This is a genomic window from Streptantibioticus ferralitis (assembly GCF_029223525.1).
Classification (GTDB): Bacteria; Actinomycetota; Actinomycetes; order Streptomycetales; family Streptomycetaceae; genus Streptantibioticus_A; species Streptantibioticus_A ferralitis.
In genome coordinates, this window is record NZ_JARHTQ010000015.1 from 57672 (window position 1) to 172213 (window position 114542).

Here is a 114542-nt window from a genome sequence, read left to right on the forward strand (position 1 = left end):
ACCAGGCGAATCTCCGGTTCGTCCTCGATGACCTACCCGGTTGGGAACAGGCCATGGCCGAAGAACTCGGTGCGACCAAGTTCCGCGGCACCTGGGTGCGGATCCACGACAGCGGCGACTTCTTCTCCGACGCCTACCTGCTCGCCTGGCTTCGGATCATGCGCGCCCGTCCGGAGACCAATTTCTACGCCTACACCAAAGAGGTCATCCGCTTCCGCAGCCTCGTAGAGCCTGATCCACCGCCCAATTTCCTGTGGGTGTACAGCTTCGGCGGCAGCCAAGACGCCGAACTCAACGTAGAGACCGATCGGGTGGCGGACGTGTTCCCCGACGAGGAGGCGATCGCCGCGGCCGGGTGGTACTCCCAGGAAGCCAGCGATCTTCTCGCCGTGCTGGGCCCACATTTGGTCGGCATCCCGGCCAACCGCATCCCGAACTTCCTCAAACGGCTGGGTGGGCGAACCTTCCGCTCTTGGCAAGCCGAGGTCGACGCCGAACGTCACACCGAGCGCTCCCGAGCAGATGGGCGCGGCGGCCTGCGGCTCGTCACCGGCGCTGGCCGCCCTTCACCCGCCGCCCGCCGTCCACCGGCCGCCGACCGGCACGACCGCGCCGCGTGACCGCTTTCTCGCTGAGAAATCCCCACTCTGGAAAGGACGCTCGATCGATGCCATCTGCCCGCATACCGGTCCCGGCTGTCACGCCGCCTGGGCAGACCCCCCTTGCTTCCGCGGCCAGTTCGGGCTCACCGCTGCAGCGGTACCTGATCAATCCGTGGGGCGCCGTTCACGCCCTGCTCGTCGCCGCGAAGGACTGGGCGATCTCCTGGGGCCCGGTCGCCGGGCCGGTGCTGCTGGTCATCGCTGCCGCGCTGGCTTGGGCGCGGTGGTGGTGGCGTCGCCGCTGCCGCCGAGCCCTGACCGTCGACGCCCGGATCGTCAGCGTGCTGCCACCGCCCACCGCGGACCCGGCGGGAGCAGCCGCTGCCTGGGCGAACCTCGTGGGCCTGCTGCGCCCGGCCTGGCGCCGCCGCCTGACCGGTCAGCCGCACCTGGCCTGGGAATACCTCTTCGACCGCGAGGCCATCCGCATCCAACTGTGGGTGCCCGGCGCCATCCCGCCGGGCATGGTGGAACGAGCCATCGAAGCTGCCTGGCCCGGCGCCCACACCCGCACGCGACCGGCCACGCCCCCGCTCCCGACCGAGGCACCCAGTGGGGAGACCGCCCACGTGGCCGGGGGCGAACTGCGACTGGCCCGCAGCGAAGCGCTGCCAATCCGCGGCGACTTCCCGGCCGACCCGATACGCGCTTTGCTCGGCGCACCAGTCGGCCTCGGACCCCATGAACAGGCCGTGGTCCAAGTCCTGGCCCGCCCTGTGACCGGCCACCGGGTGAAGAAGGCCCGCCGCGCCGCACGGCATCTTCGGGCCGGGCGCTCCGCACGCCCGGTCAGCCGCCTGCTCGATCTGATCACCCCCGGCCCGAGCCCGAAGGCCCGGTCCCGAAGCAGCAGCCCGGTGCTCGACCGGCAAACAGCCCTGGAGGTCTCTGCCGAGGACCGGGTGATCGTGGCCAAGCAGCGCGGCGCGCAGTACGAGACACGCATCCGCTACGCCATCGCCACCATGCTTCCCACCACCGCCAGTACAGAGGAACGCACCCGAGTGATCGACCGGTTGCGCGGCCGTGGCCATGCCATCGCCTCCGCGTTCGCCACCTTCACCGAGCACAACTACTACCGCCGCACCCGGCTCCGCCACCCGCTGCCCCGGCTGGCCGAACGCCGCCTCGACACAGGCGACCTGCTCTCGATCCCTGAGCTCGCCGCGATCGCGCACCTGCCCTGGGACGAGGCCATCCCTGCGCTCCAGCGTGCCGGTGCCAGGGCGGTGCCACCCCCGCCCGGCGTCGCCACCGCAGGCCCTGCGGTCAAGCCGATCGGGTTGACCGACACCGGCCACCCCCGCCCGGTTGGTCTGCGCGCGGCCGATGCCCGCCACCACGTGCACATCCTCGGCGCTACCGGATCGGGCAAGTCCGAGCTGATGGCGCGGATGATCCTCGCCGACGCCGAGGCCGGCCGCGGCCTGGTGGTCGTCGACCCCAAGGGCGACCTGATCACCGACATCCTCATGCGCCTGCCCGAAGACCTCGGCGAGAAAGTGCTGTTGTTCGATGCGGACGACCGATCCCGCCCGCCGATCATCAACCCCCTCGAAGGCGCCGACGCCGAGCGGACCGTGGACAACCTGGTCTCGATCTTCTCCCGCGTCTACGCCTCCTCCTGGGGACCGCGTACCGACGACATCCTGCGCGCCGGACTGCTCACCCTGCGCGCCCTGCCCGGCATCCCCACCCTGGTCGACCTGCCCAAGCTGCTGTCAGATCCGGCGTTCCGGCACCGGGCCGTGGCCCAGATTCATGACGAGGTGCTGCGTGGCTTTTGGTCCTGGTACGACGCCCTGTCCGAGCCGGCCCGCGCGCAGGTGACTGCGCCTTTGATGAACAAGCTCCGCGGGTTCCTGCTGCGTCCCTTCGTCCGGGCGGCGCTGGCCGCAGGCACCTCCACCGTCGACATGGACCAAGTGCTGGACGGCGGGATCTGCCTCGTCCGCATCGCCAAGGATGCTCTCGGTTCCGAGACCGCTCACCTCATCGGCTCCATCGTGGTGGCCCGCACCTGGCAGGCCGCCACCCGCCGCGCCCGCATCCCCCAAAGCCAACGGCAGGACGCCGCACTGTACGTCGACGAAGCACACAATTTCCTCAATTTGCCCTATGCCCTTGAGGACATGCTCGCCGAGGCCCGCGGCTACCGGCTGTCGATGACACTGGCCCACCAGTACCTGCGGCAGCTCCCCAAGGAGCTGGAGGAAGGCATCAGCGCCAACGCCCGCACCAAGATCTTCTTCAATGCTTCCCCCGAAGACGCCCGCCACCTGGCCCGTCACACCGAACCGCGCCTGACGGCGCACGACCTGTCCAACCTCGACGCCTTCCACGCCGTCATCCGACCGGTCCTCGGCGGAGCCGAAGCCCCCGCCTTCACGGCCGTCACCGAGAAACTGCCGTCGCCAATTCCTGGCCGCGCCCGGCTGATCCGCGCCGCCGCCCACCACAACGCCCGGCCGAAGCCCGCGCCCGTCGCGATGTCCAAAGACCAGCGCCGGAATCTCGCAGGCGACCCACGCCGCACCACCTGACCTCACCCGCGCCGATGGCGCGCATCCGTCGGTCACCAGTCACCTCGGAGGTGTCCCCCTGTGATAACCAACCCCACGCCCCAACGTGCCCTGCGGGGCCACAAACCCCGGCGCACGCAGGCCCGTGCCGCCGTCAGCGGCGAGTACGTTGCCTGGCTCGCCCCCCGCCTGACCGACCGCGACCGGTGGCTGGCCCACATGCTCTACGAGCACAAGGTCCTTACCACCAACCAGATCGCCCAAATCGGCTGGCCGTCCGCCAGGGCCGCCAACCTGCGTCTGCTCCAGCTGTATAAGTGGCGCGTCATCGACCGGTTCCAGCCGTTCGTAAACAGCGGCTCCGCCCCCATGCACTACATCCTCGACCTGGCCGGAGCAGCCGCGCTCGCCCGCGGGCACGGCGTGGAAGTCCGGGAGCTGGACTACCGACACGACCGGGCCATGGGCATGGCCTACTCCCTGCGCCTGGCCCACACCGTGGGCACCAACAGCTTCTTCGCCGCGCTCACACACCACTCCCGACGCCCCGAGGCCACCGGTCGGCTCACCGCCTGGTGGTCCGAATACCGCTGCTACCGGCACTTCGGCGACATGGTCCGCCCCGACGCCTACGGCCGCTGGCACGAAGGGCACATCGAGTTCGAGTGGTTCTTGGAATACGACTTCGGCACCGAGCGCCCGGCCGACCGGGTAGGCGCCAAGTTGGCCGGATATGCCCGGCTCGCCGCCACCACCGGCATCACCACCCCCGTCCTGCTCTGGCTGCCCACCACGGACCGCGAAGCCCAAGTTCGCCGCGCGCTCGCCGCAGCGTTGTCGTCGCTGCATGACCCGTCACTCGTTCCCGTCGCCACCTCCAGCGCCGAGTTGATCGGCGATCCAGAACACGAAGGCCCCGCAGGCGCCCACTGGCTCCCGCTCGACACCGCTGCCGGCCTGGCCAGGAAGCGGCAGCGTCTTGCTCAGCTGAGCCGGGCATGGCCGCAGCTCGCCCCGGTCTCCACGGCCTCGCCGACCACTGCTGCAAGTAGCTCCGACCCTGCCGGGCCGTTGCCGCCGCCTGCCCCCCTCCCTCCGGACGCAAGCTGCAGCGGTCCCGTGTGGTGATCCGCCGATGGGCAAAATTGCCGGCGCGGTCGGCGGGGCCGTCCTCCTGGTCATGCTCCTGGCCGCAGCCGGTGCCGCCGGTCTCATGTCCATCTTCACAGGCGCAGGAAGCCAGCCCAGTGCGAGCGCGGTCTCCGACATCCCTCCCGACTACCTCTTGCTCTACATGCAAGCCGCTCACACCTGTCGCGGACTGGACTGGACGGTCCTCGCCGCGATCGGCAAGGTCGAGACCGACCACGGCCGATCCGACCTGGTCGGTGTCCGGTCGGGGGCCAACTCCGCTGGCGCGGAAGGACCAATGCAGTTTCTCCCCTCCACCTTCGCCAGTGTCATCGCCGAACACCCACCACCCGAGGGCGGGGCCACCCCGCCCTCCCCGTACAACCCGCACGACGCCATCTACGCCGCCGCGGCGTATCTGTGCGACTCCGGCGCACGCGACGGCCGCAAACTCGCCGACGCCATCTACGCCTACAACCACGCCAATTGGTACGTCTCTGAAGTCCTCGCCCAAGCCCAGATCTACGCCAGCAGCCAGGGCTTCGGTACCAACACCGCACCCAACGCCGTCGCCCTCGAAGCGATCAACTACGCCCAAGGGCAATTGGGCCTGCCTTACGAATGGGGAGGTAACGGCCCTTCAGCCGGAGACGCCGGTTTCGACTGCTCCGGCTTGACGCAAGCCGCCTACCAAGCCGCTGGCGTCACCCTGCCACGCACCGCCCAGGACCAGTTCAATGCAGGACCCCACGTCCCGGCAGGCCAGCCTCTCGAACCGGGCGATCTCGTCTTCTACGGCAACCCCGACGGCGGCATCCATCACGTCGGCCTCTACGTCGGAAACGGACAAATGATCGACGCTCCAAGGCCGCACGTGCCCATCAGGATCGAGCCGTATCGTTACTCGGGCGACGATTACGCTGGCGCTACCAGGCCAGTTAATCATTAATTGTAGGTTTTCCGACTTAAGTTGTCACTGTCTGAGCATTCTGTCGGCAACTTGTCAGTTTGGAGGTATCATTCGCGGGTACTCACAGCTCCGCTTCAGCGGCCTCTCGCACAGCACATGGTCCTGTCGCATTGAAGCTGTCGGATTCTCGCTCGTTCTCAATCGTGGTGGCGGATTCGCGCTGCGTCGCGCACTGAGCGGAGGCGCTTGCCTCGTTCGTGGGGTTTGATCTCATTTCTCTGGCCTGGTTCTCGCTGTACCTGTAACGGTCGCTTTCGGCGGCCACAACTCGGGCAGGTCAGGGAGAGTAAGTGGGCGGTGGGTCTTTGCGGAGCAGAGTGTTGATCTGGTTGCCGACGTCAATGGTTAGCGGGCCTGGGCATCGCAGCTGGAGTTGTTCGGCGAGAGTGTGGCAGTGGAGGTCTGCGGCGGTCTCGATGAGCTGGCAAAGGACGGTGGTGGCTGTGCGGGCTCGGAGTGTGCCGGTGATGATCACGGCGACGCTGATGAGCAGGGCGGGCCACCAGCAGATGCCGAGTACGCCGTAGAGGGCGGCCCACCCCATGAGGCTGCTGGCGGCGGCATAGGCGGTCTGGGCGGCGGTGAGGTCGGTGCGTAGTGATTCGGGGAGCACGGTCCACAGCCGGGGCCATACAAGGGTGATGTCCACTCCGTATGCACGGCGGATGCGGATGGCGTTGCCTCGCCATCGGTCGCTGATCCACAGGGGTCGCTCGGGGAATTCCAGGCTGATGGCGTCTCTGCGGGCCAGCGCTTCGGCCATCCCAGGTCCGGCAACCACTACTGGCGATGCGGTGGTGACGTCGGTGGCCGGGTCGGGAGGAGATGGTCCGCTGGCGCGGATGGCCTCGGCCACCAGGGTGTTGACATGGTTGTCGGCCGTGCGCCATCGGTGTTGCCGCCAGGTGGTGAGCCAGTGGGCGGGTGGCCACCGGCCGCGGGTGATCCAGAGATGGCGTGCCATCACGCCCAACACGGTCGCTGCTAGTCCGGCGGCGATGCTGGCCAGCAGGAGCCCCGCGAGGACGACTACGATCACCCCCACGGGGTGAGTTTCTTTGGCCCATGGGGTGATCTGGTCGGCCAGGGTGTGGGGGCTCAGAGCGTGGCTCCACCCGAGTTGGGTGGCCAGCAGGGCGGTGGCCGCCCACAACAGGCCGGGAAGGACCAGGACAGTGACCCAGCGTTCGGCGATCTTCTTGCCGAGTTCGCCGAGGAACGCGTTCATCCGCTGACCACCGTGACGGGTGTTAGCGGGTCCTGGGTCAGTGGGCACACCGGGGTTGTGCTGCTGCCGGGTTCGACGCGGCTGCATGGGCGTGGGTGGGGGCATCGCCATCTGTGGGTGGTGCGTACACCAGCGGTCGCGTCCGGCAGGGGCTGAAACTGGCGGTCCGTGGTGGTGAGCCCGTCCACTCCGAGGGCAGCGGCGGCCTCCTCTATCGCGTCAAGCAACGGTGTCAGCGCCTCAGGGTCGCTGCCGTGGCGGACCGCGCCGACGAGCAACTCCCACTGCGTGCGGTTAAACCCGGCGTCGTGCAAAGCCGCTTGCAAACTCGGGTCGCTGGCCATGCTCAGACATAGCTGTTCGACGCGTTCTAGCGCCATGAGTTCCTCCCCTGCCCGCACGGATGGTTGCCTATCATGCCCGCGGCGTGGCTGCCTCGCTACAAGTCGCCCTGTCGCAGGTACTGCGGCGCTGGGAGGTAGCCGTCGAGTCAGCCTGGTCATGACGCTGTGGTCAGTGACAGCTCGGGGCGGGAAGGAATCCGCCAACGAGACACCAGCGCACGCGACTGTATGGGAGGGGACCCATGGTCAGGGACGGTGACCGCAGAGTCCGTTGGTTCACGGCACTGCGCAGGAAGCACGATTGGGCCCGCGCCAGCGCCTCAGTGGAGCGCTACGAGCGCACCGGGGACGTCAACGGCCTTCAGCGCGCCGTTGTCCGCTTACGTCACATAGCCGCCGCGACCTCACCAGATGCCTCCGACAGAGCCTCAGTGCTGAATGACTTGGGCATCGCTCTGCAGGTGATCTTTGAGCGGAGTGGGGACCAGGCGGTACTGGCAGAGGCGGTGCAGGTCGGCCGGGAGGCGGTCAGCGCCACCCCACTCGACCACCCCAACCGAGCCACGCTCCTGAACACCCTCGGCACCGCCCTGCAGAACCTGTATCAATGGGGCGGAGACCGGGCCGTGCTGGAAGAAGGAGTGCAGGTCCTCCGGGAGGCCGTCAGCACCGCCCCAGGCGACCACCCCCACCGTGCCATGTTCCTGAACAACCTTGGCATCGCCCTGCGGAAGGTGTTTGAGCGGGATGGCGATCAGGCAGCGTTGGAGAAGGCGGTGCAGGTCGGCCGGGAGGCGGTCAGCGCCACCGCGCCTGACCACCCCAACCGAGCCACGTTCCTGAACACGCTCGGTCTTGCCCTGCATAAGCTATTCGAGCGGAGCGGGGACCGGCTCGTGCTGGAGGAGGCCGTTCAGGTCGGCCGCGACGCCGTGCACGCCATCCCGCCGGACCACCCCGACCAAGCCATCTGCTTGAACAACCTCGGCAACGTCCTGCGGGTGTTGTTTGATCGGGGCGGGGATCAGGCGGTGTTGGAGGAGGCGGTCCAGGCCGGCCGGGAAGCGGTGCGCGCCACCCCGCCCGACCACCCCAACCGAGCCACGTACCTGAACAACCTCGGTCTTGCCCTGCAGAAACTATTCGAGCGGAGCGGGGACCGGCTCGTGCTGGAGGAGGCCGTTCAGGTCGGCCGCGACGCCGTGCACGCCACCCCGCCGGACCACCCCGACCAAGCCGCTCGCCTGTCCAACCTCGGCCGCGCTCTGCTGAGACTGTTCGAGCGGGGCGGGGATCAGGCGGTGTTGGAGGAGGCGGTCCAGGCCGGCCGGGAAGCGGTGCGCGCCACCCCGCCCGACCACCCCGACCAAGCCATGTACCTGAACAACCTCGGCAGCAGCCTGGAGAGCCTGTTCCAGCAGAGCGGCGATCAGGCAGTACTGGCAGAGGCCGTGCAGGTCGCCCGGGAGGCGGTGCGCGCCACACCGCACGACCGTCCCGACCGAGCCATGCCCCTTTCCACCCTCGGCCTCGCTCTGCTGGGACTGTTCGAGCGGGCCGGCGATCAGGCTGTGGGACAAGAGGCCGTGCAGGTCGCCCGCGACGCGGTGCGCGCCACCCCGCCCGACCACCCCGACCAAGCCATGTACCTGAACAACCTCGGCAGCAGCCTGCAGAGCTTGTTCTGGCGGGGTGGCGATCAGGCGGTAGGAGAACAGGCCGTGCAGATCGCTCGCGAGGCGGTGCGCGCCACCGCACCCGACCACCCTAACCTAGCCCCTCGCCTGTCCACCCTCGGCAACGCACTACGGAAGCTCGTTGATCAGGGTGGGGATCAGGCTGTGTTGGAGGAGGCTGTCCAGGTCGGCCGCGACGCGGTCAGCGCCACACCGCCCGACCACCCCAATCGCGCCATGTACCTGAACAACCTCGGCATCAGCCTGCAGAGTCTGTTCGAGTGGGGTGGGGGCCCAGCAGTACTGGAAGAGGGGAGGAATTGTTGCGCCACTGCCGCCGGCATCGCGTCGGCATCGGTGGCTACGCGGGTGTCCGCAGCACGGCTCGCCGCCAGCTTGGACCTCCTCGCAGGCGAGCACGATCACGCGGTGGAAATGGCGGAGCTGGCCGTGGAGTTGCTCCCCCGGCTGGCTCCCCGCGCGCTCGCCCGAGCCGATCGAGAACACCGGATCGTCAGCATTGCCGGATTGGCCTCGGCAGCCGCGACAGCGGCCATCGCTGCGGGCCGTCCCGAACGGGCTGTGGAACTGCTGGAGCAGACTCGGGGTGTGCTGCTCGCCGACACCCTCGACACCCGCAGCGACCTCACGGACCTGTGGGACCGGGAACCCGACCTCGCCACCGAATTTGAAGACATCCGAGAGGCGATCGAGGACGCCGACCATGCCCACGACAGGCTCGGCATCCCCACCATCGAGGCTCCGGGTCGTCCAGGTGGAGTAGGCAGACCGGACTACCGAAACCTGGCTGCGCGGCGGGCCGGTCTACACCAACGCTGGACCGACCTGCTGGGACGCATCCGCGAACGCCCCGGATTCGACGGTTTTCTGCGGCCACCACCGATCGACCAACTCCGCCGGCAGACCGATGACAACCCCATTGTGTACGTCACCGTCCACGACGAGCACGGCCACGCGTTGATCGTCGCCGACGATCCCGTCCAGCCTGTCCGCGTCGTTGACCTGCCGAACCTGAGCGAGTACGCCGCAGCCGAGCACATTGACCAGCTTCGTACCGCCCAACAGACCGCCTTGGACGGGACACGCCCCGCACGCGAACGCAGCGCAGCACAACGGCAGATCCTGGACGTTCTGAGCTGGCTGTGGGACACCATCACTGAACCTGTCCTGCGGCATCTCGGCTATACCACCTCGCCCGACGACGACCCGTGGCCCCGGATCTGGTGGTGCCCCGTGGGAATCTGCACCTACCTGCCCCTACATGCCGCCGGACACCACACCTCCACTACCCGTGCCGACACCGTGATGGACCGGGTGATCTCCTCCTACACCCCCACCATCCGCGCCCTCGCACACACCCGCACCCCTCGCCGCCAGCCACAACCCTCAAGCGCCTCCACACCGGCAATGCTGATCGTGGCCGTGCCCGACGCCCCCGCCAGCCGACCACTGCACAGCGTGCTCGAGGAAGTCGAAATCCTCCGCCGCCTGGTCCCCACCACAACCATGCTGCCGCCTCCAGGCACGCCGACCACCCATGACAACGTCACCGCAGCACTACCGAGCCATCAGATTGCGCACTTCGCCTGCCACGGCGTCGCCGACTGGGCCACTCCCGCCAATAGCCGACTCCTCCTGCACGACCACCTCGACCAACCCCTCACCGTCGCCGGCATCGCCCGGCTCCGCCTCACCCACGCGGACATGGCGTATCTGTCCGCATGCAGCACGACCGACACCAACCCCGACCATGCCGACGAGGCAACCCACATCACCGCCGCATTCCACCTCGCCGGATACCGCAGCGTCATCGGAACGCTCTGGCCCGTCAACGACCGCGTAGCCACCGTCATCACCCACGACGTGTACGCCTACCTCACGCACTCCGGCACGAGGCCACCGGATACAGCCCTCGCTGCCCACGCTCTTCACCACACCACGCGACAACACCGAGACCGCTACCCCACAGCCCCTACACGCTGGGCTGCCCACATCCACACGGGCACCTGAAAGTCAATCAGGTTAATCGGGAGAGCGGGTGCAGCCCTGCTGGATGCAGCACGCGCCTGGGCAGAGGCAAACCTGGACGAACTCATCGACGCCCGCGAAACGGCATAAATCGTCGGACATCCGGCGTTCCTACCGGCCGTGGTATGGAAGGCCGTCGCGCTCAGTTATGACGGGACGGCACTGCTACGCCACAGCCTGGTGCACCAGACAGTCTGGGTGGATGGGTCGGATGCCCTTGTTGGCAAGAACAGCGGAGGTGGAAGGCTCCGGCCGCTCGCGGCTGATGAACAGGAGGCGTTCGTACACGCCGTCCTCCGCCTGGTAGATGCGGCCGAAGATCAGGCCCTCGACAGCCGGAGCGAAAGGGACCTGCTGGGCCCAGCTGAACCGGCTCAAGGGAATCCACAAGGTGCCCCTGACGGGGGCGGTCCCCCTGACCTTCGTTCCCGAGCTGACAGTCATCCTCGATCCAGATCCTGGCGGGAGCGGCTACGTCTTCGACATGCCATATGTGCGACAACCGTCCCCCTTCAGTGCGGAGCGGTACACCGATCTCGTGGTGGAGTTCCACCGACCCGGCGTCGGCCTGCGTGGTCGCCTGGAGGACGCGCCGCCCCAGCCGGTCACCATCGACCCGGAGCAGCCGCCGGCCTGGCTGAGCTGACGCCGCTTCCTACTCCCATTTGGTGACGTTGTCGAGCAGGCTTAGCGGGACGTAATTCTCGGGCGGCCAATTAACCAAGGGACGCTCCTGCGGCCAGATACGGGTGAGAGCCGTCCTGAACCCTCGGGGCGGCTGCCCATCAAATTCCGGGACACCCCGGCTCGTCGCCACGGCGAAGTCGATGCTGAACACCTGGAACAGAACGTACCCGACCGTCAACGTCGTCAGGTGCGCGTCCAGTTCGGCGCCCCCCTCCGAGGCATCCACCTTGAAGAGCTTCGCCTGTGTGCTCGTGGCGCGCTGATGCTCGGCGTCCAGGGCACCGAGCCAGACGCGCGACCGGGGCGGCGGCTCATCCTTCGTAGACAGCCACGCCAGTTCGGAGGTACTGGCCGTGTAGCCGTCCATCGCCCTCCAGCCCGGTAGACGCTGCCGCATCGAGAACTCCAGGAGCAGCGCCTTCATCACCGCCCACCGGGCGAGATCGCGCTGTTGCCCAGCATCAAGAAGGGCGGGGCCCGCGTTGACCAGCATCGGCGCGAGGAACGGTCGCACCTTGTCCTCAAGGACATGCATCCACCCACGGTTACAGTCGTCGCACACTGTCCGACGCAGCAGAGCGTTGAGGACGGGGTTCTCACGCTGCTTGCCGCTCGGGTGGGCGGTGGTCGTGACGGGCGAGGAGATGTCCAGTTTCTTCCGGACCCAGCGCGGGATGACGTGCTCAAGGCTCCCGGGCCTGTGGCGTCCGCAGAGCACGCAGGTGATGAGTTCGGCGCTGGCCATCGACCACCCCTTTGAGCCGACACGGTACAGGCGGGCTCGTCACCGTACCCCGGCCCGAGCAGGCCGCGGTGGCATCGCCCTCAGCATCGGCAAAGGACCAGCTGATCGTCAGCTACGAATTGGTGACACCTTCGATCTTTACCATGCCGCCGAGGAACTGTACGCGGCGATCCAGGCCACGGTGGACCCGATCGCCATCCTTGATGTCCTCGGCGGCTACCGGATCGCCAACTAAAATAGCCGGCGGATAGGCGCCAGGGGTGCCAGGAACGGCCAAGTCGGGCGGCTCGTTTCCACCCGTAACGGCTGAACCAATGGAAGGCAGGGCTGTGAGCAGCGCGCGCGAAGTCCTCGGCGGACTCACCTTCGCGAAGGAGCCGTCGGGCCAGACGGAGCCGGACGGTACCGATCGCTTCTGCTTCCGCAACGAGCTGTGGCACCTCAAGGGCTGGCCCTACGAGGAAGGCCCCGAGTAGGACTGCTTCCCGGACGGGATCAGCGAGGACGACCTCCAGGCAGTCATCCAGCAGTCCGGCCTCGCCGAGATCTGGATGGACGAGGACGGGCTTTCGAGCGGTTGAGTCAGGCGCTCTATCCCGGAATGGCCATGTTCCTCTTCCGGCGGCGCACGGAGGGGATCGTGATGGCGCATGTCGAGGACGCGGATGAGCGCAGCGGCATCGGCGGCGGGACGCTATCGCGTTCCGGAGCGTGGCGGTACGTCGCAGCGATCCGGCGCGTGGTGGGTACCGCAGGGTCGCAGCAGCCTTTCCACCGCCGAGCCATCGGTACTGCTGACTGGGCCGCCCCTTCTAGGAATTCCACGATGGTGCGGGGGCCCACCGGACTGAGGCGTCGAGGGCGCGTAGAGCCTCGCGTTCCCGCTGCGGCGGCGGCGCTCGCCAAGGGCTGGCCCTCAGTCGCTGGTTGGATGTGCGTTGTCGCCCATCAGGCTGCGCAGCAGAGTGCAGCCGGGGTACTCGTCGGGCTGGACCGCAGCGGTGATCCGTTCGGGCTCGTCGAAGATTGGTTCGCCGTTGGGGCGGCGGACGTACGGTACGAGGCCGTAGTCGACGCCGTCCGTGGCGTCGAAGCTCATCCAAGTGATGGCCTCCTGCTCGCCTTCGCGTAGCGGGAGGTTCGATACTGCGCGGGCTGCGATCCCGCCGTCCGACATCTCAAGCCAGACCTGGGGAACCGCCAGGACCCAGCGGGCGGCATGGATCTGTCGGGCCTGATCCGCGGCGCGTTGCTCGAAGGCCGCGGCGGTGGCGTCGTCGCGTAGGTAGTCGTAGTCCGATAGGACAACTTTGCGATCGCCTTCAAGGACGACAACTGCTGGGCAGTCTCTGGCCCGGATGGCGCGCTCGACCCGTTCGACGGCGTCCCGGAGCAGGCTCTCGGTGTCTGGGGTCACCGATGGATCACTCCCCTGCGGATCCGTCGCGCATCTTGAAGGCGTGGTAGGCATCCATGACCTCTACCTTGGCGCGATCGCCGAGGTGAGCCAGATATAGCAGGGTCCGGGTCACTTGGCTTTGCTGTCGGCGGGCCGCTCGGGTCGGCGCCTCGTCCACCTCGGTGCCGTCCAGCTCTTCCAGCGCGTCGAGCAGCTGCTGCACGGTCTGCCGCGCTTGGCTCAGGTCGATCTCCACGTATGCCACCTCCGGACTCACCGGTAGTCTCCCGCATCCGGGGAGCCTCCGGAGCCCGGTACGGCAGGTCAGCCGCCGCGAGAAATGCTGGCCGCGACGAACTCCGACAGCTGCTGGAGGAGCAGGTTAGCCGCTTGGACAGCTTCACGCAGGATGCTCAGCGCCGCCTCGATCCCCGAGGTGTCGGGCTCGCCGAGCATCGCTATTCCTTCCGAGAGCGTGGCCAGCGTCAGCGAGGTGGGCGTGGTGATGTGGAGGAGGAAGCGGTAGTACCCCTCGTCCCCGTCGTCCACGTACTCGAACTTCAGGTTCACCGCCTGTGGGCCGGTGACTACGCCGTCCGTCTGGGCTGCTCGGATCAGCAGGTGAACGGAGTCCTCCTCTCCGGGATCTTGGGGTGTCCACGCCATCTTCAGCGGTGGGGTGTGTGCGGAGACCATGGGGCTGCTGGCGCCGAAGTCCTCCCCGATCTCGTAGGCCACGATCAGGTTGGTCAGCCAGTCGCGCGCCAGGTCATCGTTCATCGTGAACGAGTCCATAAACGATCACTTTCTGTGTGCGTTGGCGTCGTCGGGTGGTGGAACGGCTCAGGACAGCGCGTCGAGCCTGGCGCGCACACCGCCGGCCGGGCCGGGGGACCGGTTCGGTCAGCGGTGAGGAGCGTGCGAGCGCCCCCGCACGATCTCCCTCGCGATCTTGGGCGGGAAGCGGGAGCCAGAGTCTCGCTGCCTGATGCCTGCACTCAGGCCGCGCGGGCGTGGGTGGGCACTGTGAGGACGGCGTTGAGCGTCTGGAGAGTGGCCTGGTCGAGATCGTCAACGCCGCCGGTGACGGCCCGGAGCATGTTGCGCTCCACACGCTCGGCTCCACGGACTGTCTGCTGGTGGTGGGTGTAGGTGTTGACCGCCTGCACCACGCCGTAGGCGGTGTTCTGCCAGGGAGCCACCCGCGGGTCGTTCTTCCACAGGTCGGTCAGGGCCTCACGCTTGCGCTCGGCCAGCGTCCGGCTACGGCCGTGTTCCTCGGGCAGCGGAGTGTGCGCGTTCAGGAACGCGTTCCATTCCTGGTTGGTCACGGTGGTCTGGCACAGTCGCCGGACTGCGGCGGTGAAGTCGTCCGCGCTTTCGTAGACGAGGTTCAGCGCCTGTCGGGCCTCCACGACCCGCAGGGCGGAGTTGCGGCGATGGGAGAACTTCATCTCCTGCCCGGCCTCAGCCAAGCCGGCGCTCATGGTGTTGTCGCACACGATGTTGGTGATCGCGCGCTTGAAGGTGGTTTGGAATGATCCGTCGTAGCACGCTGCGCCGAACAGGTGCGGCCGGAATTCCACCCCTTCCGGGGTGGTGATGTTGTCGGGGACTTCGACGCTGACCCAGGCGACCGCGCCCTGGCGGAGCAGGCCGGCCGAGCCGATCTTGAGATCGGCGTCCAGCAGGGTGGCGATCTTGTGGATCAGCCATTCCGCATAGGGGTGCGGCTCGTAGCCGTCACTGAAGATCCCCATGACGTGGCCGGTGTCGCTGCGGACGAATGCCTGCCGGTTCGGTGCCTGGACCAGCTGGCCGGTGACGGGGCTCTTGACGTAGACGGGGGTGGAGACGGCTTGCCAGTTGAACAACCTTCGTTTGACATCGTCGACTGGGATGGGGCCGGGGTAGTGGTTGGGCTCATCCCCTTGCAGGCTGGCGCGGTGGTGCCACGCTGTGCCGCGCTGATCGGTGAATCCGATGAGGGTGTTGTTGTTCAGCCATTGCAGGGTTTCTTTGGACATGCTCACTCCGTTCCGGGCCGCCATGGCTGCGGCAAGGGGGGTGGGAGGCTGGGGAGCAGTGCGTTGCCCGGCCGTCCATTCGCGCCCGCTGTGGTCGGCTCGTGGCAGGTTGCCGAGGGCGGCCAGCGTGAGTGAACGGCCGGGCGAAGGTTGGGAGTTGGGTTAGTCGCCGGGTGGCGAGATGTCCGTTCCTGCGCAGTAGACGACGCCGGGTTCGGGCGGGATCAGATCGCCGGTCTGTGCGTCAGTGCAGTAGGCGTTGAACACTTCCGCTGCCGTCAGCGGTTGCAACCAAGCGTTACGCATCGTCCAGCCGCGGACACGATCGGTTCCGTGGGCGGAGCCGTCCGTGCGGGCGACGAGGCCCGCAGGGCTGCCGGTGGCGATGCCCGCCGCCATAAGCGTGTAGAAGACCAGGGCATCGGTTTCGCCGAGCCTGACGTTGTCCTCAGCGTCCTGGTCGACGTGCAGCACGGCGACGAGCGGGGCGTCGTTCCCGTCGGGGACGCTCAGGACGAGGTGGTGTCTGCCCGCACCGAGGGATTCGAGCAGGCCTGCAACAGCGTGGGAGGCGCGTGCGATGACCTCGTCGCTGCTCTGACCACCTTCCGTTTCGCTCGCGGTGGCCCGCCTGATCAGTTCGCTGGCGCGCTCCCATGTCAGACGCATCTCGACGGCGGCTACCAGGTCAGTGACGAGGTGGTCGACACGCTGACCGGCATAGAGCAGGGTGGTGCCGGTGGCTGCCACTGCCGCGGTATAGCGGGAACGGCTGGTCGGCGCATCCGGATCCAGCCCGGCGTCGGCGCAGTAGACGGCGTACTCATCGGGGTCGAAGAGGGCCACGTAGACCGGGCCTTCGGCCGACAGGGACCGCAGCACGTCCTGCATCCGGCGAACGTAGGCGCCGTAGGAGGGGAAGGCGAAAGTGGCGTACCGCTGCATGGCGGCGAAGTCCCCGCCGTCTGCCACCAGCGCGACAAAGCTGGGGGCCTCGTTGCGCAAGCTGTCGATGGCATCGACCGGGCCACCGTCAGCGGAAGCGGCCGAGCCCTGGGGCTCTTCGTAGATGGCCTCATCGAGGTGCCGTTCGGCCCACGGGGTCAGAGGAACGAAGATCTGCCCTCGATCCTGGCCTCGAACCGCGCGGGCCAAGCCGTGCTCGGCCTGGTCAGCGATACGGGACAACAGCCGCACGGTGGCCGCTGCCCACGGCTCGTCGTACGGCCCCCCGTCAGCGGCATCGTGCGCGTACAGCACCGTGCAGTCAGCCGCGAGCACAGCGACGAGGTCGACCGGCGATGCCTCCGGATCCTCGATCCAGAAGGAATCATCGACAACGATCCAGGCAGCACCCGGATGGCGGCTCATCACCGTGCCCGACAGCTCACCGACGAGATCGTCGACACTTGTGCTGGGGCCTGGGCGGTCCGCTCCAGAGGTATTTGACGTCGCATTGGACACGATTACTTCTCCGTTCGGATCTCGGAAATGGCACGCAGTGGTACTCCGGCGCGGTGTGCAAGGTTCACGGCCTGGGGGAAATAGAAGGCCGTGAACGGGGCGCGGGCAGCACCTGACTTACGCGGGGAGATTCCTCAACCCAGGGCGCTGCGTGCCGCCTACGCCCCGAAGAGGGCACGCCGTCGGGTGCGGACTTCGGCGTACGGGCCAGATGCGACCACGGCCTCGGTTACGAACAAGTCCCGGTGTCTCTCGCAGAGGATGTCGCCGGTGCGGGTGAGGACGACTAGATCGCCATCAGTGAACTTTTGATGGCATTCCGAGCACGTGCCCGGTCTGGTGACACGAGGTGAGCGTGCCAACGACCTATCCTTTCAGTCACCCTGGGAATTTTCAGTTTCGACGTCCTCGTCGGCGATGGTGACTTGGACGCGAACGATCGCCGTGAAGGCAGTTCCGGACTCCTTGTCGTAGCCCTCGATCCTGACTGATCCTTGGCGTTGCCAGACCTCTTCGATGACGAGTCCGGCGTACGACTCTTGGTCCTCTCCGCAGCGGGTGAAGTGCTCGTCGACTTCGCAGATGAGCAGGTTCTCGATCTCGCGCTGAGCGATCACATCGTTCCTTTCATGGTTGGCTCCCGTGGCGCCGAACTGCACGGTCGACCGGTGGCTTTGACCTACTCTTGCGTGGCGTCAGCGGGTATCTCGCGGGTTCTTGGCGCCGCCGTAGACCCGGACTTGGTATTCCTGGTCCTCGTTCAAGAGGACGACAGGGAGTTCACTGCGCCCCTCGTTGCGGGCACGGGCCAGCCGATGCCATCCGTCGATGATGAAAGCCGCGCCATCAGCCTCCCGGATTCGCACTGCGATAAGAGGGCGGTCGAGGTCGGCGTGGGGTACGTAATCTTCGTCTAGTCGAATAGCGCCCAGCCAGCCGTACCAGCCTTTCGGGTTCATCCGGTGGACCGGTAGATCGGCTGCTAGCTTCTTCGCTTCGGTCACATCCCAGCGAAAGGCTAGGAACTGGAAAAATTCACGGTCCGCCATCGCTCCTCCTCTCTTGGCCGTTGGCAGCGACTGTTTGTGTCGGGGCTCACTTAGATACGGCGAGAAGACACGCCCAAATACCGATCTTGGGGAAGTGATTCCGGGCCCGGCCGCCCGTCATCCCGCAATAGTGGCGACGGGTGAGCCGGTGAGTCAGCTGTACCTGAACCTGCCTTTCGGCAGGCAGTCGTGGGCGGGCTGTGGGGTGTGCCACAGATCCCTCTGAACGATCTGTGGCGGCCGGTAGTCGGCACCGATGGATTCCAGGGCGGGCAGGTCGAAGTAGCCCCATTCGCCTTGCGTCATGTAGTTGCCGAGGACGGCCCAGCCGTAGGCCAGGCCGGTGTTCGGGTCCAGTTCGGCCACGTACCACTCGCCCCAGCTGGCGAAGTAGCGCACGTGCATGATCTTGTCCTTCGACGGCACGTCCTCCGTGGCGTACAACGGAGGGATCTTGGCCATCTGGCCGGCGGGCGGGTAGAACTCGTGCCCGCGCAGGTCGCGGTGGACTTCCGGGAGCCGGATGAATTCCGTGGACATAGGAGCTTGCCTCCTCCGGGCAAGACGAGGGCCCCACGGATTCGACTGTGGGGCCGGTGCGTTAGAAGTCAGCGGGTAGGGATCACCGTCTGATCGCGGTACGGCGGTCGTGATCGTGGATCTCGCGCCGATGGCCGCTGCTCGGTCCTGCTGCGTTGGGTCCCCGCAGGAGGCGGCGGGGTGAGTGAGACGGGCCGCGCTACGAGCCTGGTTTGGCGGTTGGCGCACATGTCGCGCACCGGAGGAACGGGCATGCGCTCGCGCTGTTAACCGGTGGGCGCTGCGGTCACCGACTGCCCTCGCGGTGCATGGCTATCAGGTCGTGGGCCGTGGTTCCCCGGCCGTGCCATCGAGTTCCGTCCGGTGTGGTGGCCCAGACGTACTGCATGCGGTAGGGGCGTCCGCCTGGCGCGATGTGGTCGCGTACCTTGTAGCTGGTGATCTTGGCGAGTTCTCCACCCGACCAGGTGGTCAGCGCCACGTGATCGGGCGTTACGTATGCGGCGAAGGCGTCGGCCTTCTTGATGTCCTCCCGCTGCTGTTCGTCGGCGCAGGCGTAGCACATCGAGCGCCCTCGATAGATGGCGCGGCCGGTGCCTATCCCCTTCGGGGTGGGCGGGTGCCCGCAGTCGAGCACGTCGCCCGGAGTGAGGTCGGGCATGCTCGCCTCCTCTCCAAGGTGGTCACGCGGTGCGGGTCGCGGATGTCGTCGGCCGGGGGTCGCGGAGGTGGGTCTTCCGCGTGGGGTCGCTCGCGGCGCGTTCTTCGGTCCACACGAGCCAGGTCGTCGCCTGGATCACAGAGGGCAGGACGTGAACGCGCAGCGCAGCGAGGCGGTATGCCTGCGCGAACAGTTCGTACCGGGGCCGGTAGGACAGTCCGCGGTCGGTGTTGCCGTAGCGCGCGCCGACGGCGATGTCGTGCGCATGGCGGTCGATCACGACCGACCGGTGGTCATCGGGATCTGCGATGCACTGGTAGAAGTGCATCGTCTTCAAGCCCGCGGGTAAGACGCGGAGCGGATCCTCACCAACCAGGATCCGGCGGGCTTTGTCCAGCCGGTCGCGCACGTTGACCACTGGCTCGCCTGCGCACAAGGCGCTGGCCTGTCGGATGTTGCGGAGCCATGGTGTTTGGGCTGACAAGGCAGCGATCACGCCCGCCCCCTTGCGGGCATCGCCGCAGGCCATGGTCTTGGCCAGGTCATGTGCAATGCGGTACCAGTGCCTACCGCGTTCGCGTTGGTCGTCCGTTGCGCGGTGCCACACGGCGAGGATGTTGGACACCATGGTGTTGGTGTCGGCGTGAGTGAAGGTGCGCAGCCGGACGGGAACGGAGACGGCCATGATCTTCCCCTTTCTGGAAGATCGGTCGGTGGTGCGGTTCAGGCGAATTGCTCTTGCTCCTGCGCGATCTCGCAGGATTCGCGGTTACCTGTGACGAGTTGCGCCCAGTGCGCCATGTCCGGGCCTTCGGGGGGCCGGAAGATGTGCGTGATCAGACCGTGGCTGTCCGGGTGCTGCAGGGTGTATGCGGTGTCGCCGTCGGCGATGGCTGCGATGGCGGCCTCGCAGTCGTTGACCACGTCGCACCAGGGACAACCTTCTTTGGTGCCGAAGTGGCCGCAGATCTCGCCGTAGTCGTCCTGCTGACTCTTGATCTCGTCCCGCAGCATGGACAGCGCGCCGCCGGGATCGTCGAAGCAGACCAGGTCCGATTCGGGCAGGTACCCGGGCACGTTGTGCCCGACATGGATGTGCATGATCGGCTTCTCCTTCAGGCTGTGATCCCTGCATGTGCAAGGCGAAGGGGCCGGATACCCCCGCGAGGGGGGGAGGCGGGGGTATCCGGCGGCTTGGGGTGAATGGAGCGTCAGCGCATGACGGAGCGACCGCCCGCATGGCGCGGCGGTCGGCAAATGCGATGGCTGCTGACTCGCTTGTCGGCGAAGCTGCGTCGAGGGCAGCGGTTGAGTTCCTGCGGAGGTGATCCGCCTCAACAGCAGGCGCGGGCCCGGCGCTTGATCACTCTTCGGTGATCGCGATGGTGTAAGTCCTGGGCTTGCCCCAGGGGTCCAGGGCGATGACCTTGATCTTGACTGGCTCGCCGGGCACTGGGCTGATCAGGTATGCGTCCGTGATCCGCACGTCCCTGCTCAGTCGGACCAAGGGCTTGTAGATCTCGTAGCGCAGCTCAAGGGGGCTCATCGTTCCCCCTCGCTCTCGGACTTGATGTCGTCTGCCCGAAGCGCACGGATCCGCTGCTTGATCGTCGTCCAGTGATCGATAATCGAGTCAGCGCGGTTGTAGATCTCCCGCTTCGCCTCAGTCAGCGTCACAAGATCCGCGTACCCGCTCGCCTCCCGCTCGGGACGGATTGCCGGATATGCGTGGTCCGACCAGTCCACCCAGTAACGTCGTGCCATAGCCACCTCCTTACCTGTGTTTCCGTGGGTGGTTGATCACCCGCCGACTGCGCTCCTGGGGACACCCGATGCCGAGCCACAGGGCGGGGGCGGGGAGAAGTTCACGGTGCTGCCCACGGGTTCGATGCACCGTTCGCTCAAGTAGCGCGTCTCATCGACGCGATGAATGGAGGCCCAGGGGACCGGGCACCCCACCGGGTGGTGGAAAGTGGGGTGCCCAGCGACTTGGGCCGACACGGTCCTGATCTTCGGACCGCCGCTCGGTCAGCCAGAGGAGCGTGGCCGCGGTCGCGGCCGGGTGCGGCGTGGCAGCCGGCCGAACGCAGGTCGTCAGGCGATGCCGAACTGGAGATCGCCGTAGAGCCCGACCATGGGGTCGGTGTCGCCGTAGGTGTTCCAGTTCTTCATGCCATCGATCCGGTGCGGGTGAAACGGTGCCCAGGACGTGGGCGGGACGCGCAGAAACTCACGCGCCTCGTGGATCTCGATCTGTGCGATGGCGGCCAAGATCCGCTGATACAGCCGCAGGTCGTCCGGGCAGTCGCCCACCAGCAGCGGGAACTCCGCGTACGTGGTGATCTCCTCGGGGTACCCGTCGGCTGCCTGGTCCCGATTGGAGTTGCGCGCCGGGTACTCGACCCGGACCTTGATCGTGCCCTCGAAGCGGCTGGTGTGATCGGTCGCGGTGAACGTCCAACCAGGCTTGTAGATCAAGCCGTTGACCAGAGTGATCGCGGTACCGACCTCCATGACGATTCCTCTCTCCCTGGGTTGCCGACCCCCCTGCGGGGCCGAGGGGGCGCCGGTGCACGACCGGCGCCCGACGGCCCTTACAGGCGCGTCAGCGGTGCTTGGTGAGGAGAGAGGCAACGGCGCGGGCGAGGTTGTCGGCCCGCCCAGCCTTGCGCCCGTTGGTGTGGCCAAGGGCATAGATGAATACGGCAATGCACAGCATGGTGATCGCACCTGCCATGACCTTCCCCTCTCTGTCGGGCCCTGCCTCGTGCAAGACCAAGGGACCGGACGCCCCCAGGCAGGTGGGGCGTCCGGTCCCTTGGTCCGACAGTGCGGCTAGTGGCTGGTAGCGCGGCGGAAGACCTCCGCGCGCTGCTCGCCGGTCCACTCCCCGCGCAGGTAGACCGAGGTTTCCGTGACGCGCTGATCACTCCGGTACGGGTCGGCGTAGGAACCGCTGAGCCAGGTGTGTTCGCCGACGGCATCGGGGATCAGGTCCTGGGACGCTTCGGTGACGTCGGTCTTGCCGATCTGCTCGACCGCCCAGGCGATCACGTTGCCGTCCCACCAGTCGGCGTCGTCGGCGTCGTACACCACGCGTTCGGTCCGCGGACGCTCGATCGTCCGGCTGTCGCCGTCCATCCATTCGCCGCCGTAACGGCCGCCCGGGGGCGTGACGCGTTCGGGGGTGCGGTAGCTCACGACATGCCGCGTGATCTCGATCGTGAAAGCCATGCTCCACTCCCATGTGGGGTTCAAGGGATGGCCCCTGCCTGCCCCCGGCCGACCGCAGTCCGCGATGGAGGGGTGAGGGCGTCTGCGGACGGACTGTCACGGTGTGACGTCCGTGGCCAGGGGCAGGCAGGGAGTCAACGAGGGACCGCTCAGCGGTCGCTGTAGGCGAGGTCCGGAACGCCCAGCAGGCTGTCCGGGCCGGTGAAGTACGTCTCCGGGCGCGAGCGTTCGGCCTCCTGCAGCGCCTGACGGATCCGTACGAGGATGTCTTCCGGTTCGTGCTGTCGCGGCGCCGGAATGATCACAGGTGTCGCCCCCGCACGCTCCTCCCCGCAGCCGGCCGTGACGCACAGGTCGGGCATATACGCCGGGTACAGCTGCGATCCGACGTTGCGGTATGCCGTGGCCGGATACGCGCTCTCGAAGCCGTCAGCGCCCCGGTAGCGCTCCAGGGCGGTCGACACGATGGCGCGGGGGTGTTCGCGGAACAGTTCGCTCAGGACGTCCCGATACGCGTGCCAGCACGCGTAGGGCCCGTGCCGTCCGGACGCTGCCGTACGCGCCCCCGCACCCCTGCTGTCCGCCACCCGCAGACGTGCCGCGATCCGGTTGCGGCTGATCACGTGCGCGTCCGACGACACCATCACGTTGCCGCCGTAACTGACTTGGGAAATGTGGGCAGTGATCTCGTAGAAGTCGCCGAGTGCGACTCCGGTGATCTGCATGATCTTCCCTCTCATCGAAGATCAATACCGCCGCCGTCCAGCGGCAGCACGTGGAAGCGGAAGGGGCCCGCGGGTGATCAATCCGCAGACCCCTTACGGTCTGGCCCGTGCGAGTCGGGCACCGGGCGACATCTGGTCAGCAGTTCTGGGCGCACAGGACGTGCCACGCACTGTTGAACAGCTCAGTTCCGGGGCGGCCCTTCTTCGCATTCCAGAACTCCGACGGCTTTCCGCGGAAATCCTGTCTACGCAATGCAACCTCACCTATATACGGCGCACGAACCTACCCAATTCCCGATCACGCCGGGAAAGTGTCGAAGATTTTTCTGACACTCGGAAACGGAGGCTTGCGCGCCGTTCGGCGCGGCATTGCGTCTCACTTAAATACGGTTCCCGGGACCACCCGAATACCGATCACGGGAAAAGAATTTTCAAGATCTTTTCCGAATCGGAGTGCACCTCGGTGAGTGCCACTCAGGGCGTACATGTCGCCCCGAGACGCCACTACCCCGGGCCGGTCCAGCCACGTAGAACCGTCGGGCAGACCATGCCAAGGTACCCGTGCACCGTTCGGGGTGGTGCCGCATCGGACTGTCACCTATATACGGCGGGCTGGACACTCCGAATACCGATCATGACAGGGGAAAGTCGAGATTCTTTTCCCGCATGAAACAAGAGTGGATGCCGTGAGCCGTTACAGCTCACGGCATCCACTCTTACGTTTCCTCGGGTCTAGCTGTTGTCGCCCGTTCGCGTGCTGCGGTAGATCAGGTTTTCGCGCACCTCATCAAGGCGCGCGGTGAGGGTCCGCCATTCCTTGACGCCTGTGTCACGGGTACGCTGCACCTTAGACGACGAATTGCGAGGCCCCCCGTACAGGTCTTGTGCGGTTTTCCCGATCACCCCTGCCCGGCCGAGATCTTCCGCTTGGCTGGCGTGACGCAGGAGGCGCTTAAGGGTCGGATACTCGCTGCCGTCCCCCCATGCCTGCCGGAAGATCGTGGCGCTGTTGCCCGACAGGTACGGGGTCACGGCGAGCGTGGAGAGCTTGTCGGCGTGCGGGATCCCGCGCATGAGCTGGGCGGACGGTACGGCGTCGATCTCGTCGGGCTTGACGTCCAGTCGGTACCCGTTGCGTGCGGCAGCGTCCCGAACTGCCCAGTACTGGAGCGTTTTGCGGGTGACGATGATCGTTTCGCCATCCCGGCGGATGTACTGCCATGCCGACGGTTCCCGCGTCTCGACCCAAAGGGCGGCAACCTCGTACGAGGTGACGATTTCACGCAGCCGCTTCGCGAAGATCAAAACGGCGTCCTGGGTCACATCGTCGCTGACGTCATCCGTCCCATACAGGGCGCGTCCGCTGCGGACTACGGTGGCGCTCCCGTTCATCCGCTTACGGGATCGCGTGGAGTCGACAGCGCGGCAGTAGCCGCGGGCCATCCGCTGTAGATCCGTGAAGTCTCCCGGGGCCACGCGGGCCATGTCATCCGCCGTGACGTTGGAGCCATTTTGCGAGGCTCCCTTTACCGGGTTGGAATTCGACACGATCGCTCTCCGATCGATCGCGACGCGTACACTGTGTACTGCGTCTCGGTAATTCCATTCTCCCAAAATCCAGACTCACATCAAGACCCTGACATTCACTTTCCATATTCTTTACCGAAAGCCGTAGGGCGAGATCCAATCCGACATTCACTGCTACTTCAAAATCGCCCGCGAAGCCGAGGGCAGGAATTCGCGGCTAACGTCAAGGAAAAAAGAATTCCGGACCAGAAATTAGCCAGAATGTCGTTCGGACAACAAAATAAGTCAACCAAACCTCCATCCCGTCACTCCTCCTGCCCGCCAGCCCGCCCCGCTGACTGTTCACCCGCCTACCGGCTAGCCAGTTGCGGGCCACGCAGGAAGGGCCAAGGCGGCTGTGACCTGCGACAAGGCCAAGTGAGAGGGCTACCTCTCTAGCGCGTAGCCCGATGGGAACCCCGGTTCGCAGTGAGATCGGTAGCCCGATTGGCGACGACTCCGTGCAACCGTGATCATGTGTGCGTAGCCACATGTAGCCCCCGTGAGGGTGTATCTGGAAAAAATCGCTTTACCGCAGCGGCACGGCGTCGTAAGGTGGCCCGTCTACGTTGCGTTTCCATCAGCGGGGAGGGAGACGCGGTTGTCCGATCGCACCGACTGCAGCGTGAAGCAGAATGACGCCGCCCGCCAAGGGTGGCTTTTAAAGGGTAGGCGGTGGCGTCGTGGACGAAAAGAGCGCAATCCGACGGCACCGGACGATGAGAAGTATCTACAGCGGATCTACGACTTCCGTCAATTACTGAACGGCGAATGGGCTTGGGACGTTCTGGTCGCACTACACAACGGACCCATGCGGTACACGAATTTGCTCAACGCAATCCGCGAGAAGTCTTCGCGTAATAGCTGGCCGGGTAAGCAACACCAGCACATCCAGGACAGTACGCTGAACCGGACGCTTCGGCGCCTGGAGCAGGGGGAACTCGTGCAACGGTGCCGCGAGGATGAGTTTCCCTACCACGTGACGTACGAGTTGACGTCGGCCGCGCGAGAACTGCTGGTGGTGATCGTGCCGGTCATCGAGTGGGCCGAGTCGCATGCGGACCTGCTCAGTCGCGCCCAACAGCGCCGACATGATGAAGCGTCCGGGATCGAGTGACCATCCGCGGCCGCCCGTCCAGGGCCGAGACGACGTAGGTCCTGCACCGCGCGCCCCTGTCCTTGCCTGCGATCGTTAGCTCGCGGCTCGGTCGCGGGTGGGAGGGTTGGCTGGCCGGGGGCGTTGGAGGAATTCACACAAGGCCACGGTCTCGCGACTGGGTTGGTCGTCGAGTTCGGCCAGGATGGTGGTGAGCAGGGCGAGGGTGCGGGGGATGGCGTCGCGCTGGCCGAGGTGGGCTTGGAAGCGGGCGATGTCGCGGTAGATGGCCTCGTTGTAGCGGTCGAACGTGCGAGCCCGCTCCAGCAGAGCCAGGGCCTGTTCGGGCTCGGCATCGCGCAGCAGCCGGACGAGGGCGCTGACCGCATCGAGGACATCTCGGCGCAGTGCCTCGCGGGGTGCTTCGAGCCATTCGGCCATCAGTCCGTCGGCGAAGTCGCCGGTGTACAGGTCCACGACGCGCTCCAGCGCGGCGCGGCGCTGCTGCCCGTCAGCTTCACCACGGCTGGCCTGGAGGGCGTCGCGCAGGTTCCACAGGTCGACGGCGACGAGCTCGTGGTCGAGGGTGTAGTGGCCGTCGTGATGGACGGTGATGTCACTGAGGGCGTCGCGGGTGGCGGTGCGCAGGGCGCGGCGCAGTTGGCTCAAGGTGGCGTGGAAGCTGTTGTAGGGCCGGTCCGCCGGGGCGTCGGGCCAGATGGCCGTGGTGAGGGCTTCGCGGCGTGTCCCGTCCGGGTGCAGCGCGAGGTAGGCGAGGACTTCGCGCTGTTTCGGTGCCAGGACGTCGGTGAGATCAGCGTGCTGGCCGCCATCGTCTTGGTGATGGGTCAGGCGCATGCGACCGAGGACGGCCAGGTGCAATGAGGGTTCGGGTGCAGGAGGTGGCGCGGTGGGCGTGGTCGTCGTGGGCGCGGTTGATTCTGGTCCGCCGTGTGGCTCGGCCGAGGCTGCTCGCTGCCCGTCGCTCTCGGGCTCATCGATGGTCCGGGTACTAGCGATCGCGTCGCTGCGTGAGCGCAGCTGCGTTGCTGGCTCGGTGTCGGGTACAGCCTCTGGGCCATCGGCCGGGCCGAATTCATACGCATCGGGGTCAGCGGGGTCGCTGACGGGCTGTGGCTGGGCGGCGGTCAGCAGTGTGGGCGGGGCCTCGACGGGCGGTGGCGCAGGCCGGCGCGCCAGAGGGGGTTCGGGTGCAGGAGGTGGCGCGGTGGGCGTGGCCGTCGTGGTGTCGTCGGGTGTGCGGGGTGGTTCGGTGGGTTCGGCATCGCGAAGGAGGTCGAGAAGGTCGTTGGCGTCATGGGTGGGCAGGGTGAACAGGCGGGCTCCGGTCAGAGTTTCGGCGAGGGTGGGGTCGGCGGCTGCCACGGTTCCGTCGGGGCGGATGCGGGCGGTTCCTCCGGGGCGCCACTGCCCGATGAGGATGCCGACCATGCCGAGGGTGGAGCCGTTGTCGAGGATGGCTTGCAGGCGCCGGTCGGAGTGTTCCGCCGGCGTAGCGACGAGCACCAACTCGCTGTGGACTTGTGTGTGTTGGTCGGTCGCTGCGCGGGTGCGGGTGAAGAGTTCGCTTTCCATGGCTTCGAGCGCGCTGTCCAGGTCGGGGACGATGCGCAGCCGGGTGTGCGGCGTACGGGCGGGTTGCTCGTCGAGGAGCAGGCGGGCGTCGACCGCGGGGATGAGGATATCGACGCGGCGGTGTGGCGGCTGCTGCTGTTCGGCGAGCAAGGAGATGAGCAGGGCGCGGATGGCGTCGAGGGCGCCGGGGCCGACCAGCCCGAGTCCGCGAGCGCGGGCGAGGTTCCAGGCGAGGGCTTGGCCGTCTTTGACGCCGATGACGCGCCCGCCGACTGTTACCAGCTTTGCGGCGGTCTCCGCGTCGGCCTCCGGTTCGGGCTGGATGACAACTGCCGTTTCTGCGCTGCTGGGTTGGTTCAGTTCTTCGTCTGGGCTGGTCTGGTCGTGGGCGAAGCGCAGGGCACGTACGACCGGGGCGATGGTCAGGTCTGCGCGCTCTCCGCTGCCGGGCCGGTAACGGATCCGGCGCCGCAGCCGCACGGTCAGGAGGGCGGCGGTGATCAGTCCGGCAAGGCCGAGGCCGACGAACGCTCCGGTGTGCAGGGTGACGCCAGGACTCAGATGAGACGTGCCCTCGCCAGCGTGCGGGTGATGCGGGGCGGTCGCGGGTGGAGAGAGGGCGGGCCCCGTGGTGGGTGCCACCGAGGGCGTGGGCGCGGCGGGTTGGCTGCGGTTCGGGGCGGTGATGGGAGCGCTCGGGCGTGACGGGGTCGGGTGGGGCTTCGTGTCGGGGGGTGTCGTCGGGTGGTGGTCACCTCCTGTGGTAGGCGGTGGTTGGTTGGGCAGGAGGAGGGTCCAGCCGGGGCGGATCAGGTTGGGGTTGGTCAGGGTGTGCCCGTCGGGTTGGGGTCGGCCCTGGTTGAGGGCGTAGATCTGCGGCCAGTGGCTGCCGTCGCCCAGGGTGCGCTGGGCGATGCGCCACAGGCTGTCGTAGATGCCTTCGTGAGGCGGTTGTACGACGACGGTGCCCTCCCGGTCCGTGTGCACGCTTTGCGTGTCTCCGTGGGGCGGAGCGGGCTCGATGAAAGCCGCCATCGCTGCCGGAGTCGGACCGGTTGTGGTGGCGGTCGCCAGGGGGAGCCGGACGGTCGGGACAGCGACGGCCGGGGACTGCCCGGCGGCGGGGGTGGAACGTTGGGAGAGTAGGGAGAAGACGATCGTTCCGACGAGTATCGCGGCCAGGCAACGCAGCGGTCCTCCGGGGTGGACTGTGGGCCATTCCGTTGTTCTGGCTGCCTGTCCGGCGACGCGGACGACGTCGAGGGCGAACATGCACCAAGTGGGCCAGAGGATGCAGGCCATTGTGTTCAGCAGGAAGGTGGTGCTCATGGGGCTGAGCAGCGTGGCTTCCGCTTCGGTCCCGGTCGGGATGTGGTGCGGGAGCGGCCATCCTACGTAGTGCCACAGCCCCCAGGGGATCCCGGCCAGCAGGGCGGCGAGCACGGTGGCGGCGAGGATGCCGCGGATCAGCAGTCCGGCTCGGCGCGCGGTCCGGCGAGCTCGCTGGGGCTTGGGCCGGTCGCGGCGGGTGCGGTCGGGGTGGTGGGGTGCGGGCATGGCCGGACACCTTCTTCAGGGCTGGGGCGCATCGATTCCGTGGACGGGGTGGGCGGTTCCGGACCCGGTGACGGTCAGGGAGCCGATGCCGAGCAGGCCGAGGAGTTGGGGGTGTTGGTGGGCGGTGACCGTCACGGTCACGGTGTTGGCGGTGGCGGTGACCGTGCCGGTGTCGCCGGTGGAGGCCAGGAAGCGGGAGGCCAGCGCCCGGGCCTGATGGGGTACCAAGCGGACGGTGCCGTGCGCCCGGTAGGCTGCAAGATCGAGGGCTTGGGCTCCGGCTCGGGCCGCCTCTTGGGCTTCGCCGATGGCGCGGACCTTTGCGGCCAGTGCCAGGCCACCGTCCAGGACGAGGCCAGCGAACATGATCACGGCGACCACGATGATGACAAGGAAGGCGGTCACCTGGCCGCCGTCATCAGCGGGCAGTGTGCGCAAGCGAGCACTGAGACCGCGCGGGTATGTCACGGACTCTCACCTCCCGCGGCGTTCGCCGTCACAGTGGTGCCGCGGTATAGATCAACTGGCGAGGCGAAGTGGGCGCTCAGTGTCATGGCGCCTGGGACCTGCAGCAGTGCCAGGTCATGCAGGTTGGCCGTGCAGGAGACGCTGACCGTCACGGTCGAGCCGGGCTGGAGGGTGCCGCTGGTGGCGACGTTCAGGGACTGGCAGGTCACGCCGGCGTCGCTGAGGGCAGTAGTGGCGGTGGAGCGTGCGTCTGCCGCAGCGTCGGCGGGGTTGCGGTCCGAACTGGCAGCGCGGGCTGCCTGGTGAGCGACGTCCTCGATCCGCAAGCGGGTGTCCGACAGGCGGCCGCAGTACACCAAGAACCACAGCAGCAGGATCAGGATGCCGATGCTGAGGACGAGTTCGACCGTTGCCGACCCGCGAGTGTCACCGCGCAGCTCGGCCCAACTGCGCAGGGCCTGGCGCCACCGCGGCAGCTCAGCCCGGTGTAGGTCGCGGGTGGTGCTGTCGGGTCGGGTCATGACGCCGCCTGGCCGGGCTTGAACTTCTCTGTGGGGCCTGCGGCTTGGGCGTGGACCGGAAGGTGCAGAAAGGGCACGACGCTGCTGGCCGTCCCGGAGATTCGGACCTCCGCTCGGTGTGTGTTCCGGGTGATGTCGATATGGGTGGTGTGCAGGGGTCCGTGGCCGAGCTGGTCGAGGGTGCGCTGAGCCTCCTGCTGGCCCGCCGCGGTGGTGCCGCCTTGGACGCGGGTGGCGGACAACGCGTTGGCAGCGGTGGCCTGGGCGATGTGGCTGGCGTGGAACCACAGGGCGGCCTGAGCGAGCAGCAGCACCAACGTGAGCACGAGCGGCATGATTATTACCAACTCGGCGGTGACTTCTCCCCGCTCGTCCCGGCGCAGTTCGGCCAGGACACGCGCGGCAGTGCGACCGTGCTGATGCGCGCTGGTCTCGATGGGCGGCATGACGGCATGCTGCTTATTGGAAGGTGACGCTCTTGGCGGCGGCGAGGATCTTGGGGCCGAACAGGGCGGTGATGGCCAGGGCGAGGGCGGCGAGGAACGCGATCCAGATGACGTGCTCGGTGGTCACGCCACGCTCGTCGTCCGCGAGGCCGCGCAGGGCGGACTCGATCCGGGCCCAAAGCGAAATCAACCTGGACACGATCGGCTTCCTTTCGATCACAGGGAGGTGGTGATCTGGGTGAGGGCGGGATAGAAGACGAAGATGATGAAGCCGAAGGCCATGAGCATGCCGGGCAGGGCCATCCGCTCGGTGGCGGCGTTGGCCTTGCCTTCAGCTTCGGTGCTGCTGCGGCTGCGCATCGCGGCGGCCTTCGCCGCCAGTGAGGCACGGACCTTGGCGCCTTCGGTGCCCGCCAGGGAGAGTGCGGCGGCCAGTTCGGACAGCTCGCTGACGTCCAGCTCGTCGCCGAGCTGTCCCAGGGTGGTCCATGGGGAGGTGCGGGTCAGGCGGGCGGTGCTCAGCGCCCGCCGCAGTTGCTGGAACGACCAGCCCTGTCCTACCTCGACGGCGTCGGAGAGGGCGCCGTCGACTCCGGAGCCTCCGGCGAGCAGGATGTGGATCAGGCCCAGGTAGGCGCTCAGAGCGTGGCGGAAGGCAGTCCGTCGCCGGTCGGCCTCGGCTCGCACGGTGGCATCCGGCAGCAGGAAACCGCCGACCGCGCAGGCCAGCGATCCACCGAGCGGCACCGCCCACGGCAGCGGTCGACCTCCCAGGACGAGGACCAGGGCGAGCGCGGCAGGCAGCAGGAGTCCGGTGAGCGCGAGCGCCGCTTTCTCCGCCAGGTGCGTGTCCGCAGAGCGTTCAGCGACGGCCAGGTCCTGGCGCACGCTCCGGGTGGGCAGCCCCAAAGCGCGCAGCCACCCGGTGAAGGGCGCGCCCGTCCGCACTGCCCAACCGCCCTGACTGATGGTCAGCAGCGGCGGGGGTGCGGGGGTGGTGTTCAGCCGGGACATCAGCGTGGACAGGTGCGGCCGGGGCGGCATGAGCCAGACGGCCAGCGCCCACAGGCCCAAGCCGATACCTGCGGCCAGCAGCATCAACACGATCACGGGGACACCTCCTGACCGGCGGCGTCGCCTCGCCCAGCGGTGCTGGAGATGGCGTCCCATCCGGTCAGGAACCGGTCGGGTTCCTCCAGGCGGGCCATCCGGCGCAGCCAGATGAACGCCACGGTGAACAGGGCCCCGATGACCAGCAGGACGAGTTGGCCCGTCGCCGAGTCGTAGGGGCGTAGGAAGGTGGGGTTGAGCAGGATCAGGCCGCTGGCGAACGACAAGGTGGTGATGACCACGACGCGCATGGTGGTGCGGGTGCGGGCGCGGCTGGCCTCCACGCGCTGGCGCATCTCGACCTGAGCACGAGCGGTAGCCGCCAGCTCACCGAGAAGGGAGGCCAGTTGGCGGGCTTGGTGCTCGGAAGCGAGGATCAGCGCGGCAATTACCAGGTCGGCGCTCGGGTCGGCCAGATCGTCCGCGAGGTGACGCAGGGACGGGGCCAGGCGCTCGCCGCGCTCCAGCCGCTCGGCCAACTCCTCGATCTGCGGGCGAATCGCCTTTGGTGCGGTGCGCGCGGTAGCCAGGATCGTCTGCTCCAAGCCCGCCGCGGCAGCCAGGGTGTCGCGCAGCATCTCCGTCCACCCGGCGATGCCCTCGATCCGGGCGGTGCGTTCCTGCTCGCCGGAAGTCGATCCGAGGATGCGCGGAAGGCTCCAGGCGGCCATGGCCGCCAGCAACCCTCCGACCACCCATCCGGTGACTGCACCGATCAGGAGCCCAACGGCTCCCGCCAAGGCCAGCCAGCGCCCCAGATGCCGCCGCCCACGAACTTCCCTCACGCCTGGCCAGCGGCGTATCGCAGGTTGGTCAGCGTTTGAGCTGGTACGCCAGGCGCGGAACAACACCAGCAGACCGACACCAACTCCCAGTCCGCACAGGCCCAGTAGGGCGACGAAGCCGTTCATCCGCGCCACCACCACTCCGGGCGCTGCACCAGGTCGGCGTCGAAGCCGGCAGCCATCAATTCCTGGACGGTCTCGGAGCGCAGTGGCACACCCGGTACGGCGCGTAGGTCAGGTCCCGGCCGGAAGACCTCGTTGGAGACGATCTGCTTGTCGTCCGCGTCGACCACTTCCCGGATCGAGGACACCACGCGTTTGCTCGTCTGGCTACGTGGTTTGTCGAGGTGGATCACGAAGTCGAGGGCGGCTGCGACCAGCAGGTTGGTGGCCTCCAGCGGGAGCCGTTCGGGGCCTTGGACGGCGTAGGCGGCCAGCTTGGTGAACGCGCCGTGGCTGGTCGAGGCGTGCAAGGTGGCCATGGAGCCGTCGTTGCCCTGGGTCATCGCGTTGCACATCGGAATCACTTCCGGTCCGCGGACCTCGCCGACGATGACCCGGTCCGGGGACATCCGCAGCGCCCAGCGCACCAACTCGGACTGGCTCACGGCTCCTTGGCCTTCGATGTTCGCCTCGCGGGCCTGCATCGCGACCACATCCGGGTGGGCGTCGCCGTCGGCGTCCAGACCGAGTTCGAAGGTGTCCTCGATGGTGACCAGCCGCTCCCAGGGCGGGATCTCGGCGGCCAGGGCGCGCAGCATCGTGGTCTTGCCGATCGCGGTTCCCCCGGTGACGAGCACGTTCTTGCGTGCGCGGACGATCGCGCCGAGCAGGGATTCCAAGACGGGGTCGATGGTGCCCATCTGTCGCAACTGGGCGAGGGTGATCTTGGTGTAGCGGTGGCGGCGGATCGACACCGACGGGCGCGTGGTGACCGCCATGACTGCGAAGACGCGTTCCCCGGAGGGGAGTTGGAAGTTCACGCCGGGGCTGCCGCGGTCGAAGCGGCGCTCCTCAACGCCCGCGTGCGCGGCCAGGTCCCGGATCAGTTGGATGAGCTCGGTATCCGAGCCGACCACCGGGGGTAGCTGTTCGCGGTGGCCGTCGGCGTAGCGGACGAAGACCCGTTCGCCGTTGATGTTGATGTTCTCGATCTCCGGGTTACGCAGCAGGGGCTCCAGTCCGGCCAAGCCGAAGACCTCGTCCAGCACTGAGGCGATCACCTGCTGCTCGACCTCCGGCGTCACCACGCCTCCACCGCGGGTCAGCTGCTGATGAGCATGGGATTCGGCGGCATCCGCCAAGATCGCCTCTGCTTCGACGCGCCGTTGCTGAGGTGTCATCGGCGGGCGGCCGGCGTCCTCCTCCGCCCGGATCCGCTGCGACAGCCGCACGGACAACTGCTGGCGCAGGTGCCTCCGCAGCAGTTCCGCGGGCGAGTCCACCGGGAGCCCGGCACCAGCCAGGTCATCCGGTCCCGGCAATCGGACCCCCTCCTGACGGCGCCAGCCGGAGTCCTGGACCTTGATCACACCGCCCTGTGGCAGGGCACGGTTGTTGCTCGGCTGGTTCATCGCGGGACCCCGTTCGGCGACGCGGCGGGCGCGCTGGCCCAGAACTGTTGATGTCCGAGCGGGCTTGGTGGGGGTGCATAGCCGGGCGCCCCGCGGTTGTTCGATACGAGGGCTTCGGCCTGTGCGTGGTAGGCGATGGCTGCGGCGAGGTCGACCATGGCTCGCCCGAGCAGCGAGCGCGCAGGAGCAGACCGCCTACTGGTCTCCCCGCCGAGGACAGCTGCGCCCCTCGGGTCGTACGGGAGGCGCCCGATCACCGGAATACCCAAGGTCTGAGACACCTCGGTGGTCGGGTAGCCGTCGCCGACCAGGACGAAGCATGGCCTGGGCGACCACCGCGCCGCGGCCGACAGCCGGGTGGCTACGTGGGACAGGGCATCATCACGGGCACGGGACAGCAGCACCATCACATCGGCCACCCGTAGGACGGCCATAGCCAGGGAATCGGTGTCGATCCGGCCGCAATCCGCGATCACCACGGTGCCCGCCCGATCCGCGGCCCGGCGCAGCACAGACGCCTGTCGCCCGGTGATCTCCCCCAGCGCCGCGCACGCCTGCACCGCACCAGCCGGGCCGATCACTACGGGCAGGCCGCCGGGCAGCCGCTGAGTGTGCTGCCACACCAGTCCCGGCTCCGTAGACCTGCGCGCGGCAGCCGCCATGCTCACCAGCCCTGGCGAGGTCTCCAGACGGAACCGAGCCAACAGGTCACCTCCGGCAGGGTCACACTCCACGACCACCGGCTGCTCCCCCGACGGCCAGCGAGCCGCCAGTCCCAAGGCCGTGGTTGTCACCCCTGGCGAGCCCTTCAAGCTGCACAGCGCGACCAGCGTCATTGCCCGCTCCCGTTCACTTCGACCACGCTGATCTGCCCCGTCGGCGCCGCAGCCAACTGGCGGGCGTCACTGGAGGCCATCTGCAGCGCGACCACCGTGGTCTGCGCCGTCGTGTCGGTCTGGACCGCGGTGACCGTCGCGCTCCACGACGAAGTCGACGACGTTGAAGACGAGGATGCACCTGTGGCCGCGTTGCCGTTCGAGGACATCACAACCGTCACCCGGTTCCCCGGCTGCAGGCCGGGCGGAAACTGACCGGCCTTCAACCCCACAGCGGCCACCGCCTGCCCCGCAGGAGGAACCTGTGCCGCTCCCAGCACGTCGCGCGTCAGCAGTGCCCCGGCCGGCAGGCTGTAGGCGAGCGGGCGCCCCTCCACCGACGACAGCGACCGGGCCGGGATCACCTCCAGACCACTGTGCGCCGACATGCTCACCTCGCGCACATCCTGCGCGGTCAGCACCTGGCCAACCGTGACGGGACGCGCGAGCGCCAACACCGCCTCGCGCTGACCCAGCTGCGTTCCCGCCACCACGCCGCCGGTCGCACAGCCGAGCACCAGCAGCACGCCCACCAACAGGTAGGGCACCCGACGGTGCCGGGGTACACCGGTCATCCGCGCCGGAGCCCGGCCATCCTTACCTCGCGCGACCCAACCGCTCGGCGGCAAGGCGCCGGACGGCGTCACCGGATCCGGGTGCGCGGGCACACGGGTACTCACTACTGCCACCTCCCGGGCACAGGAGTGCTCAGCACCGCGCCCTCGACGCGGCGAACATGATCGTCTTTGTGTGGTTGTCGCCGTCCCCATCCCGCCCTCACATGGCGGGATGGAACACGGCCGTCAGCTTCCGGAGTTCAGAGCCTGGCTCTCAGCCACGCGGAAAGCCGCATTCGATGTGGTCGTCATGTCGGGGAACGCTCCGGCCTGACCCGCGCCGGACCAGGTCACCGTCCAGTGCACCGTGGCCGAGACCGCGTACGCCTGGCCCGGCTGCCCCGCCGACGACGAGCGATAGGTGTAACCACAAGTCGGAGACGAACTCTTCGGACTCCCACTCGCGCTGAATGGCGTTCCGGGGCCCTTGCACGTCACGGTGCGGCCATCGCCCATCGTCCACGTGACCGAAGTCGGCCGGGCCGTCGCGGTCACCGAAACCCCCGGCACCGACGCCGTCGCCGACACCGGCCCCCAGCTGCCACGGTCCAGCCACAACCAGGTCGGAAGGTTCACCAGCTGCTCGCCGGCCGGGTTCGCCTCGATCCGCGGCGACGGCAACCCCAACTGGTTGCGCGCGACCTGCGCCAGCTGCGCCGGAGATGGCCGGGCGGGTCCACCGCCCTGCGGACCGTTCTGAATCCACACCGGTGGCCGGTAAACAGCATCATGCACGCCCTGGCCGGTGCACTTGTACACGTACCACGCCCCCGACTGGCCCGAATTCGGATCAGCCACCTGCGTCACCGGCGCCAACTGTGAGCCAGGGTGGAAGACGGCAGCCACGACGACCGGAGTCCGGTTGGCCGGAGGCTGGATGTACGCCGTAGTCGCAACCCCCGGTGGCGGCTTGTAGTCGCTGGGCTGGTACGAGCAGTTCAGGTTGGGGTTCGGGTTGTACGGGGCGGCATCACCGCCGCCACCGCCACCGCCACCGCCACCGCCACCGCCACCGCCACCGCCACCGCCAACGTTTCCCCCTCCGGAGGAACCACTGCCACCTCCGTGGCTAGGCGCGCTGGGGTGAGCCCCATTGCCCGCGCCCAACTGACATGCAGGCGACGGTATCTGGGAACAGTCCACCGAGCCCCAGCCGTCGCCGCTCGGGCCTCCATCGGCGAAGGCGGAACCCGCGCCGACCACTATCGCTGCCACGGCCACGCCTGGCACCACTATCGCGCGCTTCAGTTTCCGCATGTCCCCAGCCCCCGGACCGCGAAGCTCGTGACCTTCCACGCGCCATCGGACTGCTTCTGGACCTCGGCGGTGATCGCGCGGTGGCCGCCCGCGCCGCCGTAGCGTTGATCCGTGGAAGCGCGGTACTTCAGCCAGTGCGTGGAGTCGCCGCAGTCGGAGATCACCACGGTCGTCGGATTCGTAGGCGGAGACGCCGATGTCACGGTTGGACTGTTCTTCGGCGTGCCCTTGGTCACCAGGCCGTTGAGATGGTCCGCGTACAGACCACGAGAGATCACCGACAGCGCGTCGCCCATCGCGTACTGCGCCAAGATCGGAGACTGCCAATCTGAAGTGGTCCCGGCCTGCGCCATGTCCCGCCACATCCCCAGGTACGCGACTGTGGCTTGACTGCGCGCCACATCCACCGCCGAACCAGACGACGGGTCCGAGGCAGACGCACTCGGCGCTCCGCTCGCCCCAGGAGCGGAATTACCTGTTCCGGATGAACCGCACGCCACCACAGCCAAAGCCGCGGCGACCCCATAGACCGCCCACCCCACTCCCCGTCCCCCGGGCCTCCCTGTCTCTAACGCCACGCTCACATCACCCCAAGAACGAGACTTGACGTACGCACCCAGACTGCAGGCATACCCACGTTTACCCCCTACTCCCGCTCCTACTGCAAGGTGTGTACGCATATGCCAAGGGGCTAACACCAAAGCGCAAGCGGATGTATACGAGCAAACCGGACGCGACTTGGGGCGGTGCTTACAGAAGTGACGCAGGATGTATAGGGCCGCCACCTCTGGCTGCGCGGTAGCGTCAAGAGCCCGAGTACCGCATCGCCCCGCCCAACGTGCCAACCAGTCACAACCGGCAGGCGGAGTTTGCGGTTTCGCCAGATTGACGGTGATTCATGGATGCACTGTCCGTGATCGTCTGGCTCGTGATGGGAGCAGCGCTGGGCTTCGGCGCGCGACGAGCGGCAGCACGATCAATAAGAAGAGACGTCAGCTATATACGCGTCGCGCCGCCACTGATGCTGGAGGGCGCTACGGCGGCCATCTTCGCTGTGCTTGCCTGGCGGATCAGCTCAGTCCCGGTACTCATGGCCTACGGCTCACTAGCCGCAGTCGGCGTGAGCCTCGCCGCGCTCGACGTAGCCGTACGACGGCTCCCGAACTCACTCGTGGCAACCGCCTACCTCGTAACGGTCGGCTTCCTGATCATCGCCGCGCTTACATCGCAGACCCATGGCCCCTTGCTACGCGCCCTAGTCGCGCTGCCCATCGGCCTCATCCTCTTCGGCCTCCTCTACATACTCCTGCCAGGGCAGTTGGGAGGCGGAGACCTGAAGCTGGCCGGCGTACTCGCACTGGCTCTTGGCTGGTGGTCCTGGACCGCGGCCCTCACCGGTATGCTTCTCGGCTGGGCGCTCGCAGCTGGCTACGTCCTCGTCCTCCGTACCGCACGCACACCCCCCGATGCCGGGGTGCCATTGGGACCCTTCCTCATCTCCGGCGCATTCATCGAAATCATTCTGAGCGCCTACCACTGACATCCAATGGTGACGTCGGGAAGGAACCGGTGGCGCTCGGTTTCCCGGCAGGGGCGATGACGGCGGGGGTGCGCAGATGCCCGCTACCGATGAGGCGGGTCACAACCGCCTCGCGCAGTTCGGCGGGGTCGGTGGCGGGGATCAGTGTGTTCATTCGAGTGAGGAAGAGCCGGAGAGGTGGACCGGCGGGTAGACGTGGCGGCCACTACGGAATGGCCACCCACGTCGGCGGTTTCCGCCACCACGCCAGAACCGAGTGAATGGGCGCGAACGCGTGTGGCGCTACGGGCGCGCTCTCACGCCGTCAGAGGAAGAGCCCAGCGGACTTGGGGAGGCTTGGGGCATGCCTTCCTGGAGGAACGCGGTGATGGCGGTGTCGCTGTAGCCGTAGAACCTGCCGCGGGCGGCGTCGTCCCACAGGGGTGGCGTGTCGCCCCACTCGACCATGTGGCAGGTGTCGCGGTACGGAGACCAACGCACACGTACGTTGTCGACGTCACCCGTCATGGCGGCCATCACGGCCCCGCTCGGAGATCGGGAGGGAGCACCATGTCGTCCTGCCATCTGGGCTGCCCCCAGTCCTGTGCCAGGGCGTCGACGAGGAGCAGACCACGGCCCGACTCATCCGTAATGCCTGTGGGCCGAGGCCGGGCCGGAGAGGGGTTTCCATCCGAGACCTCGATGCGCAGTTCACGGGCGGCCACGAACCTGTCAAGGCCTACGCGCTCATCGACGGCGGAGTATGGATCTACGAGCCCATCCCCGGACGACGGGTCTTGATCGCCATCTACGACTGCACCGTAACGGAGCGGAAACCCGTGATCAGCCATGAGCACAAGGAAGCCGACCGGATCACCGCCGACGAGGTGCACGCTTTGCTCATGCCCGCTGGGTACAAGCGATCGATTGCTGCCAGGTACGGGCGGAATTGATCGGGCGTAGATGTAATTACGTCTCCCCGCCGCGTCCTGAGTCATGGGGCGACTCATCAAGCATGGACGCATTGCGGTACGGCTACTCCGATTCATCAGCGGCATCCTGCGGCAGTCCGGCGCAGTCGAGGCGAAACCACACGTCCTTGCCTGTCGTGCTGGCTGCCATTCCCATGGCATCGGCCAGACTCCTGAGCAGGGGCAGCCCACGCCCGTCCTCAGCGAGGGACTCGACCGCCCTGATCTGCGGGAGGCGGTCGTCAAAGTCGCGCACAGTGACGACCACCGCGTCGGCCGTTACCCTCACACGAACGACAGCTTGCCTATCCTCCGTGTGCTTGAGCACGTTGGTCAGGAGCTCGGTCGTGCCGAGCAGCGCGACGAACTCGACGTCCGTCCGGCCCCAGTAATGGAGTTGGGCGCGAAGTATGCGACGCACGTGCTCGATGCTCCGCGGTTCGACAGCCAGGCTCAACTCCCACTGACCCACACAAGTACGTGAGTTACTCTGTCGGCTCTTGCCCATTGAGTCCTGCTCAGCCAGCGTGGCGAGAAGATCAGGCATCGCGAATTCCGTTTCCTCAGCGAGGTGTTCGTGAGACGGGTGGTACCAACGGGCTTCGTTGGTAGGCGTGCATAGAGCGAACCGCGATCCATGCCTCGGTCGACGGTGCCCACCCGCTGGGCACGATCAAGGTCGCCATTCAATGCCTCCAGCCGACGGGACCGCGCAGCTTGGGAAGTTCGGCGCGACCGCGGATCGGGACTCCCCACTCCTCGGGCTGCGTGCGCAGGCGCGCCTTCCCTACGCCAAGGCTCTGGGCGAGGGAGTTCAGGGACTCGCCCTCCATGTACCGGGTCATCACCGCGTCCTTCGGGATCTCCCGGGCCTCCCGAGTCATTTGTCTCTCCTCCTGGCTGAAGATCAAGAGCCCGTCCCGGCCGACCTCGTGTCGTGACAGACAAGTCCGGGCCGGGACGGGCCTAGCCCGTCCGCCACCAACAACTCGCGCGCCCCGTGCGACGCGAGTTCGGGGGATGCCAGTGGCGGCCGGGGCTTCTATCCCTGTCGGACGTCTACTCCTTGGACGTTCTCCAGGATGTTGAGGCAGAGCTGAGCGTCCTCAACGAGCGAAGTCAGGCTTGGCAGTGCTCTACGCACCACCTCGGCGCGCCACCCATACGGCAGGCGGTTCAGCCGACTCCAGACCTCTTGGGCCTGGTCGACGTCTCGATGTCGACGACTGCTGTAGTGGCGCTCGCGGCAGAGGAAGGCGACATGGCTCACCACGTCGGCCATTTCCCTGAAGATCTCGTCGTCACCCTCCCGGGCCTCGGCCCGGTCCTTCAGCCTCCACCCCGTGGCCATCACCCAGTGGACAGCCGCTTGGTCAGCGTGTCGCACCTTGTCCCACAGGTCACGGCGCACCAGACGACTCTTCAACATCGTGCCGGCGCTCCACGCGGCTAGTGTTACTTCCGGCCACGGTCTCGACTGCCACTGACTCAGCGTCACTTCCAGTCGGCACAGGTCCGTCAGTTCCGCCTCGGCCATCTTCGACTCGCTGCCCGGCTCACTACTCATCCGCGGCGACATCCTTTACCTGTCGGCCTTCCACCAAATAGGTCAGCACCCCGCTGTCCAAGGCCGTCACGGCTGCCCGAACCCGCCGCTCTTGATAGGGCATCGCGTACGCGTGGAGGTCGTAGACCGGCACGAACTCATACGCGCTCAACTCCGGCTCCTCGCCCGAGCCGGGTCTAGACAGCGTGATGGCGATCCCCTCCGGGGCCGTTCCGCCGTCGTAGACGAAGCTATAGCCTTCCGCCGCCTTCGTGTGAGGATTGCGCGGGATGTAGTCCACAACGAGCAGGCGTCCCGGTGTGAGGGGGAGCCCGGTCTCCTCCCGCACTTCGCGCGCGCAGGCTTCGTACGCGTGCTCGTCCGGGTGGGCGCCGCCGCCTGGCAGGATCCACCCCTCCTTGTACGTCGGCTTGACCATGAGCACGTTCCCGGCCGGGTTGCGAATGAGCGCGAGAGCGCCGATCCGGCGGCCGGGCGGGTTGGAGAGATCCGTGTCTGTGTGCACGGTGCGTCCGTTTCCTTGATCGTGACGGTGGGGTGGCCGCCCTGCCGGGACCTGCCAGCCCGGGATGGGGGAATTCGCGGCCGGAGTGCTCCGGCAGGGCAGACTCGGGCCCGTCCTGGGCAACCCTCAGTCCCCAGGACGGGAGTGTGGAGGCCCGCCCGCTGCCGGGGCTGCTCGCGCGGTGGTGGAGACGCGAGCCGTACGGGTCAACCGGCAGCAGGCGGGGGCTTAGCGGGGCCCGACGCGGTTCAGGCGGTAGCCTGAAATCGAATCCCCAGCAGCGAGGTGGTAGGTGGAGCCGTCGTCGAATATGAGGGTCTTCCCAAGATTCCCCGTGCAACGGAGGTCGACGACGCGGCGGTGCCGACCTTGACCGGTGTGGATGATGAAATCCCCCACCCGCACGGTGAGCGTGGTGAACTGCTCAAGCTGCATGAGGTTGCTGCGCATCCGGCAGTTCTCCCTCCGTCACCGGCTCGACGTTCACGGGCCGTGTCGTCCACTCCTTGCCGCCGCCCTGCGGACGGAGGAAAGCCATGAGCTCCGCCCGTTTGGATTTGGCGGGTGAGTAGAGCTCGACGCCCATGAAGACGCCGGCCTTGCCGGTCAGCTTGTCCTTGACCACAGTCCCGTACGGTGGCAGCGCCCTGCGCTCATGAGTGTTCATGCCACTTCCGTTCCAGCCCATCGATGATCTTTCGCACGATGTCCGGCCGTTGGGATTGCCATTCGCTATGTCCCTGGTCCGGAGCGGCCGGGGTCTCGCAGACGTACCCGTGCTCGGCCGCCGATTCCTTCAGCTCTCGTCCCATCTGCGCCAGGACCGCGCCGTCGAAGCCCTCCAGCGCGCTCACCGCCGAAGCCCGTACTGCGAGTGCCGGCTGTTGATCTCCGCGACCTTTAGACGCAGTTCCTCAGCCGGGCTGGCGAGACGGAGATCAGCCGCGCGAGCCCGCCACGGACTCCCATCGTCGCCCGGTCGTAGGCGGACGATTGGCCCGTCCACATCCACGACCCTGCCGACGCGATCCCGCGCCGTATCCCACATGACCGCGCCCTTCTCCGGCGCTTCGCTCGTCCCCATGGGCTGGACCTTCTTCGGGCGATGCGGGGCGCCAACGCTATGACAGCGCCCCGGAGTTGGCGAGCAACTCTGGGTGGTTGCCTAACTAGACTGGACCCGACGGAGTGCCATAGGCAACTATTCCTCAGGAATCCATCAGAGTTGGCATATGCCACTCCTGGGCATTGATGCCAAGTACCCAAGCGGGCCATGATGTTGTCCATGTCGCAGAGCGAGATGCCGACGATGAGGAGCCGACGCCTTGGAGGCGAGCTGCGCAAGATGCGCGAGGCCAAGGGCCTCACCATGGGTGACGCAGCCGAGGCGCTCCAGTGCGGCCAGCCCAAGATCAGCCGAATCGAAGGCGGTTTGCGCGGCATCCGTCCGTTGGACCTGGATGTCCTCATGGACCTCTACGAGATCGACCGCACCGAGCAGGCCGATCTCCGTGAGGCGATGAAGCGCCTGGCGCGCGAGATTCACCAGCAGGACTGGTGGTCTGGCCAAGGCACGCTTCTACACGACGACCTCAAGGACTACTTGACACTGGAGTCGGACTCGTCCCTAATCCGGACCTACGAGACCCAGCTGCTGCCCGGCCTGCTCCAGACCAAGGAATACATGGCGGAGATCTTCCGCCATCAGCGGGCCTCCGACGAGGCCCAATTGATGCTGGAGACACGGCAGCAGCGCCAGGGCATCCTTGAGACCAACAATGGCGTCCACCTGCGCACCGTGGTGGACGTGACGGCGCTCAACCGCGTCGTAGGCTCGCCCGACCTCATGGTCAAACAGCTCAAGCACCTTCTGGACATGACGGACGCTCCGAACGTCGATGTCCAGGTGCTACCGCTCAAGACGGCGCTGCCTCCTGATCAGTACGCGCCGTACACAATCTTCACAATGCGCCAACCGCCTCGGGCCGATTACGTGTGGCTGGAACATTTGACCGGCAGTACGCTGCTCGAAAAAGAGGAAGACCTGGTTCGCTATCGCCGAGCGTGGGACGATCACACCGCTACGGCACTCTCCGCGGCCGAGTCCCGAGAGCACATCCGCGAACTGATCAAGGAGTACCAAGGATGAGCAAGAAGCGCAGCCAGGGGAGCAACGAGGGGCTGGCTGGCGCACAGTGGCACGTCAGCTCGTACAGCGGAAGCGGTAACAACTGCGTCGAGCACGGACGACTGCCCAACGGGACGCATGCGGTACGTGACACGAAGGATCGAGAGGGCGGCGCGCTGATGTTCACCGCCGATGCCTGGTCCTCATTCATCGAGTTCGCCAAGACCCAGGACATCTGAGCACCACCCTTACTGATCTTTTCGTAAGTTCGGTGGGTGTGGTGGGTGGATGGTGAGTCCGGTGTGGGTGAGGAAGGACCATGGCAACTGCTGGTTGCGGTTGATGCGGTGGACGCCTTGTTCGGTGGCGTCGGCGACATCCGCGAGGTGGTCACCGGCGAGGTTGGCCAGTTCACGTTTCTTGAGCGACGACCACAGCAGCTCCACCGGATTCAGCTCAGGTGCGTAGGCGGGTAATCGTTCCAGAGTCAGCCAGTCCTGTGCTGCAACCCATGCTCGCATCGCCCGGCTCCAGTGGGCGGACAAGCCGTCCCACACCACAATCACCCTATCCCCGCGGTAGAACGCCTTGACCTGTTCCAGCACCTCGATCAGGGCGGTGGTGTCGTAGCTGCCGGGCTTGAGATGGAAGCACAGACGAGGACCGCGGTTGGGGTCGCTGGAGTGGTAGCCGAGAGCCGCGGCCATCGATGCACGTTTCCAGTTCAGCCGGTGCCGCAGGAGCGGAGTGCGGCCACGCGGTGCGTAGGTGCGGCGGACCTGCGGCAGCAGCGAGACGCCTGATTCGTCGAGGAACACGATCCAGGCACGTGTGTTCACCGCCCCTTTTTGATGCGCGGCCACTCGTGCGCGATCCAGCGGGCGATCTCGGACTCGTCCCGCTCGACCGCCCGACGCTCAGGCCGCTGCAGACTCCACCCCAGCCGACCGGTCAGCACACGCCATACCGACGCCCGCGACAACGACACCCCCGTCACCCGCTCGATGACCAGGCCGACTCGCTCCAACGTCCACAGATCGGCCTCGAACCCATGGGCCTGAGCGCCCCGCTCCAATGCCGCCCGCACTTCCGTCACCTGACCGTCGTCCAACTTGGGCGGGCGACCGGTGGCCGAACGCCGGCGCAAGGCCGCAGCACCGCCTTCTTCCCACACCCGCCTCCACCGCCGCACGCTCTCCGCGCAAACTCCCACCGCCCGCGCGATCTCCACATTCGACCCACCCTCCTCGAACAACTCGACCGCCCGAACACGACGCGCTTCCGCCAACTGCGGCCGCGACAAAGGAGGAACAGAAGAGCCAGACGCAGAGGACGAAGGTCGATAGGACACCCCAACAGCCTCCCACCCACAAGACCACCACACCCACCGAACTTACGAAAAGATCAGTAGTCCCCCGGCCCCCGTCGGCGGATTCCAGGGGGCTTCGTCATGCCCGGATGCGTGTGGCAGGAAGGGTAACGAGGACGTGTCCGGAGACCGCATCATGCGGAACCCTCATAGCCAGGTCGGACAGCGTTCAGTGGCTCTCGTACGCCTGGCTGCGCCAGGCATGCGTACGTCGCCGTCCAGGCACGCGGTTCGCTCGTTGGCACGCGCCGCCGTCCATTCTCAGTTGGCGATTTGGCCGCCGCGCCATGTGGGAAGGAGTTCGTCGAGGAGCGCTTGCGTGCGCGGTGGCAGTCCCCTCGCTCCATGGTGATCGGCGGCGCGCACGGACAGGTCTTCGGCAGTGGCGCGCAGGCGAGCTTCGTCGCCAGTGGCGTGCACGGCGCGCAGGAGGGCGTTCCACGACCGTTCGTCGTTGGGGGCGACGCGCATTCCGGCGTGGATGGCGTTGATCGAGGATTCGGGCTTGTCGAGCTCCGCGTATTCCTCCGACAGGGCGAGAGCAATCTCCGTGACCATCAAGGGCAATTGGGCCTCGGCGATCTCGTGAGTCAGCCAGCTGTAACGCCCTTCGGGGCGTCCGGCGAGGAGTGGGCCTCGTGCGAGGGCGAGGGCGTCCTTGAGCAGGCGGCGCCGGATTCCGCGGTCGCGGCGACCTCGGCCGCGTTCGGCCTCGTGGCGCAGGGTTTGCAGCACGTCCCAGTCGGAGACGACCGAAGCGGAGAGGGACAGGCGGCCGTCGCCCGCTGTGCGCAGCCGCGGGGCGCCGTCAGAGTCGGTGCCGAGCCAGGTGCGGAGGCGTTCGATCACTGCGTCCCGTACGTCTTCGGTGGCTCCGCGGGGCCACAAAGCCGAGGCCAGTACGCGTGGGTGAAGCCCTTCGCGGTGCAGGAGCAGCAACGCCAGGGCTTCGTGTGCCAGCACGCTCCGGTCAGCATCCAGCGGTTCCAAGCCGTTGACTTCGAACGGACCCATCAGGCGGGCGTAAACAGCTGGCCGTCCCTGGTCGCTGAGGTCCACCAGCACTGGCGGGGCGGTGGGGTCTGGATCCGGCCGGTCCGGGCTGTCGGCGGCCTTGAAGAGCTGCAGGACTGCTTCGTACTGCGCGCGGGGCAGGCGTTGTGCTTGGAGTTCCAGGCCGAGGAGGGGGGCCAGGAGTCGACCGTCGGGAGTGATGTCGAACTGCCAGGCGGTACCCGGCAGGTCTTTCTGCTCGGTGGCCACCAGGTAGCCGATACCCAAGGAGCTGGACCGAGAGGCTAGTCGGGCGAGCCGCTCTGCCTGCTGGGGTGTGAGGTCGGACACCAGAAGCACCAAGTGGGGCGCCCACTGCGTGTGTTGCGGCAGACCGGTGCGTCCGGTGAGTACCGTGTCGTATCCGGCCGTGGCGAGTGCGGCGCGGCGCTGTGCTGTCTCGGCCTCCATGGCCTCGAGTAGTTCGTCGAGGTTGGGCAGGTGGCGTGCCCGGGTGGGTGCGAGCGCGTCCAGCTGTTCGCCGAAGCCGACGAGCGTGACCGTCATACGGTCCGACCAGCCGTTGGTGGCGAGTTCAGTGGCGATGGATGCGAGGACCGCTTCGCGGTCGGTGGGAGCGCCGGTGAGGGTGAGGATGCCGGGGGCGGCTTCGAGGTTGAGGAGCAGGCGGGAACCGTCGAGTGTCCCGAGGGAGGCGAGGCCCGGGTAGGGGGCGATCGGGCTCTGCTCCGCGTCAGGGGCGAGCTCGGTGCGGTCCAGGCTCCAGACACTCTGGTCGTGGCCGAGGTGCCAGGGGGTGGGCGGCGGTTCGCTGGTCGACGAGGCCAGTTGGATGTGGAGGGCTTCCTCGGTCGTCCACGCTGCGTGCACGATGGGCAGCGGGCGGCCCGCATCGGCGAGCGCCGCGGACAGGGCGCGCAGGGCGCGGTCGAGGAAGGCAACGCCGTCCGGGTCGGCCCCGATGCGCAGCGCGTCCTGGGTGTCGGCTTCCGCACCGGTCCGTGGTTGGCGCAGTGAGGTACGTATTCCGGCGGCTGCCGCCTGGAGCAGCGCGGTGCGGCGACGGCGCCCGAGGGCGGCGAGCAGGCCTGCCGCGAGCAGCGGGGAGGCGATGAGCGCTTCGGGTAGGCCCGTGTCCTGGGAATCGCCTGTGGATGTGGTGGTGTGCGGCTGTTCGGCTGGGTGCTCGGGTGCCGGTTTGGCCTGTTCGTGGTGGGCTGGTTGCTGGTGTTGCTGCTGCGCGTGTTGGTGGTGGGTGCCCGACTTGTCGTACTGCTGGACTTGGTGCTGCTCCTCGGGTGAGACGTGAGGCGTCGGGTCCGGCACCTCGACCAGGTCGCCGCCGCGCGCGTCGCCTGGCATTTCCATGATCCACCCGGGACGGATGAGGCTCGCTTCGGACAGGCGTGAGCCGTCCGGCTGTACGCGGTCCTTGTTGAGTTCGTAGATCTCCTTGTAGCGGCGGCCGTCTCCCAGGTGGCGTTGGGCGACTTCCCACAGGGAGTCGTGGTGGCGGCCCTCTGGGGGGGTGATTCGGTAGAATTTGGTGGGCTTGTCGGCTTGAGTACTGCTCCCGTGACCGGTCTGCTGTCCGTGGTGTTGTACTTGGGCGACGGGTTGGCCAGGCAACGTCTGTCGGTGCTGCTGGCCAGGCTGGTGCTGGGCAGTGGCGACGGAGCCGTGCCGGGCGGGTTGGCCGTCGTATTTGCCGCCGAGGGAGGACAGGCCTGGGGTGAGGCTGGCGGCGGTCGCGCCGACGAGGAGTAGCGCTGCGATCAACTGGCGGGCCAGCAGTTGGCTGGGGCCTGCGCCGGGGATGCGGGTCGGCATGCCGACGCCTGAGATCGCGGCTTTGGCCTCGACCAGTACACACGCAGTGAACTGGGCCCAGGCCAGCCAGACCACGATAGCGAGGACTCGGACGAAGGTCGATGCCGTGATCGGGTCCTTCAGCGTGCTGGCAGATGGCATCGAGTGCGGCAGCGGCCAACCGATGAAGTACGCGAGCGCACCGGGTACACCAACGACGAGTACCGCCAAGGCAAGAAAAGCGGCACCGGCGCGCAGGAAGTCGCCCGCGGTGCGCACGGGTCGGGATGGTTGTCCGGGTCGTCCAGTGGCGGTGCCGCGTGCCATGGTCGTTCCTCAGCCTTCTGCCTGGTGCCTTGAGTAGTGATGCCGGTGGGATGGTCAGCCCGTGAGGGGTACGGCCTTCGCGGTGCCGTGGACCTCCAGTGCGCCGGTGTAGAACAGTCCGGTCAGCACAGGGTGGTAAGTCAGCCTGATCTCGACTTGGACGAGGTCGGCCGCCGCATCGGTGCACCCAGAAGCGGCCACGTCGGGTCCCGATAGGCCGGACTGCTGCGCGAACTCCCTTACCCTGCTGGTGCAGTCACCGTATTTGATGGCGACCGTACCGTTGTTCCGCAGCGCGCCCTGGTCGATGTCTTCAGCGGCGTAGCGGGCTGCCTGCTCTGCGATATCGGCCGCGCGCTCGCGTTGGGAGATCGACAGTCCGCCGTCGATGACAAAGGCGGCGAGCACCATGAACAGCGCCGCGAAGATGATGACGGCAGCGGCGCCAGATCCTCGATCGTTGTTGCGCAGACGTGGGCTCAACCAAGCTCGCAGAGCCTTCATGCGGCCCTCCGGTACGGGTCCAAAGGTGCGGTGGAGCGTCCGGTCAGCTCGGTGCCGACGTCAAGGCCGAGCATCGTCAGCCCGCGTACCTGGCAGCTGACCTCGACGGTGAACAGTCCGCCTGCTTGGAATCCGGAACTCACCTTGCGTACGGTGACCGACCCGCTGCACGTGCCGCTCAGGTCCGCCTGCGCGGCTGACTGCGCCTGACTCATCGCGCTGGCCTCGTCGCGCTGCAAGGAGCCCGCGCGGGCGGCATCGCGCGCGGCACTGTCGACCGCCCCGCGCCCGTCGACCAGCAGCCCGAATGCAACGAGGACCAGGATGAACAGCATCATCACCGGGGCGAGGATGACCACTTCGATAGTCGATAGGCCAGCGTCGTCTTTGGTGAGTCGGAGGAGCCGCTGACGCATACCGTGTAGGTGACCGCGTACGCACTCGCGCTGAGCCGGGATCATCGTCAGCTCACCTCCCGTCCGGCACGAATCGCTCGACGGGTCCCTGCGAGCGGGCGTCCACGGTCAGGTTGAGCCCGGGGAAGATGACGGGGACGTGCGCGGTGACGTGCACTCCGACCTCGTTCGCAGCCGGTTCGACGGTCGATACGTCAACGCCCTCGAGCAGTTGTGGACCGAGCTGCTGGATGTAGCCGTTGGCGGTCCCCCGGGCTTCGCCTTGCCACCCACCCGGGTTGGCATCCGCCTCGGCACGTGCTTTTCGAGCCCCTGCCTGAGCGGCAGCCTGAGCGACATGGTCCGCGAAGAAGTACAGCCCGAACTGCACGGTCGCGAAGATCATGAAGAACAGGACGGGGGTGAGGAACACGAACTCGATAGCGGTCATCCCGGCGTCCGAACCAATGCCTGCGTCGCCGCGGGCGACTTGCAGTCGGCGGCGTACGAGGTCGATCAGGCGTCGTCTCACGATCGGATCAGTAGGCGGAAGGATCAGCAGGTCTTGCTGGCCGTGGCGCCCTGAATGCAGTTGCCAACCTTCTTCGCGCCGTCGCTCAGGGCGCTGTTGATAATCGCCGCCACCACGCCGACGATCGCGACGACGACCGCGGAGATGATGACCCACTCGACGGCTGACGCACCGCGGTCGAGCTCGCCGTTACGCACGCGCTGCAGGCGGCCTTGCAGAAAGGTCACCAGAAAGGTGACGGCCGGGTGACCGTACTCAGTGCGGTCCTTGAACCGATTCATGGTTCCAATCCCTTCAAACTCAAGCTAATTGCCAGGAGCACACGTCGAGCCCCCTACGGTCAGACTTTGAAGACACGCATTGCGGCCGGATAGATCAGGAACACAAGGAAACCAGCGCACAGCAGGAGCTGGGCGACGAGCATCGACTGCGACTTCTCGCCCGCGCTGCTCTCGATCTCGGCCAGTTCGCGATGTCGCATCGTCTCCGCTCGCGAACCCAAGGACTCACGGACCTTCGCACCGTCATCCGCAACCAGTGCCAAGGATGCCGACAGGTCCTTCAACTCCTCGATGCCCAGTTCCTCGCCGAGCTGCCCGAGCGCCACCCACTGGCTCGTTCCCGTGATGCGGGCGTCTGCCAAGCAGGCGCGGATTCGCCGTAGCGCCCATCCGTCGCTCACTTCGGCTGCGGCCATCAGTGCCTCGGGCAGTCCGCGCCCGCCCGCCAGGTTCATGGCCACCAGGTCCAGGTACGCACCGACTACCCTGCGCAGGTCACGCCGCTTGGCTGCCGCATCCCGCCGTACCTCAAGGTCCGGCAGCATGAAGAAGACGGCGGCGAACAGCAGAGCAAGCCAAATCGGGATGACCGGGCTGCTGCCCATTCCGATGGTCCAGGCGACAGCGAAGAGGAACGGGCCGAAGAAAAGGCCCGCTGCGGACAGCATCACCTTCGTCGCGAGAAACGCTTCCCAGCTACGGTCCAGCACAGCCAGATCCGCACGCAGCGACCGCTGCTGCCAGCCCTGCTGAACGTAGAAGTCCGCGACCCGCTGGCCGATGCGGGCCCGTAGACCCGTGGTGTTGGCCACTGGCGTTCCGCTGGTCGTGCGCCGTGAAGCTCGTAGCGCGTCGATCCGTGCGACCTGGGCGACCGGGCCGCGCCGGGTAGGCATCAGCACCCGCACGAGCGCATAGATGCCCAGTCCGAGAACAGCGCCGAAGAGTACAGCAAGGGTCATCGGGTCGGCGCCTCCCACCGTTGCTCAGCCGGAACACCAGGAGATCCGGCAAGCGGCTCGTCCCGCTGCAAGAAACGATCCGGCGTTTCGATCCGGGACAGCTTGCGCAGCCACCAGAACCCGGCCGCGAACAGTCCGCACACACACGCCAGCACCAGCTGGCCTACCGGTGTCCCGTATGGCTTGACGAAGTCCCGGTTGAAGACGGCAAGCCCGAGGACGAACGCCACCGACACTCCGATGACGATCTGGACGCTGCGTCGGGTACTGGCGCGCTGCGCCATGACGCGCTGACGCATGTCCACCTCCTCTCGGGCCGACTTGGCGAGGGCGCCTAGCACCTCGCGCAAGCCGGGGCCGCGCAGCCGGGCATTGAGGATGAGAGCCGCCACCACGATGTCGGCGGACGGGTCATCAAGGTCGTCGGCCAGATGATGCAAGGCGTCGGGCAAAGGCGTGCGCGAGCGGAGCCGGTCCACTAGCGCGTCCAGGTGCGGGCGCAGCGCCGGGGCGGCGGCGCGCGCGGAGGCAGGGATGGCCTGCTCCAGGCCAACGGCGCCCGCGATGGTGTCACGCAGCGATTCGGTCCATGCGGCCAGCGCCTCGACTCGGCGCATTGCGGCCCGTTCCTCCGCTGCCCCGCCAAAGAGCCGGTCCCAGGCGAACACCAGAACACCGGCTGCGATTCCCAGGATGGGCCAGCGGGTGAGGAGGAGTACGACCAGGCCCGCGCCGATAGCCAGTGATACGCGGCGGGATAGCAGCCGCAGCAGTTCGGACGGGTCTCGGCGGCGGGCGCCAGGTTTGGCGGGCAGACCGCGGATGGCCACGATGAGCAGCGCGATCCCGCCACCGATGGCGGCGCCGCACAGAAGCCCGTACAGGACGGGAAGCGAGAAGACTCCGGTCAGGTTCATCAGGCGGTCACCACGCCCCGGCCGGTTGGTAGCCGTGCGCGAGGAGTTCGTCGAGGCAGGAGATGGGAGCGTGTGGGCGAGGCTGTCCACCGGGGCCCTCGGCGAACACCTCGCTGGAAAGGACTCTGCCGTCGACGCCGTTGACCTCGCGTATGGAGGTCACGAGGCGGCGCAGAGTGCCACCGCGGACGTAGTCGTTGCGGCGCTCGATGAAGACGACGAAGTCGATGGCTCCCGCGACCAGCATCTGGGATGCCTCGATCGGCAGGCGCTCCTGTGCCTGGAGGGCGTAGGTGGAGATGCGGTTGAAGACTTCGGCGGAGCTGTTGGCGTGGATGGTCGAAAGAGAGCCGTCGTTGCCCTGCGACATGGCATTGAGCATGGTGACGATCTCATCGCCGAGGACCTCACCGACGATGACGCGCGACGGGTTCATACGCAGGCTGCGTCGGACCAGTTCGGCCATCGAAATGGCTCCCTGCCCCTCGGAGTTGGGCAAACGCTCCTCGAATGCCACCACGTTGGGATGCAGTTCGGGGAACTGATCGAGCCCGAGCTCCAACGCGCGCTCGACAGTGATCAGCCGCTCATGCGGGCTGATCTCATTGGCAAGTGCTCGCAGCAGCGTGGTCTTTCCTGCGTTGGTAGCGCCGGCGATCATGATGTTCTTGCGGGCTGAGACAGCGGCGGATAGGAAGCGGCCGATTTCCTGGGTGAGCGTGGCGTTGCCCACCAGGTCGGAGAGGAAGACCTTACCCAGTCGAGCGCGACGGATGGACAGCGCTGGGCGCCGGGTGACGTCCATGACCGCGGAGAGCCGTGAACCGTCCGGCAGCCGCAGGTCGAGCTGCGGGTTCGCTGTGTCGAAGGGCCGGGAAGACAGGCCGGAGTAGGCGCCCAGTATCTGTATCAGCTCGATGAGCTCCTCATCGGTTTCGGCTACGGGTTCGCCGCGCACCTCGCGCCCGTCCGCATAGCCGACGAAGACGTGATCGCACCCGTTGATGTCGATGTTCTCGACGTCGGGGTCATCGAGCAGCGGCTGCAGGCGACCGACACCGAAAAGGGCGGCGTGTACGGCAGCCGCGTACGCCTCCTCCACCTCCGCGTTGGGCGGGGTACGGCCGGCTGCGATCTCCGCGCGCGCATACTCCTCAAGAATCTGAGCGATCACGGCCCGAGCGAACTGACGCTCATCCTCGGTGGACATCGGCTGGTAACCGGATGCCTGATCGAGGCGGCGCTGCTCGGAGATGCGGTCGCCCGCCTCCTGCCGGAACCGTTTGACCAGCTGGTGGTCGACTGCGCTCACTGCGGAGCCCCGTTGCTGTAAGCCGCGTTGTAGGAGGCTGCGAGATTGAACCGGTGGAAGACGTCCCCGGCTACCTGACGCACCGAGCGGATGATGAGCGACTTGTCCAGACGGCCACGACGACGGCCCGCCAGCTGCTCCGCGCCTGCGGGGTCGTGTGCAATCGTGCCGACAACCTGGGCACCGGTCTGCGCGGCGATCAGCATGTCGTTGACCTGGCGCGCGATCCGGTCACCGCCGCCCGGCTCGGTGAGGAGCAATACGCCGATGGGTGGGAAGCCCAACTGGGAAGCTGCGCGGTGGCCGCCGTGCAGCTTCGCTGACAAAGCGGCGGCTCGGTCCCGTACCCGTGCCAATTGCTCCGGTTCGGTACTCGCCAGGAGCAGTACGAGAGAGGTATGGGAAAGCAGTTCAAGTACGGGGCTGTCCGCTCCGATCCGACCGCAGTCGGCTATGACATCGGCGGCACCCTGCGGGGAGTCGGCGAGGGTCGCGAACGACCTGCCAAGGATGGGCCACAGCCCCGTAAGGCCAGCTGCCTGCTCGGATCCGGCCAGCCCTACCAGTACGTCGAGACCGCCGGCTATCGGCTGCGCGTGATCCCACAGTTGCTCGGCGGCCAAGCCACGTCGGGCCGTCGCGGCAAGCGAGAGCATCCCCGTATTCGGATCAAGCGCGCCACCGTGTGCGGCAGCACTGCGGTAGACCAAGTCCCCGCCAGCGGGATCCACCTCTGCCAGCAGTGCCCGGCGCGGCCACACCGCAGCCAGCGCGACGGCTGTGGTGGTGACGCCCGGCGAGCCCTTGTCAGCAGCGATAGCGATCAATGCCATAGGTCTACTGCCATCAGTTGCCGGAGGCATTGCCGGGCACGACAACGAGTGCCACCTGCCCGGCGGATGCCGCCTGAGTGAGTGCGGCAGCGTCGCTCTGGTTAACGACGAGCGTCACGGGCAAGTCGCCGCTACCGATGGTGTTGCCGGACGGCGGAGTAGCGGACTGCACTCTCGCGTTGGCCGTGATCAGGTTGTTGCCACCACCGCTGGTGCTGGTGCTGCCAGTTCCCGCCGCGGTCCCAGAGTTGGCGCTGGATGCCTTGCTGCTGTCTGTGCCCACCCGGTAGGCCGCTACGGTGTCTCCGGCCGAAAGACCGGAAGGGTACTGACCGTCCTTCAGGGACAGACCGACAATGACCTTTCCATTGGCGAGGCCCTTGTCCTGGGTGAGCATCTCTCCGACGATAGGGGTGTTGGGGAGAATGTCCGTAGCGGCCCGGTAGTTGCTGAGCGCGTTGCGCTGCGCCCACTGCACATAGTTGACCCCGGTGCCAGAGGCGACATCAACCTCGGTCATCGCCGAGGCGGGTATGGTCTGCCCGGCAGCCACCCGCTCCGTGACCTTGATGGCCTCGGTCTTGTTCCCAGCCCGCAACACGAGCACCGTCGCGCCCAACGCGCCCACAAGAATGAGCAATACCGCGAGAGCGGCCAAGGCAGGCTTGCGCTCACGCGGGGCTACCGGGAGCCGCTCCCCTACCGACACAGCTGGCGGTACAGCCCTGTTGGCGCCCCCGCCAGCAGCGGTTCCTTCCTTCGTCTTCAACGCCACATCCCCGCGGTTGCCGATGAACTGGAGCGAGCCAGCCCGGCGCCTCGCGGTCACAACCGCCGGCGCTGCCGCATCCCCGCCCCCACAGCCTGGTCAGACTGCCAAGCCCTGGCACCGTATCAGCGAGGCCAAAGCAGCCTCAAGGCGCGGCTGCAGACAGGCACTTGAGCAAGCACCACCATCAATGTGCCATATGCGCAATTGACGCTGCTTCTCCTCGTTCCCGCGTAGCGGCCTGTTTTGCAGAGAGGCGTATCCCTGCTGGCCGATGTCTCTCCGCGATAGCCTCTCACCCGTTAGCGCTCATGACCGTTATCACTTGGGGGAGCCTCATCGTGACCCGTAGCACGCTGCCCATCGCCGTCGCTCTGTCCACGGCTGCGGCTCTGCTTCTCAGCGCTTGCGGCGGAGGCTCACCATCCAAGCCGTCCGGCAAGATCGCGGGTGCACAAAGCAACTCGCCTACTGCAGCCTCCCCGTCATCAGCCGCTCCAAAGGGAGCACCTGAGATCAAGCTTCCGTCCGACGTGAAGGTCGAGATCGAAGACCCCAGCGGGGATCCGGCTACGGCTGAGCCATCAGCAGACCTCCAGTATGCGATCCGCGCTCTCCGTGAAGGCTACGCACAAGGCAACGGCCAGGTGCCCTCGATGCTCTACGCGTATGGCCCTGATGCCGGTATCTACTGGTCCCAGCTGATCAAGAAGTTCAGGGACCAGGACAAGACCATCACCGGCACCTACCGCTACTACAGCATGAAGGTCAAGCTGACCAGCGGCTCGACAGCAGCCGGAAGTTACTGCGAAGACCAACGTCAGGCCTTTGCGAAAGACATCAAGACGGGGAAGGTCTACAAGACAACGCCCAGCAACGACGACTTCTTCCTCAACACGGTGAAGCTGACGAAGGACCAGGGGGTCTGGAAGGTCGCCGAAGCCAGCTGGAAGAAGGGGGACAGCTCATGCGTTCGCGGTTGATACGACACGGCGCCAAGACGCTCGTCATAGGCGTTGCGTGCCTATGTGTCTTCGTCGCACCAGGCACCGCTAACGCGGGAGATGGGGGGAACGGCAACGGAAGTTCGGGGAGCAGCAGCCCGAGCGGCAATACCCAGTCACCATCGACAATCTCGGCGACGGCCCAATCCCAGGTGAAGGTCTCCAGCAATTACAAAGGTCCCGGCTCGCCAGTGGCTCCGTCAGATACATCCTGGTCACCGCCGCCTTGCTGGTACGAGCCGCGGTACACCCCGACACAGTACCAGGACTACTACAGAAACTCACTAAAAGGATGGGATACGGGAAAGCAGTTCATCTGGCCCGAGTACCAGAAGCTTGAGCAGGAGAAGTACAACCAAGGCAAGGACGGCCTGTGGTGGGAGCTCGTGTACAACGAGAACATTCCTCCCGAGAAAGCGCTAGGTAACTGCAGCGTCAGCGACCCGTTCGCCTGGGTTCCGAAGGGTGACCCCAGCCCTCCAGCCGGTGTCCTGACTCCCGAGGAACTGTCCAAGATTGCGTACTCTGCCACCAAGTTGCCTTCACCGCCCGTGCAGTTGAGTCCAACTGCCGACAAGCAAGTGGTGAACCTTCCGACCTACGTGAAGTTCACCGCCCCACTGGATCGAGTCTGGGTAACAGCATCGCTAGACGCCCAGGGCGTCAGCATCGCAGCAACGACTGTGGCAACACCTGTCGCTTTGAAGATCGACGCCGGCACAACGGACGCTGACCCCCAGACCTGCGCATACGACCTGGAGAAGTCGTCCGGGGGCTACCAGGTGGACTCTTCCCAGGCCCCGTGCAACATCACCTACCGCAAGTCCTCGGGATCAAGCACATACCCGCTCAAGGCCCAGATCACCTGGAAGGTCACCTGGACCGCTTCCGCGAACCCGGACGGCCCGGCGCAGCAGCCTCCCCTCCCCGATGGGTTGTCCACATATCAGCAGGACGTCACCGTCAAGGAGATCCAAACGGTCGTTCGATAAGGATTGCATCACTTTTGACTGAGCCCCCGATCCCGTTGACCAGAATCGGGGGCCCGTCGCCCGCTCTGCAACCTCGCTCAACGCTCTTTCACAACAACGGCGAGCAGAGTCGTCCACTCCGCGAAGCGGTGACTAGCTATGCCCGTGATACTTACTATCCAGGTTCGCCTGGTCCTTCTGCGCCTTCGCAATCAACTTCTGTTCCTCGTCAGGGAACGAGTCGAAAAGTCGACTCAACGAGCCCATGCGGCCGTTAAAATCAGTAGCCCACTTATCGGCAGCCGATCCAACCCAAGTCTTGGTCATGAGCTGGTTGACTTTTTTAAGCGCATCTCTAATATTACCGACCGCGGTCTCGATCGCCGCCATATCACTTCGACACTGAGTGTCGAGCCGATCTTCGGTTGGTATCAACGTAATCCCCCAAATGTCTACGGAACCGCCTCGGTAGGCAACTTGACCGCAACGCCCCGGGTCGCGCCACACGAGGGCGGGATGGAACCACCCAGGGTGCCAGTGACATCATCATGTATACATCGGCGTTGGGCCGCAGGAGCGGGGTGAGCCACATGCACGGCGGGGATGACGGAGGCAGTCATCATCATCACTACAGCGACAGCTCCGACACCGGGAGCGGCGGAGACGACGGCCGCGGAGATAACTCCGACATGTGGGTATTCCTTGCTACCACAGTAACCGCCGTCGTCGCATTTGTCCTAGTATTTTACCATTGAACGTCTACGCGCGGACCGCCGGAGGTCGCGCCAGGCTTCGACGCTGGACCACCAGACGCACCACTCCACCACCGGCAGCTACATCCCCTTCCGGCTAGGGGCCCGACCGAGGAGTCGGCCAGCCATGTGCGACGGGGATGCCGCGACTAGGCGACAACTATCGCCGCGAGGGCCAACTCGGCTGCCTGGACTGGATGATCCGCGTGCAACGAGCGCGGGCAGAGATCCCCCTTGCTAGCGTAAGTCGATCGCTGGCTGCGGCAGCGGGTGACAAGCTGACTGTCCGTTGACACTCATGGGGGGAAAATGGCCGACTTTGCCGGAGTGGATCCACATCGCGTACGACTCTTGGCGAATGCGTTGAAAGATCTCGCGGAGGCCTTGAACAAGAACGGCGCCACCATTCGCAGTAATTTCTCCGAGTGGGGTGGCTCGCTCAACCTCGGCCAACTCGCCAGCCAGTCAGCCCAAGTCGGCGATGACGCCCGCGATATGTCCTTGCGGGCGGACGAAGCTCAGAACCTACTGAGTCAGTCGCAGGGGGTCGTTCTGTGCACCCCCAGCGGAGACTGGGTCTCCATTCCGTGGAACGTCAAGGACATCGACACTACGAAGGAGGCTCAGCAGGAGGCCGCCACCCTCAAGAAGGCATTGGACAACCCGAAGGATCCCAAGTCCCGCAACACGATTACCGAGATTGCGCAGTCCCTGTCCGACCACCAGGGCGATTCGGCCTACATGACCGCGTTCTTGCTCTCTGGCGGCCTCACCGACGCGGCAAAGGTGGCGACAGCCCTCCACGACGAAGACGGCACACACGACGGGGTCGTCCTAAGTAAGGACTCCGAAAGGATCCTAGGCCAGTTCGGGCAAGCCACCCAGATCATGAGTGGCCTCGCGGTCAAGGGCAACTACCCTCATCCGGCGCCTGATTACCTTGCGGCACTCACCAGCCCGCCTGGTGGCGACATGTGGTCCGTTGGCATGCTCTTCAAATACGGGCCCGGGGGCGACCAGTGGGACCCGAAGGTGCTGTCGGACGTCGGCGGCGCGATGTTGGACTGGCGTGCCCGGCAGAAGGCCATGCGCCCAAGCTACTCGTCGCCGGACTTCCCCTATTCGGCTGGCGGCTACGTCGGCAAGGACGACGGTGGCTGGTATCACTCTCTCGGACTTGATCCCGACTACCTCACGCACGGTGCCGACGAAAACGACAGGATCGCCGCGGGGATCCGCGCCAACGACCCAGCGCTCGCAGTCATCTCGCGTCTTGGGGAGAACGCCCAAGCGTCCCGTGACCTGCTCGGCAACGACGACGACGCCAGCAAGCGCTTCGCCAAGGAGTTGGTCGACTTTAAGTGGCAGACACCAGGCGAAACAACGCAGGATGACTCGGATGCCGTCCGCCGCGTCCTCACTCTAGCTGCCACCGACCGGAGCGCCGCCAACCGAGACCAGTCGGGGCTGGCCGCCGCCAACATCCTTGCCGCCGCTGCGCAGCAGAAGGATGTCTTTGATGGACGCAATGGCTTCGAGAAGGACGAGTACAAAACGTACCCGAAGGGCACTGCCATAGCCTTGGCCGGTATCACCGCCACTTGGGCTGACGACCTAGGCGGCACCAGCGCGTCGGCGACCGGCGGCTTGCCTTCCTACGACTCCAATGACCACGATCTTGTCTCGAAAGATTCCGACGTGGTCAAGGTGATGCAGCTGTTCGCTAAAGATGACACGGATGCTGCAGTCATGTTCGACACGACGCTGCATCAGCAGGTCTCAGATGCGCTCAGCAATTCTTCTCCCTCCGAGCAGCTCACAAGGCTGGGGAACGCGGCGGGGCTGTTCACCAAGGCGAAGGTAGGAATCAGCTACACCCAGGCGCAGCAAGTTGATGAAGATCACAAGTTCAACCTGGCCCTTCTAAACACCGCCGGAAGCCTGTTCGGCTATATCCCCGGGCCGAAAGCAGCGAATGGGGAGACGCTCACAGGCATGGCGAAGGTCGTCGAGAAAGGTCTCAAGTACTCTCAAAATCTTGTCACCATGGGTAGATCGATTGTTGCCCCCAACACGGATCCTTTCTCAACGAACAACGCCGCCAAGCAGGAGGCACTCAACCAGGCACAAGCAAGGGACCAGTTCAAGACCTTCGCTCCGTCGATCGCGCAAGGGCTGATCCGTTCCGGCAAGATCCCGCCCCCGGCGGACCGGTCCTGGTACGACCCGACAACCGGAACCGTCTCCGTGGACCCCCGTAACCATAGCGACTTCGACGGCTGGTGGAACACAGTGAACGAAAAGCAGCAATATATTGCCAGCTTCCAGGGCGGCTTCGATAATTCCGAAGGGTCAGTCGATGGTAAGTGATCGAATCCGCTGGACGCCTCTGGTGCGAACCGCAGTCTTCTGCGCCGGCGCCCTGGTGCTGACGCTCAGCGCCTGCTCAGGCAGTCCCGTGAAGAGGAACGAGCCGGCGGGGATCCCCACTCCAAAGCCAGGTCGAGCCGTCGCCTTTAACCTCACTGCGGAGCACCACGCCGAGCAAGTCGCCAACCCCTTCGGGCAGCTCACCGCCGATCGCTCTGGGAACATCTACATGGCGGCGAACACTACTGTGGACGGCATAGCCAACATCGCTGGTGACATCGTTCGTCTGTCGCCAGATGGCGCGGCAACCTCATTCGCAGTGCCAGGCCTCTCAGACCCGTCGAGCTCTTTTCCGGTCGCTGGAATGACAACGACCCCCGACGGTGACCTCCTGATCGGCAGAGACAAAAACATCTATCGTCTTTCCTCCAACGGCAGGGTCAAAGCAGTCATCGAGACCGACGTACCCCATCCCAATCCGCTCGGAGTCCGCGCTGACGGTTCGATAGTCGTTGCGCATGAGGGCAGCCTCTGGTCAGTCGCGAACGGAAAGACGAGCCTGCTTTACAAGGGAGACCCGGACGAAGCACGTGGTATCGCAACGGATCGCGGTGCTATTCGAGGCGTTGCCGACTCCTCGGGGACGGTCTACGCCGCAGTCGGCCGATATCTACCGGACGTCGTCGTCATCCCACAGGGTCAGGGCCCACACCGATGGGGCCTAAGTGGGAACGTGCCGGGAACGTCAGTGGGTCTGTCCTCTCTCACGCCGGTGAGCTTGGCACAATCACAGGACGGCGGCGTCTATGTCCTGGCCGCAAGCGACTTCACGACTGGGCACAGCACTGGCTATGTCCTTCACGTAAGAGATGGGAAGGTGCAGTTGCTGCTGAAGGCGGCGTTCACCGGGGTGAGCGACTCATGTAGTCCGGGACAGGAGTACTCACTGGACCACATTCCCTGTGCCCTTCCGTGGTACGTCGTTCAGAGCGGCAGTCGTGTACTGCTCCTCGGGGGACACCACGGGCACCTCGGCTCGGTTCCTCTCGCCATCAGCTCGGAAAGTCAGTAGCTGCCGGTGGTCGTTGCGTGTGTCCGGTTGGGCGACGCGCCGTTGGGAGTGTGAAGGTCTCGGCAAGTCAGGTGAAGTGTGCCGGTGAGGGCCAACTGTGCGGCGACAGAGGTGAGTTCTACCGAGTCCCCGAAGCCGTGCATCCCGCTCGGGTCGTAAGGTAGCGTCCGTACGGCGGGCAAGGTGTCCGTCGCTTCGTCATACGGGGAGGGCTTCATGAGTGGCAACATGGTTGGTGCCGATCTCGACCGGCTGCAGAAGATGGTCAACGATTTCCTCACGCACCGGGGTGACCTTGACCGTATCTTCAAGGCGCTGGACACCATGTCAGCGAACAGCCACGAATACTGGAGTGGGCCGAACGCCGAGAAGTTCCGTAGCGAGTGGAACGGTCTGAGGAGCCACTTCCAGAACATCGTCAACCTGGTGGACAGCGCGCACAAGGCAACGAAGACCCAGCACGCGAACATCTCTGCTGCCGTGGGTGCCGGCGGCCACTGAGCCACCCGGGTCCTGACACCAGTGCGGTCGGCGCGGTCCGCCATCAGGCGGACCGCGCCGACCGTTTGTTTTCATCCCACTGCCGTCACCAACGGTCGACGACAGCCTGCAGTGGCATGGCCGCGCCCGCCGAGATCAGGACTCCTCGGCCAGCAGACCCGGCTGACGCGGTACGTGCCAGGCGCACGCCGAAGAGCTGTTCCCCGGCGTCCGGGGTGGGCGCAAGGAGGAAGCCGTTGCGGCTGCGGCGGGCTTCTACTACGAATCCGCGGTACTGAGTGGAAAGGGCTTCGGCGGCTCCCGCCGCGATGACGGCATGGTCGCCATCGAGGCCAGCGCGTATGACTTCTTCCAAGGCCGAGTCCAACGGTGTGTCGTAGAGGAGTTCCGCGTCGTCCACTACGACCGCGTACCGACCACCATGCGCCTTCGCGATCAGGTCGTTCAGGTCCTGCTGGGTGGCTTCACTGCTCAGCACGCCGAGGACAGCGGGCTCGCCTTCCAGTTCCTTCAGCGGGGACCGCTTCGGCGTGATGAGGATGACGGGCAAGCCACCGCAGGTCAGCGAGCGTGTCATGGCGATGAGCGTGGTGGAGCGGCCGGACTTGGGAGGGCCAGCGATGACGAAGCCGGGTCCGGATTCAGATAGGTCGACGCCGTGCGGTGCGAGTTCGTCGCCTCCGACTCCGACAAGTGCCCACAGGTTGGAGGGGCGCTGGAATTCCGGGTCGAGTGCGAGGGCTTCGCTGGCCGTGGCGCGGGGCGGGAGCGCGTCCACGCGCATCGGCCGGAGCCGACGCGAAGGCCGGGGGTACAGGTCCCTCGCTTCCTTGGCGATCTGCTGGACTGTACTGACCTGGGCTTTGCCCGCGGGGTCCGGGTCGAGCAGTGCGATCTGGCACTCCTGCACGCCGTCGTCGGTGAGCCTAAGGGCTCGTCCCTGTGGCATGTCCTTGGGGATGGCCCGCTGGTTGATACCTGCTATCCCGTAGTCGTTGGGGTCGGTAAGGCGAAGGATCAGTCGGTCGCCGAAGGAGGAGGTCATGGAGCCGGTCATGCCGCTTCGGTCAGCGGTCATCACCACGCGCAGTCCCACGGCAGGGCCTTCTCGGAACAGGCGGGTCATGGCGTCGAGGAGCCTGCCATAGTCGTAATTCTCGAAGGTGGAGACGTAGCCTTCCCAGCCGTCGAGCAGCAGCACCATCCAGGGCAGCCGGTCTTCCCCCTTCTCTGAGGCTCGTTGTTCTGCAACGCTCGATACGCCGAGGTCGGCGAGGAGTTGCTGGCGACGCGTCACTTCGCCTTGTAGGCGACCGAGCAGCCGTACCAGCCGCTCCGTCTCGTCTCGGGTGACGATGCCTCCGCAGTGTGGCAGCCGCGTGAGCGGCAGCAGGACGTTGGCGCCGCAATCCACCCCGTAGATGTGTATGTCGGAGGGAGAGGCTGTCATGGCCAGCGATGCGGCGATCGTCCGCAGAGCGGTGGACCGGCCGGAGCGTGGGCCGCCGATGATCAGCAGGTGTTCGCCGTCGACCAGGTCGAGCGACAACGGGGCACGGGCCTGACGGGCTGGCACGTCGACCACCCCGAAGATGGCCGCAGGCACATCCCCGTGTGCAGGCTCCTTCGATTCATAGAGCTCGGCGACGGTAATCTGCTTGGGCAGCGGCGGCAACCACGGGCTGCGGGGCTTGCCGAAGCCCATCTGCTGGGATCCGGCGCGGATGGCGTCGACCAGGACCGCCAAGTCGGTCTGCATCGTACCGTCGTCACCATCGTCCGCGGTCCTGGGCAGAGATCGCCCGACGGAGGGCCAGGGCAAGGGGACGACGCTGGCAGTCGGCTTCGAAGACTGTCCCGGACGTCGCCCTCCGATGCGCGCAGACTGCACCGCGACCAGCGCCTGTGCTCCGGAACGTACGTACATCCGACCCGGGGTCGACTTCGAGATGGCGCCAGCGTCAGGCGCATCGATGACGTCCGAGGACTCGCCAGCGTCTGTCACACGCAGCGCGATCCGCAAGTTGGTGTTGGCACGGATGTCCGCACTGACCACACCGGCGGGGCGCTGAGTGGCGAGGACCAGGTGCACACCGAGCGAGCGACCGCGGCGGGCGATATCCACCAAGCCCTCGACGAAATCAGGGAGTTCAGCGACGAGGGAAGCGAACTCGTCGATGATCAGGACGAGGCGGGGCATCGGCTCGAGTTCGGGGCGCAGCCGACGGGTGTCGGCATAGTCCTCGATGTCCTTCGCACGCGCCTCGAAGAGGATTTCCTCGCGGCGCCTGAGTTCTGCGGCGAGCGAGGCGAGAGCGCGCTCGGTGAGGTGAGCGTCGAGGTCGCTGACCATGCCGACGGTGTGCGGTAGCCGAGCACAGTCCTGGAAGGCGCTGCCGCCTTTGTAGTCGATGAGGACGTAGTTGAGGGCGTCGGGCCGGTTGTGGGCGGCAAGTGAGGTGATGATCGTCTGAAGGAGCTCGGACTTTCCCGCTCCGGTGGTTCCGGCGACGAGTGCGTGCGGTCCGTCGCCGTGAACGTCAAGGAAGAAGGTGCCGTCCGCACCCACGCCGATGGGGGCACGGGTGGTGGCGCCTCCGGCACGCCACAGCCGTTCGATGTCGGTGCCGGTCGGGTCGGGCATGCCGAGCAGGGTCAGCAGGCGCGCAGCTGACGGCAAGGCGCTGTCGGCATCGTCGCGGCTCACATCGCGGATCGGAGCGAGTGAGCGTGCGAGAAGGTCGCACCAGGGGCCGGAGACCTGGTCAGCGAGGACGTCCCCGAGCGCTTCGAGCCCTGCACCGCGCAGGTGGAGGCGGTCCGTTGCGCCGGGAGGCCAGCAGATCGCGGCCTGGCACTCCTCAGGCAGAAGGCGTTCGTCCTCGTCGATGCAGAGCGCGAAAATCCCGTGCAGCGGGCCTTCCTGGAGGAGCTGCGGAACGCCCGGGGCTCGGCGCAGCAGGCGCGCCCCGTCGAGGACGACCAGGATGTACGGGTCCGGGCGCAGCCGTGCCGGACCTGCCATCTGGGAGCTGGCGTCCTTGCGACGGTTGAGTTCACCCAGCAGCTCGTTAACCCGGCGGCCGATGGTCTCCGAGTCGCTCCCCACCAGGGCGACACAGTCCTGCCCTTGCTGAGGGCTCGCGTGGGGCAGCCAGCGCGCCCAATCCCAGACTCCACTGGAGTCGCGAACCGATGAGAGAACCACGACAGACAGATCACGAGGACTGTGGAGGACAACGGCCTGGGCGGCAAGCCACCGTGCCGTGACGAGCGCCTGAGGCCGTGCCCCGGCGAGTCCCACTACACCAAGCTTGGTGAACGGAAGAAGAACCGGCACGTCATGTACGGCGGGTACCTCGGGGGGCGGCTCGTCAGATCCCGTTCCAGGCGCGGGGACAAGCTCAATGTCCGCGGGGAGGTCTGCGACGCCGATGCGGAGCAGTAGGGCGTCCGGATCGGTGATGCGGCGCTCCCAAAGGCGACGACGAGGCCCGGTCGCGAACAGCAGGAGGGAGGCGGCGTCAGGGTGTGCGGTGCGGCGAGCCTGCTGGTCGACACGCGTCAGGCGGACCAGCTCAGAATCGTACTTGTCCTTCTCCTCTTTGTACTGCTTCAGCGACGTCCGGTGCTTCTTCTTGCCTTCGCGGTTATGGCTGAACCACTCACCGATCATCAAGGCAGGGGTCATCGCGCAGAACAGCAGCGAGTACAGCTGTTTGGACGTCAGGTACATCAGCAGCCCGAACACCGCTGGCGCAATCATGGCGATGAGCCGGAACGGTGTGCGCTCCGCCTTGCCAGGGGCCCGCGGGACCACAAGTCGGGAACGCTGGGGAAGGGAGTTCAGCCTCGGCGGCCGGTTGTAGGCGAGACCGCCCTCGCCCATGGGCATGAGGTGCGCGTCAGGCTCTGCGGGGGCGTCGAGGACGAACAGAGACGCCCCGCACTTGACCAGAGCACCCCGGGGCCATTCGCGCTCACCCTCAACAGGCTCGTTGTCGAGCAGTACCGGCACGCTCATGCCTCGTCGGGCAAGCTTCACCTGGCCGTCGGCAGCGATACTCACGCAGAGCGCTTCGTGGGGCAGGCGTGTATCCGGGACAGTGATGGTGCACCTATCTGCAGAGCCGACGGTCGTGACGCCGACAGCCAGGCGTGCAACTCGGCCGGCGCCGGGCCCACCGACGACCTTGAGTTCGTAATGCCCGGACGGCTCACCTGCGCGCAGGTACGGGCCGATGGCGTCATCGACGGATATCCGCATACCGTCCCGCAGCACGTCGCTCACGCGCGCATCAGGGTCACAACGGCGCCCGTCCGCCCACAGAACCGGGGCGTCGGCGCGACCGGCGAATCGCGGATCGTAGGGAACACCCGGCAGCGCCGTAACCACGGCAGAGTCGGTAGTCGGCGGCGACAGTGCCTTGGCCACCTCGGCGACGCTCGCGTCCTCCTCCACATTCAGAAGGACGTCCTGTGGTTCCACACCTTGCTGGACCACAGTCACTGACACCCTCATCGACCGTGTTCCTCCCCAGAGACCCGGCGGTCCTGCTGCTCCGATACGTCTGCTGAGGCTATCTCGCTCCTTCGTGCGTCAAGAGGCAGGTCATTACATCGCGTTGACCCGGCAGTGCCCGAATCGGTACTGAGCGTCTTACATTTCGGCACTGTTGCTCCGGATGGCATGAGGTTCGTCAGGGCCGCTTGGCCCTCAGTGTCGAAGTGGGCTGTTCGGTGGGTCGACCTCGCGTAGGAGCGCGACGCAAGCTCAAAGCCCCACGCGCCTACCCCGCTTCGGCTGGCCGGATAGCGCATCGGTGGATGCAGCGGCCGACAGACAGCGGCGGTGTTGTCGGTGGCAGTGTTTAGCGTGGTCTCATGGGGATCACCACGGCATGGGCGATCAGCGCCCATAACGATGCGTTCATCGAAGGCCTGGCGCCGCGAATACAGCCGCTGATAGAGGCCGAGTGCAGCGATCCGGTGGCATGCGAGCGCTGGCGGCGCTGGCAGGCCGAGCCATTGCCGGATTACCGTACTTGGCGGGACGTCGAGTCGGGGTCGCCCATAGCAGAAGCTATCGGCTCCTTCCTGAAGTTGACCGCCTCCGGCCAGTACATCCAGGAGATGTATGACGGCGGTGGCTGTGACGAGTTCTGGCTGATCGAGGACGTCTGGGGGGTGAGCGAGGACGCGGAGCGGATGTTCCTGTCCGTACAGTCCAAAACTCATGCGCTGTCCGCCTTCTTCCACGCTATCGGGCCGAATCGCGCGGCGCTGCTTCCGGGCTGGTGCGGGAACTTTCTGCTCACGTCGGCCGAGGTACGCGACAGCCTGCCGCAGGTGGAGCGCGCCCTGACCTTCACCGATGAGGAACGGGCGGCGGCGGCGAGCCGGATATGGCTGGATGATGGTCCAGACGAAGAGAGCGTGCTGGACGGACCGCTTCGGCAGTGGCGGCAGGCTGCCGCCGCGGGACTCGGCTTGTGCGGTGTCTCATTGACGATCTATTGACGCCGCTGTCCTGGTCGGCGTGTCCCGACAGCCGCATATCGCCAGAGCCGCCCATCGAACAACTGCCAGACCTAACAGCGGTAGTCGCCACCGAGCACAACCTGCACTCCCTGCTGGCCCGACGCCGCGCAGCCCGCCGTGACCTCACCATCCCCGCACGCCTCGAAGACCTCCCCATCCCCCTCGCCTTCGCGCTCGGCGCCCAAGCAGTGCAGGAAATCGGCCTCGACCACGCACGCCGCCCGCCCCTGCCCACTACTCCCCCAAAGCCGCCCGGCCCCACGGAGTGCCTGGTTTGTACTACCCCCTCGGCGAGAGCCCGTCTGCCTCCAGTTGGGCAGCGCTGCAACAGCTCATGCGCCATCTTCGTCCCACAAGCGAAAAGCAAGGCTGAAGATCTACTGCTCCGGCGCGACGTCCTGTGGTTGGCTTCGTTGTCCTTCATGCGGGATGGGTGTGTCGACGGGCGGCCCGCCTCGGCGTCGGCCTTGACCAAGCCCCGCGAAGGCTGGTCCGCTTGGAGGACGAGGTGTCGTACTGGGGGTGGGCCTTCGTGGTCAGATCGGAGCTGTGTGCGCTGCTTTGGGTGGACCGCGGCCAGGCGGACACGGACAGGCTCGTGACCAACGCGGAGGCGCGCGCATGAGGCTCCGCCAGGGCATCACTATCGCCGTCGTCGCCGGTGGTGGCGCGCTGACGACAATGCTCGTGGGGCTCGTCACGAACGCGGTGTCCAGCCAGTCGCGTTGGCCCGGATGGCTGGGATGGATACAGCGGCACCCTTGGCTCTCGTTCGTCATGCTGGGCGTGGCGACAGTCGGGTTAACCGCGTTGCTCGCCGCGCTGTCCGAGAGCCGCGGGCCCACGCTGAGTGCTGAGCCGCCGCCTCGGCCGAAAGATGACGCGGGCCCGCCGGGTGCCGCGCTGGTGCTGCGGTCGCTGCCGCGCGACTCTGCGGCGTTCACTGATCGGTCCGCCGAGCTGGAGCGGCTGGAGGTGTCGGTGCGGGCGTCGCAGGAGAGGGGCGAGGCGCTGCCCGTTCATGTGATCGACGGGATGGCAGGGGTTGGGAAGACCAGCTTCGCGGTCCACGCCGGGCATGTGCTCTCGGAGCGGTTTCCAGATGGTCAGCTCTTTGTGAACCTCAACGGGCACACGCCGGGGCGGAGCCCGGTGCAGGCTGTCGAAGCGCTGGCCTCGCTGCTGGCGGCTGCCGGTGTGCCGACGCAGCAGATCCCGGTCGGCGATGACGTGGACGCGGTCACGGAGGCGCGGGCCGCCATATGGCGGAGCCGGCTCGCGGACAAGAAGGCGCTGCTCATCCTCGACAACGCGGCCAGCTACCGGCAGCTGGAGCCCCTGCTTCCAGGTAGTGGTGGCTGTCTGGTGCTGGTGACCAGTCGTAAGCGTCTTGCGGCGCACGAGGAGGTAGTCCTGCCGGTGGATGCGCTGCCGCCGGACGACGCGGTCAACCTGTTCGTACGGCTCAGCGGGCGGTCTGCCGACACCCTCGACCGGGGCGTGCTGGAAGAGTTGGTGCGGCTGTGCGGATACCTGCCGCTGGGGGTGTCGCTGCTCGCGGCACGACTGCGGCACCATCCGTCCTGGAGTGCCGAGGACCTACGGGAGCGGCTGGTGGCGGCCCGGGACCGGCTGGGGGAACTGCGCGCCGGGGAGCGCGCGGTTACCGCGACGTTCGATCTGTCCTTTCGGGATCTCACGCCAGAGCGTCAACGTTTCTTCCAGTCTCTCGGCTTCTACCCTGGTACGGACCTCGACGCGTACGTCGGGGCCGCGCTCGGCTTGGTTTCGGTGGCAGCGGCCCGTAGCCACCTCGACGCGCTCTACGACGCCCATCTGATCGACGAACACCCAGGGAGCCGCTACCGGCTTCATGATCTCTTACGCGACTACGCCCGCGGTTTCGCCGACGAGGGAGCCAGCATGGACCACGTTCAGGCTGTCCAGCGTGTGTGCACCTACTATCTGGCTGCGCTCGCCGCCGCGAACACCCACATCGTCCGCGGCGACGCGGTCGCAGCGTCCGCGCTGGACATCGCCTTCCGGGTGGAGCCCCCGCCCATGCAGACGCGTCCTGCGGCTCTGAGTTGGCTGGAGAACGAGCGGCCCAACATTTTGGCCTGCATCCGGCGGGCGAACAGCCTCGCCCTGCATGACCTGGTGATCCGCCTGGCCGCGGCCATGGCTCCCTTCCTGCGGCAGGCCGGCCCCTGGGACCAGGCCGTGGGCCTGCACCGGACGGCAGCCGAGGCCGCTCGGCACACCGGCGACCGGCGGGCCCTCGCCGGCGCGCTGGCCGAACTCGGAGTCGTACGACGCTGCATGGCCGCCTACCCCGAAGCGACCGAAGCCCTAAACGAGGCAGTGCGGCAATACGAGACGGTCGGCGACCGGCGCGGAAAGGCGGATGCCCTGAACCAGGCGGGCATTGTCTGGTACCTGACCGCGGACAACGAAGCCGCGGCCCGAGCCCAGAGCGAGGCTCTCGCCCTCTACCGGGAGCTCGGCGACCGGCTCGGCCAAGCCAACGCGCTCGCGGACCTGGGCATGGTGCGCCGGCAGACGAGCCAGTTCGACGCGGCCGTGGAGGCGCAAAGCGAAGCCCTGTTGATCTACCGTGAGCTGAACGACCGCTATGGGGAGGCCAACTCACTGCGGGACCTTGGCGTCGTGCACTGCCTCATGGGCGAGTACGAACGAGCCGCCCGACAACACCGCGAAGCGCTCGACATCTACCGAGAGCTCGACGACCGGCACCACCAGGCCTACGCCCTCAACGAGTTGGGCGTGGTGTGTCGGCTGAGCGGTGATCTCGCCGGTGCCCGGGACGCTCACGCCCAGGCGCTGGAGCTCTTCACCGAGTTCGGCGACCGGTTCGGGCGCGCGAACAGCATCCGTCACCTCGGGGTACTGGAGCGCGTTTCTGGGAACGCCACGGAGGCGATCCGGCTGCTGGAAGAAGCCCTGGACGCCTATCGCGATCTGGGCAGTCGCGGGGGCGAGGCCGCCTCGCTGAGCGAGCTTGGAGCGGCTCTCGGGAACATCGGGAACCGAGACGGCGCTGTGGAGGCGTTCCAACGCAGCCTGGAGATCCTGAGCGAGCTGGGTGACCGGTGCGGCGAAGCTGAGGTGTTGAACCACTGGGGATCGCTGCTGCGCACCTGCGGTGACCAGGCCGCCGCCCGCGAACGCTTCGAGCGAGCGCTGACTGTGGCCCGTGACATCCGCTGCCCGCTGGAGGAAGCACGGGCACTGGAAGGCATCGGCCGCTGCGACTGGGCGGTCGACAGGCCCGTTCAGGCCGCAGGCTCGCTGCGTCAAGCACTGGCCATATACAGGAAGTTGGGCGCGGACCCGGCGGCTGACGACATCGAGCGACTGCTGACATCGCAGCCCGGATAGCCAGGCATGTGACCGGTTTCGGTATGCCGCCGCGAGCGGTACGGCTGTTACGTTGCCAGCTCATCTGTCGTCTCCACCGCCGTCGCACTGTGCCGGTCTGCCACGGTGTGCCCATCACGAGGAGCGCTGAATGCCGTCACCCACGTCTGCTCCCGCGCCACACGCCTCGGCTCCCGTCGGCCCCGAGCCCGCGCAGGCGGCACAAGGCACGGCGGTCTTGGACCGTGTCGCCGCCCGTATCCGGCAGCGGCTAGCGGCCGAGCAGGCCGCGACGAACCGCGTCGGCGACGGCTCCCACGCAGCCTCGATCATCTGGCCCTGGCCACTGTGAGCGCTACCGCTCGATGACACCCCGGGAAGCCACCGCACCCTTTCAGACGTTCATCCTCAAGGTCGCGAACCGCTGCAACATCGACTGCGACTACTGCTACGTCTTCAACTCCACGGACCAAGCCTGGCGGCACCTTCCCGCCCGGATGAGCCTGGACGTGGCCCGAGTTGCGGGTCGACGGATTGGTGAGCACGTCACGGCTCACGGGCTGCGTACGGTGCATGTCGTGCTGCACGGTGGCGAACCGCTGCTCGCCGGTCCTCGTCACATGGCCGACGTGCTCAGCGTTGTCCGGGATGGGATACCGGCGGATACGGCGGTCCGCTTCGAGCTCCAGACCAACGGGACGCTCCTCACGACGGTGTGGCTGAATCTCTTCGAGCAGTATGAGGTGGCCGTGGGCGTCAGCCTCGACGGGCCGCCAGCCGCGAACGACCGGCATCGGCTGACTCATGCCTCGCGATCGAGCGCCGCCTCGGCCGTACGCGGCATCGAACTCCTGCGGTCCCGACCGCACCTGTTCGCCGGACTGCTCGCCGTCGTGGACCTGGCCAACGACCCGGTGGAGGTCCACGACTACCTGGCATCGTTCGATCCCCCAGTAATCGACTTCAACCTCCCGCACGGAACGCACGACCAGCCGCCCCACCGCAACGACCCGACCGTGCCCGAATACGGGCTGTGGATGAGCCGTGTCTACGACGCCTGGCTCGCCCGGCCCGACCACCGGCACAGCGTCCGGATGCTGGAAGACATCGTCGCGCTCACCTCCGGCGTACACGGCTCAGTGGAAACCCTCGGCCTCGCCCCGCCGACCAGCGTCGTAATCGAGTCCGACGGCACGATCGAAGGCGTGGACACCCTGCGATCCGTCGAGGAAGGTGCCTCCTGGCTAGGGCTCAACCTCGCCCACCACACCTTCGACGGTGCTCTTCGCCATCCGAAGCTTCAGCACCGGGAATACGGCATTACCGCGCTGGCCGACAAATGCCAGAGCTGCCCGCTGGTGGACGTGTGCGGCGGCGGCTACCTCCCGCATCGCTTCAGCGCCACCCGCGGCTACCGGAATCCATCCGTCTACTGCGCAGACCTCGAGCACCTCATACGCCACGTCCACAACTCCCTACAGCAGCAGGGCTGGGACCCACACGCACCAACCGCCCCCTCCCCTTAGCCACGCCGCACCCCCACAGGGGATCACGCGTTGGACCAAGCGAGTGCAGCGACTGAAGAACAACAGGAGACGCCGATGACCGTGACGATCCGCCCCGCCGACAAGCGGGACATCCTCGCCGTGGCCGAACTGATCGAGGAGATCGAACGGTTCTACGGGGCGACCGAAATCCAGCCGCTCGAAGAACGCCGGTCCCAAGTGGAGGAAGCCCTCTTCGGATCACCGCCGCTCGCATCCGCCCTCCTAGTCGAAGACGACGCCGGCGACCTCGTCGGCCTCGCCGCCTACTCCTTCCTCTGGCCAGCAGCAGGCTCCTCCCACTCCCTCTTCCTCAAAGAGCTCTACGTCCGCGACACCCTCCGCCGACAAGGCATCGGCGCCCAACTCATGAACGAACTCCGCGCCCTCGCCGCCGCACGCCCCGGCTGCAGCCGTGTCGAGTGGATGACAGACCACGACAACCCAGACGCACGGTCCTTCTACCAGTCGCTCGGATTCGCCGAGTTCGACGGAAAGGTCGTCTATCGCATCGACACCAATACAGTGTGAGGACTGAGTAGCAGGAACTGCCTGAGCAGCCTGAGGGGTGTCTTTACTGGCGCAGCGTGTCTGATCAGCGGGTTTGTGCATCCCTATGTCCCGGGCATGATCGCTGATCGCGAGTCTGCGACTTCTGCATAGGTCCCATCAAGCGATGAATCAGTCAGCACTCCTGCAAGCCATCCCTGAATCGCATCGACCCCGGACAGATCAGGAACTGCACTGCTGCCGGTCGGCGAAGAGCACCAGCCCGGCTCGAGTGCGGTCCGATGCTCCGGGCAGGGCCCCGTCTATCGAGGCGTCGGCAAGGCCGTGTGTTTCGTAAGAGGAGAAGTCTCCCGGATTGGCGGGGACCACGATGCTTACAGGAGCGTCATCGGGCAGGCCCAGCGATTGTAAGTACGTGCGCAGGGTCCCTACGGTCCATTCACAAACGCGGTCATCCGACGCGGTCACAAGACCCTCCATCATTTTATCGGCATGCCCCCGTCAGGACATGATCCCAGCACAGGCAGATAAACGTTTCCTGAACGCCGCTGAGCTGCCTGCTAGTTGGCACGCCAAACGGCCCGCTGGTGTAGGTAACCAACCAGCGGGCCGTCAAGCAGCCTGAAAGAACTACTCAGGCCGACTTATGCGCTACCAGTACCAGTCTCGGCGACCTGTCCGTCAAGGGACTTTGGTCCCAGTCCCCCCACATGCCGGTCATTTCGAGCCCTACGTAGCGGATGATGTGGCGCAGTTCGGCGGGCCATAGGTAGCGCAAGTCGGCGGGGAGGATCCGCGTGCCGCTACCGGTCAACAAGAGGTGCTTGAGTCGGATGACCTGGCCAGTAGCGTCATGGCGACCGGCGATGACGGTCACCTCCTCGTCGTTGAGTTCCTGGGGCTGCCAGGAGCGACCGAATGAGTAGCCGAGGGTGGCTTGAGCGGGATTTACCACCTCCACCACCAGTACCCCGTCGGGTTCTAGGTGGCGGGCACAGCGGTCGAACGTAGCTATTTGTTCTTCTTCGCTGAGAACGAAGTTGATGGTGTTGAAGACGGAGAAGATACCGGTGAACCTCTTGACGCCCAGGTCGAAGTCCGTCATCGAGGCCAGATGTTTTCCAGTGATTTTACTTCTGGTGTCCTTGGATGCGAGGATATCCAGCATCTCTTTGCTGGCGTCGAGGCCGGCAATGCGGTACCCCGCATCAGCTAGGGGAAAAGCTACACGCCCGGTCCCGACCCCGACCTCTAAGATTTCACCGTCCTTGGGCAACACCCGCACAAGGAAGCCCAACATGGGGTCGTCCGGGGGTAGAGCCGGGTAGGTCTGGTCGTAGACGTCCGCCCATGCCCGGCCCATCTGGTCGTAAACGCTCAAAGGACACTCCCGGTTATCTCGGTCAGCCCGTTGATCTGCGCGGACAGGCGCATCCGGGCCTGATGGTTGAGCTTGTAGCTGGGACACGGCACGTTTCCGTCCACCCATGCCTTGGGGCACGCTCCACCACACACCGGCAGGAAGACGCAACCGGAGCACGGCACGTCACCGCGGCTGACGCGGTTGTGCCAGTCATCGAACGCCCCGGCGGGACGTAAGTTGAGGATGGGCAACTCGGTGAGGTGCCCGACCGCCGACGCGACCTCCTTCGGTACCAGCGGCTGCTCCGTGCAGGAGAACACCTGTCCGTCGCTGGAGATCACTTCGGCGGATCTGGTGACCGCCGAGCACACAGGTCCGGCTGGAGCCGTGGGGAGCAGTTCGATGTTCAACCCCAAGTCCAGGAGCCGTTCCAGCAGCATGGTCTCCAGCTCGGCGTAGTGCTGCCTGCTGACCTGGAGCTGGGAGATGTCGTTGCCCCATGGGTGGATGGGTTTGAGGCTGAACCGTACTCTGGGGTGGGCCAGGCCACGGTGGGCGAGGTCTTCGAAGAACCCGTCCAGGTAGTCGCAGTTGTTGGCGTCGATGTTTGTGCGGATGCTGAACGACAAGCCGCCCAGGCTCCCGTCACCTAACGCCCTGGCGATCGTTTCCACGATCTTGTCGTATGAGCCACCGCCACCCTTCAGCGGTCGGTGCGCGTCATGCACGGGCGCAGGTCCATCGATCGTGATCTCACAGTGCTGGACGCGGCAATGACTGTGCAGCGTCCTCAATTTCCTTATGGTGAGCAGGGATCCGTTGGTGACCATGCGTGCCGAGTAGTGTTTGCCGTGTCGCTCGGCCGAGGCGGCGAACGCCGTTGACAGGGCGCGGATGACGGCGAAGCCCATCATGGGTTCGGCCCCGAACCAGTTCACCAGCACCTCGCATACGCCGGGGTCGGCCATGGCGGCATCGATCCTGGCGGCTATGGCGCCGCGGTGGTGCGGTGCGAGGATTCCTTTGGTGTGCTCCTGACCGCAGTAGGCGCAGCCCATGTTGCAGTACGAGGTCGGCAGCAGCGTGAACTTCCGTAACGTCTTCGCGCTGCTCGCTGCCTGTTGCCTTGCAGGAATGTCCTCACTGGTAGTGGTGAGGACACCCGCGTCGACGAGGTAGGCGCGCTCTGTTTCGGTCAGCCGGTCGGGAGCGTGGTCCGCTAAGGCGTTGCCGACTGCAGCGGGTAAGGCGTGAAGTGTGGCTGTGGTGGTCTGGTACAACAGCCTTACCGGGCCTTCGATACCGTGGTAAACCTGGTCACTGAGGATCGCGTACTTGCTCACTCGCTCGCTCAACGCGCGGCCCTCCTTCGGTGCGGTGCACGGCCGCCTGTTAGGAGCGGGCGGCCGTGCACTCTTCAACTAGGTGCGAGCCTCAGCAGGAGCCGTTGACGATCACGTCAGCCTCAGCCTGCTTGGTCGTGGTAGTAGTCAGCGTCGACATGGTTCGACCTCCTTTCGCATATGTGTAGTGGCTTAGGTACGAGGCAGGTTGTGCTCGAAGCCTCGACCCGAGAACCGATGGTATGGGTCACTCAAGCAAGGGTGTCAAGTAGTCGCTTGGAAGTTTTAAGCGATCACTTGGAGGTCTAACTATCCAGATCTGCAAGGGATTTGATTCCCTGCCAATCCCTCACCTGCGCTAACACCCTTCCACCCAGGCCCGACGAGGCTTCAGAGGCCGGCACTTGACGAGGGTGCACCGACGAACGCAGCGGCGCCGCTTGGGAGTTGTAACTCCGGCAAGATCACCTATTGTGGCGTGGGCCATTGCGGCCTAGCTCCGTTGTGCTCCATCATTGCCTCCAAGCGCATGCTTGGAGGACAGTTGTGGCCACCGACCGCACCACGCTCAGGGCACTCTCCGACCCGTTGCGGCTGCGCCTGCTCAACCTGCTCGGCACACAGACCCTGTCCGCAGCCGAAGCGGCCCGCGCGATCGGCATCACCCAAGCACTCGCCAGCTACCACCTGCGAAAGCTCCTCGACGCCGGGCTCGTCGTGGTACAGCACACCCGCAGCAACCGGGGCGCCACCGAGAAGGTCTACGAGCTGGCTTCCGCCCAGGAACGCCCCTTGGTGTTCGCCGGCGATGACCTCGCGCTGTTCCTGGAAGCCGTCGCCACCGAAATCCGCCGCCGCGCCGCCTCCGCCGACACAGACGCGCCGTCGTTGGTATCCGACACCGAACTGTGGGCAACCGAAGAAGCCATCAACCAGGCTCGCACCGCACTGGCCGGAGCCACTCGCGCGCTCGTCGACGGCAAACGCCCAGCTGGCACGCCGGGCACATTGCCAGTGAGCGCCACCACCGTCTTCTTCCAGCTCAAACCTGAAGCATCTGATGACGTCGGCGCTTAGGCACAAGCCGTTCGCCCTGTTATGGGGCGGCCAGGCCTTCAGCTCCCTGGGTGACTGCCTGTACGCCGTCGCCATCGCGACACTGGTCCTCCAGCGTGGCGCTTCGCCGACCGCTCTCGCGGTGATCATGGCGGCACGTGCCATCGGCACAACTGCCACAGCCGCCCTTGGAGGTGTCCTCGCCGACCGCATCACACCAGGGCGCGCCATGCTCGCCGCCGACATCGCCCGCGCCGCGGTGCTGGCCGTCTTAGCGCTGGCAGGGTCCGTCATGCCGGTGGCCGCCATCGCGGCTCTGACGTTCGCCACCGGGGTGGGCGAAGCAGTTTTCCTGCCCGCCTACATGGCCCTGATCCCCCTGGTCGCCCCGCCTGCGGCTTTGCGATCGGCCAACGCATGGACTTCGATCGCCCAAAGAACGGCACAGGTAGCGGGCCCCGTGACCGCAGGCGGCATCGTGGCGGCTTGGCGACCACAAACCGCCCTCGGTGTCGATGCGTTCACCTTCACCGCGAGTATCGCCACCCTCGCCGTCCTGACCCGCCGCTTGCCAGCAGCGCCGTCCGACCACACGGGAAGGATCACTTGCGCGGAGGTCTTGGCAGGGCTGACTGAAATGCGGTCCCGTCCATGGCTGGCTGCAACGGTCGCCGGTTCCGCCAGCCATATCCTGTTCGGCCTCGGCCCCCTCCTTCTGCTGCTGCCCTGGCTGGCCAAAAGCCACGCCACCTCCACCTTGCCCTACTCCATGCTCCTGGCCGCGTTCGGTGCTGGTTCCATCCTGGGTACGTCCTTGTCCACCCGGGTCAGAAGGACACACCGGGGAGTCGTGGGCCAAGCCGGATTGGCGACCACCGCGGTCGCGATGCTCACTCTCGGGACCTCGGCACCGCTCCCGTGCGCCCTGTCCGCGATGGCGGTGTGCGGTGCGGGATACTCCGCTTTCGGGGTCTTGTGGACCACCGCGGTCCAAGAGCAGGTTCCCGCCCACCTTCTCGGGCGCGTGGCTGCAGTTGACACCTCGGTCGGGCTCGGCTGTATGCCGCTCGGCTACCTCCTCGCTGGTACGGCGACCAACGTCCTCGGCCAACAAGGCACTCTCCTCGCCCTAGCCCCGGTGACAGCAACATGTGCCCTACTTCCGCTGCTTGCCAAAGGAACAGTCGCCTACCACACCGCGCAGCCCACGTCATCGATCAGCCGAGGCGACACGTCCGCCCCCTCACGCGCGACTCCGCCCTCCGCCTGGTGACAATCCCCGGCCCGTAGCGACGGATACGCGCCGCTACATTTGGGCGTGGGCGTGCAACTCTCCTCAGTCACTCACCGGGTTCGGCGGGTAGGAGGGAGCCCAACTCGGGCGACCCGTAGGTCAGGAAGACGAGGTCGCTATCGCTGCTGGTGTCCCAGATGTCGCGGTCGAATGTCACGGGGACTGAGGCCGTGGACAGCTGACCCAAGTAGCACTCGACTGACGACACGCCGTCGGAACGTCCGAAGGACACGCGGGCGTGGTCACGTGGAAGGACAAGGTGGTAGATACCGGGGCGCGCATCGTCTGGGGATAAGCAGCGGCCTGAGAGGAGGTTGTTCGTGAGCTTGATGGCAAGGCCTGACGGAGTGACACCTCCGACCAGGTCGGGCGGGGTCTGGATGGTGAGGTCGTCGTCGGAAGTGCCGAGGTCGCCGGTGTTGACAGGCTGGTTGTTGATGTCGTCGATTTGGGTTCGGATGCCGGCGATCTCGCTGGCGATGACTTCGTCGCTGAGGTTTGCGGCGAGGACGAGGTCTTCGATGACCTTCTCGACGGTGCCGAGGACGGGGGCGGCGCCGCCGAGGATGTTGGTGAAGTCATCGTAGTCCTCCTTGATGCCCTTGTAGACCTGCTCCTCGACGGTGTCTTCGTAGAAATAGTTGCTGATCTGGAGGCGCTCGTAGGCAGCGCCGATGCGGTCGATACGGCCGATGCGCTGCTCGACACGCATCAGGTTCCAAGGCATGTCGTAGTTGATGAGGCGGCCCGACGTCTGCAGGTTGAGGCCCTCGCTCATCGAGTCGGTGCCGACCAAGATCTCGATTTCGCCGTTGCGGAATCGGGTCTTGATCTCGGCCTTGGTGACCGGGTTCCACTTCCCTGCCACGGGATCGTACATCTCTCCGCCGCGGCCGGAGTAGCAGCCAAGTCTGTAGTAGCCGGCGGCCAAGAGGCGCACGCGGACGTAGTCCATGGTGTCGGCATACTGAGTGAAGACCACTGCGGAGTCGTACGTTTTGAAGGACTCGGCCAGGTCCTCGACGAGCTTCTTGGCCTTGGTGTCCTCGCCGGTAATATCGCCGAGGTCGTTGAGGAAGGAGCGGAGCTCGCCGATCTCCTTCTTGAGGCGGTCGGCGCGGACGTCGAAGGCCTCGGGGTCGAAGAGGGAGTTCTCCAAGTCGACGCCGTCGTCGTCGGTGAGGAGATCAGCGAGGCTCTTGCCCTGCTCAAGTACCTCGAGGCGGCGTTGCAGGGACTGCTTGATCGCTTCGAAGGAGGAGGTCAGTCGGCGCCGGTAGACGGTCATGATGAAACCGAGGGCCTTGGTGGCCTTGTCAGACTTGTAGGCGTTGTAGTGGCGTCGGATGTATTCCTCGATGCGGTCATACAGCTTGCGCTCGTTCGGCGCCAGGGGGATGAACTCATCGGTGACGTGCCGATACGGGATGACGATAGAAGCCGGGATGATGCCAGCCGCCTGGTAGGCCCGCATGGTCTTGCGGGTGTTACGGAAGACCCGATCGCGTATCGGGGTGTGGCGCCGAGCCCACTTATCCATCCACTCGGAGATGGCATTGGGGAACTGTGCCCTGAGGTCAGGCGAGGGGGGATTGTCAGCCATCCCGGTCACCGTCAACGCGTCGGCCCATCCGAGTGCGTCGTTGACCTGTTGCTCCAGCTCGTAGTCGTGTTCGGCGAGCGGGTCGGAGAAATAGTCCTCCAGCATGTCGCAGATGAGTTTCCAGCCGCGCTTCTCAGGCTGATCGCCGAGGTAGGTGAAGTATTGCGTGAAGAAGAACGCCTGCTCACCCCACTTGCCCGGCAACCCGAGGAGCTCGATGAGATCCCAGGCCTCATGGGCGTGCATCTGCATCGGGGTCGCCGAAGCGAGGTAGAGCGCACGCCACAGGTCGCGCCTCTTCATCTCCTGGAGCAGCGCGAGCAGGGAGTTGGGAGTGTCGGTCGCCTTGGAGCCGCGACGGCGAGCGTGATGGGCCTCATCGACGAGGACGACATCCCACGGTCCAGCGTCAAGAATCTGGGTACGGCGACTGCGGCGGCGAGCGAGATGGGAGGATGCGAGAACAATCGGGAAGGCCGACCACGGGTTCGCCTTCGGATTTGTCGCGATGGGCTGGTCGAACCGGTCCATGAAGCCGCCCTTGTCGTACCGGGCGACATCGAGGTTCATCTTCTCGTGGAGCTCTTCCTGCCACTGCTTCATCACCGAAGCAGGCACCAACAACAGCGCCTTCTTCGCCCGGCCGGAGGTAAAGAGCTCACGTATCACCATGCCTGCTTCGACAGTCTTGCCGAGACCGACCTCGTCGGCGAAGAGATAGCCGCGCGGGTACGTCGACACCACCCGGTGGATCAGCTCCGCCTGGTGCGGCAGCGGCTGAACCCACGCTGTACCCACGCCAGTCCACGCGGACGCCTTTGGCGCATCCCGGAGAGCGACCAGCTCATCCCAGGCTGCCTGGATATCGATGGCCGCATCGACAGACGGTGCCTCGTGATCGGCCTCCTCGCGCCTCGGTTGCGGCACGAGCGTGTCGAAGGGGAGCGGCGGAGCGGCGGGAGCGTGCTCTATCAGGTGTTCCCGGACGGCGGTGGGCAGGTCGATGATCGCCCACCCCTCGTCAGGGTTGGCACGCCAGTGCCGTTCGAAGGCTCGCTCCTTGGGCTCGCCATAGTCCTCCCAGGACTCGGTACGCCAGGAGCGGTAGGCGTCGAAGGTCTCATGGTTCTTCACCCATGCGGTGACCGAGGCGTTGTTGGACCCGCTGAACGCGACCCTATGGCCGTAGCGGTCCGTGAAGATGCCGTACTTGGTGTGGAAGTAGCGGCCCGACTCCTGGTGGGTGAGCAGGTGGCCGTGTTTGTCGACCGGGATGCCGACCCGGATGTGGAGCCGGTCGTTGGCGACCATCCAGGCCAGCACGCTGAGGTGCTCGCTCTGCACGATCTTCGTGCCCTCCAGGCCAGGGTCAGCCAGCAGACGTTCGGCGACCACATCGTCGAGTGGAGTACCGGAGAGCACCGCGTCGACGTCCTTCTTGCCGAGCTGGGCGCCGACGATAAGTCTCATCACGCCGCCACCGGCGATGAAGTACGCCGTGCCCTGCGCGGCGAACTGCAACTCGGCACCTGACCAGTACCCGACCGCGCGGTCGTAGGCAACCGCGCGTGAGAGCAGCGGCTCGTAGAACGTCTCGAACGGTGCATCGTCGGGCGAGTACATCGCCTTCAGCTTCACGCTGCGGAACGCGTCCTCGGCCGTGGCAGGGTCGTGGTCGAAGAGACCATCCTGCGCCGGTGCCGCTGGCTTGGCGGAGGCACCGGGAAACAAAGCATCGTCGTGCTCGGCCAACCTCACTCCATTTCGAAGAGCGCGTCGGGCTTGTCCTCGACCAGCGTGGCCACGTCGGTGGCCTCCGGCAGGGTCACATCGGGGAAGTAGAGCGTGCACAGGGTGTCAAGGCGCCCGGCCTCGGGCACGACCCACTCTCCCTTGACCTTGGTGCGCGGCATCGCGTTCACCAGGCCCTGCAGGGTGGAGATGAACCCAGCGTCGTTGATGTAGCCGTGCTTGTCGAGGAATCGCTTCGCCGCCGGCATTCCATCGTGCTCGGCGATGTACAGGGTCGTGTCGACCGCGTCGATGATGTAGTCGAACGAGGCAGCCTCGGGCCGTACGCCGGGGGCGTGGGAGTCGCCACCGCGCCGCACCCGCTCGCTCGGAATGAGCAGGATGACCTTGCCCGAGGACTTGGAGACCACTTTGGCCCCCTCGAGCTCGTCGACGTCGAGCCCGCCGACGGCGAGTGCCAAGAGGCGGGCAGTGTCGAAGGGGAACTCGCGGGCAGCGAAGGTGTCCCAGGCCAGCAGCACGAAGTCGGTTAGTGTGTCGACCTTCGCCGCCTTCCCGACCAGTCGGGAGCGGCGCAGGTCCACGATCTCCTCGCGTGCCAGGGCGAGGGCCTCCTCGGGTCGTAGCAACTTGTCGCGGCCATCCTTGTCCGGGGTCGAGGAATAGACGGGCCAGCTCTGCGAGATCATCGAGAGCGTCGGGCCGTACGTCGACAGCATCAGGTCGACGCCCTCGATACCGGCATGCTGGAACCGGGTTGCCGCATCGCGGGCTGCACGTCGAATATCCTGTTCGATGTCATCGAGATAGACTTTGATGTCGCCGTCTCGATCGTCGCGCTTGCGACAGACCAGCATGATTGTGGACGCCGCGGAGTTCACATTGGCCTGGTGCAATGAAACCTCTGACTCGGTGTTGACTGGCCAGGATGTTTCGATCGTGAAGCCAGCCTGCATCAGGCCCATCCCAAGGGTGTCCCACGCCTCAGCTCGCTTGTGGGTAAACATCACCGAGAGGATGCCGTCATCGGAGAGCACACGACGCGACTCCTCGAAGATGCTGGTCATCTTCGTCTCGTAATCGAGGTCAGCAAGTTCCTTCCGGCGCTTTCCCATCGCCGCGAAGCGCGCCGGGTTGGCCACGGCCTCGTTCTGCTTGTCGGTCAGGTCGTCGCGGAAATAGCCGGGGATGAGGCGCCCAAGGGTACGCTTCTCCCAGACGTAGAAGTAGTCGGCCAACTCGGCGTACATGACGTTGTCGTAGTACGGCGGGTCCATGCAAATGTGGACTACTGAGCCGTCCTCAAGGTCGAGGCTCGCGGCGCTTCCCTGCAGGATGGATACTTTCCTCCTCAGCCGGTCTTCAAGGTCGCTGTCAGATGCGCCGGTCTCGTCGAGCAACCGGGCGATGCCGCCGTAGGCGTCTAGCAGTTGGTCCAGTGCCCAGGAGTAGAGCGCGGTGGCACCTTCGAACTCGGCGAACGTCCACTTGAAGGAGAAGTTGTGCTTCTCGAAGACGCTACGCATCTTCTGGCGCGATACGTCCCAGGTCGAGGCCCGGGAGTTCCAGTTGAGTGCCTTGCCCTGCATCAGGGCAAGCTGGAAGAGGGCGGCGTCCGCCGACTCTCCGAGCGCTTCCTGGACCTCAGGCACGATGCGTGCAAACTCTTCGCCGAAGGTCCCGTGTGTCAAGGCTTGGCGCGGCGTGAAGAAGTCGAGCCAGGTGTTGATGCCGTACATACGGTGACCGCGGTCATAGTTGGCCTCTACCGGGATCTCTTCGGAAGGCAAAATGTCCTTCGCCTGCCACAGCGCCTTCATCTCCTCAAGCTTCGCCTCAGCGGCGGCGATAGCGTCGAGGTCGGTCGGGGTGGGGGCGCGGAAGGTGCGTTCGCCCGAGGGCTTTCGGATGGCGACGGCGTAGAGGACCTGCTTCATCTGGCCGGCCTGGGCGGCCTGCTTAACGTAGTTGCCGTCGATGACGAGGTTGTCGTAGGGCGAGATGGCCTTGCCCCGGGCGGTGGTACCGGTGGAAGCATCGATGTTGTCGACGTCCTCGCCGAGAGCGACCTCGAAGATCGGCTCTGAGAGCTCGACGCCATCGAACTCGGTAAGCATCCGGACGGCGGCTTCTTTTCCTGCGGTCTTGCGGAGCCACTTGTCGGTCAGGAGCGGTACGAGGCGGCCGGTACGAGGGCAGGGGATGGCGTTGGCGTACAGGTAAGTTGCGACTGTCTCAGCCTTGCGGCTTGGAAAGTACTCCTTGAGGCGCTCCTCGATGCGCTTGACGAGGATGCCACCCCACTTCTTAAGTTCCGGAAGGAGGTCGAGTCCGTGGGTCGCAGGGATCTCGACGCCTGCTTTGAGCACGCTCGCGGCCACACCGTTGAGGTCGTTGGCAATAACCGGAAGCCCGAGTCGGCTGGCGGCCCACGGAATTGAACCGCCACCCGCTGTCGGGTCTGCGATTACTGGCAGCTCGCCCCATGTGTGCGTCAGCACTGCATGGAGCAAGTCGATGTCCGCGCGCGGGATCGCGTTCCGGAAGGCTTGCTTGTAGGTGTAAGGGTTGGGGATCCGCTGGCCTGTCGCGACCGCAACGTCGTACATGCGACGGGCGATGATCGGGTCACCCCAGATGCCGATGAGGCGAAGGAGCCAGCGGTGGTAGGTGGCCTCGTCTTGGAGTTCGACGGCGTCGGGATACGCCTTTGCGAGCTCCTCGGTCCAGGCAGGCAGGACGCCGGCGAGGGCGACGGCCGCGGAGGCAACGAGGGGACGGCGGGCCCACCAGATGTGGAGGAAGGAGAGCGGTGGGAGCGCGGAGGCGGCGCCGCGTTCCCGACGGGATTCGATGCCGAGCTCAGCGACGGGGAGCCAGTCCTCGATGAGGACACGTGGTTTGGTGCTCATGGGTGGCTCTTTCAGTCGTCAGAAAGGAGGGTGCGGAGGGCCTTGCGGGCGCGATTGGCGTCGACACCAATGCACTTGGAGTACCAGTAGTAGGTCTCCTCGGTGCTCATGGCGTTGATGCCAGCGACGAGTGCGCGGACGCGCTCGCGCTTGGCGATGGGCTGGGTGGCGAGCAGGATCAGAGTCAGGCGTACGCCGTCGGGTTCGGCAAGCCGGATGGGTGCCTTGCGGGTGAAGGTCAGCACGCTGGGCTGGTAGCCCGATCGCCGAATGGCGGCGAAGAGGGCGTCGATGACGCGGCCTGTCTGCTGTGGGGTGACGGTGACGACCGCGGTAGCAAGGACAGAGCCGACCTCGCCGTACGTCTCCTCGATGGTGAGGCCGTACGTCTCGCCGCGGCCAGGCTTCACGATGAGACGGAAACCGCGGACGCCGTTGACGGCAGCAAGCCGTCGGCTCTGAACGGTCATCGCGCGCTGGGGACTGGTCACTTGGTCACCTCGGCGGTCATCGTCGTGCTCTTCATGCCGAGCTTCTTGATGACGTCATGGATCTGGGCGAACTGTGGGTCGTCGACGTCGAGTGCCGGTTCAAACCGGAAGGTAAGGGTGACGTCGCCAACGACCTTGGTGGCGGCGGTGAGTGCTTTCTTAGCGTGGCCGTAGGCCATCTGGAAGTCGGCGCGCTCGGCGGTGCCCTGGAACTGGATGCCGCCTCCGGTGAGGCCCTTGTATTCGGCGCGGATGGTGGAGCGGACCATGATGGTCTGCTTCTGCAGCATGCCGAGTGAGGCGACGGCGAGGTCGATGTCGCTCGTGCCTGACGCGGCATCCGCGCTCACCTTCAAAGTGAGGGTCGAGATGGCGCGGATCGCGTAGTCGGATACGGCATCGAGCAGGGTCTGCATGGCTGCGCCGCCGGGGCCGTTCGCCGTGAAGGTCTTGGAGGTGGCCGTGCGAGTGGGGACCTCGACGCCGATCTCATCGGCGATCTCGCGAGGCAGGATGTGAAGAGTGTCGAGGCCCTTGTCCTTTATCGCCGAGGGTGAGAGCGCCCGGACGCCAGCGGCAGGCTCGGTGTCGGTGACGATGAACCAGCTGTACTCGCTGGACTGGACGGCGGTGGCCAGCAGGTCGAGGACATCGGTCTTGGAGGGCTCGCCGCCAGAGGCTGCCTCAAGGCGGGCGCGGAGGTCGGCACCAGTGAACCGGTCGCTGGTGAGCACCGAGCGGAGGTCGGTCTGGGTGGGTTTGCGGGCCAGCAGGCCGCGCTTCTGTGCCTCGGCCATGGTCATGACCTCGGTGTCGGCGCTGAAGGTGATCGACATGCCGGCCTGGTTGTTGGCCGTGTAGGCCTTGCCGCTGGCCGAGTCGTAGTAGACCCAGCCGTCGTGGTTGACGCCGTTGACGATCGCGTCACGCAGCAGGGAGGTGTTGCGGACGATGGAGACCTTGTGATCGGACCAGAAGTAGGCGGCGATCGCGGCAGTGCTCGTGGCCTCCTTGTTGGCCCAAGTTCGGTTACGCAGGAAGGATGCGGTGAACGGGCTGGTACGGATCTTCTCCTCGTCGGTCAGCAGCGTGATGACTGCAGAGGTGGCATTCTTCGGATCGCCCTGGGCCTGGGCGGGAAGCTCGCGGTGGCGCAGGTAGCCGGTGGCCTTCTCGTCAGCCGGGTAGTAGATATGCTTGAAGCACCGGGTGACCGCGATGCGTGCCTGGAGGCGGGCCTCCTTGTCGTAGGCCTCGACCTTCTTGCGGACCTCCTCGCTGAACTGACCCAGCCGGTGAGTGTCGGCGGCGAGGTTGCTGGAGGCGATCAGGGCACGTGCGCGGTCCTTAAGCACGTGGACCTGCTCGGCGTCGGACAGGGCGAAAACCAGGGAGTTGCGGTACTTGCGCGGCGCGCCGGCCGAGCCGACCTTGTCGAGCATCTCCACGATCTGTGCCGGCGGCTGGTCGGCGTGGCCCTGGTCAACTGTCACGACATCGTGGTCGAGCACGACCACGCGCAGCGCGTCCTTGTCTGGGATCTCGGCAGGGCCTGACGGGAAATGGATCGCGGTGACGCCGCCGTCGTTGGCAAATGCCTTCTGTATGAGACTGTCGACTTCCGCGGCAACCGCGGTGTTGGCGACGTTGCGCTTCTCGGTCTCGATGATGGCGTTGACGTTGGGCTCGATGTTGAAGCGCCAGCGAGCTCCGTCGTACGACAGGTGCCAGAAGACCTTCTCCGACTCGGTGAGCGCCTTCTCGAAGATGGTGGCGTCCTCGCCGGGGCGCAGGGTGCCGACCAGCCAGTCGTTGCGGCCCGCCCCTGCCGTGGAGACCATTTCCAAGGAGTGGGTAAACACGGTGCGGGCCACGCGGGTGACATAGGCAGGCTTGCCAGGGAAGACATCGGCGTCGACGACAGCCGCATGGGAAGCCTTGGAGGCAAAGTCGCCCTTGGCCACGCTCGCGTACTCGGCACGGCCGAGGCCGTCGGTGAGGTGATTGAGGACCGGCTCGTTGGAGTAGTCGATGTCACCGACGTTGATGATTGCTGTATCCGCGTTGGTGGCGTAGATGTTGGCCACGACCTCAGCCAGGAGCTTCAAGGCGCCGCGGGCGCGCTGGAAATCGGTTATGTTGCCCAGACGCTTGTCGAGGACGCGGACCAGCTCGGGGTGGAACGGGTAGGTCTTAGTGACCAAGTCGCCATAGGAAGCCGGGTGCTCGGCGCCGCCAGCGAGCTGCTCGGTCTTGGCGAGCTGTTCGTAGAAGTCCCTGTATGCCTCCCCGGCCGCCCTGGCGGCATCCTCGTCGACTGAGGCGAAAAGGCGCTTCTTAAGGATTTCTCCGATCTCGTTGTCATCGGCCGGCGTGATCACCGCGCTCGGCCGCACGGCGCGGGTCAGGACCTCGCCGGTCTCCTGGGCGGCTTTGACCAAGGCGGCGTTGGCGGCGTCGACCTTCTCCTTCTCCTCACCGATCAGCTCGCTGATCTCGGTGGTCTCTGCACCAAACGCGTTGGTGGTCGCGGCCAGGGTGATGATGACCGAGACCCTGTTGGTCGGGTCGGAGGCAACCTCGAAGAGGTTGCCGAGGAAGGCGGGTATCGCGCCGGCCATGCGGCGTATGTCCTCGCTGCCGGAGGAGGTCAGTACACGCAGATGTTTGGAGATCTCGTCGACGATCACGACCGTCGGGTTGCCACGGAAGGCGGCCTTGATTGTGGCGGTGCCCGGAACGGTGCGTTGGGTGTCGTTCGCCTCCATGGCTGCGAACGCGTCATCGCCGATTTGGGCGGCCATCTCACCCCATATCGTGTAGGTGCGACGGCCGTTGGTTTCGATGCCCACAGCGGGGTCAAGGACGTCGCCGACCAAGGCCGCAACCTGGACCGGGCCGTCAGGAAGCAGGCTTGGGTCAAGGAACTCGGGGATGGTGGATGGCCGGGCACCCTTGGCGAGGTGGTAGACAGCAGTCAGGCCGTGGGTCTTACCGCCACCGAACGAGGTCGTCGGGCGAAGCACGCCGTTCTCCCCCGCGACACCCTTCGCTCCGCTCAGGCGGCCGAATGTCTTGGTGAGCAGCTTCTTCAGGCCGCTCGTGGGGTAGGTCTGCGCGAAGAATGCTTCCGCGTCGCCATACACCGGATAGTGCTCCGCGTCGCGGACCACCTTGTCCAGTTGTGCTGCGAAGTGATTGTCCGCCAACCCGCCTTCGAGCACGTCCCGCCGCGGGACACACACGTTCCTCAGAGCCACCAGGCTCGACGCTGCCATGCCTCTCCTGCCCCCAGACGCCGTGCGCGCGGCGTCGCCCCTCCTGCATATCGTGTGATGGTCAAGTTACCAATAATTACGCGGAGTTGAGCGACGTCTGGCGTAGGACTCCTCGAACTTGTCGAGGCCGCCTTCCTCAGCCTTCCTGTTCCGTAAGCCGTCCGCCACGCTCGCAGCGCACGACGAGCGGGAAGCGTCCAGGGGTCCATCCCGGGCATCCGAGTGCGCGGGTCACCGACCCGAACGCACCGGAGCGGCTGGCGTCAGGCTCATTGCAGGGCGACGCGGACCATCCGTGAACAAGCAAGGCGCCCGCGGCAGTTGGAAGGCCTGTGAACTACTAGAACAGCGGAGACACCGACGGCTTCCGGAGCTGTGTGCGCAGGCTCGATCCTACCGAAGGGGTCGGCGAGCACTGCCCTCCGCATGCACGATGGCCACCAAATCCCGAGATCGGACAGCCCCCCCCGATGAGGAGTCGCTTGCGCAGCGTCTCAGCCGAGATGGGCCGCTGATAGGTCTCCCAGTGCCAAGCATCTTCTCGACGGGCGTGCCCAAGGAGATCGTCTTCCTTGGGCTGGTCGGCGGGCTCCTCGGAAGACGAGCCCGAATGGCTGGCCCCTGGGTCGCCTCCGATCGCATGGCGCGGTGCCGCCTCGGTCAGTTCGTTGCTCAACAACGGGACGTACGGCCGGATTCGGCTCTCCCGCTTGAAGTCCGTTGATGGCTTGGAGCAAGCTCGGCCCGCGGCATGCGGGAAAGATCGTCACCGTCGTCATCGAGGACACCCACTACCGGATCCTGCACGGGGAGGACGAACTCGCTGTCAGGCCCCGCAAGAACCTCGGGCCGATCACCAGGCTCTACGTCAAAGGCATGGGCCCCCAGAAGGACCGTCAAGGATCTCCTGACGACAAACCGTCAGGGAAGTCCTGAGACCTCACACCGACAATTGGCGATGGCCAACCCGAGAGCCTCGCCTTCGGCCGGCTCCGCAGAGCTCATCTGACCAGCTTCTGCACGTTTTCCAGGATGGCCAGCAGGTGAAACGGTGGCTCGGAAGCTGCTGTCACGGTTGCCTCTCGATAGGTCGACGAGTCCTTCTTGGCGAAACCGTCTCCCGAGGCGATCAGCTCTTGGCGTCGTTGACTCCAGGCCGGCCACTTGGCGCCGAGGTAGGTCTCCAAGTTGTCGTGGAAGACGGCGTACGTGGCTTCGGCGACGGTTGGGGGCCATGGATTTACCGAGGCGCCGAGATATCCCAGCAGGTCGGCGTTCTTCTCCGCGTTCTTCCCGGCTTGGCGCTCAAACTCCAGTTCCTTCTTATGCCGGTCTTCCTGCGCCATGTTCCGCACCGATTCCCGCTTCCGCTCCTCCATCTCGGCATCCCCATCGAAGACGACGTAACAGGGCACACCGAGCGCAGTGAGGATGGCATGGCAGAGCAGGATGTTGTCTTTGCCCTCCGCGTTGATCACCGAGATACCCTGCGCGCCAAGGCTGATGCGCTGCCGCTCCGCACTGCCGAGCAGAACTGCCTCCTCAGTGAAACCCTCGACCAGCACGACGGCATGAGAGAAAAAGCCCTCTGCAAGCGGACCGGAACATCGCGCGCCCGCGTATCGCTGTACCGACTCCTCCTTCACCAGACCGGAGAGCGACTGGCACAGCTCGATCTCGGACACCTGTAGGACACGGGTGACGGGGTGCTCCTCGCCCCCCTCGCGGCTAAGCCGACGGATCTGGTGGTAGTTCCGCGGATCAATGAAAACCGGGTTGTGCGTTGCGTACATCACCTGGGTTCGCCCTTGAGACGACGAAGCCACGAGGCTGCGGAGCACCTCAGCGAATGTCCTCGCCTGCGGAGGATGCTGGAACAGCTCGGGCTCCTCAATGGCGAGGCAGAGCGTCCGGGTGCCACCTTGCGGCCTTCTGCGCTCCGCAAGGAGCTTCAACGCCGCAATGATTAACGCGCGTTGGAAGCCGTGGCCCTGTCGATACACTGAGGTTTCGGCGGCCCCATCTCTAATACTCACCTGAAACATCGTCCGGGAGGGCTTCGGTGCCTGAACCACGGGCGTCACAACCACCTGGCGTCCGGTAGTGAACTTGGCAACCTCGTTCGATAGCGCAGCCGAGATGTCGTCGAGCATGGGCCCGTATACCTTGGTATGCACGTCCTGGCGCGCCTGGTGAGCGTTCTCCTCGATCTCCCCGAGGTGCTCGTTCGCTTGGGACCGGTCCACAGCGTGGTCGAGAATCCGGCCGATGGCAGTGGCCTTGCGGTCGTCGGCCTCCTCGTACGCGCGCAGATCGGCGGATATGAAGACGAAGTCGATCAGTTTGGCCAGCTGACTCTGTCCGGCGAAGCCGAAGAAGTGAGTGTCGTCAACTTGCGACTCGGTGAGCTTGTCGCGGTTGGCTAGCTCCCAGGTCCGCATTGCCTCATCCACGGCGTCCGCAGAGCCTACCGTCGGGAGACCAAGACCAGGGTCACATTCCCGAAGGGCGTTGTAGGCCCTCCGCTTGTCCATCGCCTTGGTGTGGCGACGTACCTCCTCGAACGGCGCGTAAGCGAGGGCCTTGCCAGTGATCTTGTCGGCGCCGTACTCCCATGTCCGCCAGATGCTGACAGTCTCCGCTCCCTCCGGTGCATAACGCCCCAGTACCTCGCGGTCGTGAGAGGTGATCCCGTCGAACTCCACCTCCACGGTGATGCGCTCGCCGTCCGCGGCCGAATGGACATCGTCCGTGCTCAGCCCGACCTCTTTTTCACCGTTGAAGAACCAGTCCAGTGCTCGTAGCACGGTGGACTTACCGACGCCAGTGGGGCCGATGAAGGAGGTTATCTCCTCGAATGCAATGTCCACCTGGTGCAGGCAGCAGAAGTTCTCGATACGTACTCGGCTGATCTTCACGGTCGTCCTGAAGGCATGATGCGGATGGGCTGATTGAGCCCGGGGACACAGGCGTGATGCTAGCGACGCAGGTGACGTCCCCTCAGTTGTTTTACTTCTGGATGAAGCTAGCCCCGGGCATATCCGGCATGACGCTCGTGCGTGTACGTCCTGGTGTTCGACATTCGGCCATTTGTTCCGATCTGGACCGTTCGCGCCTACCCGGTGACAGCCCAAGTGTGAGCTCAGGACGCATGACACACGACATATGGCGCGACGTGGTGCTCGTCGAAGGCGGCCCGGCGACCACCTAACAGCTCGAGCACCTGCGCTGCGTGCTGGACACGGAGGTGCAGTGTGTCTGCGACCGGACGCAATCCGGCCCCGTGATCTGACCTGTGTGAACGCCTGAATCTCATGCTCCACCCGAGCGCGATCGGCGAGAACGGCTGTCCGCGCGCATCATGGCCACCAGCATCCGGGACCTAGCAGCTCCGATGTGGAGTCGTTTGCGCAGCGTCTCGGCCGAGATGGGGCGTTGATAGGCCTCCCAGTGCCAAGCGTCTTCTCTACGGGCCGACTCAAGGAGATCACCTTCCGGGACACGTTTCCTATCGAGGGACTCGCGGTCTTGTTGAGGAGGCGAGCCAGAGCCGTTGGCGTTCGGGCCGCTTTCCTCGGCTGGGCTCGGCGCTTCGTTAGCCGGGTCTTGCTTAACGGCTGGATCGGGAGGCAGAGTCGGCGCCACTGCATGGACCCCACCGATGGCTTGCAGCAGGCCGGGGCCTACCTCGGCCCATCCGATCAGCAGCAGGGGCCCAACCGCATCGAAGGCGGCCTTGCCTACCTGGTCGGTGATCAGCGGATCCGCCACGTTCAACGCCAACGTCATCACGCTGGAGAAGACCAGGAGCCGACGCGCGGGACGGAGTTGCTCGCGGCTCGCTCCGTGAAGCGCCATGTATCGAGTCCCCAACAACAGCCCAAGAACCGACAGGTCCACGGCCGGGGCCACCAACGGAGCGACCAGAGTGGGCACCCCTAGCCGCAGCGCAAGCAGCCACACATTCCCAAACCCGAACAAGAACGTGAGCCCTACCACCGCGCCCATGATCGCTGTAACGATGCGTAGAGTGATTGTCTGCTCGAACGCCGCACCAGTGTCACGGATAGTGGCCGTATCCTTCCTGGAAGCTGGCATCACAGGCCCCCATCCCGTGCCGCGGGGTGGAACTGCCCCTCAACAACGAGCCGCCCGGGAGGAAAGCGCAGGTCAGCCCCGCATCCTTCTGCATGTAGTCCCGCCGGGGGCACTCCGATCACTGACCGTGTTTTCGCAGGTCAGGGCGGCCATCTGCCCTACCGGTGCCCTTACCGACAGGTGCGATGAACCGCATGGTGCGATTTGAAGATCAATCCGCCTTGGGGTGCATTACCGCAGGTGAGCGCGCGCAGCAACGGTGGATCCGCCCTTCTGCCACCGCCGCAGGTTCGAGTCATAGGGGGTAACTGGAGCTAGCGCCTCGTCACGCTCTGCGGTCAACCCTGCTCATACGGGTTCGTCGTCCCGCGGATGGGGGTCCGACCCGTGTGAGTCAGCTTCTCCGGATGCCGGACTGGCCTCGTTCCCGGCGCTCGGCTCTGGCACAGCCGCCCGCCCCGAATGCTCGGCGACCCAGGTCAGCACATCGCGCATCGCAGCGGCCTGCTGCAGAGCCAACGCCTCCGCTTCTGCCCTATCTTTCTGAGCCTCGATCACGCAGATCTCAAATCTGAAGGCCAGCGGACGCCTTCCGGAAGCATCGGCCGCAACGTCCTCGGATTCGCTGGCGACGTGTTCAGTACCCACGTACCACAGGCTCTCGCAAGAGCCACCCCCCTACTGGAAATCAAGGCGCAGGCGACACATACGGATGACCCAGAACCCATCGGTGAGGTCATCGGTCACGCTGGTACACCGGGTGACGTGACCGACGGTGATGGCCAGCCGGGAGCTTCTCGTCGGTCAGCCACTCCAGGGCGTGGCGACGCCCTTCCAAAGTTCGCCTGCCGTAGGCGCGCCAACAGTGAGCAGCAGCGGGCGATCTGACCATCTGGGTGGCCCAGCCTGAAGGTGAGGAACTGGCTGGGCTTGTAAGGTCATCCCGGTTGATGCCTGCGTAAAGATCTGGCCCCGGCGAGAGAGACATCATCCCCCCACGGAGCTGATACCCCCCGACCAGTCAACTGAAGGTGAGGACCTCTTGCCAAAGGCAGCCTTCTCGCTTGGTCACTGGCGCCGCGCGCCGCAGCTGAACCGCTGCGAGGCGACGCCGAAGGAACTTCCACCGCAGCGACGCGGATGACGAGGGCGCGCTGCCCGGCGACTACCGCAAGATCCAGGCGATCGTGCGGGAGGCCGAGGGCCCGGTGCGGGTCAGGGCGGTCGGCGAGCGGCCGGGTCTGGACGCCTCGGTGCGCGGCAAGCTGGAACCTTTGCGGGCGAAGATAACCAAGCTCGCCGACCGCGGCTGGCTGCACAAGCGGGGCGACGGGCGGTTCACGGCACGCCCGTAGTCGCGCGGGCTGTGCCCGTAACTGACGGTCCTCCGACGGCAGTTGAGTTGGGGTGTGAAGGAAAACAACGGTCTCGCCGAGGGCCCTGACGGCCTTGTTTACACTGCCCGCCTGCCGCTGTCGAGCGCGACCTTGAACTATATTGCGGACCTGATGCGCGGTCGCCTGAAGAAGATCGGCTCGCGGTGGCGGGCGCTGCCCGCGGGGAAGATCGCCCGCATCGTGCTGACGGTGCTGCGCTGCGACCAGCGGCCCGGCGATCTGGCCGACGGGAACGGGGTGCACCGCACCACCGTGAGCCGGTGGGTGCGCGAAGTCGTCGGCCTGCTGGCCACCCGAGCCCCGCGCCTGGACCGCGCGTTGGGGAAGATCACCCGAAAGGGCGGCGGCGTGGTCCTGCTGGACGGCTCCCTCATACGCACCCGCCGTCCACCGGAGCGGACAACCGGCCGAACTACTCGGGCAAACACAAATGCCATGGCCTGCTCGTGATCGCGCTCACCGACGACCGCGGTCGACTGGTATGGATCTCCGCGGTTCGGCCCGGACGCACATCCGAGATCACCGCCTGCCGACACGACAAGCTCACCGCCCACCTGCGGGCCGCCGGGCTCGGCGCCATCGCCGACCTGGGGTTCATCGGCCTCGACGACGGTCCTCCTGACGCCGACCCAGCGGTGATCACCGGCTACAAGGCGGCCCGGAACCGACCCCTGACCCGCGGCCAGAAGCTGTCCAACAAGGCACTGGCCGCGGTGCGGGCCCCGGTTGAGCACGGCTTCGCCCATCTGAAGAACTGGAGAGTTCTCGGCAAGGTCCGCACGGATCCGAGGTGGGCGACCACGCTGGTGCGGGCCCTGCTGGTGCTTACGAACCGGCAGGTGGCCCGCTGACGAATGATCGAGTCGGTGGACTACCGCTCCGGACCTGCCCGAGCTTCCTGACGCCTACCCACACCAAGCCGTCTGACGTGCAGTTTTCATTACGCACGGGTCTCATTGGGGCCTCGCTCACGCGAGGTCCCACGACGGGATCAGACGGTGAGGACGAGCTTGCCCTGGAGGTGACCGGCGTCGAGCAGCCGGTGCGCGTCGGCGACGCGCTCGAACGGGAACGTCTCCTGCACGTGAACCCGGAGCCTGCCCTGTTCGACAAGTTCGACGAGACCTCGCAGTGCGACTGGATCGGGGTCGACCGCGATGCCGCTGAAGCGCATGCCGGCCGCCTCGTACTTGGCGGTGAGCTCCGCATCCTCCTCGGCGACCGCCGTCACCAGGTGACCGCCTGGGCGGAGCACTTCGAGCGACCGCTCGACGGTGTCGCCGCCGATGGTGTCGAGCACGACGTCGATGTCGCGGACTGCCTCGGTGAAGTCGGCCGCCGTGTAGTCGATCACCTCGTCGGCGCCGAACCCCTCGACGAACTTCCGCTTGCTCCCGCTGGCGGTCGCGATCACGTGCGCGCCGAGCGATTTCGCGATCTGGATCGCGACGTGGCCGACCCCGCCACCACCGCCGTGGACCAGGACGCGGTCGCCCTCGGTCACGCCGCCGAGGTCGACGAGGCCCTGCCACGCCGTCAGCCCGACGATCGGCAGCGCCGACGCCTCGACGTGCGAGAGCGACGCCGGCTTGCGTGCCAGGTGCAAAGCCGGCGCCGACACGACCTCGGCGTACGCGCTCGCCGCCCGAGGGAACAGCGGCATCCCGAACACCTCGTCGCCGTGCCTGAACCGCCACGTCTGCGGCGCCTCTTCGACCACGCCGCTGATGTCCCAGCCGAGGACGAACGGCGGCCGGCCGATCAGCGGGAACTCGCCGGAACGCAGGCGCGCCTCCAGCGGGTTCAGCCCGATCGCCTTGACGCGGACGACAACCTCGGTCGGGAGGGGCTGGGGCTCGGGCGCGTCCACGATGGTGAGCACCTCGGGACCGCCGAGCGTCTGCTGGGTGATGACTCGCATGACTCTCCTGGCTTTGAAGGGGGGAGAGAACCCAGGCTAGGTTTCCGATAGGAACCAGCAGGTACCTTTGGCGCCATGAGCGGTTTCGGTCCCGGTGATCCCTTTCTCGCGGACTGTCCGGCGCGTCTGGCGGTCGAGCTCATCGCCGACAAGTGGACGGTGGTCGTGCTCTACGGCCTCAGCAAGGGCCCGGTGCGCCATGGCGAGCTGATCGAGCTGATCGGCGGCATCTCCCGCAAGATGCTCACCCAGACGCTCCGACGGCTCGAGGCACACGGACTCGTCCGCCGCCACGCCTACGCCGAGGTGCCGCCCCGCGTCGAGTACGAGCTCACCCCGCTCGGGGCGACGCTGATCGATCCGATCCACATGCTGACCGAGTGGGCGAGGGCGAACGGCGACGCAGTGCTCGATGCGATCGACGCCGATCCCGAGCCAGTCACCCATACCGACTGAGCCCCCGCTAGGTGTTCTGAGTATCCTCTCGGCCGCTACTCGGTATCGGCCCGCCGCGCTCGGTCTGCAGGCTCTCGATTACCGGAGCGACAGCCCCGGCGTCGGCCCGGGCCTGCTCGGCCAGGCGATTCAACACCCGCTCCGCGACCGCCAGTTCATCCCGCTCGGCCTGGACCTCCAGGAGTTTCTTGGCCAACTCCTCGGCGAGGGCATCCAGTTCGCTCCGGCAGGCGGTAATCCACTGCCGCTCCTGCATCCCCCGCGCCCTCCCGCGTTCTCACCGCGTGCCGACCTACTGACGGAACGTAGGCGGGGGCCGGTCGTGGGCGCAGCCGAACCCGGCATCCCGCCGGAGCCGGACCCACCCGATGATCTACGCCATGGTCATCGGCACCGACCGGCACGAGTACCCAACTCGTCATTCACACCAGACCCGTGACCTGCGACTTCACGATGCACACCGCTCAATGGGCCTACTGAAAACGCGAGTTCGGTCCCCACGACGTGCCCGCCGCGATGCCAGTGCCGTTACAGGCTGATCTTGTCCGTCTGTTAAGTGTCCCCGGGGGGACTTTAGCGCTCGTACCAAGAGCCTTGGGCAGGAATCGGTGAACTGCGGCTGGGGTCGCAGTCCCGAACAGCGCTCTGCGGATGCCAAACGGTGCCCGATGGGTAGGGTGCGAGCCAGCGACCAGTTTGCGGGCAGGGGGCGGCGGCAGTTGGGATGGCGTGAGGAGATCGTTGCGGGGCTGGGTGAATGGATCGCGAACGAGGGGGGCGCGGGAAAGCCGGCGCGCTGGCAGCGCTTGGGGAGAGCGGTCCGCTCGGGTGGACCTGGTAGTTACGCGGTCGACCTGCGCGGCTTCGACATCGGTCCTGACCAGCTCGATGGCCTGAAACTCGCGGGGCCAGAGTCGGACAGCATCCAGGCGAGCGGGTTCTCCGTTTCTGAGATCGTTCAGAACGGCTCACTGCTCACGATGAAGGTCCCCGAGTTCGCCGACATCCCGGACCCGTATCTGTGGCTGCTGAAGCAGCCGCCGACCTTCCTGATCGAGGCGCTTCGTGACGGTGTCGCAGGGCTGGGCGAAGCCCCACTGGCCAGTGCGCTGGCCGCGGGGATGATTGGCGGCGAGTCGTCGGCGATGCCCGTACCGCCCGGCTTTCACCCTGCTCAGGGCGATGCCTACCGGGCATGTCTCGGCAAGGGCGTCCAGTTGGTGTGGGGGCCGCCGGGCACCGGCAAGACCACTGTCCTCAAACGCGCCATCGGCGACCTCATCGCAGCTGGTGACCGTGTGCTGCTGGTCTCTGCCACCAACATCGCCGTCGACAACGCACTGCTGGGAGTAGTCAAGGAGAAGCGGCACCGCCCCGGTGACATCGTCCGCGTCGGTCCCCCACAACTGAGGGAGGTAGCCGACAACCCCGAGGTGTCCCTCCCGGCCATGGTGCGTGAACGCCTCATGGAGGTCGAAGCGCGGCGCCGCGGGATCGAGGGCGAACTGATGGCGATCCGCGCCCGCACCGCGGAACTAGCAGCGCTGGGCACGGAACTCGTCGGCTTCGACCCCGATGCATACTTCGCGGCGCTGAAGCTCCTGCGGATTCCCGGCCAAGACCTGGAATCCACCACCGCGCGGGCGGCTGACGGGAGCGCCCTGTTGGCAGGTGCAATACAGGCCCTGCAGCAGGCGGAGACAGCCGTGCACGAGGCGCGCTCGCGTGTCACAGCCGCCGATCCTGCACGTCGTCGGTGGGACGAGGCCGACGGGATCCGGAAGCAACAGACCCAGGTCCTCAAAGCGGCAGAGGGCAAGGACGCAGCGGCTCTGCTCAGCGAAGGCCAATGCCTGGAGCTGCGAGAGCAGTTACAGGAGTTGGAAGGCAAGGGCGCCCTGGCCAGATGGCGCGCGCGAGGGGGCATCGAAGGGCTCCGCCAGCGGCTGTACGAAGCTGAACAACAGGCAATCCTCGAACGCGGTGAAGCAAGAAGCGCTCGCTCCACGGCCAACGCCCACTACACCACGCTCGAAACGCGGTTGGTGGACCTGATCGCGGACATCCCCTATACACGCGAGCAGATCAGCGAACTCGATTCGGCGCTCGCATCGGCACGAGCCGCCAAGGAAGCCGCCGAGCGCCAGGTGTCCGCGGTACGACGTGAGGCCGAGAGCCGTGAACAGGCGGCACGGCGTGCCCGGGAGGCGCACGCCGTTGCAGCGCACGCGGAGCAGAGGGGCTGGCCAGCCCTTCACGCGAAGGCGGAGCGGCTACGGCCACTCGCGACGGCCGACAGCAAACGGCACAGCGACCTGGAGAAGCAGTTCCAGCAGGTCCAGGAGGAGTACGAGCGGCTCGCTCGCAACGCTCAGGGTGAGATCATCAAGAGCGCCAGGCTGGTTGCCACCACACTGGCCAGGTTCCGTACGAACAAGGCGGTCTTCGAAGGCCCCTACGACGTCGTCCTGGTCGACGAGGCAGGGGCGGCAACGCTGCCCGAGGTGATCCTCGCCACCGGGAAGGCAGCTCGCGCCGCCGTGCTGCTTGGGGACTTCATGCAGCTCGGGGCCGTGATCCCGCAGGCGCTCAAGGACCTCGACCGGCCGGACGTCAAGCGCTGGCTACTCCCCGACGTCTTCCAGCACTGCGGGATCACGGACCCGGAGGACGCGGGGCGGCATCCGGCCTGCGTCACACTGGTCGAGCAGCACCGGTTCGGCCCAGCCGTCATGCGGCTGGCCAACGAACTGGCCTACGGAGGCGTGCTGCAGGGCAGCAGCCAGGTTCTGGCGCCGAGACCGCCTAACGACCCCGAGATCGTTCTCGTCGACACCGACGGGCTGCACGAACTGGCGCGAGCCCATCTGACCGGCAGCCGCAAAGGCTGGTGGGCGGCGGGTTCGCTGATCTCCAGGGCACTGGTCGAACTGCACCGCGAGGGCGGTGAGGAGGCTGGAATCGTCACGCCGTACGGGGTGCAGACCGAAGCCACCCTTGAAGCCCTCCGGGACGTTGAGCCCGAAGGCAGGCCACTGGCCGAGGTCGGCACGGCGCACCGGTTCCAGGGACGTGAGTTCCCCGTCGTCATCTTCGACACGGTGGAGGGAGCGGACAGCCGCGAGCTGTGGATGGCCCGCGCCCACCGTCAGCCGAACGCCAACGAGTGGGAGCGCAACGGAGTCCGGCTTTTCAACGTCGCGGTCACCCGAGTTCAGACGCGTCTGTACGTCATCGGCAGCTGGCAGCGCATCGAAGGGGCGAAGCGCGGTACGGCGCTCGCCCATCTGGCCGCGATGGTCGGTACACCTGGGGTACGACGCCTCCAGGCCAAACAGCTGATCACTCCGCCTCAGGCGCACGGCCCCCACCTCGGCGAGTTCGGCTCCGCCCTCGCTGAGGTGCTCAGTCGGCACGTGGAAGTCACTGACGTCCAAGACGAGTTGGCCTTCTACAGCACCTTCGAGGACCAGATCCGTGCGGCCAGGGCATCCTTGTGGCTGTGGGCGCCGTGGGTGGCGAACAGGGTCCGCGGCATCCTTCCCCTGTTGCGGGATGCGGTGCGGCGCGGAGTGCGGGTCACGGTCTTCATCCGTGACGACACCGACCAGATCCAGGGCAAGCCCGCGAATCAGGACCTCATCGCGGACCTGAGAGCCGTGGTGCACACGGTCGTTCCCATCAACGTCATGCACCAGAAGGTCGTGGTGATCGACGAGCGAACGGTGATGCTCGGGAGCCTCAACACGCTCTCCCAGAGCTGGACCCGGGAGGTGATGCTGACCATGCGCGGTGCGTATTTCGCTCGCAAGCTGATGGCGCACCTGAACGCCGAGGTGTTCTCCCGACCGCCCAAGTGCGGCAGATGCGGAGGCACGAGCATCGAGATCCGGCGCCGCAAGAACGGCAACTGGTTCTGGCGCTGCTACGACGCTGTCTGCAAGACGGGGCCCTCAGGCAGGAGCGACGCCTGGAACCGTGACATCCGGCTCAGCGGGACGCGTTGAGACGCGCCCCGGGCAGCCTCGCAATGGCTCGCTTCCATTCTGGCTACACGTCCGAATTTCAAGGTTTTCGGCACCAATGTGGAGCGTCATCCTGGTCATGGGAGCCCTCCTCGGGCGGGGGCGTGCAGGGCTCGTTGGGGGCGGCGATGGCGTATGTGCCGATCTTGAAGGGCAAGCGTGGTGAGTTCAGAGCGTTAGGGGAGATGGCGCCCGCTGTCCAGGCCGATGTTCATCCGGTCCTGGAAGTCGTGAACGATCAGCTGCTACGGGACGTCATGGAGACCTTCCGCGAACACGCCTGGAACCAGCTGCCACCGGGGTTGGATGTCGCCGTTGACTGCAGTGACCTCTGGCGGACTGGCCCGGTCGGAGGGGTTTGGTCCGGCCACCCGATGAACTGGCTCAGCGAAGCCTTCGGGGCATGGCTGCTTCCGCTCATTCCTGTCTTCCGCCCACACGATCCGCTTGGAGCGCTGGCGGAAACGCGTGATGTGCATCGTGCGCATCATCGTGGAGCCACCCTTCGGCTCCTCGTCCTCGAACTGTCCAGCGACGCATCAGCAATCTCTCGTACGTGCCGCGACGCACTGCGGGCGGTGAAGCTCGTCCCGGAACAAGTGGATCTATTGCTCGACGCCGGCTATCTCTCGGGAGACGCGGCCGTGGCCGAAGCGCTGCCCGCGATGCTGCACGCGCTGAACTGGGCTCAGTCGGTGCCCTGGCGCAACGTCGTGGTGGCGTCCGGCGCCTTTCCTCGTTCCTTGGCGCGCATGGTACGAGGGCGCCTCAACCGCGTGCACCGCTGGGATGCCTCGCTGTGGCACAAGGTCGCGCGAAGTACTGAGGGGAAGCCACCGCACTTCGGTGACTATGGCGTCAGTCATCCGGCGATGCCGATGGGTGGTCGAGGGAGCATCCCCAACCTTCGCTACACCAACGGCGAAGTCTGGGACGTCTACGTTGCATCTCGACGGCACCCCGGCAATGACGGCTTCTTTGCGATCTGTCGCGAGTTGGTGTGCTCCGACCGATGGCCCGCTCATGGTGAGACGGTGTCGTGGGGCGACGAGCAGATAGCGAGGTGCGCCCGGCGTGAACGCCCGAAGGGCGGTGGCCCCAGTGAATGGCGCGCGTGGGCGACGTCTCACCACTTGGCGGTAATCACTCAAGCATTGCGGTCGATGGGCAGCCCGTGAACCGCAAAGGACAGGGCTGCCCTCTTCGTGGGCGCGCCAAACTGTGTCCCCATCTCCTTCTCGCCAGAGCCGCTCTGCGGTTGGAGCGCGGGGAGGCACGGTGCCCTCAGCTGGTCTAGACAAAAAGCCCCAGGCCAGCTGGCCGGGGGTGTCTTTATGGAGCGGGTGACGGGAATCGAACCCGCGCTCTGAGCTTGGGAATCACTGGCGCCCGGGGGTGCTTATGGGGTCTGACCTGCGATTACGCCAAGGTTCAGTCCCGATTTCGTGAGCCGCCTGTGACCCTTCCTGACCTTTGTTGACCGCCTTGAAGGGCACGGATGGGGCACGGCGATGGGCGGGTGTCAGGAGCTTGTTTGCCTCCTGCCACCCGCAAGGTCAGCAGCCATACCGTTTGCTGCGCCCTGAGGACGACTCCGCAGGTGCAAACATCGGAAACTGCCTCGCTGTGCGCGAACGGCTGCCTCGCCTCATCCTGGGGATATGTGTCAGGCGAGGGCGAGGAAGAGCTTTTCGAGTTCCTCCTCGGTCATCGGGGCGGCGTCGGCCTGTTGCTCGGCGGTGAGGCACTGGCGCATTCCGCTGGCCACGATCTTGAAGCCGGCCCGGTCGAGGGCTCGGGAGACGGCGGCGAGCTGGGTGACGACGTCCTTGCAGTCGCGGCCGGCTTCGATCATGGCGATGACGCCGTTGAGCTGTCCCTGGGCGCGGCGCAGCCGGTTGAGGACCGCGCTCATCGCTTCTTCTTCGACCTTCACTGGACTCCTCCTGGCTGGTGTCGACTGCGCTGTTCAGGGTACCCCGGTGGGTATATGCCGGGTCAGTGGCGACCGGCGGGTTCCGGAGCGGGCGCCGCCGCCCCGGGCGGGTTTTCGGCGCGGTGGGCGCGCCTGCGCCGGAGCAGCAGCCCTGCCCCGATCGCGGGGACCGCGGCCAGGACAAAGGGGCCGGTCTGCCGGCTGAGGACGAAGAGGCCCATGGCGACGACGAACCAGCCGAAGCCGGTGCGCAGGGTGTGCTGGGGGATGCGTCCGGCGAAGCGCCCGCCGATAAGGCTGCCGAGGACGGCGGCCGCGGTGACGGCCAGGGCCAGGCTCCAGTCGAGGTGCGCGCCGGAGAAGTGTCCGGCCAGTCCGGCGAACGAGTTCATGGCGATGACCAGCAGCGAGGTGCCGACCGCGATGCCCATCGGCAGGCCGGCCAGCAGCGCCAGCGCGGGCACGATGAGGAAGCCGCCACCGGCGCCGAGGACGCCGGTGACCACGCCCACGACAAGGCCCTGCAACAGCAGGCGGTGGAGCGGGAGTTCGCGGTGTGCCTGCCGGGGAGGCTTGCGTGGGCCGCGGAGCATCGCGGCCGCCGTGGCGAGCATCATCAGCGCGAACGCGACCAGCAGCACGGTGTCCGGGATGTAGGCGGCCAGCCGTCCGCCCGCGTAGGCGCCGGCCATGCCCGCCAGGCCGAAGAGCGTCCCGGTGCGCCAGCGCACCCGGCCCGCGCGGGCATGGGAGACCAGGCCCGCGAGACTGGTGACGCCGACGACGAACAGCGAGGTGGTGATCGCCTGCTTGGTGTCCTGGCCGGCCAGGTAGACCAGGATCGGGACGGTGAGCATGGACCCGCCACCGCCCAGGATCCCGAGGAGGACCCCGATCAGCAGCGAGGCTGCGATGGCGAGAGCGGTCACGGCCGGCTCCTGAGGGCGGCGATCACCGAGCCGATGTCGGTGCGCGCGCCGCGGTTGTAGGGCAGCTTGGCGAGCAGCATGCCCATGGCGCAGGTGTTGGTGACCGCGGCGAAGGTGAGGCCGGCTCCGACCGCAGTGGCGACCAGACCAACGCCGGGCACCGCGAGGCCGATCAGCCCGGAGACGAGCACGATCGAACCGGCGATCAGCCGGACCTGGCGTTCCAGTTCCCAGCGGGCCGACCCGCGGGTCACCGGGCCGCCGGTCGCCTCCCAGGCAACCATGCCGCCGTCCAGGACGCGCAGGTTGGGCAGTCCGGCGTCGGCGAGTGCCTGCTCGGCCTGGGCGGCGCGGGCGCCGGAGCGGCATATCAGGACGGTGTCCTCGTCGAGGTGGTGGCGCAGCTCGGCGCGGTGCTCGCGCAGCGTGTCCAGGGGCACGTTGTAGGCGCCGGGGATGTGGACGGTGTGGAACTCGCCGGGAGTACGCACGTCCAGCAGGCGCGGGCCGCTGCCGTCCTTGGTGAGTTCCCTCAGGGCGGCGACGTCGAGTCTGGCGGGGGTGCGGGTGGGGGTGGTCATGGGGACTCCGTTGTCGGTTCTGCAAGGGCCGGGCGGGATACCCGCCCGGGTATGGACCAGGATGTGGCGGGGGATGGGTGTCCGGTGGTGCGGAGGGCTGATGACGGTCGGCCTCCGCGCCGGATCCCGGCGCCCGAGGGGTGCGGTCAGGTGGCGGCGGGTTCGGTGAGCAGCGCCCAGGCGCCGTAGCCGCCGAGTACGTCGGAGACGTCCTCGAAGCCGTGGTGGCGCAGCAGGCTGGCGGCGATGGAGGAGCGGTGTCCGCCGGCGCAGTGCAGTACCAGGGGGCGGCCGGCAGGGATCTCGTCCAGGCGGTGGGGCAGTTCGCCCAGTGCGATGTGCAGTGAGCCGTCGATGGAGCCGCCCGTGCGCTCGGAGCAGTTGCGGACGTCCAGGACCACCGGCGGCTGGTCACCGGCGAGGGCGGTGCGCAGCTGGTCGGCGGTCAGGCGGCTGGCCGGGGCGACCTCGTCGGGCATCGCCGCGAGGGCGTCGTCGGGGCTGCGCAGGTAGCCGGCCACGTGGTCGAAGCCGATGCGGGCGAGGCGGGTGGTGATCTCTCCCTCGCGGTTCTGCGGCGCGATGACCAGGATGCGGCTGTCGGGGGTCAGGACGGTGCCGGCCTGCTCGGCGAAGCGGCCGTCGGCGGGGATGTTGATCGCGCCGCGCACATGGCCGGTGCCGAACTCCTGCGGGTTGCGGGCATCGACCACCACCGCTCCGGCCGCGCGCTCGGTGCGGAACTCTTCCACCGACAGCGGCCGGGGCGCGGCAGCCGGGTCGAACAGGTCGCGCTCCTGGCGGTTGAGGGTGGCGTCGTAGGCGAAGTAGCCGGGTGCGGCGGACTGTCCGGCGGTGACGATGGCGGCGAACTCGTCCTCGCTCATCGGCCGGCAGGCGTAGTTGGTGGCGCGCTGGGCGCCGATGGTGGACTGCTTCTCGGTGGAGAGGTTCTTGCCGCAGGCCGAGCCGGCGCCGTGGGCGGGGAAGACCCGCACCTCGTCGGGCAGGCCCATCAGCTTGTGCTGCACGCTGTGGTGGAGCATCCGGCCGAGTTCCTCGGCGGTGACGCCCACCGAGGCGAGCAGGTCGGGACGGCCGACATCGCCGATGAACAGCGCGTCTCCGGTCAGCACTCCGTAGGGGACCTCGTCGACGGCGTGTTCGTAGACCAGGACGCTGATCGACTCCGGGGTGTGGCCGGGGGTCTCCATGATCTGCAGGGTGACGTCGCCGAGGCTGATCCGCTCGCCGTCGGCGAGCTTGCGGATCGGGTACTCGGTCTCGGCGCGCTGCCCGTAGCCGATCCAAGCGCCGGTGCGGGCGGCCATCTCCAGGTGGCCTGCGATGAAGTCGGCGTGGAAGTGGGTGTTGATGACGGCCTCGACGGTGAAGCCGTGTGCCTGGGCGTCGGACAGGTACTCGGAGATGTCCCGGCGCGGGTCGACGACCACCGCCTTGCCGGTGGACTCGTCGGCGATCATGTACGACGCCTGGGAGAGGCAGTCGAGGTAGTACTGGGCGAAGAACACGGGGAACAACCTTTCCGATCCAGGATCTACACCGGGCTCGATATACCCGGTGGGGTATTAAAACGGGCAGGGTGGGGCCATGGCCGGTCGGTGACAGGCCGCGGCTTCGGGTAGGTCAGCGCGGATGCGGGACGGTGGCGAGGGGGTGTCCGGCCTGGGCCCAGCCGCGGGCGCCGCCGTTGACTGAGCGCTCGTCGATGCCGCGGGCGCACATCCAGTCGGCGGCCCCCAGGCTGGGGATACCGCTCGCGCAGATCGCATATGCCGGCCGATCCGTGGGGGCGTCGCCCCAGGCGGGCAGCTTCGCGAGCGGCACGAGCAGTGCGCCGGGCACGTGTCCCGCGCGGTACTCATCCGGCTCGTGCACGTCCAGGAGGACGAAGCCGCCCTCGGCCCAGGACCCGGCGAAGGTGTCGAGGTCGATTTCACGGGTCACGTCATTCCTCCTTCCATATACCCCCCCGGGTATCTTGTTTTCGAACGTAACGCCTCAGAGCCGCTGCCGTCAAATACCCCCCTGGGTATCCCTGTGGGGCGGTGAGCGGTTCGGATTGGAGGCCATGGAACCGCCCGCTGTGCACCACTGCGGCGCGGTCGACCTCGCCGGCGGGCACCACGAGCGCCGACTACGTTTCGTCGTCCGGCCCCCCCAAGGCCGGCCCGCAGCCGTTCCGAACTCGGCTCACTCCCGCAGGCGGTTCTCGTACATGCGCAGAGCGACGACGAGACCGGAGGCGGCGATGAGGGCAGTGACGGCCCAGATCGCGGTCGTCAGGCCGTAGGCGTCGGCGAAGGCTTCGACGAGCAGGGCGGCTCCTACTGCGAAGCCGCCGTCGCGCCACAGCTGGTAGACGCCGACCGTGCGGTCCCGCCAGGCGGGATGGGCGACGTCGCCGAGTCGAGGAGGACGCCGCTTACGGCGTGGCGCAGGTCACGCAATGCGATCTCGGTGTTCGAGACCGCCGCGACGCTGTTCCCGGACTGCGGGGCCCGCACTGCTCAACTTCGGCCCGCCGAACGCCTCTTGTGGTGCGCGAGTGGTGCGGTGCCCCAAACTGGTCTGGGTAACGAAAAAGGCCCAGGTCGCTGACCTGGGCCTTTCATCAAGAGCGGGCGACGAGAATCGAACTCGCGCTCTGAGCTTGGGAAGCTCATGCTCCACCTGAGTTCGATCGGCGAGAACTGCTGTCCGCGCGCATCATGGCCACCAACATCCGGGATCTGGCAGCCCCGACGTGGAGTCGCTTGCGCAGCGTCTCGGCCGAGATGGGGCGCTTGTGCGTCTCCCAGTGCCATGCGTCTTCTCGACGGGCCGAGTCAAGGAGATCATCTTCCAGGGAACGTTCCCCGTCGAGCGGCTCACAGGCTTGTTGAGGAGGCGAGTTGGAGTCCTCGGCGTTCGGGTCGCTCGCTTCGGCCGGGCTCGGCGCCTTGTTGGCCCGGTCCTGCTCAACGGCTGGAGAGGTGAGCGGAATCGGCGCCGCCGCGTGGACTCCATTGATGGCTTGCAGCAAGCCGGGGCCTACCTCAGCCCATCCGATCAGCAGCAGCGGCCCAACCGCATCGAACGCGGCCTTACCCACCTGGTCGGTGATCACCGGATCCGCCACGTTCAGCGCCAGCGTCATCACGCTGGAGAAGACCAGGAGTCGCCGCGCAGGGCGCAGTTGCTCGCGACTCGCTCCGTGCAGCGCCAAGTATCGCGTTCCCAGCAACAGTCCCAGAACCGACAGGTCCACGGCTGGGGCCACCAACGGAGCGACCACAGTGGGCACCCCCAACCGCAGCGCCAACAGCCACACGTTCCCGAACCCGAACAAAAACGTGAGCCCGACAACCGCACCCATGATCGCCGTGACCACGCGGAGAGTGGTCACCTGCTCGACGTCAGCGCCAACGTCACAAGCAGTAGTCGGCGGCCTCCTCACACCCGCCATCACAGGGCCCCGTCCTTCGTCGTGGGGCGGAACTGTCCCTCCACGATGAGTTGTCCAGGAGGAAACTGCTGGTCAGCCCTGCATCCTTCTGCGTGTAGTCCCGCCGGGGGCACTTCGGTCACTGACCGTGTTTTCGCAGGTCAGGGCAGCCATCAGTGCTACCGGTGCCCCTACCGATGGGCGCGATGAACCGCATGGTGCGATTGGAAGATCAGTCCGTCTTGGAGTGCATTACCGCAGGTGAGCCCGCGCGGCAGCAGTAAATCCGCCCTTCTGCAACCGCCGCAGGTTCGAGTCATAGGGGGCAACTGGAGCTAGCACCTCGTCGCGCTCTGCGATGTACTTTTCGTCGTCCCGCCGGTCGGAGTGCGGCGCATGCGAGTCAGCTTCTCCGCGGCCGAGAGCCAGTGGATGCAGCGGAGCCCCATCGTCGCCGTGGGCCTCGCCGAAGCGGGCCCGGCATCCAGTCCGGGAAGTGCAGTGGTGCGGACGGGGCCGCCCCGGGGCGGACGTACGGCGGACCTATCGCTGGTGGCGGATGTGGGGAGCTATGCTGCGGAGCTTCTCTCGTGTTTCCTCGAACTGCCTGTCCGGTGCCGACCCTGGCATGATCCCCGCACCGGCTCTGCGCCACGTTCGGCCGTCGTGGTGGAAAACCGTCCGCAGGACCAGCGCCGCGTCCAGGGCCCCTTCCGTGTCCGCCGTGATCACTGCCCGCCGTACAAGCCTTGCGGCGTCTCCTCGTACCGGGACAGCGCCGCCAGTGCCTCCCGCTTCGGTGCGCCCGTCGCCGTCACTGCGGGGAAGAGCATGCTGAACGCGTCCCAAGGGCCTTGGCCCTCCCGCAGCAGGCCGCTCACGAGCGAGGCCAGGTGCTGAACCGCTCGAACTTGGTGGCATCCGTGACGGGCATGCGGATCACCTCCCAAGGTGGGTGTGGACCGGTCAGCTGTTGGCTGCTCCCACCTCCCTCAGCCGCTCGTGGATCAGGCGTACCGCCATCGCGCCCTCGCCGATGGCGGAGGCAACCCGTTTGATGGAGCCGCTGCGTACGTCGCCCACGGCGAATACACCCGGCCGGTTGGTCTCCAGCGCCATGGGGGTTCGGTCCAGGTAATTCCATTCGTTCTCATGGGCGTTGGCGATGGTTTCCTGGCCGGTCGACACGAAGCCGTGCGAATCCAGGGCGACGGTGTCCTCCAGCCATCGCGTGCAGGGTACGGCGCCGATGAAGATGAACAGCGCGTGCACCGGAAGGCGGTGAACATCCCCGGTGTGGTTGTTCTCCACGGTCACCGACTCCACCGAACGGGTACCTGTCACCTCGCGGACCTCTGTGCGCGGCAGGACTTCGATCCCCGGGTGCTGCTCGATGCGGTCGACCAGGTACCGGGACATGTTGGCACTGAGATCGTCGCCGCGTACGAGGAGGTAGACCCGCGGTACCTGGCGGGTGAGGAACAGTGCGGCCTGCCCGGCCGAGTTACCGCCGCCCACCACCGCGACCGGATCGGCTCGGCATCGGCGGGCTTCCACCACCGTGGCGGCGTAGTACACGCCCAGGCCCTCCAACTCGGTGATGCCGGGAACATTCAGCCGTCGGTATCGGGCACCGGTGGCGAGCACGATCGTCCGGCCCCGGGCACTGTCCTCGTCGAGGGAGACGACGTAGTGGTCGTCCTTTCGTTCCAGTGCCATGGCACGCGCCGGAACGGTGATACCCGCACCGAACCGGGCCGCCTGGACCACGGCCCGTTCGGCGAGTTCCGCACCGCTGACACCGGTGGGAAAGCCGAGGTAATTTTCGATCCTGGAGGACGTGGCCGCCTGACCTCCGGTGGCCACCTCCTCCAGCACACCTGTGCTCAGCCCTTCGGACGCGCCGTAGACCGCGGCGGCGAGCCCGGCCGGTCCGGCGCCGATGACCAACAGGTCACACACTCGGGAGTTGGGTACGGCGGAGCGCATGCCGATGGCGCGGGCCAACTGCGCGTTGTCCGGATTGCGCAGCACCTGGATGCTGTTGAGCACCACGATCGGGGTGTCGGACGTTGGCACGCCCAGTCGTTTCAGCAACGCCTCCGCGTTCCTGTCCCGCTCCAGATCGATCCACCGGTGGGGAAGCCGGTTGCGGGCGGCGAACTCCAGCAGTCGGCGGGTGTCCGGGGAGAAGCCCGAGCCGATGATCCGGAAGCCGGTGCCCTGCCCCACCAACTCGGAGCGGCGCAGCAGATATGCGCGGAGGATGAGGTCGCCGAGGCTGGGTTCGCGCGCCAGTATGCCGCGCAACTCGCTCACTTCGACCACGAGCACCTCGCCGTCCTCGACGACCACGGCAGTGAAGAACGCGTTCTGGCCCTCCAGGAGCGCCAGTTCGCCGAGGAAGCGTCGCGGGCCGTGCACCCGCAGGACGTGTTCGTCGACCTCGTATCCCTCGATGATCGCCACCTTGCCGCTGAGCACGACGAAGAACTGAGAGCACGGATGACCCTCGCGGAAGAGGACCTCACCCGACCGCACCTGACGCCGCTCGCCGCACTCGGCCAGTATCTCGATCTGCTGGTCCGAAAGCCGCGGGTACGCGCCGTGAGCGTCGGGCGTCTCATTGGTAGGGACGGTGTCGCTGCTGCCCATGGCGGCTCCTCGCGGCATTGATTGGCGGCTCATCCCCGCCGCGGCTCATACGAACGCCTCGTGCGCATAGCACCAGCGCCAGTCCTCTCCCGGCTGGAACGAACGGACGATGGGGTGTGCGACGGCGGCGGCGTGCGCCCTGGCGTGCTGACCCGGCGAGGAGTCGCAGCAGCCCACGTGTCCGCAGGTGAGGCACAGGCGTAGATGCACCCACCCCATGCCGAGTCTCAGGCACTCCTCGCAGCCGTCCGGGGTCCTGGGGCTGACCTGGCGCACCAGGCTCAGATGGGGATCGTAACCGACGGTCATGGCTGCCTCCGGGGCGTCATGCGGGTTGTGCGCGGCTGGCCAGGGTTTTCTCCACCCAGTCCCGCAGTACGTGTGGCGGTGCGGCCCCCGCCTGTCGCGCGATCTCCGTGCCCCGATCGAGGATCAGCAGGGTGGGCACGGCCTGCACCTCGAACCGCTGTTGCAGTCGCGGGGACTTGTCCACGTCGACCTTGACCAGCTTGATCCGGCCGGCCATCTCCCGTGCGACCTGTTCGAGTGCCGGGCTGACCATGCGGCACGGCCCGCACCAGCTCGCCCACAGGTCCACCAGGACCGGCAGCGTCGCCTGTTCGGCGATCTCGGCGAAGTCCCGGTCCCCGGCGTCAGCGATCCACGGCAGCGGCTGGTGGCAGTTGCCGCACTTGGGGCTGCCCTGGGCGGCGGCCGGGATGCGGTTGGTCCTGCCGCAGTTGGCGCATCTCACGGTTCGCGTTGCCGCTGGCCCGTTGTTGTCGCTCATGGCGTCTCCCGACGACCGCGATCAGGCGGCCCTGGCTTGTTGCGGAGGAGCGCCGGCGACGTCGACGGCCAGCTCGTCGTCGCGAGCGGTCACGACCACCGTGATGCCCTCCCGGATCTCGCCGCGGATCAGCGCGCGCCCGATCTTGGTCTCCACCTCGTGCGAGATGAAGCGGCGCAGCGGCCGGGCCCCGAAGACGGGGTCGAAGCCTTCCTGGGCGATCAGGCGGCGTCCTTCCTCGGTCAGCTCCAGGGTGATGCGCTGCTCGGCCAGCCGCCGCCGCAGCTCGTCGAAGAGCAGGTCCACGATCCGTTCGATCTGGGCCAGGCCGAGCGGCCGGAAGATCACCACGTCGTCCACCCGGTTGAGGAACTCGGGGCGGAAGTGGGCATGCAGCTCGGCCATGACCAACTCCCTGACCTCAGGCTTGATCTCGCCCTCCGCGGTGGCGTCCTGGAGCAGGTGCTGGGAACCGAGGTTGGAGGTCATGATGATGACCGTGTTGCGGAAGTCGACGGTGTGGCCCTGGGCGTCGGTGATCCGGCCGTCGTCCAACACCTGTAGCAACGTGTTGAAGACGTCGGCGTGTGCCTTCTCGATCTCGTCGAAGAGCACCACCGAGTACGGCTTGCGCCGTACGGCCTCGGTCAGTTGACCGCCCTCCTCGTATCCGACGTATCCGGGAGGAGCGCCCATCAGGCGGCTGACCGTGTGCTTCTCCTGGTACTCGCTCATGTCGAGACGGACCATGTTCTCCTCGCTGTCGAACAGCGCGGCGGCCAGCGTCTTGGCCAGCTCTGTCTTGCCCACGCCGGTCGGGCCCAGGAAGATGAACGAGCCGATGGGACGGCGCGGGTCGCGGATCCCGGACCTGGCCCGGATCACGGCATCGGCGACGAGCTGTACGGCCTCGTCCTGGCCGATGACGCGCTCGCGCAGTATCTCGTCGAGGCGCAACAGCTTCTCCCGCTCGCCCTCTTGCAGACGGGACACCGGGATGCCGGTCCACGCGGCCACGATCTCGGCGATCTCGTCCTCGGTGACCACTTCCGGCAGTAGCCGCTGTTCGCCCTGCTTGCTGCTGAGTTGCTGTTCCTCGGCTGCGAGTTTGCGTTCCAGTTCGGTGATCTTCCCGTACCGGAGTTCGGCGGCCCGGTTCAAGTCGTAGTTGCGCTCCGCCTCTTCGGCCTCGTGGCGGGCCTGTTCCAGTTCCTGGCGCAGGCCCTGGACACGCCGGATGGCCTGCCGCTCGGCGTCCCACTGAGCGTGTTTGGAGTCCGCCTCGGCCCGTAGGTCGGCCAGTTCACGGCGGAGTTCCTCGAGCCGGGCCTTGCTGGCAGGGTCTTCCTCCTTCGCCAGCGCGGCTTCCTCGATCTCCAGTCGGGTGACCCGCCGGGTGAGTTCGTCCAACTCGGAGGGCAGGGAGTCGATTTCGGTGCGCAGCCGGGCGCACGCCTCGTCCACCAGGTCGATGGCCTTGTCGGGGAGGAACCGGTCGGTGATGTAGCGGTGGCTGAGGGTGGCCGCTGCGACCAGGGCGGTGTCCTGGATCTTGACTCCGTGGAACACCTCAAGGCGTTCACGCAGTCCACGCAGGATGGAGATGGTGTCCTCGACGCTGGGCTCGTCCACCATGACCGGCTGGAATCGCCGCTCCAGCGCCGCGTCGGTTTCCACGTGCTTGCGGTACTCGTCCAGCGTGGTGGCGCCGATCATGTGCAACTCGCCGCGGGCCAGCATCGGTTTGAGCATGTTGCCCGCGTCCATGGCGCCTTCCGCCGCGCCCGCGCCCACCACGGTGTGCAGTTCGTCGACGAACAGCAGGATCCGGCCCTCGGCGGCCTTGACCTCCGCCAGTACCGCCTTGAGGCGTTCCTCGAACTCCCCCCGGTACTTCGCACCCGCCACCAGCGAGCCCATGTCGAGGGCGAACACGGTCTTGTCACGCAGGCCCTCGGGCACGTCGCCGCGGACGATGCGCTGTGCGAGCCCTTCGACGATGGCTGTCTTGCCGACTCCGGGATCGCCGATGAGCACCGGGTTGTTCTTCGTCTTGCGGCTGAGGATCTGGATCACGCGGCGGATCTCCGCGTCCCGGCCGATCACCGGATCGAGTTTTCCGGCCTGGCCCTCGGCGACCAGGTCCCGGCCGTACTTCTCCAGCGCCTCGTAGGTGCCCTCCGGGCTCGCCGAGGTCACGCGTTGATGGCCGCGTATCTGGGTGAGCGCGGCGAGGAAGGACTCCCGGGTGACACCGTGCTCCTTCAGCCGCCGCCCGGCCGCTGAGGCGCTGCCCTCGTCGACCAGTGCGAGGACCAGGTGCTCGACCGAGACGTATTCGTCCTTCAGCCGTCGGGCCTCCTGGTCGGCGGCGTCCAGCAGTCGGGCCAGCCGCTGGGTGACGTAGACCTGCCCGGGCGTGGCGCCCGGTCCGGTGACCTTGGGACGCCGCTCCAGGTCGCCTTCCACATCGGCCCGTAGCCCGTCGGTGTCGGCGCCGGACTGCTTCAACAGACGCGGCACGAGGCCGTCGGCCTGGTCGAGTAGCGCGAGCAGCAGATGTTCGCCGTCAACCTCGGTGTGGCCCATCCGCGTCGCCGTGTTCTGTGCCTCCTGCAGCGCCTCCTGGGACTTCTGGGTGAGTCGGTTCATGTCCACGACGGTCCACTCCTTGGCTGTCCGATGGGTGCCCCTGCCTGCGGTAGGGCGGCGTTCGCGCGGCGCAACGCGGCCTCCAACGCCTCGATGCGGTCCAGCAGGTCCAGGACCACTCCGACCGAGGCGTAGTTGAGGCACAGTCCGGTCCGCAGCCGTTGGACGCGGGCGATCGCGGCGGGCGCGCTCGCGGGGAACCACAGCTTTCCGGCGGAGTCCCGGGCGGAGTCCACCAGGCCCAGCGCGACGAACTTGCGGACGAGGTCGGGGTGCAGTCCGCAGCGGCGGGCGACGGCGGCCAGGCTGAGCCGGTACGGGCGGGTCAGCGGATAGCGGACCGCGACCGACTCCGACGCGCGCTGCGCGGCGGTTGACGCGGGGCGGTGGCCCATCTCACTGCCTCCTCGGATCGAAGGTCGATACGGTGGCGAGTTGCTCCAGCAGCTCCTTCTCCTTCGGGGTCGGCGAGGGCGGGACCATCACGCGGATGTGCGCGTACAGATCGCCTGGAGCACCCCTCCGGCTGGGCATCCCCTCCCCGCGCAGCCGCAGCTTGCGGCCGGTGGACGAGCCGGGCGGGACGGTGACCTTGGCGGTACCGCCCGGTGTCGCCAGCGGCACGGTCGCGCCCAGGGCCGCTTCCCAGGGCGTGACCGGCAGGTCGACGTGGATGTCGCGGCCGGAGAGCCGGTACTGCTCGTGCGGGAGGATCCGCACCCTCAGGTACAGGTCGCCGGCGGAACCGTCGCCCATGCCCCGCCCGCCCTCCCCTACGAGACGGATGCGCTGGCCGTCGACCACGCCGGGCGGAATGTTCACCTCGTAGCTGCGCGGTTTGTCCGGGCCACCGAGGGTCACCTTGCGTTTGCCGCCGCGGTACGCCTCCTCCACGGTGAGCCTCAGCTCCGCCTCCTGGTCGGCTCCCGGCATCGGGCCCGGGGCGCCGCGGCCCCCGAAGATGCCGCCGAGCAGGTCCTCGATGTCGATCCCGGCACCCTCGAAGCCTTCGCCCCCGGTCCACACCCGGGCACCTGCTGGCCCCCGTCCGCCGGAGGTGGACCAGCGGACCCGTCCACCCGGCCCGCCACCGCCACCGAATCCCGCCCCCGCGGCCACCCGCTCGTCGAAGTCCTCCGGTATCTGCCGGAAGTCATGGCCGTAGCGGTCATAGCGTGCGCGGGTCTTCGGATCGGACAGCACCTGGTACGCCTCGTTGATCTCCTTGAACCGCTCCTCGGCGGCCGGATCGCGGTTGATGTCCGGGTGGTGGCGGCGGGCGAGCTTGCGGAAGGCTTGCTGGATCTCCTCGGCGCTCGCGCCGCGGGACACGCCCAGCACCTCGTAGTAGTCGCGTGCCATGCCGTCACTCCTGCTTCCGGCTCACCACCACGGCGGCGGGGCGAAGCTGCCGCTCGGGCTCGCCGTAGCCGGGCCGGAGCACCTGTACCACCGTGCCCGGCGCGGTATCCGTGTCGTCCACCACGCTGACCACCTCGTGCCGAGTGGGATCGAACGGAACGCCCGTCTCGTCATGGCGCGGATAGCCGAGGTCTCGGAGGATCTGCACCGCCTGGTCGCGCACCGCCCGTACCCCCTCCACAACGGAGTTGGGGTCGGACTCGGCGTGCGAGATGGCCAGTTCCAGGTTGTCCACCACCGGCAGCCAGGCCGTGGCGACGTGGGCGCGTTCGACTTCCCGGGCGTGCCGCAACTCGCGGGCGTGGCGCTTGCGTTGGTTGTCCAGCTCCGCCATGGCCCGCCGCCAGCGGTCGTCCAACTCCTCCACCGCAGCGGACAGTTCATCAGCCGTCGCGGTGTCAGCCGCGTCGGTGCGAGCCCGGTCGTCGCCATGCTCGGTCGACTGGTCCGAGGTCGGCTCGGTTGGCGGGCACTGGTTCCTGTCGTCGGACATCAAACCGCCTCATCCTCGGTCGAACTCGGCGTCGATCACGTCGTCGCCCCCGCCGCCCGTGGCTGGTCCGCCCTCCTCGCCCGCGGCCCCGCCGGTTGCCGCGGCGCCGGGCTGGTGGGCCATCAGGCTGTGGTAGAGCTGCTGCAACTCGGAGGTGAGGTTGCGGACGCGGTCCAGCGGTGCCTCCTCCTTGACCGCCTGACGGGCGTCGGAGACCAGCATGTCGGCGCGTGCCTTCTCGTGTTGGGGTACCGCGTCACCCAGTTCACCAAGGCGCCGCTCCACCTGGTAGGCGACCGCGTCGAGTTCGTTGCGGGCGTCCACCGTCTGGCGCAGCGACTGGTCCTCGGCCCGGTTGCGTTCGGCCTCGGCGACCATGCGTTCCACCTCGCCCCGGTCGAGGTTGGAGCTCTCGCTGATGGTGATGCTCTGCTCGGCACCGGTGTCCCTGTCCTTGGCACTGACGTTGAGGATGCCGTTGGCGTCGATGTCGAAGGTCACCTCGATCTGCGGCTCACCGCGTGGCGCGGGGCGGATGTTCTCCAGCCGGAAGCGGCCCAACACCCTGTTGTCCGCGGCGAGTTCGCGCTCGCCCTGCAGCACCACGATGTCCACCGCGGGCTGGTTGTCCTCCGCTGTGGAGAAGGTCTCCGAGCGCCGCACCGGGATGGTGGTGTTGCGTTCGATGATCTTCGTCATGACACCA

The 114542-nt window shown here is 66.6% G+C and carries 112 protein-coding genes, 1 tRNA gene and 2 pseudogenes (2 of these 115 cut by a window edge); 31 read left to right on the forward strand and 84 right to left on the reverse strand.

Annotation, left to right across the window (positions count from 1 at the left end; translation table 11 throughout):
• The 4 genes in view from P2L57_RS22290 to P2L57_RS22305 are tightly spaced (at most 60 nt apart) and all read left to right on the forward strand, a layout consistent with a single transcriptional unit that may run on beyond the window.
• Window positions 1–620, forward strand: the 3' portion of a protein-coding gene (locus tag P2L57_RS22290) for a GP88 family protein (protein WP_275817273.1). 229 nt of this gene lie to the left of the window's left edge; the window shows 620 of its 849 coding nt (coding positions 230–849); its start codon lies beyond the left edge, outside the window; it ends in the stop codon at window positions 618–620.
• Window positions 621–667: 47 nt separating this feature from the next.
• Entirely contained in the window at window positions 668–3205 is a 2538-nt protein-coding gene (locus tag P2L57_RS22295) for a DUF8128 domain-containing protein (protein WP_275817275.1), read from the forward strand.
• A gap of 60 nt (window positions 3206–3265) precedes the next feature.
• Window positions 3266–4312, forward strand: a complete 1047-nt coding sequence (locus P2L57_RS22300) for a replication-relaxation family protein (RefSeq protein ID WP_275817277.1) — start codon at window positions 3266–3268, stop codon at window positions 4310–4312.
• Window positions 4313–4319: 7 nt separating this feature from the next.
• The gene (locus P2L57_RS22305) at window positions 4320–5264 is read left to right on the forward strand and encodes a C40 family peptidase (RefSeq protein WP_275817279.1); all 945 of its coding nucleotides are present in this window, start codon (window positions 4320–4322) and stop codon (window positions 5262–5264) included.
• A 298-nt stretch (window positions 5265–5562) separates the two neighbouring features.
• Here P2L57_RS22305 and P2L57_RS22310 read toward each other — a convergent pair whose 3' ends face one another.
• Window positions 5563–6513, reverse strand: coding sequence for a hypothetical protein (locus P2L57_RS22310; RefSeq protein ID WP_275817281.1), 951 nt, complete (start codon window positions 6511–6513; stop codon window positions 5563–5565).
• Window positions 6514–7318: 805 nt separating this feature from the next.
• On the opposite strand from P2L57_RS22310, the gene P2L57_RS22315 reads away from it, so the two are divergent.
• Complete coding sequence (locus P2L57_RS22315; protein WP_275817283.1) at window positions 7319–10564, forward strand: CHAT domain-containing protein; 3246 nt, start codon at window positions 7319–7321, stop codon at window positions 10562–10564.
• Window positions 10565–10747: 183 nt separating this feature from the next.
• Here the strand turns inward: P2L57_RS22315 and P2L57_RS22320 are convergent, their stop codons facing one another.
• Window positions 10748–10960, reverse strand: a complete 213-nt coding sequence (locus P2L57_RS22320; RefSeq protein ID WP_275817285.1) for a hypothetical protein — start codon at window positions 10958–10960, stop codon at window positions 10748–10750.
• A 13-nt stretch (window positions 10961–10973) separates the two neighbouring features.
• On the opposite strand from P2L57_RS22320, the gene P2L57_RS22325 reads away from it, so the two are divergent.
• Window positions 10974–11228: a hypothetical protein gene (locus P2L57_RS22325; protein ID WP_275817287.1), complete on the forward strand. Its 255-nt coding sequence runs from the start codon at window positions 10974–10976 to the stop codon at window positions 11226–11228.
• 9 nt (window positions 11229–11237) lie between these two features.
• On the opposite strand, the gene P2L57_RS22330 is transcribed toward P2L57_RS22325, so the two are convergent.
• Complete coding sequence (locus P2L57_RS22330) at window positions 11238–12014, reverse strand: hypothetical protein (protein ID WP_275817289.1); 777 nt, start codon at window positions 12012–12014, stop codon at window positions 11238–11240.
• Between P2L57_RS22330 and P2L57_RS22335 the strand changes: the two genes are divergently transcribed.
• Both P2L57_RS22335 and P2L57_RS22340 read left to right on the forward strand, forming a co-directional pair.
• Window positions 11995–12249 carry a hypothetical protein gene (locus tag P2L57_RS22335; protein ID WP_275817291.1) on the forward strand — a complete coding sequence of 85 codons (255 nt, stop codon included), beginning with the start codon at window positions 11995–11997 and terminating at the stop codon, window positions 12247–12249. The genes P2L57_RS22330 and P2L57_RS22335 overlap by 20 nt on opposite strands.
• 94 nt (window positions 12250–12343) lie before the next feature.
• On the forward strand, window positions 12344–12490 hold the full coding sequence (locus P2L57_RS22340) for a hypothetical protein (protein WP_275817293.1): 147 nt from the start codon (window positions 12344–12346) through the stop codon (window positions 12488–12490).
• A 440-nt stretch (window positions 12491–12930) separates the two neighbouring features.
• Here the strand turns inward: P2L57_RS22340 and P2L57_RS22345 are convergent, their stop codons facing one another.
• From P2L57_RS22345 to P2L57_RS22430, 18 genes are all read right to left on the reverse strand, one after another.
• A complete protein-coding gene (locus P2L57_RS22345) occupies window positions 12931–13431 on the reverse strand; it encodes a hypothetical protein (RefSeq protein WP_275817295.1) in 501 nt (166 codons plus the stop codon).
• A 7-nt stretch (window positions 13432–13438) separates the two neighbouring features.
• Window positions 13439–13669, reverse strand: a complete 231-nt coding sequence (locus P2L57_RS22350; RefSeq protein ID WP_275817297.1) for a hypothetical protein — start codon at window positions 13667–13669, stop codon at window positions 13439–13441.
• A 68-nt stretch (window positions 13670–13737) separates the two neighbouring features.
• The gene (locus tag P2L57_RS22355; RefSeq protein ID WP_275817299.1) at window positions 13738–14193 is read right to left on the reverse strand and encodes a hypothetical protein; all 456 of its coding nucleotides are present in this window, start codon (window positions 14191–14193) and stop codon (window positions 13738–13740) included.
• A gap of 218 nt (window positions 14194–14411) precedes the next feature.
• A complete protein-coding gene (locus tag P2L57_RS22360) occupies window positions 14412–15440 on the reverse strand; it encodes a DUF932 domain-containing protein (protein WP_275817301.1) in 1029 nt (342 codons plus the stop codon).
• A gap of 162 nt (window positions 15441–15602) precedes the next feature.
• The gene (locus P2L57_RS22365; protein WP_275817303.1) at window positions 15603–16904 is read right to left on the reverse strand and encodes a DUF8829 domain-containing protein; all 1302 of its coding nucleotides are present in this window, start codon (window positions 16902–16904) and stop codon (window positions 15603–15605) included.
• A 374-nt stretch (window positions 16905–17278) separates the two neighbouring features.
• On the reverse strand, window positions 17279–17521 hold the full coding sequence (locus tag P2L57_RS22370; protein ID WP_275817305.1) for a hypothetical protein: 243 nt from the start codon (window positions 17519–17521) through the stop codon (window positions 17279–17281).
• 78 nt (window positions 17522–17599) lie between these two features.
• Complete coding sequence (locus P2L57_RS22375) at window positions 17600–17953, reverse strand: hypothetical protein (protein WP_275817307.1); 354 nt, start codon at window positions 17951–17953, stop codon at window positions 17600–17602.
• 153 nt (window positions 17954–18106) lie between these two features.
• Window positions 18107–18493, reverse strand: a complete 387-nt coding sequence (locus tag P2L57_RS22380) for a hypothetical protein (protein ID WP_275817309.1) — start codon at window positions 18491–18493, stop codon at window positions 18107–18109.
• Between the two features lie 286 nt (window positions 18494–18779).
• Window positions 18780–19154 carry a hypothetical protein gene (locus tag P2L57_RS22385; protein ID WP_275817311.1) on the reverse strand — a complete coding sequence of 125 codons (375 nt, stop codon included), beginning with the start codon at window positions 19152–19154 and terminating at the stop codon, window positions 18780–18782.
• A 22-nt stretch (window positions 19155–19176) separates the two neighbouring features.
• The gene (locus P2L57_RS22390; protein WP_275817313.1) at window positions 19177–19839 is read right to left on the reverse strand and encodes a DUF7178 family protein; all 663 of its coding nucleotides are present in this window, start codon (window positions 19837–19839) and stop codon (window positions 19177–19179) included.
• Between the two features lie 38 nt (window positions 19840–19877).
• Entirely contained in the window at window positions 19878–20255 is a 378-nt protein-coding gene (locus P2L57_RS22395; RefSeq protein ID WP_275817315.1) for a hypothetical protein, read from the reverse strand.
• A 262-nt stretch (window positions 20256–20517) separates the two neighbouring features.
• Window positions 20518–20700, reverse strand: coding sequence for a hypothetical protein (locus P2L57_RS22400; protein WP_275817317.1), 183 nt, complete (start codon window positions 20698–20700; stop codon window positions 20518–20520).
• Entirely contained in the window at window positions 20697–20918 is a 222-nt protein-coding gene (locus tag P2L57_RS22405) for a hypothetical protein (protein WP_275817319.1), read from the reverse strand. The genes P2L57_RS22400 and P2L57_RS22405 overlap by 4 nt, the downstream gene beginning before the upstream one ends.
• Before the next feature lie 330 nt (window positions 20919–21248).
• Window positions 21249–21668 (reverse strand): hypothetical protein, encoded by a 420-nt coding sequence (locus tag P2L57_RS22410; protein WP_275817321.1) that lies wholly within the window; start codon window positions 21666–21668, stop codon window positions 21249–21251.
• 91 nt (window positions 21669–21759) lie between these two features.
• Window positions 21760–21891, reverse strand: coding sequence for a hypothetical protein (locus P2L57_RS22415; protein ID WP_275817323.1), 132 nt, complete (start codon window positions 21889–21891; stop codon window positions 21760–21762).
• A gap of 98 nt (window positions 21892–21989) precedes the next feature.
• Window positions 21990–22388, reverse strand: coding sequence for a hypothetical protein (locus tag P2L57_RS22420; protein ID WP_275817325.1), 399 nt, complete (start codon window positions 22386–22388; stop codon window positions 21990–21992).
• Window positions 22389–22537: 149 nt separating this feature from the next.
• Entirely contained in the window at window positions 22538–23128 is a 591-nt protein-coding gene (locus P2L57_RS22425; protein ID WP_275817327.1) for a hypothetical protein, read from the reverse strand.
• 717 nt (window positions 23129–23845) lie between these two features.
• Entirely contained in the window at window positions 23846–24661 is an 816-nt protein-coding gene (locus P2L57_RS22430; RefSeq protein ID WP_275817329.1) for a hypothetical protein, read from the reverse strand.
• 619 nt (window positions 24662–25280) lie between these two features.
• On the opposite strand from P2L57_RS22430, the gene P2L57_RS22435 reads away from it, so the two are divergent.
• Complete coding sequence (locus P2L57_RS22435; protein WP_275817331.1) at window positions 25281–25796, forward strand: winged helix-turn-helix transcriptional regulator; 516 nt, start codon at window positions 25281–25283, stop codon at window positions 25794–25796.
• 75 nt (window positions 25797–25871) lie between these two features.
• On the opposite strand, the gene P2L57_RS22440 is transcribed toward P2L57_RS22435, so the two are convergent.
• The 12 genes from P2L57_RS22440 to P2L57_RS22495 all read right to left on the reverse strand — a co-directional run bounded on the left by P2L57_RS22440 (window position 25872) and on the right by P2L57_RS22495 (window position 36892).
• The gene (locus P2L57_RS22440) at window positions 25872–28928 is read right to left on the reverse strand and encodes a LysM peptidoglycan-binding domain-containing protein (protein WP_275817333.1); all 3057 of its coding nucleotides are present in this window, start codon (window positions 28926–28928) and stop codon (window positions 25872–25874) included.
• Between the two features lie 15 nt (window positions 28929–28943).
• Window positions 28944–29396 carry a TadE/TadG family type IV pilus assembly protein gene (locus tag P2L57_RS22445; protein WP_275817335.1) on the reverse strand — a complete coding sequence of 151 codons (453 nt, stop codon included), beginning with the start codon at window positions 29394–29396 and terminating at the stop codon, window positions 28944–28946.
• Window positions 29393–29917: a TadE/TadG family type IV pilus assembly protein gene (locus P2L57_RS22450; protein WP_275817337.1), complete on the reverse strand. Its 525-nt coding sequence runs from the start codon at window positions 29915–29917 to the stop codon at window positions 29393–29395. The genes P2L57_RS22445 and P2L57_RS22450 overlap by 4 nt, the downstream gene beginning before the upstream one ends.
• Complete coding sequence (locus tag P2L57_RS22455) at window positions 29914–30363, reverse strand: TadE/TadG family type IV pilus assembly protein (protein ID WP_275817339.1); 450 nt, start codon at window positions 30361–30363, stop codon at window positions 29914–29916. The genes P2L57_RS22450 and P2L57_RS22455 overlap by 4 nt, the downstream gene beginning before the upstream one ends.
• A gap of 13 nt (window positions 30364–30376) precedes the next feature.
• Window positions 30377–30562, reverse strand: coding sequence for a hypothetical protein (locus P2L57_RS22460; protein WP_275817341.1), 186 nt, complete (start codon window positions 30560–30562; stop codon window positions 30377–30379).
• A gap of 17 nt (window positions 30563–30579) precedes the next feature.
• Window positions 30580–31473, reverse strand: coding sequence for a type II secretion system F family protein (locus P2L57_RS22465; RefSeq protein WP_275817343.1), 894 nt, complete (start codon window positions 31471–31473; stop codon window positions 30580–30582).
• Complete coding sequence (locus P2L57_RS22470) at window positions 31470–32384, reverse strand: type II secretion system F family protein (RefSeq protein WP_275817345.1); 915 nt, start codon at window positions 32382–32384, stop codon at window positions 31470–31472. The genes P2L57_RS22465 and P2L57_RS22470 overlap by 4 nt, the downstream gene beginning before the upstream one ends.
• Window positions 32381–33832: a TadA family conjugal transfer-associated ATPase gene (locus tag P2L57_RS22475; protein WP_275817347.1), complete on the reverse strand. Its 1452-nt coding sequence runs from the start codon at window positions 33830–33832 to the stop codon at window positions 32381–32383. The genes P2L57_RS22470 and P2L57_RS22475 overlap by 4 nt, the downstream gene beginning before the upstream one ends.
• The gene (locus P2L57_RS22480) at window positions 33829–34536 is read right to left on the reverse strand and encodes a hypothetical protein (RefSeq protein WP_275817349.1); all 708 of its coding nucleotides are present in this window, start codon (window positions 34534–34536) and stop codon (window positions 33829–33831) included. The genes P2L57_RS22475 and P2L57_RS22480 overlap by 4 nt, the downstream gene beginning before the upstream one ends.
• A gap of 128 nt (window positions 34537–34664) precedes the next feature.
• On the reverse strand, window positions 34665–35240 hold the full coding sequence (locus tag P2L57_RS22485; RefSeq protein ID WP_275817351.1) for an SAF domain-containing protein: 576 nt from the start codon (window positions 35238–35240) through the stop codon (window positions 34665–34667).
• Window positions 35241–35510: 270 nt separating this feature from the next.
• Complete coding sequence (locus tag P2L57_RS22490) at window positions 35511–36170, reverse strand: hypothetical protein (protein WP_275817353.1); 660 nt, start codon at window positions 36168–36170, stop codon at window positions 35511–35513.
• A gap of 398 nt (window positions 36171–36568) precedes the next feature.
• Window positions 36569–36892 carry a hypothetical protein gene (locus tag P2L57_RS22495; protein ID WP_275817355.1) on the reverse strand — a complete coding sequence of 108 codons (324 nt, stop codon included), beginning with the start codon at window positions 36890–36892 and terminating at the stop codon, window positions 36569–36571.
• A 587-nt stretch (window positions 36893–37479) separates the two neighbouring features.
• On the opposite strand from P2L57_RS22495, the gene P2L57_RS22500 reads away from it, so the two are divergent.
• On the forward strand, window positions 37480–38121 hold the full coding sequence (locus P2L57_RS22500) for a prepilin peptidase (protein ID WP_275817357.1): 642 nt from the start codon (window positions 37480–37482) through the stop codon (window positions 38119–38121).
• Here the strand turns inward: P2L57_RS22500 and P2L57_RS22505 are convergent.
• The 9 genes from P2L57_RS22505 to P2L57_RS22550 all read right to left on the reverse strand — a co-directional run bounded on the left by P2L57_RS22505 (window position 38099) and on the right by P2L57_RS22550 (window position 41997).
• Window positions 38099–38275: a hypothetical protein gene (locus tag P2L57_RS22505; protein WP_275817359.1), complete on the reverse strand. Its 177-nt coding sequence runs from the start codon at window positions 38273–38275 to the stop codon at window positions 38099–38101. The two genes, P2L57_RS22500 and P2L57_RS22505, sit on opposite strands and share 23 nt — an antisense overlap.
• 128 nt (window positions 38276–38403) lie before the next feature.
• A complete protein-coding gene (locus P2L57_RS22510) occupies window positions 38404–38628 on the reverse strand; it encodes a DUF6302 family protein (protein WP_275817361.1) in 225 nt (74 codons plus the stop codon).
• Window positions 38629–39135: 507 nt separating this feature from the next.
• Complete coding sequence (locus P2L57_RS22520) at window positions 39136–39618, reverse strand: ATP-binding protein (protein WP_275817363.1); 483 nt, start codon at window positions 39616–39618, stop codon at window positions 39136–39138.
• A gap of 139 nt (window positions 39619–39757) precedes the next feature.
• Window positions 39758–39955: a hypothetical protein gene (locus P2L57_RS22525; protein WP_275817365.1), complete on the reverse strand. Its 198-nt coding sequence runs from the start codon at window positions 39953–39955 to the stop codon at window positions 39758–39760.
• A 158-nt stretch (window positions 39956–40113) separates the two neighbouring features.
• Window positions 40114–40638, reverse strand: coding sequence for a hypothetical protein (locus tag P2L57_RS22530; protein WP_275817367.1), 525 nt, complete (start codon window positions 40636–40638; stop codon window positions 40114–40116).
• The gene (locus tag P2L57_RS22535) at window positions 40631–41143 is read right to left on the reverse strand and encodes an NUDIX domain-containing protein (RefSeq protein ID WP_275817369.1); all 513 of its coding nucleotides are present in this window, start codon (window positions 41141–41143) and stop codon (window positions 40631–40633) included. Before P2L57_RS22535 ends, P2L57_RS22530 begins: the two co-directional genes overlap by 8 nt.
• Before the next feature lie 228 nt (window positions 41144–41371).
• Window positions 41372–41593, reverse strand: a complete 222-nt coding sequence (locus P2L57_RS22540) for a hypothetical protein (protein WP_275817371.1) — start codon at window positions 41591–41593, stop codon at window positions 41372–41374.
• Entirely contained in the window at window positions 41568–41768 is a 201-nt protein-coding gene (locus P2L57_RS22545) for a hypothetical protein (RefSeq protein WP_275817373.1), read from the reverse strand. Before P2L57_RS22545 ends, P2L57_RS22540 begins: the two co-directional genes overlap by 26 nt.
• A gap of 28 nt (window positions 41769–41796) precedes the next feature.
• Window positions 41797–41997, reverse strand: coding sequence for a hypothetical protein (locus P2L57_RS22550; protein WP_275817375.1), 201 nt, complete (start codon window positions 41995–41997; stop codon window positions 41797–41799).
• A gap of 431 nt (window positions 41998–42428) precedes the next feature.
• Between P2L57_RS22550 and P2L57_RS22555 the strand changes: the two genes are divergently transcribed.
• A complete protein-coding gene (locus P2L57_RS22555) occupies window positions 42429–43292 on the forward strand; it encodes a helix-turn-helix domain-containing protein (protein ID WP_275817377.1) in 864 nt (287 codons plus the stop codon).
• Window positions 43289–43510, forward strand: coding sequence for a DUF397 domain-containing protein (locus tag P2L57_RS22560; protein WP_275817379.1), 222 nt, complete (start codon window positions 43289–43291; stop codon window positions 43508–43510). The genes P2L57_RS22555 and P2L57_RS22560 overlap by 4 nt, the downstream gene beginning before the upstream one ends.
• 9 nt (window positions 43511–43519) lie before the next feature.
• Here the strand turns inward: P2L57_RS22560 and P2L57_RS22565 are convergent, their stop codons facing one another.
• The 12 genes from P2L57_RS22565 to P2L57_RS22620 all read right to left on the reverse strand — a co-directional run bounded on the left by P2L57_RS22565 (window position 43520) and on the right by P2L57_RS22620 (window position 54184).
• Window positions 43520–44110, reverse strand: coding sequence for a transposase (locus P2L57_RS22565; protein ID WP_275817381.1), 591 nt, complete (start codon window positions 44108–44110; stop codon window positions 43520–43522).
• Window positions 44107–44655 (reverse strand): winged helix-turn-helix domain-containing protein, encoded by a 549-nt coding sequence (locus P2L57_RS40805; protein ID WP_372515858.1) that lies wholly within the window; start codon window positions 44653–44655, stop codon window positions 44107–44109. Before P2L57_RS40805 ends, P2L57_RS22565 begins: the two co-directional genes overlap by 4 nt.
• Window positions 44656–44901: 246 nt before the next feature.
• Window positions 44902–47790, reverse strand: a complete 2889-nt coding sequence (locus tag P2L57_RS22575) for an AfsR/SARP family transcriptional regulator (RefSeq protein ID WP_275817384.1) — start codon at window positions 47788–47790, stop codon at window positions 44902–44904.
• A gap of 54 nt (window positions 47791–47844) precedes the next feature.
• The gene (locus P2L57_RS22580) at window positions 47845–48294 is read right to left on the reverse strand and encodes a TadE/TadG family type IV pilus assembly protein (RefSeq protein WP_275817386.1); all 450 of its coding nucleotides are present in this window, start codon (window positions 48292–48294) and stop codon (window positions 47845–47847) included.
• Window positions 48291–48710 (reverse strand): TadE/TadG family type IV pilus assembly protein, encoded by a 420-nt coding sequence (locus P2L57_RS22585; RefSeq protein WP_275817388.1) that lies wholly within the window; start codon window positions 48708–48710, stop codon window positions 48291–48293. The genes P2L57_RS22580 and P2L57_RS22585 overlap by 4 nt, the downstream gene beginning before the upstream one ends.
• A gap of 52 nt (window positions 48711–48762) precedes the next feature.
• Window positions 48763–49140 carry a TadE family protein gene (locus P2L57_RS22590; protein WP_275817508.1) on the reverse strand — a complete coding sequence of 126 codons (378 nt, stop codon included), beginning with the start codon at window positions 49138–49140 and terminating at the stop codon, window positions 48763–48765.
• A gap of 104 nt (window positions 49141–49244) precedes the next feature.
• Window positions 49245–49502: a hypothetical protein gene (locus tag P2L57_RS22595; RefSeq protein ID WP_275817391.1), complete on the reverse strand. Its 258-nt coding sequence runs from the start codon at window positions 49500–49502 to the stop codon at window positions 49245–49247.
• Between the two features lie 59 nt (window positions 49503–49561).
• Window positions 49562–50464, reverse strand: coding sequence for a type II secretion system F family protein (locus P2L57_RS22600; protein WP_275817393.1), 903 nt, complete (start codon window positions 50462–50464; stop codon window positions 49562–49564).
• Window positions 50461–51381 (reverse strand): type II secretion system F family protein, encoded by a 921-nt coding sequence (locus tag P2L57_RS22605; protein ID WP_275817395.1) that lies wholly within the window; start codon window positions 51379–51381, stop codon window positions 50461–50463. Before P2L57_RS22605 ends, P2L57_RS22600 begins: the two co-directional genes overlap by 4 nt.
• 7 nt (window positions 51382–51388) lie before the next feature.
• Complete coding sequence (locus P2L57_RS22610; protein ID WP_275817397.1) at window positions 51389–52693, reverse strand: TadA family conjugal transfer-associated ATPase; 1305 nt, start codon at window positions 52691–52693, stop codon at window positions 51389–51391.
• Window positions 52690–53526, reverse strand: a complete 837-nt coding sequence (locus P2L57_RS22615; RefSeq protein WP_275817399.1) for a hypothetical protein — start codon at window positions 53524–53526, stop codon at window positions 52690–52692. The genes P2L57_RS22610 and P2L57_RS22615 overlap by 4 nt, the downstream gene beginning before the upstream one ends.
• Window positions 53527–53539: 13 nt before the next feature.
• Complete coding sequence (locus tag P2L57_RS22620; RefSeq protein ID WP_308292502.1) at window positions 53540–54184, reverse strand: hypothetical protein; 645 nt, start codon at window positions 54182–54184, stop codon at window positions 53540–53542.
• Window positions 54185–54636: 452 nt separating this feature from the next.
• On the opposite strand from P2L57_RS22620, the gene P2L57_RS22625 reads away from it, so the two are divergent.
• Both P2L57_RS22625 and P2L57_RS22630 read left to right on the forward strand, forming a co-directional pair.
• Window positions 54637–55278 carry a hypothetical protein gene (locus P2L57_RS22625; protein WP_275817403.1) on the forward strand — a complete coding sequence of 214 codons (642 nt, stop codon included), beginning with the start codon at window positions 54637–54639 and terminating at the stop codon, window positions 55276–55278.
• A 173-nt stretch (window positions 55279–55451) separates the two neighbouring features.
• Window positions 55452–56291, forward strand: coding sequence for a hypothetical protein (locus P2L57_RS22630; protein WP_275817405.1), 840 nt, complete (start codon window positions 55452–55454; stop codon window positions 56289–56291).
• A 132-nt stretch (window positions 56292–56423) separates the two neighbouring features.
• Here P2L57_RS22630 and P2L57_RS22635 read toward each other — a convergent pair whose 3' ends face one another.
• The gene (locus P2L57_RS22635) at window positions 56424–56660 is read right to left on the reverse strand and encodes a hypothetical protein (protein ID WP_275817406.1); all 237 of its coding nucleotides are present in this window, start codon (window positions 56658–56660) and stop codon (window positions 56424–56426) included.
• Between the two features lie 671 nt (window positions 56661–57331).
• Between P2L57_RS22635 and P2L57_RS22640 the strand changes: the two genes are divergently transcribed.
• From P2L57_RS22640 to P2L57_RS22650, 3 genes are all read left to right on the forward strand, one after another.
• Entirely contained in the window at window positions 57332–59392 is a 2061-nt protein-coding gene (locus P2L57_RS22640) for a hypothetical protein (RefSeq protein ID WP_275817408.1), read from the forward strand.
• Window positions 59393–59480: 88 nt separating this feature from the next.
• Window positions 59481–60464 carry an NHL repeat-containing protein gene (locus P2L57_RS22645; protein ID WP_275817410.1) on the forward strand — a complete coding sequence of 328 codons (984 nt, stop codon included), beginning with the start codon at window positions 59481–59483 and terminating at the stop codon, window positions 60462–60464.
• 216 nt (window positions 60465–60680) lie between these two features.
• A complete protein-coding gene (locus P2L57_RS22650; protein WP_275817412.1) occupies window positions 60681–60965 on the forward strand; it encodes a WXG100 family type VII secretion target in 285 nt (94 codons plus the stop codon).
• 85 nt (window positions 60966–61050) lie between these two features.
• Here P2L57_RS22650 and P2L57_RS22655 read toward each other — a convergent pair whose 3' ends face one another.
• A complete protein-coding gene (locus P2L57_RS22655) occupies window positions 61051–65487 on the reverse strand; it encodes an FtsK/SpoIIIE domain-containing protein (RefSeq protein WP_275817414.1) in 4437 nt (1478 codons plus the stop codon).
• Between the two features lie 362 nt (window positions 65488–65849).
• Here P2L57_RS22655 and P2L57_RS22660 point away from each other — a divergent pair, with 362 nt between their 5' ends.
• The 6 genes from P2L57_RS22660 (at window position 65850) to haaN (ending at window position 71962) form a co-directional block, all read left to right on the forward strand.
• Entirely contained in the window at window positions 65850–66485 is a 636-nt protein-coding gene (locus P2L57_RS22660; RefSeq protein ID WP_275817416.1) for a hypothetical protein, read from the forward strand.
• Window positions 66458–67108 (forward strand): DUF6177 family protein, encoded by a 651-nt coding sequence (locus tag P2L57_RS40810; RefSeq protein ID WP_372515861.1) that lies wholly within the window; start codon window positions 66458–66460, stop codon window positions 67106–67108. Before P2L57_RS22660 ends, P2L57_RS40810 begins: the two co-directional genes overlap by 28 nt.
• Before the next feature lie 19 nt (window positions 67109–67127).
• Complete coding sequence (gene haaT, locus P2L57_RS22665) at window positions 67128–69908, forward strand: cyclophane-containing RiPP biosynthesis TPR protein HaaT (protein WP_275817418.1); 2781 nt, start codon at window positions 67128–67130, stop codon at window positions 69906–69908.
• A 130-nt stretch (window positions 69909–70038) separates the two neighbouring features.
• A complete protein-coding gene (gene haaA, locus P2L57_RS22670; RefSeq protein ID WP_275817420.1) occupies window positions 70039–70239 on the forward strand; it encodes a HaaA family cyclophane-containing RiPP peptide in 201 nt (66 codons plus the stop codon).
• A gap of 13 nt (window positions 70240–70252) precedes the next feature.
• Window positions 70253–71413: an FxsB family cyclophane-forming radical SAM/SPASM peptide maturase gene (locus P2L57_RS22675; RefSeq protein WP_275817422.1), complete on the forward strand. Its 1161-nt coding sequence runs from the start codon at window positions 70253–70255 to the stop codon at window positions 71411–71413.
• A 75-nt stretch (window positions 71414–71488) separates the two neighbouring features.
• On the forward strand, window positions 71489–71962 hold the full coding sequence (haaN, locus tag P2L57_RS22680; RefSeq protein WP_275817424.1) for a cyclophane-containing RiPP N-acetyltransferase HaaN: 474 nt from the start codon (window positions 71489–71491) through the stop codon (window positions 71960–71962).
• A gap of 201 nt (window positions 71963–72163) precedes the next feature.
• On the opposite strand, the gene P2L57_RS40815 is transcribed toward haaN, so the two are convergent.
• From P2L57_RS40815 to P2L57_RS22690, 3 genes are all read right to left on the reverse strand, one after another.
• Entirely contained in the window at window positions 72164–72424 is a 261-nt protein-coding gene (locus P2L57_RS40815) for a DUF6225 family protein (RefSeq protein ID WP_372515862.1), read from the reverse strand.
• A 151-nt stretch (window positions 72425–72575) separates the two neighbouring features.
• Entirely contained in the window at window positions 72576–73322 is a 747-nt protein-coding gene (locus tag P2L57_RS22685; RefSeq protein ID WP_275817426.1) for a class I SAM-dependent DNA methyltransferase, read from the reverse strand.
• Window positions 73319–74659, reverse strand: a complete 1341-nt coding sequence (locus P2L57_RS22690) for a radical SAM/SPASM domain-containing protein (protein WP_275817428.1) — start codon at window positions 74657–74659, stop codon at window positions 73319–73321. The genes P2L57_RS22685 and P2L57_RS22690 overlap by 4 nt, the downstream gene beginning before the upstream one ends.
• Before the next feature lie 534 nt (window positions 74660–75193).
• On the opposite strand from P2L57_RS22690, the gene P2L57_RS22695 reads away from it, so the two are divergent.
• Together P2L57_RS22695 and P2L57_RS22700 are read left to right on the forward strand one after the other, a co-directional pair.
• Window positions 75194–75724: a helix-turn-helix domain-containing protein gene (locus P2L57_RS22695; RefSeq protein WP_275817430.1), complete on the forward strand. Its 531-nt coding sequence runs from the start codon at window positions 75194–75196 to the stop codon at window positions 75722–75724.
• Window positions 75708–76976: an MFS transporter gene (locus P2L57_RS22700; RefSeq protein ID WP_275817432.1), complete on the forward strand. Its 1269-nt coding sequence runs from the start codon at window positions 75708–75710 to the stop codon at window positions 76974–76976. Before P2L57_RS22695 ends, P2L57_RS22700 begins: the two co-directional genes overlap by 17 nt.
• 67 nt (window positions 76977–77043) lie before the next feature.
• On the opposite strand, the gene P2L57_RS22705 is transcribed toward P2L57_RS22700, so the two are convergent.
• From P2L57_RS22705 to P2L57_RS22720, 4 genes are read right to left on the reverse strand one after another with little or no spacing between them, the layout of a single operon-like run.
• Entirely contained in the window at window positions 77044–80352 is a 3309-nt protein-coding gene (locus tag P2L57_RS22705) for a DEAD/DEAH box helicase (RefSeq protein WP_275817434.1), read from the reverse strand.
• A 2-nt stretch (window positions 80353–80354) separates the two neighbouring features.
• Complete coding sequence (locus P2L57_RS22710) at window positions 80355–83264, reverse strand: DUF1156 domain-containing protein (protein ID WP_275817436.1); 2910 nt, start codon at window positions 83262–83264, stop codon at window positions 80355–80357.
• An 11-nt stretch (window positions 83265–83275) separates the two neighbouring features.
• A complete protein-coding gene (locus tag P2L57_RS22715; RefSeq protein ID WP_275817438.1) occupies window positions 83276–83755 on the reverse strand; it encodes a DUF7680 family protein in 480 nt (159 codons plus the stop codon).
• Window positions 83752–87033, reverse strand: coding sequence for an ATP-binding protein (locus P2L57_RS22720; protein ID WP_275817440.1), 3282 nt, complete (start codon window positions 87031–87033; stop codon window positions 83752–83754). The genes P2L57_RS22715 and P2L57_RS22720 overlap by 4 nt, the downstream gene beginning before the upstream one ends.
• 735 nt (window positions 87034–87768) lie before the next feature.
• On the opposite strand from P2L57_RS22720, the pseudogene P2L57_RS22725 reads away from it, so the two are divergent.
• Window positions 87769–87969 (forward strand): annotated as a pseudogene (locus P2L57_RS22725) (IS481 family transposase); the annotation flags it as partial.
• Window positions 87970–88034: 65 nt separating this feature from the next.
• Here P2L57_RS22725 and P2L57_RS22730 read toward each other — a convergent pair.
• Window positions 88035–89951: an ATP-dependent nuclease gene (locus P2L57_RS22730; RefSeq protein ID WP_275817444.1), complete on the reverse strand. Its 1917-nt coding sequence runs from the start codon at window positions 89949–89951 to the stop codon at window positions 88035–88037.
• A gap of 394 nt (window positions 89952–90345) precedes the next feature.
• Entirely contained in the window at window positions 90346–91041 is a 696-nt protein-coding gene (locus P2L57_RS22735; RefSeq protein WP_275817446.1) for a SpdA protein, read from the reverse strand.
• Window positions 91042–92318: 1277 nt separating this feature from the next.
• Here P2L57_RS22735 and P2L57_RS22740 point away from each other — a divergent pair.
• Both P2L57_RS22740 and P2L57_RS22745 read left to right on the forward strand, forming a co-directional pair.
• Window positions 92319–92486, forward strand: a complete 168-nt coding sequence (locus P2L57_RS22740; RefSeq protein ID WP_275817448.1) for a hypothetical protein — start codon at window positions 92319–92321, stop codon at window positions 92484–92486.
• Between the two features lie 54 nt (window positions 92487–92540).
• A pseudogene (locus P2L57_RS22745) lies at window positions 92541–93379 on the forward strand (transposase family protein).
• 140 nt (window positions 93380–93519) lie between these two features.
• Here P2L57_RS22745 and P2L57_RS22750 read toward each other — a convergent pair.
• The gene (locus P2L57_RS22750) at window positions 93520–94449 is read right to left on the reverse strand and encodes an NADP-dependent oxidoreductase (protein WP_275817452.1); all 930 of its coding nucleotides are present in this window, start codon (window positions 94447–94449) and stop codon (window positions 93520–93522) included.
• Between the two features lie 75 nt (window positions 94450–94524).
• Here P2L57_RS22750 and P2L57_RS22755 point away from each other — a divergent pair, with 75 nt between their 5' ends.
• Window positions 94525–94905 carry a winged helix-turn-helix transcriptional regulator gene (locus P2L57_RS22755; RefSeq protein ID WP_275817454.1) on the forward strand — a complete coding sequence of 127 codons (381 nt, stop codon included), beginning with the start codon at window positions 94525–94527 and terminating at the stop codon, window positions 94903–94905.
• Window positions 94906–94912: 7 nt separating this feature from the next.
• Here P2L57_RS22755 and P2L57_RS22760 read toward each other — a convergent pair whose 3' ends face one another.
• Window positions 94913–95161, reverse strand: coding sequence for a hypothetical protein (locus P2L57_RS22760; protein WP_275817456.1), 249 nt, complete (start codon window positions 95159–95161; stop codon window positions 94913–94915).
• Window positions 95162–95573: 412 nt separating this feature from the next.
• On the opposite strand from P2L57_RS22760, the gene P2L57_RS22765 reads away from it, so the two are divergent.
• Together P2L57_RS22765 and P2L57_RS22770 are read left to right on the forward strand one after the other, a co-directional pair.
• Window positions 95574–98912, forward strand: a complete 3339-nt coding sequence (locus tag P2L57_RS22765; RefSeq protein WP_275817458.1) for an AAA domain-containing protein — start codon at window positions 95574–95576, stop codon at window positions 98910–98912.
• A 146-nt stretch (window positions 98913–99058) separates the two neighbouring features.
• A complete protein-coding gene (locus P2L57_RS22770) occupies window positions 99059–100108 on the forward strand; it encodes a beta family protein (protein ID WP_275817460.1) in 1050 nt (349 codons plus the stop codon).
• 488 nt (window positions 100109–100596) lie between these two features.
• Here P2L57_RS22770 and P2L57_RS22775 read toward each other — a convergent pair whose 3' ends face one another.
• The 17 genes from P2L57_RS22775 to dnaK form a co-directional block, all read right to left on the reverse strand.
• Window positions 100597–100845: a metal-sensitive transcriptional regulator gene (locus P2L57_RS22775; RefSeq protein WP_275817510.1), complete on the reverse strand. Its 249-nt coding sequence runs from the start codon at window positions 100843–100845 to the stop codon at window positions 100597–100599.
• An 83-nt stretch (window positions 100846–100928) separates the two neighbouring features.
• Entirely contained in the window at window positions 100929–101795 is an 867-nt protein-coding gene (locus P2L57_RS22780; protein WP_275817461.1) for a sulfite exporter TauE/SafE family protein, read from the reverse strand.
• Window positions 101792–102376, reverse strand: a complete 585-nt coding sequence (locus P2L57_RS22785) for a rhodanese-like domain-containing protein (RefSeq protein WP_275817462.1) — start codon at window positions 102374–102376, stop codon at window positions 101792–101794. Before P2L57_RS22785 ends, P2L57_RS22780 begins: the two co-directional genes overlap by 4 nt.
• Before the next feature lie 146 nt (window positions 102377–102522).
• Window positions 102523–103908 (reverse strand): rhodanese-like domain-containing protein, encoded by a 1386-nt coding sequence (locus P2L57_RS22790; protein WP_275817464.1) that lies wholly within the window; start codon window positions 103906–103908, stop codon window positions 102523–102525.
• 115 nt (window positions 103909–104023) lie between these two features.
• Window positions 104024–104344, reverse strand: a complete 321-nt coding sequence (locus tag P2L57_RS22795; RefSeq protein WP_275817466.1) for a rhodanese-like domain-containing protein — start codon at window positions 104342–104344, stop codon at window positions 104024–104026.
• Window positions 104345–105016: 672 nt separating this feature from the next.
• Window positions 105017–105101 (reverse strand) — tRNA-Gly (locus tag P2L57_RS22800).
• Window positions 105060–105785, reverse strand: coding sequence for a SpdA protein (locus P2L57_RS22805; RefSeq protein ID WP_275817468.1), 726 nt, complete (start codon window positions 105783–105785; stop codon window positions 105060–105062). The genes P2L57_RS22800 and P2L57_RS22805 overlap by 42 nt, the downstream gene beginning before the upstream one ends.
• Window positions 105786–106367: 582 nt before the next feature.
• Window positions 106368–106556, reverse strand: a complete 189-nt coding sequence (locus tag P2L57_RS40280; protein WP_308292504.1) for a chorismate-binding protein — start codon at window positions 106554–106556, stop codon at window positions 106368–106370.
• Window positions 106553–106705 carry a chorismate-binding protein gene (locus P2L57_RS40285; RefSeq protein WP_308292505.1) on the reverse strand — a complete coding sequence of 51 codons (153 nt, stop codon included), beginning with the start codon at window positions 106703–106705 and terminating at the stop codon, window positions 106553–106555. Before P2L57_RS40285 ends, P2L57_RS40280 begins: the two co-directional genes overlap by 4 nt.
• 85 nt (window positions 106706–106790) lie before the next feature.
• Complete coding sequence (locus tag P2L57_RS22815) at window positions 106791–108479, reverse strand: FAD-dependent oxidoreductase (protein WP_275817470.1); 1689 nt, start codon at window positions 108477–108479, stop codon at window positions 106791–106793.
• Between the two features lie 45 nt (window positions 108480–108524).
• Window positions 108525–108788 (reverse strand): UBP-type zinc finger domain-containing protein, encoded by a 264-nt coding sequence (locus P2L57_RS22820; protein ID WP_275817472.1) that lies wholly within the window; start codon window positions 108786–108788, stop codon window positions 108525–108527.
• 16 nt (window positions 108789–108804) lie between these two features.
• The gene (gene trxA, locus P2L57_RS22825; protein WP_275817474.1) at window positions 108805–109269 is read right to left on the reverse strand and encodes a thioredoxin; all 465 of its coding nucleotides are present in this window, start codon (window positions 109267–109269) and stop codon (window positions 108805–108807) included.
• A 21-nt stretch (window positions 109270–109290) separates the two neighbouring features.
• Window positions 109291–111927, reverse strand: a complete 2637-nt coding sequence (gene clpB, locus P2L57_RS22830) for an ATP-dependent chaperone ClpB (RefSeq protein ID WP_275817476.1) — start codon at window positions 111925–111927, stop codon at window positions 109291–109293.
• Window positions 111918–112316, reverse strand: a complete 399-nt coding sequence (locus P2L57_RS22835; protein WP_275817478.1) for a chaperone modulator CbpM — start codon at window positions 112314–112316, stop codon at window positions 111918–111920. Before P2L57_RS22835 ends, clpB begins: the two co-directional genes overlap by 10 nt.
• 1 nt (window position 112317) lies before the next feature.
• A complete protein-coding gene (locus P2L57_RS22840) occupies window positions 112318–113283 on the reverse strand; it encodes a DnaJ C-terminal domain-containing protein (protein WP_275817480.1) in 966 nt (321 codons plus the stop codon).
• A gap of 4 nt (window positions 113284–113287) precedes the next feature.
• The gene (locus tag P2L57_RS22845; protein ID WP_275817482.1) at window positions 113288–113836 is read right to left on the reverse strand and encodes a nucleotide exchange factor GrpE; all 549 of its coding nucleotides are present in this window, start codon (window positions 113834–113836) and stop codon (window positions 113288–113290) included.
• Between the two features lie 9 nt (window positions 113837–113845).
• Window positions 113846–114542, reverse strand: the final stretch of a protein-coding gene (gene dnaK / locus P2L57_RS22850) for a molecular chaperone DnaK (RefSeq protein WP_275817484.1). The gene runs 1196 nt beyond the window's last position; only the last 697 of its 1893 coding nucleotides appear in the window; the start codon falls outside the window, past its right edge; the stop codon is at window positions 113846–113848.

What these genes read in the sequence shown, in the direction of transcription:
- P2L57_RS22400 (WP_275817317.1), bottom strand. Translation starts at nt 20,700, where the DNA reads ATGAGCCCCCTTGAGCTGCGCTACGAGATCTACAAGCCCTTGGTCCGA.
- P2L57_RS22600 (WP_275817393.1), bottom strand. Translation starts at nt 50,464, where the DNA reads ATGACCCTTGCTGTACTCTTCGGCGCTGTTCTCGGACTGGGCATCTAT.
- P2L57_RS22310 (WP_275817281.1), bottom strand. Translation starts at nt 6,513, where the DNA reads ATGAACGCGTTCCTCGGCGAACTCGGCAAGAAGATCGCCGAACGCTGG.
- P2L57_RS22330 (WP_275817289.1), bottom strand. Translation starts at nt 12,014, where the DNA reads ATGGCCAGCGCCGAACTCATCACCTGCGTGCTCTGCGGACGCCACAGG.
- P2L57_RS22815 (WP_275817470.1), bottom strand. Translation starts at nt 108,479, where the DNA reads ATGGGCAGCAGCGACACCGTCCCTACCAATGAGACGCCCGACGCTCAC.
- P2L57_RS22475 (WP_275817347.1), bottom strand. Translation starts at nt 33,832, where the DNA reads ATGAACCAGCCGAGCAACAACCGTGCCCTGCCACAGGGCGGTGTGATC.
- P2L57_RS22635 (WP_275817406.1), bottom strand. Translation starts at nt 56,660, where the DNA reads ATGGCGGCGATCGAGACCGCGGTCGGTAATATTAGAGATGCGCTTAAA.
- P2L57_RS22470 (WP_275817345.1), bottom strand. Translation starts at nt 32,384, where the DNA reads ATGAACGGCTTCGTCGCCCTACTGGGCCTGTGCGGACTGGGAGTTGGT.
- P2L57_RS22420 (WP_275817325.1), bottom strand. Translation starts at nt 22,388, where the DNA reads ATGGCTTTCACGATCGAGATCACGCGGCATGTCGTGAGCTACCGCACC.
- P2L57_RS22785 (WP_275817462.1), bottom strand. Translation starts at nt 102,376, where the DNA reads ATGACCACCCCCACCCGCACCCCCGCCAGACTCGACGTCGCCGCCCTG.
- P2L57_RS22510 (WP_275817361.1), bottom strand. Translation starts at nt 38,628, where the DNA reads ATGACGGGTGACGTCGACAACGTACGTGTGCGTTGGTCTCCGTACCGC.
- P2L57_RS22835 (WP_275817478.1), bottom strand. Translation starts at nt 112,316, where the DNA reads ATGGGCCACCGCCCCGCGTCAACCGCCGCGCAGCGCGCGTCGGAGTCG.
- P2L57_RS22845 (WP_275817482.1), bottom strand. Translation starts at nt 113,836, where the DNA reads ATGTCCGACGACAGGAACCAGTGCCCGCCAACCGAGCCGACCTCGGAC.
- P2L57_RS22555 (WP_275817377.1), top strand. Translation starts at nt 42,429, where the DNA reads ATGTCGCAGAGCGAGATGCCGACGATGAGGAGCCGACGCCTTGGAGGC.
- P2L57_RS22735 (WP_275817446.1), bottom strand. Translation starts at nt 91,041, where the DNA reads ATGGGCGCGGTGGTAGGGCTCACGTTCTTGTTCGGGTTTGGGAATGTG.
- P2L57_RS22840 (WP_275817480.1), bottom strand. Translation starts at nt 113,283, where the DNA reads ATGGCACGCGACTACTACGAGGTGCTGGGCGTGTCCCGCGGCGCGAGC.
- P2L57_RS22775 (WP_275817510.1), bottom strand. Translation starts at nt 100,845, where the DNA reads ATGAGCGCGGTCCTCAACCGGCTGCGCCGCGCCCAGGGACAGCTCAAC.
- P2L57_RS22580 (WP_275817386.1), bottom strand. Translation starts at nt 48,294, where the DNA reads ATGAAGGCTCTGCGAGCTTGGTTGAGCCCACGTCTGCGCAACAACGAT.
- P2L57_RS40815 (WP_372515862.1), bottom strand. Translation starts at nt 72,424, where the DNA reads ATGATGGAGGGTCTTGTGACCGCGTCGGATGACCGCGTTTGTGAATGG.
- P2L57_RS22415 (WP_275817323.1), bottom strand. Translation starts at nt 21,891, where the DNA reads ATGGCAGGTGCGATCACCATGCTGTGCATTGCCGTATTCATCTATGCC.
- P2L57_RS22605 (WP_275817395.1), bottom strand. Translation starts at nt 51,381, where the DNA reads ATGAACCTGACCGGAGTCTTCTCGCTTCCCGTCCTGTACGGGCTTCTG.
- P2L57_RS22540 (WP_275817371.1), bottom strand. Translation starts at nt 41,593, where the DNA reads ATGCGCAGCAACCTCATGCAGCTTGAGCAGTTCACCACGCTCACCGTG.
- P2L57_RS22595 (WP_275817391.1), bottom strand. Translation starts at nt 49,502, where the DNA reads ATGAATCGGTTCAAGGACCGCACTGAGTACGGTCACCCGGCCGTCACC.
- haaT (WP_275817418.1), top strand. Translation starts at nt 67,128, where the DNA reads ATGAGGCTCCGCCAGGGCATCACTATCGCCGTCGTCGCCGGTGGTGGC.
- P2L57_RS22710 (WP_275817436.1), bottom strand. Translation starts at nt 83,264, where the DNA reads ATGAGCACCAAACCACGTGTCCTCATCGAGGACTGGCTCCCCGTCGCT.
- P2L57_RS22590 (WP_275817508.1), bottom strand. Translation starts at nt 49,140, where the DNA reads ATGACCGCTATCGAGTTCGTGTTCCTCACCCCCGTCCTGTTCTTCATG.
- P2L57_RS22575 (WP_275817384.1), bottom strand. Translation starts at nt 47,790, where the DNA reads ATGGCACGCGGCACCGCCACTGGACGACCCGGACAACCATCCCGACCC.
- P2L57_RS22360 (WP_275817301.1), bottom strand. Translation starts at nt 15,440, where the DNA reads ATGTCCAAAGAAACCCTGCAATGGCTGAACAACAACACCCTCATCGGA.
- haaN (WP_275817424.1), top strand. Translation starts at nt 71,489, where the DNA reads ATGACCGTGACGATCCGCCCCGCCGACAAGCGGGACATCCTCGCCGTG.
- trxA (WP_275817474.1), bottom strand. Translation starts at nt 109,269, where the DNA reads ATGAGCGACAACAACGGGCCAGCGGCAACGCGAACCGTGAGATGCGCC.
- P2L57_RS22380 (WP_275817309.1), bottom strand. Translation starts at nt 18,493, where the DNA reads ATGTCCACGGAATTCATCCGGCTCCCGGAAGTCCACCGCGACCTGCGC.
- P2L57_RS22760 (WP_275817456.1), bottom strand. Translation starts at nt 95,161, where the DNA reads ATGCAGGAGCGGCAGTGGATTACCGCCTGCCGGAGCGAACTGGATGCC.
- P2L57_RS22305 (WP_275817279.1), top strand. Translation starts at nt 4,320, where the DNA reads ATGGGCAAAATTGCCGGCGCGGTCGGCGGGGCCGTCCTCCTGGTCATG.
- P2L57_RS22450 (WP_275817337.1), bottom strand. Translation starts at nt 29,917, where the DNA reads ATGACCCGACCCGACAGCACCACCCGCGACCTACACCGGGCTGAGCTG.
- P2L57_RS22765 (WP_275817458.1), top strand. Translation starts at nt 95,574, where the DNA reads ATGGGTAGGGTGCGAGCCAGCGACCAGTTTGCGGGCAGGGGGCGGCGG.
- P2L57_RS22520 (WP_275817363.1), bottom strand. Translation starts at nt 39,618, where the DNA reads ATGCCTGATCTTCTCGCCACGCTGGCTGAGCAGGACTCAATGGGCAAG.
- P2L57_RS22560 (WP_275817379.1), top strand. Translation starts at nt 43,289, where the DNA reads ATGAGCAAGAAGCGCAGCCAGGGGAGCAACGAGGGGCTGGCTGGCGCA.
- P2L57_RS22675 (WP_275817422.1), top strand. Translation starts at nt 70,253, where the DNA reads ATGACACCCCGGGAAGCCACCGCACCCTTTCAGACGTTCATCCTCAAG.
- P2L57_RS22640 (WP_275817408.1), top strand. Translation starts at nt 57,332, where the DNA reads ATGGCCGACTTTGCCGGAGTGGATCCACATCGCGTACGACTCTTGGCG.
- P2L57_RS22700 (WP_275817432.1), top strand. Translation starts at nt 75,708, where the DNA reads ATGACGTCGGCGCTTAGGCACAAGCCGTTCGCCCTGTTATGGGGCGGC.
- P2L57_RS22750 (WP_275817452.1), bottom strand. Translation starts at nt 94,449, where the DNA reads ATGCGAGTCATCACCCAGCAGACGCTCGGCGGTCCCGAGGTGCTCACC.
- P2L57_RS22820 (WP_275817472.1), bottom strand. Translation starts at nt 108,788, where the DNA reads ATGACCGTCGGTTACGATCCCCATCTGAGCCTGGTGCGCCAGGTCAGC.
- P2L57_RS22500 (WP_275817357.1), top strand. Translation starts at nt 37,480, where the DNA reads ATGGATGCACTGTCCGTGATCGTCTGGCTCGTGATGGGAGCAGCGCTG.
- P2L57_RS22410 (WP_275817321.1), bottom strand. Translation starts at nt 21,668, where the DNA reads ATGGAGGTCGGTACCGCGATCACTCTGGTCAACGGCTTGATCTACAAG.
- P2L57_RS22615 (WP_275817399.1), bottom strand. Translation starts at nt 53,526, where the DNA reads ATGGCATTGATCGCTATCGCTGCTGACAAGGGCTCGCCGGGCGTCACC.
- P2L57_RS22650 (WP_275817412.1), top strand. Translation starts at nt 60,681, where the DNA reads ATGAGTGGCAACATGGTTGGTGCCGATCTCGACCGGCTGCAGAAGATG.
- P2L57_RS22405 (WP_275817319.1), bottom strand. Translation starts at nt 20,918, where the DNA reads ATGGCACGACGTTACTGGGTGGACTGGTCGGACCACGCATATCCGGCA.
- P2L57_RS22295 (WP_275817275.1), top strand. Translation starts at nt 668, where the DNA reads ATGCCATCTGCCCGCATACCGGTCCCGGCTGTCACGCCGCCTGGGCAG.
- P2L57_RS22660 (WP_275817416.1), top strand. Translation starts at nt 65,850, where the DNA reads ATGGGGATCACCACGGCATGGGCGATCAGCGCCCATAACGATGCGTTC.
- P2L57_RS22655 (WP_275817414.1), bottom strand. Translation starts at nt 65,487, where the DNA reads ATGAGGGTGTCAGTGACTGTGGTCCAGCAAGGTGTGGAACCACAGGAC.
- P2L57_RS22755 (WP_275817454.1), top strand. Translation starts at nt 94,525, where the DNA reads ATGAGCGGTTTCGGTCCCGGTGATCCCTTTCTCGCGGACTGTCCGGCG.
- P2L57_RS22375 (WP_275817307.1), bottom strand. Translation starts at nt 17,953, where the DNA reads ATGGCGGACCGTGAATTTTTCCAGTTCCTAGCCTTTCGCTGGGATGTG.
- P2L57_RS22770 (WP_275817460.1), top strand. Translation starts at nt 99,059, where the DNA reads ATGGCGTATGTGCCGATCTTGAAGGGCAAGCGTGGTGAGTTCAGAGCG.
- P2L57_RS22355 (WP_275817299.1), bottom strand. Translation starts at nt 14,193, where the DNA reads ATGAACGATGACCTGGCGCGCGACTGGCTGACCAACCTGATCGTGGCC.
- P2L57_RS22390 (WP_275817313.1), bottom strand. Translation starts at nt 19,839, where the DNA reads ATGGCCGTCTCCGTTCCCGTCCGGCTGCGCACCTTCACTCACGCCGAC.
- P2L57_RS22505 (WP_275817359.1), bottom strand. Translation starts at nt 38,275, where the DNA reads ATGAACACACTGATCCCCGCCACCGACCCCGCCGAACTGCGCGAGGCG.
- P2L57_RS22385 (WP_275817311.1), bottom strand. Translation starts at nt 19,154, where the DNA reads ATGCCCGACCTCACTCCGGGCGACGTGCTCGACTGCGGGCACCCGCCC.
- P2L57_RS22525 (WP_275817365.1), bottom strand. Translation starts at nt 39,955, where the DNA reads ATGACTCGGGAGGCCCGGGAGATCCCGAAGGACGCGGTGATGACCCGG.
- P2L57_RS22455 (WP_275817339.1), bottom strand. Translation starts at nt 30,363, where the DNA reads ATGCCGCCCATCGAGACCAGCGCGCATCAGCACGGTCGCACTGCCGCG.
- P2L57_RS22335 (WP_275817291.1), top strand. Translation starts at nt 11,995, where the DNA reads ATGAGTTCGGCGCTGGCCATCGACCACCCCTTTGAGCCGACACGGTAC.
- P2L57_RS22440 (WP_275817333.1), bottom strand. Translation starts at nt 28,928, where the DNA reads ATGCCCGCACCCCACCACCCCGACCGCACCCGCCGCGACCGGCCCAAG.
- P2L57_RS22425 (WP_275817327.1), bottom strand. Translation starts at nt 23,128, where the DNA reads ATGAGAGGGAAGATCATGCAGATCACCGGAGTCGCACTCGGCGACTTC.
- haaA (WP_275817420.1), top strand. Translation starts at nt 70,039, where the DNA reads ATGCCGTCACCCACGTCTGCTCCCGCGCCACACGCCTCGGCTCCCGTC.
- P2L57_RS22530 (WP_275817367.1), bottom strand. Translation starts at nt 40,638, where the DNA reads ATGAGTAGTGAGCCGGGCAGCGAGTCGAAGATGGCCGAGGCGGAACTG.
- P2L57_RS22585 (WP_275817388.1), bottom strand. Translation starts at nt 48,710, where the DNA reads ATGCGTCAGCGGCTCCTCCGACTCACCAAAGACGACGCTGGCCTATCG.
- P2L57_RS22720 (WP_275817440.1), bottom strand. Translation starts at nt 87,033, where the DNA reads ATGGCAGCGTCGAGCCTGGTGGCTCTGAGGAACGTGTGTGTCCCGCGG.
- P2L57_RS22395 (WP_275817315.1), bottom strand. Translation starts at nt 20,255, where the DNA reads ATGCACATCCATGTCGGGCACAACGTGCCCGGGTACCTGCCCGAATCG.